Annotated in this window: 110 protein-coding genes, 2 pseudogenes and 2 riboswitches (2 of these 114 cut by a window edge); of the genes and pseudogenes, 51 read left to right on the top strand and 61 right to left on the bottom strand. The window is 68.9% G+C overall.

Annotation, left to right across the window (positions count from 1 at the left end):
* A protein-coding gene (locus ACM6LU_RS32695) for a hypothetical protein (RefSeq protein WP_414941670.1) crosses the window boundary here: on the bottom strand, nt 1-145 show its 5' end (the start). It extends 173 nt beyond the left edge of the window; the window shows 145 of its 318 coding nt (coding positions 1-145); its start codon is at nt 143-145; the stop codon falls past the left edge of the window.
* Between the two features lie 115 nt (nt 146-260).
* On the opposite strand from ACM6LU_RS32695, the gene serC reads away from it, so the two are divergent.
* Nucleotides 261-1,388, top strand: a complete 1,128-nt coding sequence (gene serC / locus ACM6LU_RS32690) for a phosphoserine transaminase (RefSeq protein ID WP_414941669.1) — start codon at nt 261-263, stop codon at nt 1,386-1,388.
* Nucleotide 1,389: 1 nt separating this feature from the next.
* Here the strand turns inward: serC and ACM6LU_RS32685 are convergent, their stop codons facing one another.
* The 5 genes from ACM6LU_RS32685 to ACM6LU_RS32665 form a co-directional block, all read right to left on the bottom strand.
* Nucleotides 1,390-2,589 carry a glycosyltransferase 87 family protein gene (locus tag ACM6LU_RS32685; RefSeq protein WP_414941668.1) on the bottom strand — a complete coding sequence of 400 codons (1,200 nt, stop codon included), beginning with the start codon at nt 2,587-2,589 and terminating at the stop codon, nt 1,390-1,392.
* 92 nt (nt 2,590-2,681) lie between these two features.
* Entirely contained in the window at nt 2,682-3,902 is a 1,221-nt protein-coding gene (locus tag ACM6LU_RS32680) for an ABC transporter permease (protein WP_414941667.1), read from the bottom strand.
* A complete protein-coding gene (locus ACM6LU_RS32675) occupies nt 3,899-4,585 on the bottom strand; it encodes an ABC transporter ATP-binding protein (protein ID WP_414941666.1) in 687 nt (228 codons plus the stop codon). The genes ACM6LU_RS32680 and ACM6LU_RS32675 overlap by 4 nt, the downstream gene beginning before the upstream one ends.
* A complete protein-coding gene (locus ACM6LU_RS32670) occupies nt 4,582-5,682 on the bottom strand; it encodes a peptidoglycan-binding protein (protein ID WP_414941665.1) in 1,101 nt (366 codons plus the stop codon). Before ACM6LU_RS32670 ends, ACM6LU_RS32675 begins: the two co-directional genes overlap by 4 nt.
* Complete coding sequence (locus ACM6LU_RS32665; RefSeq protein ID WP_414941664.1) at nt 5,679-6,233, bottom strand: hypothetical protein; 555 nt, start codon at nt 6,231-6,233, stop codon at nt 5,679-5,681. Before ACM6LU_RS32665 ends, ACM6LU_RS32670 begins: the two co-directional genes overlap by 4 nt.
* Before the next feature lie 271 nt (nt 6,234-6,504).
* Here ACM6LU_RS32665 and ACM6LU_RS32660 point away from each other — a divergent pair, with 271 nt between their 5' ends.
* The 3 genes from ACM6LU_RS32660 to sepH all read left to right on the top strand — a co-directional run bounded on the left by ACM6LU_RS32660 (nt 6,505) and on the right by sepH (nt 9,359).
* Nucleotides 6,505-7,164: a response regulator transcription factor gene (locus tag ACM6LU_RS32660; protein ID WP_414941663.1), complete on the top strand. Its 660-nt coding sequence runs from the start codon at nt 6,505-6,507 to the stop codon at nt 7,162-7,164.
* Nucleotides 7,161-8,324 (top strand): ATP-binding protein, encoded by a 1,164-nt coding sequence (locus ACM6LU_RS32655; RefSeq protein ID WP_414941662.1) that lies wholly within the window; start codon nt 7,161-7,163, stop codon nt 8,322-8,324. Before ACM6LU_RS32660 ends, ACM6LU_RS32655 begins: the two co-directional genes overlap by 4 nt.
* Nucleotides 8,325-8,513: 189 nt before the next feature.
* The gene (sepH, locus tag ACM6LU_RS32650; protein WP_414941661.1) at nt 8,514-9,359 is read left to right on the top strand and encodes a septation protein SepH; all 846 of its coding nucleotides are present in this window, start codon (nt 8,514-8,516) and stop codon (nt 9,357-9,359) included.
* A 135-nt stretch (nt 9,360-9,494) separates the two neighbouring features.
* Here the strand turns inward: sepH and ACM6LU_RS32645 are convergent, their stop codons facing one another.
* Together ACM6LU_RS32645 and ACM6LU_RS32640 are read right to left on the bottom strand one after the other, a co-directional pair.
* Nucleotides 9,495-10,115, bottom strand: a complete 621-nt coding sequence (locus tag ACM6LU_RS32645; protein WP_414941660.1) for a DUF2537 domain-containing protein — start codon at nt 10,113-10,115, stop codon at nt 9,495-9,497.
* 27 nt (nt 10,116-10,142) lie between these two features.
* Complete coding sequence (locus tag ACM6LU_RS32640; RefSeq protein ID WP_414941659.1) at nt 10,143-10,958, bottom strand: TrmH family RNA methyltransferase; 816 nt, start codon at nt 10,956-10,958, stop codon at nt 10,143-10,145.
* Between the two features lie 216 nt (nt 10,959-11,174).
* On the opposite strand from ACM6LU_RS32640, the gene ACM6LU_RS32635 reads away from it, so the two are divergent.
* The 8 genes from ACM6LU_RS32635 to ACM6LU_RS32600 all read left to right on the top strand — a co-directional run bounded on the left by ACM6LU_RS32635 (nt 11,175) and on the right by ACM6LU_RS32600 (nt 18,791).
* Nucleotides 11,175-12,674 (top strand): glutamate-cysteine ligase family protein, encoded by a 1,500-nt coding sequence (locus ACM6LU_RS32635; protein ID WP_414941658.1) that lies wholly within the window; start codon nt 11,175-11,177, stop codon nt 12,672-12,674.
* A 77-nt stretch (nt 12,675-12,751) separates the two neighbouring features.
* On the top strand, nt 12,752-13,354 hold the full coding sequence (locus ACM6LU_RS32630) for a TetR/AcrR family transcriptional regulator (protein ID WP_414941657.1): 603 nt from the start codon (nt 12,752-12,754) through the stop codon (nt 13,352-13,354).
* A gap of 71 nt (nt 13,355-13,425) precedes the next feature.
* Nucleotides 13,426-14,094, top strand: coding sequence for a heme oxygenase (biliverdin-producing) (locus ACM6LU_RS32625; RefSeq protein WP_414941656.1), 669 nt, complete (start codon nt 13,426-13,428; stop codon nt 14,092-14,094).
* Between the two features lie 239 nt (nt 14,095-14,333).
* Nucleotides 14,334-14,957 carry a superoxide dismutase gene (locus ACM6LU_RS32620; protein WP_020631814.1) on the top strand — a complete coding sequence of 208 codons (624 nt, stop codon included), beginning with the start codon at nt 14,334-14,336 and terminating at the stop codon, nt 14,955-14,957.
* Nucleotides 14,958-15,053: 96 nt separating this feature from the next.
* Nucleotides 15,054-15,812 (top strand): arylamine N-acetyltransferase family protein, encoded by a 759-nt coding sequence (locus ACM6LU_RS32615; RefSeq protein WP_414941655.1) that lies wholly within the window; start codon nt 15,054-15,056, stop codon nt 15,810-15,812.
* Between the two features lie 216 nt (nt 15,813-16,028).
* The gene (locus tag ACM6LU_RS32610) at nt 16,029-16,736 is read left to right on the top strand and encodes an SDR family NAD(P)-dependent oxidoreductase (protein WP_414941654.1); all 708 of its coding nucleotides are present in this window, start codon (nt 16,029-16,031) and stop codon (nt 16,734-16,736) included.
* Between the two features lie 146 nt (nt 16,737-16,882).
* Entirely contained in the window at nt 16,883-17,383 is a 501-nt protein-coding gene (locus tag ACM6LU_RS32605; RefSeq protein WP_414941653.1) for a hypothetical protein, read from the top strand.
* Nucleotides 17,384-17,774: 391 nt separating this feature from the next.
* Complete coding sequence (locus tag ACM6LU_RS32600) at nt 17,775-18,791, top strand: hypothetical protein (protein ID WP_414941652.1); 1,017 nt, start codon at nt 17,775-17,777, stop codon at nt 18,789-18,791.
* A 168-nt stretch (nt 18,792-18,959) separates the two neighbouring features.
* On the opposite strand, the gene ACM6LU_RS32595 is transcribed toward ACM6LU_RS32600, so the two are convergent.
* From ACM6LU_RS32595 to ACM6LU_RS32585, 3 genes are all read right to left on the bottom strand, one after another.
* The gene (locus tag ACM6LU_RS32595; protein ID WP_414941683.1) at nt 18,960-20,219 is read right to left on the bottom strand and encodes an MFS transporter; all 1,260 of its coding nucleotides are present in this window, start codon (nt 20,217-20,219) and stop codon (nt 18,960-18,962) included.
* A 104-nt stretch (nt 20,220-20,323) separates the two neighbouring features.
* Nucleotides 20,324-20,755: a MarR family winged helix-turn-helix transcriptional regulator gene (locus ACM6LU_RS32590; protein WP_414941651.1), complete on the bottom strand. Its 432-nt coding sequence runs from the start codon at nt 20,753-20,755 to the stop codon at nt 20,324-20,326.
* A gap of 67 nt (nt 20,756-20,822) precedes the next feature.
* Complete coding sequence (locus ACM6LU_RS32585; protein WP_414941650.1) at nt 20,823-22,280, bottom strand: NCS2 family permease; 1,458 nt, start codon at nt 22,278-22,280, stop codon at nt 20,823-20,825.
* Between the two features lie 80 nt (nt 22,281-22,360).
* Here ACM6LU_RS32585 and ACM6LU_RS32580 point away from each other — a divergent pair, with 80 nt between their 5' ends.
* Nucleotides 22,361-22,588 (top strand): DUF2530 domain-containing protein, encoded by a 228-nt coding sequence (locus tag ACM6LU_RS32580; protein ID WP_414941682.1) that lies wholly within the window; start codon nt 22,361-22,363, stop codon nt 22,586-22,588.
* Between the two features lie 67 nt (nt 22,589-22,655).
* On the opposite strand, the gene ACM6LU_RS32575 is transcribed toward ACM6LU_RS32580, so the two are convergent.
* Nucleotides 22,656-25,469, bottom strand: a complete 2,814-nt coding sequence (locus tag ACM6LU_RS32575) for a sacsin N-terminal ATP-binding-like domain-containing protein (protein ID WP_414941649.1) — start codon at nt 25,467-25,469, stop codon at nt 22,656-22,658.
* Nucleotides 25,459-26,418, bottom strand: coding sequence for a DUF3027 domain-containing protein (locus tag ACM6LU_RS32570; protein WP_414941648.1), 960 nt, complete (start codon nt 26,416-26,418; stop codon nt 25,459-25,461). The genes ACM6LU_RS32575 and ACM6LU_RS32570 overlap by 11 nt, the downstream gene beginning before the upstream one ends.
* A 49-nt stretch (nt 26,419-26,467) precedes the next feature.
* On the opposite strand from ACM6LU_RS32570, the gene ACM6LU_RS32565 reads away from it, so the two are divergent.
* From ACM6LU_RS32565 to ACM6LU_RS32555, 3 genes are read left to right on the top strand one after another with little or no spacing between them, the layout of a single operon-like run.
* Nucleotides 26,468-27,232, top strand: a complete 765-nt coding sequence (locus ACM6LU_RS32565) for a glutaminyl-peptide cyclotransferase (protein WP_414941647.1) — start codon at nt 26,468-26,470, stop codon at nt 27,230-27,232.
* Nucleotides 27,233-27,283: 51 nt separating this feature from the next.
* Complete coding sequence (locus tag ACM6LU_RS32560; protein ID WP_414941646.1) at nt 27,284-29,212, top strand: MFS transporter; 1,929 nt, start codon at nt 27,284-27,286, stop codon at nt 29,210-29,212.
* Nucleotides 29,213-29,222: 10 nt separating this feature from the next.
* Entirely contained in the window at nt 29,223-29,705 is a 483-nt protein-coding gene (locus ACM6LU_RS32555) for a DUF2771 family protein (protein WP_414941645.1), read from the top strand.
* A gap of 81 nt (nt 29,706-29,786) precedes the next feature.
* Here ACM6LU_RS32555 and ACM6LU_RS32550 read toward each other — a convergent pair whose 3' ends face one another.
* On the bottom strand, nt 29,787-30,173 hold the full coding sequence (locus ACM6LU_RS32550) for a cold-shock protein (protein ID WP_101610878.1): 387 nt from the start codon (nt 30,171-30,173) through the stop codon (nt 29,787-29,789).
* A gap of 132 nt (nt 30,174-30,305) precedes the next feature.
* On the opposite strand from ACM6LU_RS32550, the gene ACM6LU_RS32545 reads away from it, so the two are divergent.
* Nucleotides 30,306-30,551 carry a hypothetical protein gene (locus tag ACM6LU_RS32545; protein WP_414941644.1) on the top strand — a complete coding sequence of 82 codons (246 nt, stop codon included), beginning with the start codon at nt 30,306-30,308 and terminating at the stop codon, nt 30,549-30,551.
* Here the strand turns inward: ACM6LU_RS32545 and ACM6LU_RS32540 are convergent.
* Complete coding sequence (locus tag ACM6LU_RS32540; RefSeq protein ID WP_414941643.1) at nt 30,487-31,140, bottom strand: HAD family hydrolase; 654 nt, start codon at nt 31,138-31,140, stop codon at nt 30,487-30,489. The genes ACM6LU_RS32545 and ACM6LU_RS32540 overlap by 65 nt on opposite strands.
* A gap of 94 nt (nt 31,141-31,234) precedes the next feature.
* Here ACM6LU_RS32540 and ACM6LU_RS32535 point away from each other — a divergent pair, with 94 nt between their 5' ends.
* Nucleotides 31,235-31,846 (top strand): TetR/AcrR family transcriptional regulator, encoded by a 612-nt coding sequence (locus ACM6LU_RS32535; protein ID WP_414941642.1) that lies wholly within the window; start codon nt 31,235-31,237, stop codon nt 31,844-31,846.
* Nucleotides 31,843-32,814, top strand: coding sequence for a R2-like ligand-binding oxidase (locus ACM6LU_RS32530; protein WP_414941641.1), 972 nt, complete (start codon nt 31,843-31,845; stop codon nt 32,812-32,814). Before ACM6LU_RS32535 ends, ACM6LU_RS32530 begins: the two co-directional genes overlap by 4 nt.
* A gap of 87 nt (nt 32,815-32,901) precedes the next feature.
* On the opposite strand, the gene ACM6LU_RS32525 is transcribed toward ACM6LU_RS32530, so the two are convergent.
* Both ACM6LU_RS32525 and ACM6LU_RS32520 read right to left on the bottom strand, forming a co-directional pair.
* A complete protein-coding gene (locus tag ACM6LU_RS32525) occupies nt 32,902-34,050 on the bottom strand; it encodes a hypothetical protein (RefSeq protein ID WP_414941640.1) in 1,149 nt (382 codons plus the stop codon).
* 95 nt (nt 34,051-34,145) lie between these two features.
* Entirely contained in the window at nt 34,146-35,852 is a 1,707-nt protein-coding gene (locus ACM6LU_RS32520; RefSeq protein WP_414941639.1) for an AMP-binding protein, read from the bottom strand.
* Nucleotides 35,853-35,991: 139 nt separating this feature from the next.
* On the opposite strand from ACM6LU_RS32520, the gene ACM6LU_RS32515 reads away from it, so the two are divergent.
* A complete protein-coding gene (locus tag ACM6LU_RS32515; RefSeq protein ID WP_414941681.1) occupies nt 35,992-36,753 on the top strand; it encodes a PhzF family phenazine biosynthesis protein in 762 nt (253 codons plus the stop codon).
* Nucleotides 36,753-37,127, top strand: a complete 375-nt coding sequence (locus tag ACM6LU_RS32510; RefSeq protein WP_414941638.1) for a YccF domain-containing protein — start codon at nt 36,753-36,755, stop codon at nt 37,125-37,127. The genes ACM6LU_RS32515 and ACM6LU_RS32510 overlap by 1 nt, the downstream gene beginning before the upstream one ends.
* 138 nt (nt 37,128-37,265) lie before the next feature.
* Here ACM6LU_RS32510 and ACM6LU_RS32505 read toward each other — a convergent pair whose 3' ends face one another.
* From ACM6LU_RS32505 to ACM6LU_RS32475, 7 genes are all read right to left on the bottom strand, one after another.
* Entirely contained in the window at nt 37,266-38,081 is an 816-nt protein-coding gene (locus ACM6LU_RS32505; protein ID WP_414941637.1) for a metallophosphoesterase family protein, read from the bottom strand.
* A 38-nt stretch (nt 38,082-38,119) separates the two neighbouring features.
* On the bottom strand, nt 38,120-38,914 hold the full coding sequence (locus tag ACM6LU_RS32500; protein ID WP_414941636.1) for an HAD-IIA family hydrolase: 795 nt from the start codon (nt 38,912-38,914) through the stop codon (nt 38,120-38,122).
* 17 nt (nt 38,915-38,931) lie between these two features.
* Complete coding sequence (locus tag ACM6LU_RS32495) at nt 38,932-40,044, bottom strand: sulfate/molybdate ABC transporter ATP-binding protein (RefSeq protein ID WP_414941635.1); 1,113 nt, start codon at nt 40,042-40,044, stop codon at nt 38,932-38,934.
* Nucleotides 40,041-40,808, bottom strand: a complete 768-nt coding sequence (locus tag ACM6LU_RS32490) for an ABC transporter permease (RefSeq protein WP_414941634.1) — start codon at nt 40,806-40,808, stop codon at nt 40,041-40,043. The genes ACM6LU_RS32495 and ACM6LU_RS32490 overlap by 4 nt, the downstream gene beginning before the upstream one ends.
* Before the next feature lie 85 nt (nt 40,809-40,893).
* Nucleotides 40,894-41,670, bottom strand: coding sequence for a molybdate ABC transporter substrate-binding protein (modA, locus tag ACM6LU_RS32485; RefSeq protein ID WP_414941633.1), 777 nt, complete (start codon nt 41,668-41,670; stop codon nt 40,894-40,896).
* Entirely contained in the window at nt 41,667-42,071 is a 405-nt protein-coding gene (locus ACM6LU_RS32480) for a TOBE domain-containing protein (RefSeq protein WP_414941632.1), read from the bottom strand. The genes modA and ACM6LU_RS32480 overlap by 4 nt, the downstream gene beginning before the upstream one ends.
* A gap of 33 nt (nt 42,072-42,104) precedes the next feature.
* Nucleotides 42,105-42,332 carry a hypothetical protein gene (locus ACM6LU_RS32475; protein WP_414941631.1) on the bottom strand — a complete coding sequence of 76 codons (228 nt, stop codon included), beginning with the start codon at nt 42,330-42,332 and terminating at the stop codon, nt 42,105-42,107.
* A 168-nt stretch (nt 42,333-42,500) separates the two neighbouring features.
* On the opposite strand from ACM6LU_RS32475, the gene moaA reads away from it, so the two are divergent.
* From moaA to ACM6LU_RS32455, 4 genes are all read left to right on the top strand, one after another.
* A complete protein-coding gene (moaA, locus tag ACM6LU_RS32470) occupies nt 42,501-43,565 on the top strand; it encodes a GTP 3',8-cyclase MoaA (protein ID WP_414941630.1) in 1,065 nt (354 codons plus the stop codon).
* Between the two features lies 1 nt (nt 43,566).
* Nucleotides 43,567-43,821 carry a MoaD/ThiS family protein gene (locus ACM6LU_RS32465; protein ID WP_414941629.1) on the top strand — a complete coding sequence of 85 codons (255 nt, stop codon included), beginning with the start codon at nt 43,567-43,569 and terminating at the stop codon, nt 43,819-43,821.
* Between the two features lie 125 nt (nt 43,822-43,946).
* On the top strand, nt 43,947-44,834 hold the full coding sequence (locus tag ACM6LU_RS32460; protein ID WP_414941628.1) for a phosphatidylinositol-specific phospholipase C/glycerophosphodiester phosphodiesterase family protein: 888 nt from the start codon (nt 43,947-43,949) through the stop codon (nt 44,832-44,834).
* Nucleotides 44,835-45,290: 456 nt separating this feature from the next.
* Nucleotides 45,291-45,932 (top strand): transglycosylase family protein, encoded by a 642-nt coding sequence (locus ACM6LU_RS32455; RefSeq protein WP_414941627.1) that lies wholly within the window; start codon nt 45,291-45,293, stop codon nt 45,930-45,932.
* 150 nt (nt 45,933-46,082) lie between these two features.
* Here ACM6LU_RS32455 and ACM6LU_RS32450 read toward each other — a convergent pair.
* The 5 genes and pseudogenes from ACM6LU_RS32450 to ACM6LU_RS32430 form a co-directional block, all read right to left on the bottom strand.
* Nucleotides 46,083-46,999: pseudogene (locus tag ACM6LU_RS32450) on the bottom strand (molybdenum cofactor biosynthesis protein MoaE).
* Nucleotides 46,996-47,466 (bottom strand): cyclic pyranopterin monophosphate synthase MoaC, encoded by a 471-nt coding sequence (gene moaC / locus ACM6LU_RS32445; RefSeq protein WP_414941626.1) that lies wholly within the window; start codon nt 47,464-47,466, stop codon nt 46,996-46,998. The pseudogene ACM6LU_RS32450 and the gene moaC overlap by 4 nt, the downstream one beginning before the upstream one ends.
* Before the next feature lie 16 nt (nt 47,467-47,482).
* Nucleotides 47,483-49,021 (bottom strand): alpha/beta hydrolase, encoded by a 1,539-nt coding sequence (locus ACM6LU_RS32440; protein WP_414941625.1) that lies wholly within the window; start codon nt 49,019-49,021, stop codon nt 47,483-47,485.
* Nucleotides 49,022-49,162: 141 nt separating this feature from the next.
* The gene (locus ACM6LU_RS32435) at nt 49,163-50,554 is read right to left on the bottom strand and encodes an NAD-dependent malic enzyme (RefSeq protein WP_414941624.1); all 1,392 of its coding nucleotides are present in this window, start codon (nt 50,552-50,554) and stop codon (nt 49,163-49,165) included.
* A gap of 99 nt (nt 50,555-50,653) precedes the next feature.
* On the bottom strand, nt 50,654-50,836 hold the full coding sequence (locus tag ACM6LU_RS32430) for a hypothetical protein (protein ID WP_191256864.1): 183 nt from the start codon (nt 50,834-50,836) through the stop codon (nt 50,654-50,656).
* A 93-nt stretch (nt 50,837-50,929) separates the two neighbouring features.
* Between ACM6LU_RS32430 and ACM6LU_RS32425 the strand changes: the two genes are divergently transcribed.
* Entirely contained in the window at nt 50,930-53,173 is a 2,244-nt protein-coding gene (locus ACM6LU_RS32425; protein ID WP_414941623.1) for a helicase-associated domain-containing protein, read from the top strand.
* Between the two features lie 75 nt (nt 53,174-53,248).
* Here the strand turns inward: ACM6LU_RS32425 and ACM6LU_RS32420 are convergent, their stop codons facing one another.
* The 6 genes from ACM6LU_RS32420 to ACM6LU_RS32395 form a co-directional block, all read right to left on the bottom strand.
* Entirely contained in the window at nt 53,249-53,860 is a 612-nt protein-coding gene (locus ACM6LU_RS32420; RefSeq protein ID WP_414941622.1) for a DUF742 domain-containing protein, read from the bottom strand.
* Nucleotides 53,861-53,866: 6 nt separating this feature from the next.
* The gene (locus ACM6LU_RS32415) at nt 53,867-54,286 is read right to left on the bottom strand and encodes a roadblock/LC7 domain-containing protein (RefSeq protein ID WP_038507851.1); all 420 of its coding nucleotides are present in this window, start codon (nt 54,284-54,286) and stop codon (nt 53,867-53,869) included.
* A gap of 428 nt (nt 54,287-54,714) precedes the next feature.
* Entirely contained in the window at nt 54,715-55,323 is a 609-nt protein-coding gene (locus tag ACM6LU_RS32410) for a GTP-binding protein (protein ID WP_026467043.1), read from the bottom strand.
* The gene (locus ACM6LU_RS32405) at nt 55,304-56,083 is read right to left on the bottom strand and encodes a DUF742 domain-containing protein (RefSeq protein WP_414941621.1); all 780 of its coding nucleotides are present in this window, start codon (nt 56,081-56,083) and stop codon (nt 55,304-55,306) included. Before ACM6LU_RS32405 ends, ACM6LU_RS32410 begins: the two co-directional genes overlap by 20 nt.
* 25 nt (nt 56,084-56,108) lie before the next feature.
* Nucleotides 56,109-56,567: a roadblock/LC7 domain-containing protein gene (locus ACM6LU_RS32400; RefSeq protein WP_414941680.1), complete on the bottom strand. Its 459-nt coding sequence runs from the start codon at nt 56,565-56,567 to the stop codon at nt 56,109-56,111.
* A gap of 20 nt (nt 56,568-56,587) precedes the next feature.
* A complete protein-coding gene (locus ACM6LU_RS32395; RefSeq protein ID WP_414941679.1) occupies nt 56,588-59,704 on the bottom strand; it encodes a nitrate- and nitrite sensing domain-containing protein in 3,117 nt (1,038 codons plus the stop codon).
* Between the two features lie 771 nt (nt 59,705-60,475).
* On the opposite strand from ACM6LU_RS32395, the gene ACM6LU_RS32390 reads away from it, so the two are divergent.
* The 5 genes from ACM6LU_RS32390 to ACM6LU_RS32370 all read left to right on the top strand — a co-directional run bounded on the left by ACM6LU_RS32390 (nt 60,476) and on the right by ACM6LU_RS32370 (nt 65,360).
* The gene (locus ACM6LU_RS32390) at nt 60,476-61,435 is read left to right on the top strand and encodes an ABC transporter substrate-binding protein (protein WP_414941678.1); all 960 of its coding nucleotides are present in this window, start codon (nt 60,476-60,478) and stop codon (nt 61,433-61,435) included.
* 248 nt (nt 61,436-61,683) lie between these two features.
* A complete protein-coding gene (locus ACM6LU_RS32385) occupies nt 61,684-62,688 on the top strand; it encodes an ABC transporter substrate-binding protein (protein ID WP_414941620.1) in 1,005 nt (334 codons plus the stop codon).
* A gap of 8 nt (nt 62,689-62,696) precedes the next feature.
* Complete coding sequence (locus ACM6LU_RS32380) at nt 62,697-63,467, top strand: ABC transporter permease (RefSeq protein WP_414941619.1); 771 nt, start codon at nt 62,697-62,699, stop codon at nt 63,465-63,467.
* Nucleotides 63,464-64,297, top strand: coding sequence for an ABC transporter permease (locus tag ACM6LU_RS32375; RefSeq protein ID WP_414941618.1), 834 nt, complete (start codon nt 63,464-63,466; stop codon nt 64,295-64,297). The genes ACM6LU_RS32380 and ACM6LU_RS32375 overlap by 4 nt, the downstream gene beginning before the upstream one ends.
* 193 nt (nt 64,298-64,490) lie before the next feature.
* Nucleotides 64,491-65,360 (top strand): ABC transporter ATP-binding protein, encoded by an 870-nt coding sequence (locus ACM6LU_RS32370; RefSeq protein ID WP_414941617.1) that lies wholly within the window; start codon nt 64,491-64,493, stop codon nt 65,358-65,360.
* 160 nt (nt 65,361-65,520) lie between these two features.
* On the opposite strand, the gene mdlC is transcribed toward ACM6LU_RS32370, so the two are convergent.
* The 3 genes from mdlC to ACM6LU_RS32355 form a co-directional block, all read right to left on the bottom strand.
* Entirely contained in the window at nt 65,521-67,104 is a 1,584-nt protein-coding gene (gene mdlC, locus ACM6LU_RS32365) for a benzoylformate decarboxylase (protein ID WP_414941616.1), read from the bottom strand.
* Between the two features lie 204 nt (nt 67,105-67,308).
* Complete coding sequence (locus ACM6LU_RS32360; RefSeq protein ID WP_414941615.1) at nt 67,309-67,986, bottom strand: copper homeostasis protein CutC; 678 nt, start codon at nt 67,984-67,986, stop codon at nt 67,309-67,311.
* Between the two features lie 16 nt (nt 67,987-68,002).
* On the bottom strand, nt 68,003-70,705 hold the full coding sequence (locus tag ACM6LU_RS32355) for a nitrate- and nitrite sensing domain-containing protein (protein ID WP_414941614.1): 2,703 nt from the start codon (nt 70,703-70,705) through the stop codon (nt 68,003-68,005).
* A gap of 201 nt (nt 70,706-70,906) precedes the next feature.
* Between ACM6LU_RS32355 and ACM6LU_RS32350 the strand changes: the two genes are divergently transcribed.
* Complete coding sequence (locus ACM6LU_RS32350) at nt 70,907-71,857, top strand: ABC transporter substrate-binding protein (RefSeq protein ID WP_414941613.1); 951 nt, start codon at nt 70,907-70,909, stop codon at nt 71,855-71,857.
* A gap of 26 nt (nt 71,858-71,883) precedes the next feature.
* Here the strand turns inward: ACM6LU_RS32350 and ACM6LU_RS32345 are convergent, their stop codons facing one another.
* Entirely contained in the window at nt 71,884-72,519 is a 636-nt protein-coding gene (locus ACM6LU_RS32345; protein WP_414941612.1) for a hypothetical protein, read from the bottom strand.
* An 85-nt stretch (nt 72,520-72,604) separates the two neighbouring features.
* Between ACM6LU_RS32345 and ACM6LU_RS32340 the strand changes: the two genes are divergently transcribed.
* From ACM6LU_RS32340 to ACM6LU_RS32330, 3 genes are all read left to right on the top strand, one after another.
* Complete coding sequence (locus ACM6LU_RS32340) at nt 72,605-74,251, top strand: DNA repair helicase XPB (RefSeq protein ID WP_414941611.1); 1,647 nt, start codon at nt 72,605-72,607, stop codon at nt 74,249-74,251.
* Between the two features lie 458 nt (nt 74,252-74,709).
* Nucleotides 74,710-75,465 carry a DUF4253 domain-containing protein gene (locus ACM6LU_RS32335; RefSeq protein WP_414941610.1) on the top strand — a complete coding sequence of 252 codons (756 nt, stop codon included), beginning with the start codon at nt 74,710-74,712 and terminating at the stop codon, nt 75,463-75,465.
* Nucleotides 75,466-75,517: 52 nt separating this feature from the next.
* Entirely contained in the window at nt 75,518-76,333 is an 816-nt protein-coding gene (locus ACM6LU_RS32330) for a DUF72 domain-containing protein (RefSeq protein WP_414941609.1), read from the top strand.
* Nucleotides 76,334-76,452: 119 nt separating this feature from the next.
* Here the strand turns inward: ACM6LU_RS32330 and ACM6LU_RS32325 are convergent, their stop codons facing one another.
* Complete coding sequence (locus tag ACM6LU_RS32325; protein ID WP_414941608.1) at nt 76,453-79,275, bottom strand: AfsR/SARP family transcriptional regulator; 2,823 nt, start codon at nt 79,273-79,275, stop codon at nt 76,453-76,455.
* 57 nt (nt 79,276-79,332) lie between these two features.
* Here ACM6LU_RS32325 and ACM6LU_RS32320 point away from each other — a divergent pair, with 57 nt between their 5' ends.
* Nucleotides 79,333-80,271 (top strand): o-succinylbenzoate synthase, encoded by a 939-nt coding sequence (locus ACM6LU_RS32320; RefSeq protein WP_414941607.1) that lies wholly within the window; start codon nt 79,333-79,335, stop codon nt 80,269-80,271.
* A gap of 65 nt (nt 80,272-80,336) precedes the next feature.
* On the opposite strand, the gene ACM6LU_RS32315 is transcribed toward ACM6LU_RS32320, so the two are convergent.
* The 4 genes and pseudogenes from ACM6LU_RS32315 to ACM6LU_RS32300 form a co-directional block, all read right to left on the bottom strand.
* Nucleotides 80,337-81,245 (bottom strand): M23 family metallopeptidase, encoded by a 909-nt coding sequence (locus ACM6LU_RS32315; protein ID WP_414941606.1) that lies wholly within the window; start codon nt 81,243-81,245, stop codon nt 80,337-80,339.
* A 151-nt stretch (nt 81,246-81,396) separates the two neighbouring features.
* Nucleotides 81,397-81,609 (bottom strand): annotated as a pseudogene (locus tag ACM6LU_RS32310) (hypothetical protein); the annotation flags it as partial.
* Between the two features lie 78 nt (nt 81,610-81,687).
* Nucleotides 81,688-82,080: a hypothetical protein gene (locus ACM6LU_RS32305; RefSeq protein ID WP_414941605.1), complete on the bottom strand. Its 393-nt coding sequence runs from the start codon at nt 82,078-82,080 to the stop codon at nt 81,688-81,690.
* A complete protein-coding gene (locus tag ACM6LU_RS32300; protein ID WP_414941604.1) occupies nt 82,011-82,385 on the bottom strand; it encodes a hypothetical protein in 375 nt (124 codons plus the stop codon). Before ACM6LU_RS32300 ends, ACM6LU_RS32305 begins: the two co-directional genes overlap by 70 nt.
* A 143-nt stretch (nt 82,386-82,528) precedes the next feature.
* Here ACM6LU_RS32300 and ACM6LU_RS32295 point away from each other — a divergent pair, with 143 nt between their 5' ends.
* Nucleotides 82,529-82,753 (top strand): PspC domain-containing protein, encoded by a 225-nt coding sequence (locus ACM6LU_RS32295; RefSeq protein WP_414941603.1) that lies wholly within the window; start codon nt 82,529-82,531, stop codon nt 82,751-82,753.
* Between the two features lie 203 nt (nt 82,754-82,956).
* Here the strand turns inward: ACM6LU_RS32295 and groL are convergent, their stop codons facing one another.
* The 5 genes from groL to ACM6LU_RS32270 all read right to left on the bottom strand — a co-directional run bounded on the left by groL (nt 82,957) and on the right by ACM6LU_RS32270 (nt 87,956).
* Complete coding sequence (gene groL / locus ACM6LU_RS32290) at nt 82,957-84,585, bottom strand: chaperonin GroEL (protein ID WP_414941602.1); 1,629 nt, start codon at nt 84,583-84,585, stop codon at nt 82,957-82,959.
* Between the two features lie 259 nt (nt 84,586-84,844).
* Nucleotides 84,845-86,275 (bottom strand): serine/threonine-protein kinase, encoded by a 1,431-nt coding sequence (locus ACM6LU_RS32285; RefSeq protein ID WP_414941601.1) that lies wholly within the window; start codon nt 86,273-86,275, stop codon nt 84,845-84,847.
* A gap of 57 nt (nt 86,276-86,332) precedes the next feature.
* On the bottom strand, nt 86,333-86,536 hold the full coding sequence (locus tag ACM6LU_RS32280; protein WP_076160121.1) for a cold-shock protein: 204 nt from the start codon (nt 86,534-86,536) through the stop codon (nt 86,333-86,335).
* A 114-nt stretch (nt 86,537-86,650) separates the two neighbouring features.
* Nucleotides 86,651-87,274, bottom strand: coding sequence for an AIM24 family protein (locus ACM6LU_RS32275; protein WP_414941600.1), 624 nt, complete (start codon nt 87,272-87,274; stop codon nt 86,651-86,653).
* Nucleotides 87,275-87,278: 4 nt separating this feature from the next.
* Nucleotides 87,279-87,956, bottom strand: coding sequence for a TIGR00266 family protein (locus ACM6LU_RS32270; RefSeq protein ID WP_414941599.1), 678 nt, complete (start codon nt 87,954-87,956; stop codon nt 87,279-87,281).
* Nucleotides 87,957-88,030: 74 nt separating this feature from the next.
* Here ACM6LU_RS32270 and glp point away from each other — a divergent pair, with 74 nt between their 5' ends.
* Nucleotides 88,031-89,224 (top strand): gephyrin-like molybdotransferase Glp, encoded by a 1,194-nt coding sequence (glp, locus tag ACM6LU_RS32265; RefSeq protein ID WP_414941598.1) that lies wholly within the window; start codon nt 88,031-88,033, stop codon nt 89,222-89,224.
* A gap of 523 nt (nt 89,225-89,747) precedes the next feature.
* Here glp and ACM6LU_RS32260 read toward each other — a convergent pair.
* Together ACM6LU_RS32260 and ACM6LU_RS32255 are read right to left on the bottom strand one after the other, a co-directional pair.
* Nucleotides 89,748-91,001 (bottom strand): MFS transporter, encoded by a 1,254-nt coding sequence (locus ACM6LU_RS32260; protein WP_414941597.1) that lies wholly within the window; start codon nt 90,999-91,001, stop codon nt 89,748-89,750.
* On the bottom strand, nt 90,998-91,561 hold the full coding sequence (locus tag ACM6LU_RS32255) for an ArsR/SmtB family transcription factor (protein WP_414941596.1): 564 nt from the start codon (nt 91,559-91,561) through the stop codon (nt 90,998-91,000). Before ACM6LU_RS32255 ends, ACM6LU_RS32260 begins: the two co-directional genes overlap by 4 nt.
* A gap of 80 nt (nt 91,562-91,641) precedes the next feature.
* Here ACM6LU_RS32255 and ACM6LU_RS32250 point away from each other — a divergent pair, with 80 nt between their 5' ends.
* From ACM6LU_RS32250 to ACM6LU_RS32235, 4 genes are all read left to right on the top strand, one after another.
* A complete protein-coding gene (locus tag ACM6LU_RS32250; RefSeq protein WP_414941595.1) occupies nt 91,642-91,932 on the top strand; it encodes a GlsB/YeaQ/YmgE family stress response membrane protein in 291 nt (96 codons plus the stop codon).
* Nucleotides 91,933-92,409: 477 nt separating this feature from the next.
* Nucleotides 92,410-93,138: a phosphatidylserine decarboxylase gene (locus ACM6LU_RS32245; RefSeq protein WP_414941594.1), complete on the top strand. Its 729-nt coding sequence runs from the start codon at nt 92,410-92,412 to the stop codon at nt 93,136-93,138.
* Nucleotides 93,139-93,141: 3 nt separating this feature from the next.
* Nucleotides 93,142-94,113 (top strand): CDP-diacylglycerol--serine O-phosphatidyltransferase, encoded by a 972-nt coding sequence (gene pssA, locus ACM6LU_RS32240; RefSeq protein ID WP_414941593.1) that lies wholly within the window; start codon nt 93,142-93,144, stop codon nt 94,111-94,113.
* 243 nt (nt 94,114-94,356) lie between these two features.
* Nucleotides 94,357-96,636 carry an AAA family ATPase gene (locus tag ACM6LU_RS32235; RefSeq protein WP_414941592.1) on the top strand — a complete coding sequence of 760 codons (2,280 nt, stop codon included), beginning with the start codon at nt 94,357-94,359 and terminating at the stop codon, nt 96,634-96,636.
* Between the two features lie 53 nt (nt 96,637-96,689).
* Here the strand turns inward: ACM6LU_RS32235 and ACM6LU_RS32230 are convergent, their stop codons facing one another.
* Together ACM6LU_RS32230 and ACM6LU_RS32225 are read right to left on the bottom strand one after the other, a co-directional pair.
* The gene (locus ACM6LU_RS32230) at nt 96,690-97,349 is read right to left on the bottom strand and encodes a LytR C-terminal domain-containing protein (protein WP_414941591.1); all 660 of its coding nucleotides are present in this window, start codon (nt 97,347-97,349) and stop codon (nt 96,690-96,692) included.
* Complete coding sequence (locus ACM6LU_RS32225) at nt 97,346-97,657, bottom strand: DUF3263 domain-containing protein (protein WP_414941590.1); 312 nt, start codon at nt 97,655-97,657, stop codon at nt 97,346-97,348. Before ACM6LU_RS32225 ends, ACM6LU_RS32230 begins: the two co-directional genes overlap by 4 nt.
* Nucleotides 97,658-97,815: 158 nt before the next feature.
* Between ACM6LU_RS32225 and ACM6LU_RS32220 the strand changes: the two genes are divergently transcribed.
* Nucleotides 97,816-98,388 (top strand): peptide deformylase, encoded by a 573-nt coding sequence (locus tag ACM6LU_RS32220; RefSeq protein ID WP_414941589.1) that lies wholly within the window; start codon nt 97,816-97,818, stop codon nt 98,386-98,388.
* Nucleotides 98,389-98,710: 322 nt separating this feature from the next.
* Here the strand turns inward: ACM6LU_RS32220 and ACM6LU_RS32215 are convergent, their stop codons facing one another.
* The gene (locus ACM6LU_RS32215; protein ID WP_414941588.1) at nt 98,711-100,885 is read right to left on the bottom strand and encodes a glycoside hydrolase family 15 protein; all 2,175 of its coding nucleotides are present in this window, start codon (nt 100,883-100,885) and stop codon (nt 98,711-98,713) included.
* Between the two features lie 242 nt (nt 100,886-101,127).
* A riboswitch (TPP riboswitch) is annotated at nt 101,128-101,258 on the top strand.
* On the opposite strand from ACM6LU_RS32215, the gene thiC reads away from it, so the two are divergent.
* Nucleotides 101,252-102,898 carry a phosphomethylpyrimidine synthase ThiC gene (gene thiC, locus ACM6LU_RS32210; RefSeq protein WP_414941587.1) on the top strand — a complete coding sequence of 549 codons (1,647 nt, stop codon included), beginning with the start codon at nt 101,252-101,254 and terminating at the stop codon, nt 102,896-102,898. It overlaps the preceding riboswitch by 7 nt.
* The gene (gene thiD, locus ACM6LU_RS32205; RefSeq protein WP_414941586.1) at nt 102,895-103,716 is read left to right on the top strand and encodes a bifunctional hydroxymethylpyrimidine kinase/phosphomethylpyrimidine kinase; all 822 of its coding nucleotides are present in this window, start codon (nt 102,895-102,897) and stop codon (nt 103,714-103,716) included. The genes thiC and thiD (ACM6LU_RS32205) overlap by 4 nt, the downstream gene beginning before the upstream one ends.
* A gap of 63 nt (nt 103,717-103,779) precedes the next feature.
* On the opposite strand, the gene ACM6LU_RS32200 is transcribed toward thiD (ACM6LU_RS32205), so the two are convergent.
* Nucleotides 103,780-105,309 (bottom strand): alkaline phosphatase family protein, encoded by a 1,530-nt coding sequence (locus tag ACM6LU_RS32200; protein ID WP_414941585.1) that lies wholly within the window; start codon nt 105,307-105,309, stop codon nt 103,780-103,782.
* A gap of 145 nt (nt 105,310-105,454) precedes the next feature.
* On the opposite strand from ACM6LU_RS32200, the gene ACM6LU_RS32195 reads away from it, so the two are divergent.
* The 4 genes from ACM6LU_RS32195 (at nt 105,455) to ACM6LU_RS32180 (ending at nt 107,770) form a co-directional block, all read left to right on the top strand.
* The gene (locus ACM6LU_RS32195) at nt 105,455-105,847 is read left to right on the top strand and encodes a zinc-binding dehydrogenase (protein WP_414941584.1); all 393 of its coding nucleotides are present in this window, start codon (nt 105,455-105,457) and stop codon (nt 105,845-105,847) included.
* Nucleotides 105,808-105,966 carry a zinc-binding dehydrogenase gene (locus ACM6LU_RS32190; protein WP_414941583.1) on the top strand — a complete coding sequence of 53 codons (159 nt, stop codon included), beginning with the start codon at nt 105,808-105,810 and terminating at the stop codon, nt 105,964-105,966. The genes ACM6LU_RS32195 and ACM6LU_RS32190 overlap by 40 nt, the downstream gene beginning before the upstream one ends.
* Before the next feature lie 146 nt (nt 105,967-106,112).
* On the top strand, nt 106,113-106,943 hold the full coding sequence (gene thiD / locus ACM6LU_RS32185) for a bifunctional hydroxymethylpyrimidine kinase/phosphomethylpyrimidine kinase (RefSeq protein WP_414941582.1): 831 nt from the start codon (nt 106,113-106,115) through the stop codon (nt 106,941-106,943).
* Nucleotides 106,944-106,969: 26 nt separating this feature from the next.
* On the top strand, nt 106,970-107,770 hold the full coding sequence (locus ACM6LU_RS32180) for an ion transporter (protein WP_414941581.1): 801 nt from the start codon (nt 106,970-106,972) through the stop codon (nt 107,768-107,770).
* On the opposite strand, the gene ACM6LU_RS32175 is transcribed toward ACM6LU_RS32180, so the two are convergent.
* From ACM6LU_RS32175 to thiO, 4 genes are all read right to left on the bottom strand, one after another.
* On the bottom strand, nt 107,767-108,201 hold the full coding sequence (locus ACM6LU_RS32175; RefSeq protein ID WP_414941580.1) for a MarR family winged helix-turn-helix transcriptional regulator: 435 nt from the start codon (nt 108,199-108,201) through the stop codon (nt 107,767-107,769). The two genes, ACM6LU_RS32180 and ACM6LU_RS32175, sit on opposite strands and share 4 nt — an antisense overlap.
* Before the next feature lie 109 nt (nt 108,202-108,310).
* On the bottom strand, nt 108,311-109,069 hold the full coding sequence (locus ACM6LU_RS32170; protein WP_414941677.1) for a thiazole synthase: 759 nt from the start codon (nt 109,067-109,069) through the stop codon (nt 108,311-108,313).
* 10 nt (nt 109,070-109,079) lie between these two features.
* On the bottom strand, nt 109,080-109,280 hold the full coding sequence (gene thiS / locus ACM6LU_RS32165; RefSeq protein WP_414941579.1) for a sulfur carrier protein ThiS: 201 nt from the start codon (nt 109,278-109,280) through the stop codon (nt 109,080-109,082).
* On the bottom strand, nt 109,280-110,350 hold the full coding sequence (thiO, locus tag ACM6LU_RS32160) for a glycine oxidase ThiO (protein WP_414941578.1): 1,071 nt from the start codon (nt 110,348-110,350) through the stop codon (nt 109,280-109,282). The genes thiS and thiO overlap by 1 nt, the downstream gene beginning before the upstream one ends.
* A riboswitch (TPP riboswitch) is annotated at nt 110,344-110,451 on the bottom strand. It overlaps the preceding gene by 7 nt.
* A 30-nt stretch (nt 110,452-110,481) precedes the next feature.
* Here thiO and thiE point away from each other — a divergent pair.
* A complete protein-coding gene (thiE, locus tag ACM6LU_RS32155; protein WP_414941577.1) occupies nt 110,482-111,147 on the top strand; it encodes a thiamine phosphate synthase in 666 nt (221 codons plus the stop codon).
* 76 nt (nt 111,148-111,223) lie between these two features.
* Here thiE and ACM6LU_RS32150 read toward each other — a convergent pair whose 3' ends face one another.
* A complete protein-coding gene (locus ACM6LU_RS32150) occupies nt 111,224-111,934 on the bottom strand; it encodes a hypothetical protein (RefSeq protein ID WP_414941576.1) in 711 nt (236 codons plus the stop codon).
* Nucleotides 111,935-112,084: 150 nt separating this feature from the next.
* Here ACM6LU_RS32150 and ACM6LU_RS32145 point away from each other — a divergent pair, with 150 nt between their 5' ends.
* On the top strand, nt 112,085-113,023 hold the full coding sequence (locus ACM6LU_RS32145; RefSeq protein WP_414941575.1) for a threonine ammonia-lyase: 939 nt from the start codon (nt 112,085-112,087) through the stop codon (nt 113,021-113,023).
* A gap of 119 nt (nt 113,024-113,142) precedes the next feature.
* Here ACM6LU_RS32145 and ACM6LU_RS32140 read toward each other — a convergent pair whose 3' ends face one another.
* Nucleotides 113,143-113,353, bottom strand: the 3' end of a protein-coding gene (locus ACM6LU_RS32140; protein WP_414941574.1) for an MFS transporter. Its footprint extends 1,325 nt past the window's final position; the window shows 211 of its 1,536 coding nt (coding positions 1,326-1,536); the start codon falls outside the window, past its right edge; it ends in the stop codon at nt 113,143-113,145.

Here is a 113,353-nt window from a genome sequence, read left to right as displayed (position 1 = left end):
AGAAGCCGAGCTTGGTCGAGAAGGTGACGTAGCCGGCGGCCGCGTCGTAGTACGGGTTCTGCCCCTTGACCGCGGTGACCCCGTTCGGGAGGGCCTGCCACAACGCCTCAGGGGGCAGAGGGAATCGTTCGTGCACTGTCGCCATGAGGCGAGAAGCTACCCGGCGGTCGGCAGCGGCGGGAGGGAGATCGTCGATCCCATATGCCGGACACGCGGCACCAACTGTCAGCAGGCCCATCCCGACCTGAGAGACTGGGCACATGACCGACGCACCTGAGTTGACCCTCCCCGCGGACCTCAAGCCCGCCGATGGCCGCTTCGGCTGCGGACCGTCCAAGGTCCGTGACGAGCAGCTCGCCAACCTGGCGAAATCCGGTGCCACCTACCTCGGCACCTCACACCGTCAGAAGCCGGTGAAGTCCCTCGTCGGCCGCGTGCGTGCGGGTCTGTCCGAATTGTTCTCCCTGCCCGAAGGCTACGAAGTGGTCCTCGGCAACGGCGGGACGACCGCATTCTGGGACGCCGCCGCGTTCGGGCTCGTGCGGGAACGCTCGCAGCACTTCACCTACGGCGAGTTCTCCTCGAAGTTCGCCACGGTGACCAAGGGCGCCCCGTTCCTCGCCGACCCGATCGTCGTCAAGGCCGACCCCGGCAGCGCGCCTGAGATCGCCTACGAGGCCGGTGCCGACCTGGTCGGCTGGGCGCACAACGAGACCTCGACGGGTGTCGCTGTGCCGGTCCGCCGCCCCGAAGGCAGCGAAGGCGCGCTCGTCGCCATCGACGCCACCTCCGGCGCCGGCGGCCTGCCGGTCAAGGCCGAGGACTTCGATGTCTACTACTTCGCGCCCCAGAAGTCCTTCGCCTCCGACGGTGGCCTCTGGATCGCGCTGGCCTCGCCCGCGGCGGTCGAGCGCATCGGCGAGATCGGCGCGAGCGACCGCTGGATCCCCGAGTTCCTGTCGCTGACCACCGCGCTCGACAACTCCCGCAAGGACCAGACGTACAACACCCCGGCGGTGTCGACGCTGTTCCTGCTGGCCGACCAGATCGAGTGGATGAACGCGGGCGGCGGTCTCGAGTGGACCACCGCGCGCACCCGCGACTCGTCGACGCGGCTGTACGAATGGGCCGAGAAGACCAGCTACACGACGCCGTTCGTCAGCGACCCGTCGCTGCGCTCGCAGGTCGTCGGCACCATCGACTTCGCCGACGAGGTGGACGCCGCCGCGGTGGCGAAGGTGCTGCGCGCCAACGGGATCGTCGACACCGAGCCGTACCGGAAGCTGGGGCGCAACCAGCTGCGCGTCGGCCTGTTCCCGGCCATCGACCCGGACGACATCACGAAGCTGACGCAGAGCATCGAGTACGTCGTCGAGCGCCTGGGCTGAGCTAGCCGTCTGTGAAGGCCTCCTTGCCTACCTTGAGGGTAGGCGAGGAGGCCTTCACGGACTTGTGGAAGATCGCGGCCAGCACCAGCAGCGAGAGGCCGTACAGCACAAAGGATTCCGTCGCCAGACACCAGCCGAAGCTCCCGGCGGGGCGCGGCGCCGGCCACATCGGCGCGACGACGAACAGCGCCATCGTCACGGCGGCGAGCGCGTACGAAACGACCGATCGCATCCAGACGAGCAACACGAGAATCGGCACGCACCAGATCCAGTGGTGCGTCCAGGACACCGGCGAGACCAGCAGCCCGCCGATCGCGCACGCCGTCAGCGCGAAGACCGGTTCGGCGAAGCGCGCGATCACGAACGCGGTCAGCGCGACCACCATGACCACGGCCAGCACCCAGAGGACGTCCTCCGCCGAGCCGAGCCCGAATCGCGCGAGCATTCCCCGCAACGACTGGTTGCCGACGTAGCCGCGATCGCCGATGCGGCTGGTGTCGAAAAGGATGTTCGTCCAGAACCTCGCCGACGCGCCCGGCGAGACCAGGAACATCAGCGCCCCCGCGCCGAGGAACCCGGCCACGACTCGCGCGGACGAGCGGAAGTCCTTGCGGAACAAGAAGAATAGGATGAACACGGCCGGCGTCAGCTTGATCGCCGCGGCGACGCCGATCAGCAGTCCCTTGGTGCGGGCGCGTCCCGGCAAAAGGGCGTCGAGGACGACCATCAGCATCAGCAGGGTGTTGATCTGGCCGAAACCGAGCGTCGACCGGACCGGTTCCATGATCCCGCCCGCCGCCTGCGCCCCGATCGCCGCCAGTACGGCGATGGCGCGACCCCGCACAGCGGATCGGTCGGTGAGCGAGCCGTTGAGCGTCGCGACGAAGAGGTACACGACGATCCCGCCCGCGACGATCGACGCGAGTCCGACCAGTCTCGTCGCCAGCGCGGCGGACAGCAGGGCGCCGGGCAGGAAGACCGCCGCCGCGAACGGTGTGTAGGTGAAGGGCAGCCAACCCCCGTGCGTCTGCACCCACGTGCCGTACGGGTCGCCCGAGTCGAGGAGCAGCCGTGCGCCGCCGAGGTAGACCTCGAGGTCCTGGCCGTCGAAAACCTTGAGCGTGAACAGCACGGCGACCACGACGATTTCGAGCGCGATCAGCGCCCCCGCGAGTTTCCGCCCCGACAATCCCACCAGCACCCGGCGAGGTTACCCACCGCTACTCCGCGAGTAGTCCTCTGGTTGCGGTAGTTCGTGCCACCGACTACCGCAACCAGAGGACGAAACGCGAGCTAGGCGAGGGCCTGGGTGGGCGGGAGCCGGGCCGCGCGCATGGCCGGATAGGCACCGGCGACGGCGCCGACCAAGGCCGAGACCCCGACCCCGCCGAGCAGGGCGCCGACGGGGAGCACCGCCGGCCAGCCTTGGCTCAGCGCGTACGCGGACGTCACGAGGACGCCGACCAGCACCCCGGCGATCCCACCGAGTCCGGACAACAGCACCGACTCGGCCAAGAACTGGCCTCTCACCTGCCGTTTCGTCGCCCCGAGCGCGCGGCGGAGGCCGATCTCCCGGCGCCGCTCCAGCACTGAGATCACCATCGTGTTGGCCACCCCGACGCCGCCGACCAGCAACGCCACACCGCCGAGCCCGAGGAACAGGGCGCTGTACGTGTTCTCCGTCAGCTTCTGCGCCTCCAGCGCCTCCGACGGGCGACGCACCTCGACCTCGTTGGGCGCCTCCGGGTTCATCGTCTGCGCGAGTACCGAGCGGACGTTCTCGACCTGCGAGTCCTTCGCCCGGACGTACACCGTGCTCGGATGTCCCTCGAAGCCGAGGAGCCGTTTCGCGGCGTCCCAGCCGACCAGCGCCGACCGCTCGATCTCCGGCGCGAGCGGCATCGGGCCGAGGATCCCGCCGACGGTGAACCAGTGCCCGTTGATGAACACCTGCGTCGGCTTGGCCTGGTCGATGTGGTCGATCCCGAGCCGCGCGGCCGCGACCGAACCGAGTACCACGACCGGATAGTCGCGAGTGGCGTCCCGGAGGAACTGCCCGGCCAGGATCGAGCCGCCGACGACGTCGAGCAGATCCGGCGTCGCCGCGTAGACACCGAGGCCGGACGTCTCGTCCTTGGCGATCTTGTCCGTGCGCCGCACGGTCCCGCCGGTGGCCCCGACCGCGGACGCCGCCGTCACCGGGGCGATCCGTTTCGCCATCGGCACCGCGCTGTCCGGCAAGGTCGCGTCGCCGCCGAACATCGTCTTGCCCGGCCCCGCCGACAGCAGGTTGGTGCCGAGCGCGGCCAGCTGGTCTTGCAGCGCCTTCGCGCCCGACGCCGGGATCGCGAGCACCGCCACCATCGCGGCGATCCCGATGCCGATGCCGAGCGCGGACAGCACCGCGCGCATCGGCCGCGTCCGCATGCCGTGCGCGCCGAGGGTCAGTACGTCGCGCGGGCCGAGCCGGGCCGGATTCGGCGTCGGCGCCTTGTCGAGGACGGGGGCGCTCACACCAGCACCCCCGTCCCGGTGTCGAGCCGGATCCGCCCGTCCCGCAACTCGATCCGCCGCGGGACGCCCGCCGCGATCTCCCGGTCGTGCGTGATGATCACGACCGTCGTCCCCTGCGAACTCAACGTGGCGAGCAGGTTGAGGATCGCCGCGCCGTTGCCCGTGTCGAGGTTCCCGGTCGGCTCGTCGGCCAGCAGGATCGACGGCGAGTTGACGACCGCCCGCGCGATCGCCACCCGCTGCCGCTCCCCGCCGGAAAGCTCGTTGGGGAAATGGCTCGCCCGATGCGCGAGGCCGACCCTGTCGAGCGCCGCCAGCGCCCGCTCGTGCCGTTTCCGCCGCGGCACCCCCGCGTACAGCAGGCCCGTCGCGACATTGTCGACCGCGCTTACCCCCTCGCTGAGGAAGAACTGCTGGAACACGAAGCCGATCCACCGCGACCGCAACGCGGAAAGCTTGCGGTCCGGCAGTTTCGCGACGTCGTGCCCGCGCAGTTCGATGACCCCGTTGGTCGGCCGGTCGAGCGTGCCCATCAGCTGCAGCAGCGTCGACTTCCCCGAACCGGACGGCCCGAGGATGGCGACCATCTCCCTGTCCTCGATGGACAGTGTCACTTCGTGCAGGGCACGCACGCCGCCGGGATAGGTGCGCGAGGCGTTGCGCACGGCCAGCACCGGAGTCATGACGTCGTCACCACCCGCATCCCGGCGGTGAGGCCGGTTCCGGTGACTTCGACGCGGCCGCCAGAGAACAGGCCGGTCTTCACCGCGATGAGGCGCCGCTTGCCGCCTTCGTCGACCTCGACGGCGTAGCCACCCTCGGCGAGCGCGAGCAGCGCCCCGACCGGGACGGCCAACACTCCACTATGGACTTCCTTGGTGAACCGCACGGAGACCGGCGTCGAATCGAGCGATCCCGCCGCGGCCGGATCGTCCAGTTTGATCTTCACCTTGATCTTCGGCTTGCCGTCGTCCTGCCCGGCGGCGTCCTTGCCGGTCTCCGCGACCTTGCCGACGTCGGTGATCACACCGGTGGCGGTCTCGCCGCCGGTGATATCGATCCCGACCTTTTCGCCCTGCTTCGCGATGGCCTGCTTGGCGGCGTCGAGTTTGACCTCGACGAGACGCTCGGTGCCGGTGTACTTCAGCAGTTCACCGCCACCGGTGCCACCGAGCTGCGCGGCGACCTGCGAAACCCGGATCTCCCCCGGCGCGAGGACGACGTCACCCTGGCCGAAGGTGCCGGTCTGCTCGAGCCCCAGCGACTTCTGCCATTTCTTCAGCGCGGCGGCGGTGGCCGAGGTGAACTTCTTGTCGAGTGTGCCGAAACCGCCGAAGCCGAGCGCCTTCAGGTTCTCTTCCAGCTGCTTGACGTCCGGGCCGTCGGTCGCCCCGTCCGCGAGGTCACGGAAGAACGGCAGTGTGCCGTAGAACAACGGCACCGGTTTGGCGTCGACGCCGTACACCGCCTTGCCGCGGCCGAGCACCGCACCCGCGTCCGGCAGGGACGTGACGGTGCCCTGTTTCCGTCCGGCGAGGGAGTTTTCCGTGCCGTAGCCCAGTGTTCCGTTCGCCTCTTCCTCCTCCCGCAGGTCGGTCTTCTCGACCTTCGCGGTCTCTACCAGGGGCGGCGCCTGTCCGACCTGCTGGGCTTCCGACGTGACCCTGGTCAGCACGACCACCGACATCGTCCCGGCCACGACGACGAGGACCGCCGCGATGACGAACCAGCGCGCCCGGCGCGAACGCCGTGCGCCGCCGGGTCCTTCGTGTTCGCTCATTTCGCCGGGGCCGCCCTCATGGTCATGCCGAGACCACAGGTCTTCGCCGCTTCTTCGAACTTCTTGGGGTCACCACTCGCGTCACCCAGCGCGATCGCGGCGCCGCCCTTGCCCGTGGGCTCGGGGTCCGGGAAGTCGATGCCGTGGTCGCGCATGCACTTCGCTTCCGTGCGCATCTTGTCGAGTTCTTCCGGCGTCGGCGGCTTGATCTCGCCACCGTTCGGCAGCAGCTTGCGGCACGCCTCGTCCGCGGTCTTCATCTTGTTCTCGTCGGGCCTGTTCTCGCCGGCCTCGATGGAGATGGTCCCCTGCTCGTCACCGTCCGTCTTGGGATCCGGCATGTCGATCCCGTGCTCGCGCATGCACTTCGCGAAGTTGCGCATCTTGTCCTCATCGGACACGTTGTCGGCCTGCTTCCCGTCGCCGGCGCCCGCGACGGGTGGGGAGGAGATCGAGGCGACCTTGTCGCCACCGTCCCCGCCACCACCGCAACCGGCCACCAGCGCCAGGACCGCTCCGGCGACCAGTACCGCCATCGGTCGTTTCCGCATCGCTGCTCCTTCGGTCGTCTTGACGAGCTGATTTCTACGGAGCGGGCGATTCCGGGGCGGTAAGCGAAGTCGCTTATGCCGCGCTTACCCAGCCAGCGCCGGATGATCACCTCGGCCGCCGATGCCGAGCCGGTGATGTCGCGAAAGCCACTTTCGGGACACCTGATGTCCTGAAAGTGGTTTTCGCGACACCCGGACCCGCACCCACGCCACCCGGTCGGCTGAGCCACGCTTATCCCGCGCTTACCCCCACCCCCGGCAGACTGACCTGGTGAGAGTGCTGGTGGTGGAAGACGAGCGGCTCCTGGCGGACACGATCGCCGAGGGCCTGCGACGGTTCTCCATGGCCGTCGACGTCTGCTACGACGGCGAACAGGCCCTGGACCGGGTGGGGGTGCACGGCTACGACGTCGTCGTACTCGACCGGGATCTCCCGGTCGTGCACGGCGACGAGGTCTGCGCCGCGGTGCTCAGGACGGGCGGCGAAGCGCGGGTCCTCATGCTGACGGCCGCCGCCGACGTCACCGACCGGGTCGCCGGGCTGGGGCTGGGCGCCGACGACTACCTGACGAAGCCGTTCGCGTTCGCCGAACTCGTCGCGCGGGTGCAGGCGCTGTCGCGGCGCGCGCGGCCGGCGCTGCCGCCGGTGCTGGAACGCGGCGGCGTCGTCCTCGACCTGCCCCGGCACCAGGCGTCCCGCGACGGCCGATTCCTTCCCTTGTCCCCCAAGGAATTCGCGGTACTGGAGGTGCTCATGCGCGCCGAAGGGACCGTGGTCGGCGCGGAGGAACTGCTGGAGAAGGCGTGGGACGAGCACGCCGACCCGTTCACGAACGCCGTCCGGGTGGCGATGATGACGTTGCGGCGCAAACTCGGTGAGCCGCCGCTGATCGAGACCGTACCCGGCGCCGGTTACCGGTTCGGGTCGTGAAACCGCTCCGGCTGTCGGTCCGCACCAAGCTGACGGCGCTCTACGGCGGGGCGTTCCTGGTCGTCGGGCTCGCCCTGCTGATCGTCAACTACCTGCTGGTGAGCTCGTCGCTGCCGGACACGGCGGCGTTCGCCGACACCGCCGCGGGAATCTCGATCCAGCGTGCCCCGGCGTACCCCATGGACACGACGACCATCGTGCCCGCCGAGCGCGTCCAAGCCAGCCAGCTGGTCGCGACCTCGATCACCGAGTACCGCTCGGACGTCCTTTCGACACTGCTGTGGCAGTCGCTGGTGGCGCTGGCGATCGCCGGCGCGCTCGCGGTGCTGCTCGGCTGGCTGATGGCGAGCCGCGTGCTGCGGCCACTGCACGCGATCACCTCGACCGCACGGAAACTCGAGGTCGAGAACCTCGACCGGCGGATCGACCTCGACGGCCCCGACGACGAACTCAAGGAACTCGCGGACACCTTCGACGGCATGCTCGACCGGCTCGCCGTGTCCTTCGACAGCCAGAAACGCTTCGTCGCCAACGCTTCCCACGAACTACGGACCCCGCTGGCGGTACAGCGCACGCTGGTCGAGGTGGCGATGGCCGACCCCGACGTCAGCCCGGAGGTCCGGAAGCTCGGCCAGCACCTGATCTACACCAACGAACGCAGCGAACGGATGATCGAAGGCCTGCTCGTACTGGCGCGCAGTGATCGCGGCCTCGCCGCGCGCGGCCCGGTCCGGCTGGACGAGGTCGTGGCGACGGTGATCCGGTCGGCGGCGGCCATGGCCGAGGCAGCGGGCGTCACGGTGGAGTCGCGGCTGCGGCCGCGGACGGTGTCCGGCGATCCCGTGCTGCTGGAGCGGCTGGTCACGAACCTCGTGCACAACGCCGTCACCTACAACCGCGAGGGCGGCTGGATCCACGTCGACGTCGGCGGCGATCCGGCGCTGGTGGTGCGCAACACCGGTCCGCAGGTGCCGCTGGACGCCGTACCCGCGCTGTTCGAGCCGTTCCGGCGGCTTTCCGGCGACCGGACCGGCGACTCACGCAACGCCGGGCTCGGGCTGTCGATCGTCCGGTCCATCGCGAAGGCACACGGCGGTGCGGCGGGTGCGGAACCCGGCGGCCGCGGCGGCGGACTGGTCATCCGGGTGCGGCTGCCGTAGATTCCCCCGATCGTGACGGTGCGTGTCCGGCGTGTCACTCTGCGAGCCGCGGATGGCGTCGGCAGAATGCACTTGCCGCCATGAGCAAAATAGTGAGCAGGACACATGACATCGGCGCGCCTCGCACGTCAAGGCGACGCGCCGTACTAGCGTTGACACCCACAAAGGTGAAGAACAGGGGAGGCGAGAATGCGAGCGCTACGAGTGGTCGGGCTACACGAGGACGGTAAGTCCATCGTGTGCGAAGACCCGGCGAGCCGCACGCGCTTCCTGCTCCCCGCGGATGAGAGGCTGCGAGCGGCGGCGAGGGGTGACATCACCCGCCTCGGCCAGATCGAGATCGAGTTGGAGAGCCAAATGCGGCCACGCGAGATCCAGGCGCGAATCCGGGCCGGCGAGTCCGTGGAGCAGGTCGCGAGCGGTGCCGGCGTGACCGTGCAGCGCGTCGAGCGGTTCGCGTACCCGGTCCTGCTCGAGCGCTCGCGTACGGCCGAACTCGCCCAGCGTGCCCACCCGATCCGCGAAGACGGCCCCGACGTGCAGACGCTCGGCGAGGTCATGGCTCACTCCTTCGGCCTCCGCGGCCACGACTACAGCCAAGCGACCTGGGACTCCTGGCGCGGTGACGACGGCAAGTGGGTCGTCGTGCTGTGCTGGAAGGCCGGTCGTTCGGACAACCGGGCGCACTGGTCGTTCGCGCCCGGCGCGCACGGCGGCACCGTGCAGGCACTCGACGAGAACGCCGAAGTCCTGCTCAACCCCAACGCCTACCGGGCCCCGCGCACGGTACGGGCGCTGGATCCTGGCAGGGACGCGGTCATCCAGCCCACCTTGGATTCGGTACCCGAAGAGCCGGTCGCGAAGGTGATCGACGCGCCGATCGCGGAACCCGAAGACGAGGTCGAGCCACCACTTCCGGCTGACGAGCCGGCGGAGGTGCCCGAACCCGCACCTAGGGCGAAGGGGAAGAAGAACCACCCCATCGTCCCATCCTGGGAGGACGTCTTACTGGGCGTCCGATCGCAACGAGGTTGAATTCGCACGTAATGGCCCCTTCCGGTGGAGGGGCCATTACGTGCGCCCGGGGGACCTGCGCGATCAGCGGAAGAACCTGGTCGGCTCGCCGCGGCTGAGCCGCTCGGAGGTCTCCGGCAGCACCGTCTTCGATGTCTAGAAGACGACGATCAGTACGCCGATCCACGCGATCACGATCCCCGCGGCGGCGCCGAAGGCCGCCCACCGCACGATCGGCACCCGCCGCGCGAGCCACAGCGACGGCGTGATCCCGCCGGTCACGACGGCGGACGCGATCAGCGCGAGCCAGCCGTTGGTCTCGCGGGCGAGGGTGTTCGCCAGCGCCAGCATCGCCACGACGACCACGGCCGCGATGAACGCGGAGACGGTCAGGCCGGTCAGCCACGGTGTCGGTTCCCCGGCGGGATCCGGTGTACCGAACAGCCTTCGCGCGAGTTCGCTGCGGGGCGCGGGGGCGGGCGGGTCGATGAGGACGCCGTCGCCGGAGACGGGGTCGACGAAACGGACCGACGTGCCCATCGTGGCGGCGACCCGCTGGGCGAGCTGGCGGCCTCGCTGGGTGATCACGGACGCGGCTTCCGTGCCGGATTCGCCGGTGCGGGCGGCGGTGCCGACGGCGGACGCGACGCGAGCCCATTCGTGCAAGGCTTCAGCGAGGTCTGAACCCATCGCGAGTGAGTGCGGGTCCACCTCGTGCGTGCTCTCGCCACCGGGGCCCGCCAGTACCGCGCGTCCCTCACGGATCCGCAATTCCATCGGTTCTCCTCGTGCTCGCTCGGGTGCTCACGATAGCGGTGGACGCGTCTCGTAGAACGCGATCGCGCCCGCCGTGGCGACATTCAGCGAATCGACGCCGTCGGGCATCGGGATCCGCACCGCGACGTCGGCGGCGGCGATGGCCTCCTCGGTCAGCCCGGGGCCTTCCGCGCCCAGCATCAACGCGATCCGCTCCGGCGTCTGGTCCCGCAACTGGCGCAGCGAAACGGAATCCGCACGAGGAGTGAGGGCCGCGACACGGAAACCGCGTTCCCGTAGCAGCTCCAGGTCACCGGGCCAGGACCCGAAGGTGGCGAACGGGACACGCAGGACATGCCCCATCGAAACGCGGACGCTGCGCCGGTACAGCGGGTCGGAACAGCCGCCACCCAGCAGGACCCCGTCGACGCCGAGCGCGGCCGCGTTGCGGAACAGCGAGCCGAGATTCTCGTGGTCACCGACGCCTTCGAGCACCGCTAGCACGCGCGCGCCGTCGATGACGTCCTCGACCGTCGGCGGCGGAACGGGCCGGTCCGCGACGGCCAGCACCCCGCGATTCAAGTGGAATCCGACGACTTCGGCCATTGTCTCGGCCGACGTCACATAACCGGGGACGTCGGCGCCGTCGAGTTCAGCGCGCAATTCCCGGAACCGCCGCTCCACCCCGAGTAGAGCGCGTACTGGGTATCGGGAGTTGAGAAGCCGCTCGACCACGACGGTGCCTTCGGCGATCACCAGCCCACGCCCACCAGGTCTGTCCGGGCGCCGATCGGCTGTGGACAGGTCGCGGAAATCGTCGAGCCGCGGGTCGCCGGAGTCGTCGACGGTGATCAGTTCAGCCACCTGGAGAGTGTGTCATCCGCCCGCTGCGAGCCGGTTGCCTCCGAACGTCCACCGGCGAGTGGTACGAACGGGCTTATTTTGCTGTAAGTTAACCCCTAGTGACAGAGAGCACCAGTTTGGCCGCTAGCCGGGCGATGGCGAGGCGTGAAAACGTTGGGCCGCCTGGCAGTCCCGCCTGGAACCCCGCGGATCGTGGCCAAGAGGAGCTCGACGAACATGGGTAAGGATCTTTCGGCGGACCCGTTCAAACCGCAGGATCGCGGACGGTACCGCCGGAAGGTCCAGCGCTGCCTGGACACTCTCGCCCGGATGCTCACCGACGGGAGTTTTTCCTTCCCGCGCAAGAACATCGGGCTCGAGGTCGAACTCAACCTCGTCGACCAGGAAATGCGCCCGTCGATGACGAACACGCTGGTACTCGAAGCGCTGAACGACCCCTCCTTCACCACCGAACTCGGCCAGCACAACCTGGAACTCAACGTGCCGCCGCGGCCGCTGGCCGGCGAATCCGCGCTGCAGCTGGAGGACGATCTCCGCGCGTATCTGAGCGCGGCGTCGCGCAAGGCCGAGGAATTCGGCGCCTCGCTGGCGATGATCGGCATTCTTCCCACCTTGCGGCACGAGCACTTCGACCAGAAGTGGCTCACCAACAACGCCCGGTATTCGCTGCTCAACGACCGGATCTTCGCCGCGCGCGGCGAGCCGACGCTGCTCTCGATGGAGGGCGCGCCGCTGCCGGGCAGGCAGCCGGAGCGGTTGCGCAGTTACTCCGAATCGATCCTGCCCGAGGCCGCCTGCACTTCGGTCCAGCTGCATCTGCAGGTCGCGCCGGAGGAGTTCGCGGCGCACTGGAACGCGGCGCAGGCGCTGGCCGGAGTACAGATCGCCGTCGGCGCCAATTCGCCGTTCCTGCTCGGCAAGACGCTCTGGCACGAGACGCGGATCCCGCTGTTCCTGCAGGCAACGGACACCCGGCCGGAGGAGCTGAAGAACCAGGGCGTGCGGCCGAGGGTGTGGTTCGGCGAGCGGTGGATCACCTCGATCTTCGATCTTTTCGAGGAGAACGTCCGGTATTTCCCCGGCCTGCTGCCCGAGACCGACCGGGAGGACCCGGTCGAAGCGCTCGACTCCGGACAGGCCCCGAAACTCACCGAACTGCGGATGCACAACGGCACCGTCTGGCGCTGGAACCGGCCGGTCTACGACGTCGTCGACGGCCTGCCGCATCTGCGGGTGGAGAACCGCGTGCTGCCCGCGGGCCCGACCGTCGTCGACATGGTCGCGAACGCCGCCTTCTTCTACGGCGCACAGCGGGCACTTGCCGAAGCCGACCGTCCAGTGTGGACACAGATGTCGTTCCAGGCGGCCGAGGAGAACATGTACGCGGGAGCGCGACGGGGATTCGACGCGCAGCTGTACTGGCCGGGCATCGGCTGGATCCCGCCGGACGAGCTGGTGCTGCGGGTCCTGCTGCCGCTGGCGCACGAGGGACTACGCCGATCGGATGTTTCGGACAAGGCGCGAGAGCGCTATCTGGGCATCATCGAGCAGCGGTGTCTCACCAGGCGGACCGGCGCCGCGTGGCAGCGGGAGTACGTCCTGCGCGCGGAGGAGCGAGGCACCGAGCGGGAACCCGCACTGAACCGGATGCTGGCCCGGTACCTGGAGCTGTCGGCCACCGAGACGCCGGTGCACACCTGGTCGCTCGAAGCCTGATCGGCGCCCGGCCGCGGAAATCCGAAAGCGCGCTCTGAGGCACACGGCCTAAGCTGGTCACCCAGGGAGGTGGCCCGTTGCCCAAGATCATCGGCCGGTCGCTGGAGGAGCACCGGCGCGAGGTCCGCAGCAGGGTGTTCGACGTCTTGCGCGGGCAGCTGTACGAGCGCGGGTTCGACGCGGTCACGCTCGCCGGAGTCGCCGCCGGAGCAGGCCTCGGCCGGACGGCGATGTACAACCACTTCCCCGACAAGGAAAGCCTGCTGGTCGCCTTCGTCGAGGACGAGGCGACGCGGTACGTCGAACAGCTGAAGGCGGCCGTCGCGACCGCCGACACCCCGGTCGCGAAGCTTTCGACGTTCGTCCGGCTGCAGCTGCGGGTGCTGGCCGAGTACCACCTGCCACCCGGGACGGCGCTCGCGTCGGCGCTGGCGCCCGCCGCGTACCGGCGGATCAGCGCGCACGCCGACCCCATCACCGGCCAGCTGCGCGAGATCCTCGCCGAGGGAGTGCCGGAAGAGGATCCCGAAGTGCTGATCCCGATGATCACCGCCGCGCTGGGCAGCCGCCAGGTCGTCGACGTCCCACCCGAGCGGCTGGACGACGCGATCGAGGGGGCCGTCCGCTTCGTGCTCAGGGCGGTCGGGATGGCGGATGACCGGGAAAACCTCGAAAATTAGGAGCCTAACCCGGTGTTGTGCCTTACGCTCTTTCTGACAGCTTGTCAGATCGATGCTTGGAGGCTCTTTCCATGCCGGTGACCACCGACGTCGACTCCGGGCCGTTCTCCGCGACCCTGCGTGCCTCCACCATGGCCGCCCACAACCGGGCCAACCACTCCGTGTACATGAACGCGCTGCTCGGCGGCGAGCTCACGCTCGAGGGGTACACCCGGCTGGCCATCCAGTACTACTTCATCTACCAGGCCATCGAGCGCGCCGCCGACAAGCTGGCGCGGGACCCGGTGGCGGGCGAATTCGTCTTCGAGGAGCTGCGGCGGCTGCCGAGCCTCGAACGCGACCTCGAACACCTCGTCGGCCCGGACTGGCGCGAGACCGTGCGCCCGCTGCCCTCGACGGAGCGTTACGCGCGGCGCGTGGCCGAGGCGTCGGACTGGTCCGGCGGGTTCGTCGCCCACCACTACACCCGCTACCTCGGCGACATCGCCGGCGGCCAGGTCATCCGGCGGCTGCTGGAGCGCAAGTACGAGCTGACCGAGGCGGGTTCGCTGTTCTACCACTTCGATCGGCTAAACAGCGCGCCCAAGTTCCGGGACAACTACCGGGAGCAGCTGAACTCGGCGCCGTGGACCGAGGACGAGCGCGCACGGTTGATCGAGGAGGCGATCGTGGCCTTCGAATGCAACATCGCGGTGTTCGACGAGCTGGCGGGCGAGCTGGACTCGTACCGGGCGGCCTGACGCTGGGTCTCGTGAGCGGTGAAGACAACGGTCACTTTCGATGACCGCCGTCACATCGCCTTGACCTCCACCTAACTGGAGCTAGCAGGCTGGGTTTCAAGCGGCCGCACCAACGGGTACGGCCACTACGAACAGGTCGTTCCACCTGGGGAGAACGCGGCCGCCCCCGGTCGCCGTAAACGGGTGAAGACGACTAAGTTCGTCCTTGGAAACTTAAGTCGAAGACAGAAGGAGGGCCGATGGCCCGCTACGTGCTCCCCGATCTCGACTACGACTACAGCGCACTGGCGCCGCACATCTCCGGCGAGATCAACGAGCTGCACCACAGCAAGCACCACGCGACCTACGTCAAGGGCGCGAACGACACGCTCGACAAGATCGCCGAAGCCCGTGACGCCGGTAACTTCGGTGACATCGTCGGCCTGCAGACCACGCTGGCGTTCCACCTCGCCGGGCACGCCAACCACGTCGTGTGGTGGAAGATCCTGTCCCCGGAAGGCGGCGACAAGCCGACCGGCGAGCTGGCTTCCGCGATCGACGAGGCGTTCGGCTCCTTCGACAAGTTCAAGGCGCAGTTCACCGCGGTCGCCACCACGATCCAGGGCAACGGCTGGGCCGCGCTCTCCTGGGACCCGATCGGCAAGACGCTGATCACCCAGCAGCTGCGCGACCACCACAACAACCTGGTCCTGCCGACCACGCCGATCCTGCTGGTCGACGTCTGGGAGCACGCGTTCTACCTGGACTACAAGAACGTGAAGCCCAAGTACGTCGAGGCCCTGTGGAACATCTTCAACTGGGCCGAGATCTCCAAGCGGTTCGACAACGCCGTCGCCGGTGGCAACGGCCTGCTGCTCGGCTGACTCTCCACCACGAAACGGGGCTCTCCCTTCCGGGAGGGCCCCGCTTTTCGTAGGCGGGCTTGACCTCCAGCGAAGTCGAGGTGTCAGGCTGGACGCATGGACGTCGCCGCGTACCTCGATCGCCTCGGACTCGACCGCCCCGCCGGTGCGGACGTCGCCGCGCTGCGGGTACTGCAGGAGCGCCACCTGGCGGTGGTGCCGTTCGAGAATTTGAGCATCCACCTCGGTGAGCCGATCGTCCTGGACACCGAAGCGCTGTTCGACAAGATCGTGCGACGACGTCGTGGCGGCTTCTGTTACGAGCTGAACGGGCTCTTCGCCGCCTTGCTGCGGGAGCTGGGCTTCGACGCCACCTTGAAGTCCGCGAAGGTGTTCCGGCCAGACGGAAGCCTCGGGCCGCCGTTCGACCACGCGACCGTCCGCGTCGAACTGGACGAGCCTTGGCTGGCCGACGTCGGCTTCGGCCGGTTCAGCCGGTTCCCGCTGCGACTGTCCGCCACTGAGGCACAGGCCGACCCAGGCGGTGAGTTCCTGTTCCTCGACGCGCCTCAAGGCGACATCGACGTCCTTGAGGATGGCAAGCCCCAGTACCGGATCGAGCAACGGTCCCGGGCACTGGACGAGTTCGTCCCGACGGCGTTCTGGCAGGCGACGTCGCCGGACTCGCACTTCACTCAGGGGCCGACCTGTTCGCTGCCGACCAAGCACGGCCGGGTGACGCTGGCAGGCGACAGACTGATCGTCACCACCCACGGTGTCCGCGAGGAGACCAGGCTTTCGAGTGATCAGGAGATCCTGGACGGTTATCGGAAGGAGTTCGGGATCGAGCTCGCCCGGCCGCCGGAACGGCCTTGACCAGAACGGCGAGGTCATCGACCATGAACCCCCGGTATAAACGAAGCCCCACCTCCGGGGGTGACCCGAGTGCGGGGCTTCGTCCGTTCCCGAACTGACTGCCGCTCCCACCACGAAGCGGACATGCATGAGGTTAGCCTAACCTCACCAATACCGGCAAGAGGTTCGTTCGCGAGACGCCGATCTCACCCTTCCGGGTGACGGCACACTGTTCTCATGAGTCTTCTGAGCGGCAAGGCCGTGGTGATCACCGGCTCCGGGCGGGGTCTGGGCAGGGCTTTCGCCCACTACGCGGCCTCGCAGGGCGCCTCGGTCGTGGTGAACGACGTGGACGCCGGTCTCGCGGATGAAGTCGCGCGGGAGATCCGCGTGGTGGGCGGGCGCGCGGTGTCCAACGGCGACTCGGTCGCCGATGCCGACTGGGTGCGGATCTCCCTGCACCGGACAGCCGTCGCGGGCGATGTGGGCACACCAAGGAAAGTCACTGTCGCCGGGCGCCCGGCGGATCTGGTCGCCAAGGGCTCACCGGCCCTTGTGGAGATTCGGCTGTCCGACGCCGACGTGCGCGTGCTCAGGATCGAGACCAGCTGGACGCGCGCGCCCCGGCAGGACGACCAGAGCGAAACCCGGCTGCTCGGGCTGGCCGAAGCCGTCCTCGCGGGAGCTTTCGCGCCTGGACCGAAACTGCCGGCCACCGGCGAACGAGACGTCATCGAACGGAAGACCGTCGAACCTGGTGCGGGCATCCTCGACGCGCCCCTGCCGGAGATCTCGTGGAAGCTGTGCACCCAGCTCAGCCGTGCGCTGGGTGTCCCCGCGGAAGCCACGGAGCCGCGCAGTGACGGAAAGTGCTTTGCGGGAACTGGCGGGGAAAGTGGTGCCGCCGCTTCTGGGGTCTTGAGGGGTCTGCTGTCTCGCAAGTAGTCGACTAATGGCGTGCTTCGCGAATCGGGTGCCGCCCGAGGCGGTGTCAACCAATGGGGTCATGAATCACCCAGCTTTGCTCATTCGCAAAAAGAGACCCTCGACCGATGATCTTCTTGTCGGTCCCCTTCCGGAACAATGACCGGATGACCAGCCACGTGTTCGTCGACGAGAGCAAGGAAGGCGGCTACTTGGTGACGGCCGCCGCACTGCTCTCAGGCGACCTCACGTCCGCCCGGCGTGCCATGCGAAGCCTGGTGCTTCCCAGGCAACGCCGTCTGCATTTCACCCACGAGAACGACGGACGACGAAAACTCATTCTGGACACCATCGCCGAACTCGGGCCGCAAGTGAAGATCTATGACGCGTCGGCACATCATCGGCGGCGGCAACGCGAAGTCTGCCTCGCTGTGCTTGTCGAGGATCTCGCCGCCGCGGGAACACGAATGCTCGTCCTCGAAACCGACGAGTCCATCGTGGACCTCGACCGGAAGACCCTCTACCGATCCGTTCGCCGGCTGGTTGCCGAGACGTTCTCGAATACCGGCACTTACGGGCGTTCGAAGAACCGCTGCTCGCCATCCCAGACGCGCTGGCCTGGTGTTGGCAACGTGGTGGCCATTGGAAACGCCGCGCCGTCGAAATAGTAAATGAGGTCCAAGCACTTTGAGCCAGTGTCGCGTGATCCTGCAGGTCTTACCCGTGATTGGACGGCGATCTCCGGAGATCGCCGTCCAATCACGCGAGATCGCCGTCCAATCACGCGTAACCGCCGTCTGAGCACGCGAGATCGCCGTCCGAGGAACGAAACCCAACGTCAAGCAAGCAGGATCACGCGACACTAGGAGAGTTGGAGGTCCGGATACGCGAAACCCGGCCCACCCACCGTCCGGAAGGCTGCCGGGTCCACTTCGCCGATTTTGGAACCAGCGCTGATCGAAGTCTACCGCAACCCCTCTCGAAGGCCCCCCTCTCCGATCCCCTCATCGGGTTGGCGTTTCGCCGGACAGCCGCGCCGCGAAAGGCTAGCTTCACCCCGTGACCACCGGGAACGACTACCGCGCCATCGCGCGTAAGACCGACCGTCCGATGTGGATCTGGGCGGGCTGCGCGCTGACGAGTGTCCTGCTGCTGTTCGGCGTGGGCATCGTCGTCGCGATCACCCTGCTGAACAGGGACGAACCCGACACGGAAGCCGAGCTGCCGAAAGTCTGGCCGTCCAGATCCGGCGAAGCGCTCCGCCCGGTCCCGATGCCGAAGGGCGAGATGGTGACCGCGCTGACGGGCGGCACCGGCGCGCAGGTGCTGTGCCAGGCGATCCCGGAGCAGCGCTGGGAAGAGATCCTCGGCGGCCGCACGCTGCGGGAGGCGGGCGGTGCCTGCCACGCGGTCACCGCGGAACTCGACGTCAGCGCGCGGATGATCCCCGCGCTGCCCGAGGACACGAGCCGGGGCGTGCCCGCGAGGACCACCGTCGCCGGCAAACTCGCGGTCATCGCGTCCGACAAGGACGGCACCAGTTTGAGCGTCGAGCTGGTCGAGGTCGCGCCGCACAACGGCGCCTCGCCGGTGCTGAACGTCGCCATCCGCGGCAGGGTCCTCAAAGTCCCCGAGACCGAGAGCAAGGCGAAGGCGCTCGCCGAGGCGCTGATCGCCGGTGCGACGCCGCCCGGGCCGAAGTTGCCGAAAATCGGCGAAGACGGCGAGATCCCGCTCGAAAAACCCGCGCCCGGCCCGATCAAGGATCAGCCGCTCCCGGTGATCTCCTGGCTGCTGTGCGGCGAACTCGGCCGCGCGCTCGGGGTCCCGGTGGACACCGCGAAGCCCACCTTCTTCGCCGCCTGCGAGCTGAACGGCGTGACCGCGGACTACGGCGAGTTGTCCGCGACCGTCCGGCCGTCCACGAGCATCGCGGGGCTCCCGGCGCAAGTGACCGACAAGACCGTCATCGTGCAACTCACCGGTGATCCGGGCGGGGAAACGCTGAAGTTCAAGGGCACCGGCGATCTCACCGGGCTCGCCGAGAAGATGGTGCCGCCGCTGCTCGGCCGTTAGGCCCGGTAGTTCGACAGGAGGTCGCCGAGAAGGGTCTCGTACGCCTGCCACTCGACACTGTCGTCGCTGAAGAGACGAACACGCACCACAGCCGAGATCACCGGGGAACAACGGTGTCTGCTCCTGCACGGAAACCATCGAGCGCCGACGGTTCGACGCCGAGCTTGTTCACACCCGCTCCCTCTTCAGCACACGCAACCCGTTGCCGAACCGCCGCACCGGCAAATTCACCCCACCGCGCCGGATCAGCACGACGGCGCAGACCACCGCGGCGAGCGCCGAGATCGCGCCGCCGATGTAGAACGGCGAGCGGCCGCCGAAGGCGTCGGCGATCCAGCCGGTCATCGGGCCACCGATGGGGTTGCCGCCGATCAGCACGAGGACGTAGAGGCCCATCACGCGTCCGCGCATCTCCGGGCTGACCGCGGTCTGCACCAGCGCGTTCGCCGTGTTGAGGAAGGTGATCGTGGCGTAGCCGAGCGGGATCAGCGCGAGGCCGAAGGTCAGGTACGTCGGCATGAACGCGGTGACGACCTCGAACGCGCCGAGCAGGAACGCCGAGATCAGCAGCAGCCGCACGCGAGGACCACCGCGGGTGTTGCGGCGGGCCGACATCAGCGCGCCGGTGAAGGTGCCGACGGCGACCAGCGTCGACAAGAGCCCGTAGCCGTCGGCGTTGGTGTGGAAGACGTTCGCGGCGACGATCGGCAGCGAGGTGAAGTAGGTGATGCCGAACGTGCTCACGAAGAACACCAGCACCATCACGGTCATCAGGTCGCTGCGCCGCCGGACGTACCGCAGGCCCTCGACCAGTTGCCCCTTCTCACGCGGGATGGCCGGGCCGCGGAAGAGCTTGTCCGGGTCCATCATCACCAGCGCGGCGATGACGGCGCCCGTGCTCACCGCGTTCGCCATGAACAGCCAGCCGGTGCCGACCCAGGTGATCGCGAACCCCGCGATGGCCGGGCCGACGATACGGGCCATGTTGAAGATCGAGGAGTTGAGCGCGACGGCGTTGGTGACCTTGTCCCTGCCGACCATCTCGGCGACGAACGACTGCCGCGCGGGCACTTCCAGTGACGCCGTACAGCCCAGCGTGAAGCAGAGGAGGTACACGTGCCAGAGTTCCGCGATACCGCTCAGATCGAGCGCGCCGAGGACGACCGCCTGCGCCAGCACGACGATCTGGATACCGATCAGGAGCCGCCGCTTGTCGACCCGGTCGGCCAGTACCCCGGCCCACAGCGAGAGGAACAACGTCGGCGTGAACTGCAGCGCGACCGCGATGCCGAGGGCGACCGGGTCGTTGCCGCTGAGGGTGAACACCAGCCAGTCCTGCGCGATGCGCTGCATCCAGGTACCGATGTTCGAGATGACCTGGCCGGTGAAGAAGAGCCGGTAGTTCCGCACCTTCAGCGAGGAGAAAATCGTCCCGCGCGGCTTCTCGGCCGTGGGCGGTGGTGGAGCGGGTTCCCGGGTAGCAGTGGTCTTCGAAGGACACTGTGTTTCGCTACCCGTGGTCGTCACCGCTGTTAGTTCCCCGCCATCCTGTCGATGATCTCGGCGGCGCGAGAGAGCACTTCGCGTTCCTCCGCGCTCAACTCCGCCAATTGCTTGTCCAGCCAGATCTCCCGCGCGGTGATCTGCTCGATCACGTACGACCGGCCACGGTCCGACAACTCGACGATGGCCTGACGGCCGTCCGTCGGATGTGGCCTGCGCTCGACGTAACCCATCTCCTCGAGCGCGGCGATCACCCTCGTCATCGAGGGCGGCTGGACGCCTTCCTTCGCGGCGAGCTGGCCAGGGGTCAGCGCACCGCATTTGTGCAGCGTGGACAGCGCGGACACCTGGGTCAGCGAGATACCGTCACCGGCACGCTGGGCTCGCAGCCGTCGATTGAGCCGCACCACCGCGAGACGCAGGCGGCTCGCCAAAGAGCGCTCGTGCGTGTCTCCGGACATATAGTTAGCATACCTCACGATCGGATCATCGCCCCGTGAGATCGCCCACGGATGACATAACCACTGGTCAGGCGAATGCGGCCTGGATCGGCCCGACCGCGAAGTAGGCCACGAACATCACCGCGATGCCCCACATCAACGGGTGGACACCCTTCGCCTTGCCGGTGACCGCGCGGATGACGACGTAGCTGACGAAGCCCGCGCCGATACCGTTCGCGATCGAGTAGGTGAACGGCATGACCACGATGGTCAGGAACGCGGGCAGGGCGACGGTGAAGTCGGCGAAGTCGATCTCCTTGACCTGGCTCATCATCAACGCGCCGACGACGACCAACGCCGGAGCCGCGGCCTCGACCGGCACGATCTGGTACAGCGGCGTCAGGAACATGGCCGCGATGAAGAGCACGCCGGTGACCACGTTCGCCAGGCCGGTCCTGGCGCCCTCGGCGATTCCGGACGCGGACTCGACGAAGACGGTGTTCGAACTCGACGACGCGAAGCCACCCGCCACCGCGGCGGTGCCGTCGACGAACAGCGCCTTGCCGACATTCGGCAGTTTGCCGTCCGGTGGGAGGAGGTCCGCCTCCTTGGCCAGCCCGGTCATCGAGCCCATGGTGTCGAAGAAGTCCGCCAGCACCAGGGTGAACACCAGCAGCACGACGGTGATGATCGGCAGCCGCGTCCAGGCGCCGAAGGAGATGTCGCCGACCAGTGAGAGGTCCGGCAGGCCGAGGACCTGGTCCGGCAGCGCCGGGTAACCGAGGTTCCAGCCCTGCGGGTTGACGCCCTTGGACGGGCCGACCTTCGTGATCGCCTCGACCACGATCGCCAGCACGGTCGAGGCGAGGACGCCGATCAGGATCGCGCCCTTGACCCGCTTCGCCACCAGGATGCCGGTGAGCAGCAGGCCGACGACGAACACCACGGTCGGCCACGAAGCGATCGAACCGTCGATGCCGAGCCCGACCGGCACGGTGGTCTTCGCGTCGTCCGGGACGCGCCGGACGAATCCGGCGTCGACCAGGCCGATCAGGCAGATGAACAGGCCGATGCCGACGGCGATCGCCGATTTGAGCGGTGGCGGGACGGCGTTGAACACCGCCGTGCGGATCCCGGCGAAGACCAGCAGGACGATGACCAGTCCTTCGATCACCACCAGGCCCATCGCCTCCGGCCAGGTCATCTGCGAGGCGAAGGTGACCGCGATCAGGCTGTTGATGCCGAGGCCGGTGGCGATGGCGAACGGGTAGTTCGCGACCAGCCCCATGATGATGGTCAGTACGCCCGCGACCAGCGCCGTCACCGCGGCGACCTGAGGAACGGGGAGGATGTTGCCCAGGACGTCCTTGTGCGCGCCGGCGTCGGAAGCGGAGAAGCTGCCGATGATCAGCGGGTTGAGGACGACGATGTAGGCCATCGTGAAGAAGGTGACGATCCCGCCGCGGACCTCACGTCCCGGTGTCGAGCCGCGCTCACTGATCTTGAAGTACCGGTCCAGTGTGGACCGGGTGCGCTGCTCCGCCATCGCGTACCACCCTTCGCCCGTTGCCGGGTACCCTTCCCCACGTGGGCGAATCGATCGATTCCGGGGAAGTAAACGGTTCAGTGCGGCCAACGCCGGAGCTGCCGAAACAGCTGACCGACCTGACGCCGGTCGTGATCGTAGGTACCTCGCTCTGGGCGGTCGCGACCGTGGTCCTGTTGTTTGTGACCGACGGCATCTGGGTGCAGACGGCCCTCTCCGGCCTCGTGCTCGGCTTCGTCGGCCTCGCGATCATCGCCTGGCAACGCGCCGCCGCCCGGCGCGGCTCCAAAAGCGCCCAGCGCCTGTAACCCGCGATTAGTCCTCTAGTTGCGGTACTTGCACGGGGCAACTACCGCAACTAGAGGACTAATCGCGTTAGTTGAGGAGGGCCGACGGTGAGGGGTCGTCGAGCAGGGCCGTGAGGACGTGCCGATCGGCCCACCGGTCCGTGGCCCAGGCGAAGGCCCGCGCGAGGCCTTCGGGGGTATCGGCGGCGTGCAGCCTGCCGTCGGACCACCAGGCGACGACGCGCTCCGCGTCCTCGAAGGCCACCGCCAGCGCCTCGTGCAGCAGCACCCCGCCCTCGGGCAGCTCGACACCCAGCTGATCGGCGGCCAGCCGGAGCGCGGAAAGCTCCGTCCACGGCACGAACTCGCCGTCTTCGGTGACCTTGGCGTCGAGACCGCTCGCCACCGGCAGGTCCAGCAGTTCCGCCAGCGCCCCGGCGCCACTCGCCGAGACGACCATCCGCTCCGGCGCCAGCACAGCGGCGAACCACGGCACATCGAGCACGACGGCGTTCCCCGCGTCGGCGGCCGAACCGTCCGCGACCCGGACACGATCCGGCGCCCCGACGTCCACTGTGGATTCCGCGAGAACGGCGTGCGCCCGGGAAGCGAGCCCGGGGCTCACCGTGCGCTCCGGATCCCCAAGCCGCTCAAGCAGATCTTCGACGTCCTCGGCGGTCTCGGTTCCCAGCTCCGTCCGAACGCCCGCGGCGAGCAGGATCTCCTTGCTCAGTCCCGAATCCGGGACGACGTCGTAGAGACCGGCCAGCGCGGCGGCGTCCGGCATGCGCCAGTCGAGCGGCGCGTGCCCGTCCAGCAGCGCGTACCGCGCGAGCCACCAGCCGGCGTGCCCGCCGGGTTCGGTGAGGGCCCGCCAGGTTTCCGGGCGGGACGCCAGCAGCCGCAAGGCCTCGGGCCAGGCGTCGTCGGCGACCAGGTCGAGATCGCGCACGGCGAGCAGGCGGGACGGCGGCCGTTCGGACGAATCCCACCAGTCGTGCTCGTCGGGCAGGCCGTGCTCCGGCTCCAGCGGGTCTTCGTCGGTGACCAGCGCGAAAGAATTCAGCACGCCGACCGCGACAAGGGTGCCGACCGGCCAGTCCTCGGCGAAGTTTTCGTCCAGCACGGACAACGCGCCGTCTTCTTCGAACACCTCGGGATCGAGGATGTCACCCAGCGGCGAAGTGGGCAGGACGAGTTCGTCCGCGCGCCGCCAGCCGTCTTCGCCCGGAAGGGCCAAGGCACCCGCCCATTCGGGGGCGTCGTCGCCGACTTCGGCGATCAGTCGAAGCACCGCGCCCGCTAACGCCATACCGTCCAAACCGGACTGGACGTCTTCAACACTGCGCTCGACGGCCGCGCTCAGCGCGTCGGCTTCGAGCAGGTCACTCGCTTCAGAGTGCTTGGCGCCCAGGCGTTCCAACAACGGATGCGCGGCGACCGGGTGCACGAGCCGCAGGCCGATGATGTCCACATCGGACAGCAGTTCGAGCAGTTCCGCCGAGCCGCCGACGAGTAGCGCGTCGCGCACTCCGGGCAGGGTACGGCCGTCCGACATCGGGACCGGCAGGGCGCCGAGGTCGTCCTTGGTGAGGTCGTGCGCTTCGAGCGCCGGGAGCAGCACGTCGTAGAGCGAGTGCCACCACGACGGCTCGCGCTGGACCCCGGTCAGCAGTTCGATCGCCTCAGCGGGCGAAAGGGCCTGAGCACCGACAGCACGAAGGTCCACACCGGACAGTGAGACCAGTCCTGGCACCAAATCGGCCAGCAGGGGCGCCAACCCCGGCACGTCCACCGAAAGGACCCGCGCCTGACGCCCCGGCAAGTCGTCACCCGCTTGCGCGGGAAGCCATGGCGAATCGGCGAGGTTTTCGAGAATGGCCTCGCGCAGTGTTCCGTCCACAGTGGAACGTGGGAACCCGCCACCGGGGACGAGCGCCAGGCGTTCCTTCGAGGGCAGGGAGCGGACGAGATCGACGTACTCCCGCGCGGCGTTCTTCAGTGCCGCGGTCAGCTCCGGCCCCGGCAGCGCGCGACGACGCGACGGCTCGATCGGCAGCGTCGCGATCAGTCGCGCGGGCAGGGAAAGTTCGTCATCGGTCGGCGTCGGGGCGTGCAGGACGTCCTCGCCGAGCGGACGCGGCGAGCCGGATCCATCGAGCGGAACGGCCCAGACGACCTCACCGCGATGGACCTGCCAGTGCTCGGCGGAACCGTCCGGTGACGAGAGTTCGACGACGCCGTCGCCGAGATCGGTGCGGCGCCAGGCACCACCTTCGACCTCGATGCTCTCCAGCCAGGACAGGGTGAGCAGAAGGTCACCGACGTCGTTCTTCAGGTCCGCCAGCAACGCGGGAAGGTCGACGCCCTCGCGCACCGGGAGCCGGACCTCGGTGATGAACCCTTCAGGCAGGGGAGGTTCGCCGCCTCCAACCGGCCACGGGAGCCGGAGCACGGGGACATCACCGGTTCGGGCGGCTTCGGCACGCGTGCGGTCCGCGGAGAACGCGACCCCGCCGGTCGCCGAAACGATCCGCGGTTCGGCGGAAACCGTGAGCACGGCGGCGAACCCGACACCGAAGCGGCCGACAGTCTCTTCACCCTTGCCGGAAGCGCGAAGGGAGGCAAGGGATTCGACGCCGCGCGCGTCCAGTGGCGCGCCCGTGTTTGCGAACCTCAGCTCACCGTCCACAACGGACACCCGGAGCCTGCCAGGCTCACCCGCGGCCAGCGCGGCGTCGGCGGCGTTCTGCGCCAGCTCGACGAACAGCCGGTCACGGTAGCCGCCGACGCGCAGATCGTTCTCGGTGTTGGTGTCCTCGGTGAACCGCGTCGGCGAATCCGCCCACGCACGCAGGACGGCGGCACGTAACCGCTCGGTGCCGAACGGGTCAGTGCTCACTGGCGCTTTCGGTTTCGGGCTGAGCTTCGGGAGTTTCGGTCTCGGCGACCTCGGGTTCGACCTCCGGCTGGACCTCGGCGGTCTCGGGCACCTCGACCACCGGCGCCTCGGACTCGTCGACGACCGTGGCCTCGGCGAACTCGGCCTCGGTCTCGGTCGATTCGGCGGGCTCGGCTTCGACGGGTGCCTCGGGAGCGGACTCGAAGTCGATCAGCGAGTCGTCGTAGACCAGTTCCGCCACCGGTACCGACGAGGTCACCTCGACCTCGATCTCGGAGTGCGCGCCACAGCCGTACGCGACGTCGACGACGTGCCCGTCCGCCGGGGAGATGTCGTTGGTGCACGCGCCGAAGGCCGCGCTGAGCGACCCCGCGAGCGACACGAAGAACCCGCAACCGCCGCAGACGTCCGGCGCGCTGCGCGCCATGTCCGACCGCGGGCCGAATTCGCCGTCGTGCCAGCGGGCGGCGGCGTCGAGCCTGCCGTACCGGGACAGCACGTGGACCCGGCCGAGCCCGGTCTCCTTGGCGACCTCTTCGACCGCGGGATCGTCGGACGCCAGGTACGCCGGAGCGAGCCGCGGGTCGTCCTTCTCCACCGGGAAGATGTCGCCGACACCGAGGTCGCCGGCCTGGACGCGGCGCTCCCACGGCACCCACGCCGGGGCGACCCGCGCGTCCGGACCGGGGATGAGCACGACCTCGCTGATCGTGACCGGCTCTTCCTCGCCGGCGAGCGCGACCGTCACCGACCAGCGCCAGCCGCGATAACCCGTCACGGTCGCCTCGAACAGGTGGCTCGCGGAAACCGCGTCCTCCCGGTCGACGCCGACGTGCGCGCCGACCTGTTCGGCACCGGCGTCCTCCAGCACCGCCGCGCGGGCGAGTTCGACCGCCTCGGCGAGTTTGCGCTGGATAGAGCCGTCGTCCAGGGTCAACAGCAGGGTCATGCCCCCATTCTGCCGCACGCGATATCGCGGTCCGTGTCAGGCTGTCCGCGTGCGCACGCCGATGACCACCTCGCTCCTGCTGGCCGCCGTCCTCGGTGGCTGTGCCGCCGCGCCGGTGAGCGATGCCACCCCGCCCGCGCCGGAGAAACTCGAGGTGCGGGTGCTTTCGTCCCTGCCACACGACGCGGCCGCCTTCACCCAGGGCCTCGAGTTCTCCGGCGAGACGCTGTACGAAGGGACCGGCCTGGTCGGGAAATCGTCGATGCGGGCCGGGCCCGCGGGCGCGGCGCCGTCGGTCCGCCGGGAACTACCGGGTCTGTTCGGCGAAGGCATCACCGTGCTCGGGCCGACGGCCTGGCAGATCACCTGGCAGGACGGCGTCGCGATCGAACGCGACGCCAAGACGCTGGCCGAGCGCAGGCGCGTGAACTACACGGGTGAAGGCTGGGGCCTGTGTCACCTCGACGGGCGACTGGTGATGAGTGACGGCTCGTCGAAGCTGACCTTCCGTGATCCCGCGTCCTTCGCGCCGACGGGCAGCGTCGACGTCGGGCGTGGCCAGCTGAACGAACTGGAGTGCGTCGGGGACTCGGTGTACGCGAACGTCTGGCAGACGGACGAGATCCTGCGGATCGACGCCGCGACCGGGCGGGTCACCGGCGAGATCGACGCGTCCGGACTCCTCAGCCCCGAGGAACGGAGCTCCGCCGACGTGCTCAACGGCATCGCGGCGGTACCCGGCACCGGCGATTTCCTGCTCACCGGCAAGCTCTGGCCCAAGATGTTCCGGGTGAAGTTCGTCCCTGCCGCCTAGAAAGCAGTGGTGAGCGCGCGCGGCGGGTCTCGCGTAAGGCAGGATTGAAGGGTGGGAATCTTCGGCTCGAACTCCAAACCCGACGGCACGCGTTCCGGTCGGGCGGGCAAGGAGCGCGGCCGCAAGAGCAAGCGGAAGTGGACGCCGGAACCCGGCGCGACCCAGGCACGCAGCTGGTCCGCGCCGCCGCCGACCCGCGTCGACCAGCAGCCGGTGCCACCGGGCCCGCCCCGCGCGGCCCGGCCCCACCCGCAGTACCAGCCTCATCCGGCCGGGCCGACCGCCGACGAGGCGCGCACCGGCGCGATCCCGATGGGGCACCACCAGCCACCACCGCCGCCACCGCCTCGGACACCGCCGCGCGGCGCGCGGCCGTACCCCGATCCTTCGCAGCGGCAGACCGAACCCGTCCGGCGTCGTCCCGGCGGGTTCTACGACGACCACCCGCCGGGCAGCGGCGAGTACGAGCACTACGACACCGGCGGCTACGCGGGCGAACCGCGCGGCGCCGGGGAACTTCCGCAGGAGCACCCGACGACCGCTGTCCCGCCGCGGGCGGGCGGGATGCCGAAGCTGCCGAAGAAGATCACGGTCACCCGGGTCGCGGCGATGCGCAGCCGTCAGCTCACCGGGCAGGCCGTCGGCGCGTTCCAGCGCGCGACGAAGGCGGACGGCGCCGACAAGTCGGGCCTGACTTCGCTGACGTACGCGGTGATGCTGAACTACGCCAGCGACGCCGCGATGGCGATCGCGCTGGCCAACACGCTGTTCTTCGCCGCGACCAGCGGGGAGAGCAAGGGGAAGGTCGCGCTCTACCTGCTCATCACGATCGCCCCGTTCGCGCTGGTGGCGCCGGTGATCGGCCCGGCACTGGACAAGATCCAGCGCGGCCGCAGGCTCGCGATGTGCGTGTCTTCGGCAGGCCAGGCACTGATGGCCATCGTGATGGCGCTGCATTTCGACGACTGGCTCCTGTACCCGGCGGCGCTGGGCATGATGGTGCTGTCGAAGTCGTTCACCGTGCTCAAAGCGGCGATGACGCCCCGGGTGCTGCCACCCGAGATCACCCTGTCGAAAACGAACGCCCGGCTCACCGTGTTCGGCCTGGTCGCCGCCGGTGTGTTCGGCGCGCTGGCGAGCGGGGTCAACGCGATCTGGGGCTCACAGGGCGCGCTGTGGTTCACCATGGTGATCTGCGTCGCGGCCGCCGTGCAGTCGATGCGGATCCCGTCGTGGGTCGAGAAGACCGAGGGCGAGGTCCCGGCTTCGCTGTCCGCGCATCCCGAGCGGCGGATCAAGAAGCAGCGGCAGCCGATGGGTCGGCAGATCGTCATCTCGCTGTGGGGCAACGGCACCGTCCGCGTGCTGACCGGGTTCCTGATGATGTTCTCCGCGTTCGCGGTGAAGGCGCAGGCCGAAGGCAGCGGGCAGAGCCCGTTCGACCAGTTGCTGCTGCTCGGCATCATCGGCGCCGCGGCGGGCGCCGGTGGTTTCCTGGGGAACGCGCTCGGCTCCCGGCTGCACTTCGGCAAACCGGATCAAGTGATCCTGGCCTGTGTCGGAGCCTGTCTCGGCATCTCGGTCATCGCCACCGTGGCGGCCGGGCTGGCGACGGCGGCGATCGTCGCGCTCGTCGGCGCGACCGCGAGCGCGCTGGCGAAGATCAGCCTCGACGCCGTCATCCAGGAGGACCTGCCGGAAGAGTCGCGCGCTTCGGCGTTCGGGCGGTCCGAAACCGTACTGCAGATGGCCTGGTGCTTCGGCGGTGCCGTCGGCCTGCTGCTGCCGCCGACGTACTGGATCGGGTTCCTCGTGCTGTCGATCCTGCTGGCCGTCGGCTTCACGCAGACGTTCATGGTCCGGCGCGGGACCTCGCTGATCCCCGGTCTCGGCGGCGACCGCCCGCTGCGCCCGGAGCCGACCAGCGAATCGCCCCTCCCGTCGGAGGCCGGTGACTCCCGGTGGCGGCCGGGCTCGTAATCTTCACCGTATGCGGCGACTTCGTATTTCGGCCCTGCTCGCGGCGGGGGTTCTCGTGGTGGCCGGTTGCTCGGCCCCCGGCCCCGAAGAGGTGACCTTCTTCGCCGACGGGAAGACGGTGAACGTCACCCCGTTGGCGTCCTGCGACATCACGAGCGCCCAGTGCACCACCAAACCCGACGCCGCGGGCAAGCTGCGTGTCCGGCCGGGGAAGCCGGTGCAGATCTCGGTGCCGAGCGGGATCGCGGAAACGCCGTGGAAGGTCACGGTGCAGTACGTGAACGCCCACGGCGAGCCGCAGGAACTGAAGCAGGACATCATCACGTCGCTGGACCGGTTCGCCTACACCGTGACGACACCCCGGCCCGACGACCAGATCCTCGTCGTCGAGGTGGCGCAGGCTTCGGTGATCAGCCAGACGGGGCGTCCGGAGGACGCGGAAGCGGTCACCACGGCGATCTGGTCGCTCCAGGTGGAACCGCCCACCCTCTGAGCGCAGCGCGTGCTATGAACGGCCCGTTACTTGCAAATTTTGCAAGTAACGGGCCGTTCATAGCATCCGGAGGGGTGCAGATCAGGGATCGAGGTCCCGGGCGACGGCGCGCATGATCTCGGCGATCTGCTTCGTGTTCTTGCGGTCCGGGTAGCGGTTACGCCGCAGGTCCGGCTGCGCTTTGAGCTCGAGCAACTTGATCATGTCCTCGATGAGCCCGTGCAGCTCCTCGGCGGGACGGCGGCGCGCCTCGGCGACCGAGGGCGGCGGGTCCAGCAGCCGGACCGAGAGCGCTTGGGGGCCGCGGCGGCCGTCGGCGACACCGAACTCGAGGCGCTGGCCAGCCTTGAGCCCTTCGACGCCCTGCGGCAGCGCGGCTTTACGGATGTAGACGTCGGCGCCCCCATCCTGGGTGACGAAACCGAAACCCTTCTCCGCGTCGTACCACTTGACCTTGCCGGTCGGCACTTCCCTCACCAGTCCTTTGCTGTCCCGCTCACAACGAACGCGCCCGGGGGCGTACCCAGGGCGCGCGTCCCGTAAGCGTATCTCGACACCTGCCCTGTGGAGAAGCGGATACCGGCGGATACCCTTTGTTTCATGGAGACCGCAGCAAAGGAGGCCGCCGTGGCCGTCCCCGAAAAGCCCGGCAAGCCCATCCTCATGCGCGTGGGCATCGGCCTGTTCGCGATCGGCATGATCGCCGTCACAGCCGTGTTCGTCCTGTTCGCCGCCGGGTTGGAGAACCTGCCGGTGTGGCTGTCCGCCGCGGCGGGCGTGGTCACCCCGCTGGGTCTGGCTCTCGGCCTGATCGCCCTGGTTCGCGAGGCTCGCCGAAAGAGCTGAACCAGCCGGGGAACTCGGTCAGGGAATCGAACACCACGTCGGCCCCTTCCGCGAGCAGTTCGGCCTTGGTGCACGGGCCCGTCGTGACCCCGACGGGTACCGCGCCCGCCGCCAGCGCGCCGCGGACGTCGCCGAGGTGGTCCCCGACGTAGACCTGGGCGCCGTGCTCGGTGAGCGCGGCGGCCTTCTGTGTCGACCACAGCTCACCGACCAGGACGTCGACCTCGAGACCGAGGGCGTCCAGGTGCAGTTTCGCGTTGGGTCCGTACTTCCCGGTGACGACGACGGTGCGTCCGCCCGCTTCGCGGACCGCGTGCAGTGCTTGGGCCGCCCCTGGCAGCGCGACCGTCACCGGCACGACGGTCTCCGGGTACATCGCGCGGAACCGCGTCACCAGTTCCGGGATGCGCTCTTCCGGTGCCCCGAACCCCCGCAGGCTGTCGTCGAGGGGCGGGCCGAGGTTGGCCGCGAAGAACTCTCCGTCCAGCGGCAGACCGGATTCCACACCGAGCGCGTTCATCACCGCGACCATGCCCGGCCGCGGATCGATCAGTGTCATGTCGAGGTCGAACCCCACGGTGATGCCCACACCGCCACGGTAGCCGCCACCACCGACGGATTTACGCCGGACAGGTACTCGTCAACTCCTTTGACATGAGCGTGCTCTGTGTCAAGCTGGAAGTGTGGGCGAGATCACGAGCTTCTCCGATCGAACCAAGGCCTCTCTGCGGGAGGCGCTCCTCGAAGCCGCCACCGAACTGCTCACCGAGCGCGGCTTCACGGCGCTGCGGATGGCGGACGTCGCCGCGCACGCCGGGGTGAGCAGGCAGACCGTCTACAACGAGTTCGGCAACAAGGCCGCGCTCGCCGAGGCCGTCGTGCTCCGGACGACCTCGGAGTTCCTGGAGGGCATCCGGCTGCGCGTCGAGCACGCGCGAAACCTCCGCGACGGCATCCGCGAGGCCGTCGTCTACACCATCGAGCACGCCCGCGAGAACCGCCTGGTCGCCACCGCGCTGGGCACCGGGGCCGGTGAAGACCTCTTGCCGTTGCTCACCACCAAGGGCGAACCGATCCTGACCGCCGCCACCGAGGTCGCGGCCGGGCAGTACCGCGAGTTCGAGCCGTCGCTCTCGACGGGGTCCGCCGCGCTGCTGGCGGAGACCGTCGTGCGGCTTTCTCTGTCCCATCTCGTCATGCCGACGCATTCGGCCGACGAGGCGGCGGCTTCCGTCGTCGCCGTGCTGGCACCGGCCATCCGGGCACTGACCCACGATTCGAAGGAGACCTTGTGACCGACACGCTCTCTGAGCTGCGGACCGGTTTTTCCTCTCTGCGCAAGGGCGGGCTGAACTGGGACTCGTTCCCGCTACGGCTGTTCGCCAAGGGCAACAAGAAGTTCTGGAATCCCGCCGACATCGACTTCTCCCGTGAACGCGAGGGCTGGGACACCCTCAACCCGGAGCAGCAGCGGTCGGCGACGTACCTCGTGGCGCAGTTCATCGCGGGGGAAGAGGCGGTCACGGAGGACATCCAGCCGTTCATGCGGGCGATGTCCGCGACCGGCCGGTTCGGCGACGAGATGTACCTGACGCAGTTCTGTTTCGAAGAGGCCAAGCACACCGAGGTGTTCCGACGCTGGATGGACGCCGTCGGCCTGACCGAGGACCTGCATCCGTACGTCGCCGAGAATCCCCACTACCGCAAGCTTTTCTACGAAGAGCTGCCGCGGTCACTGCGGGCGCTGGAGGACGATCCCAGTCCGCTCAACCAGATCCGCGCGAGCGTCACCTACAACCACGTCATCGAAGGCAGTCTCGCGCTGACCGGGTACTACTCGTGGCAGCTGATCTGCACGCAGCACGACATCCTGCCGGGCATGCAGGAACTCGTGCGCCGCATCGGCGACGACGAACGCCGCCACATGGCCTGGGGCACCTTCACCTGCCGCCGTCACGTCGCCGCGGACGACTCGCTCTGGGACGCGGTGCAGCAGCGCATGGGCGAGCTGCTTCCCCACGCGCTCAACATGATCCAGTGGGTACAGGACCAGTTCGAGGAGGTCCCGTTCGACAACGACCCGGAGGAGATCATCCAGTACGCGGCCGATCGGGCGCAGCGCCGTCTCGGCGCGATCGAGTCCGCGCGCGGAATGCCGGTGGAGCAGATCGACCTCGACTACTCGCCGGAGAACCTCGAAGAGACCTTCGGTGAAGAAGACGCGAAGGCGATCGCCGCGGCCGCTACCAACTCCGCCGCTTAACGGGAGCTGAAGGGGACTTTGCCCGCGTCTCATGCGGTGAAGGGCGCTTTCCCCGCATCGCATGCGGGGAAAGCGTCCTTCACGGACTTACCTGGCTGGCCAGTAGACGGCGTGCCAGTTGCCGTCCGCGGCGACCGCGCCCCCCGCGATCGTCCCGTCGAGACCGATCAGCTGCGCCCGGCTGAAACCACCGCCCGGCAGCGTTCCGAGGTCGGTCCGCACCCCGTTCGCGTCCCAGAGCGAGGCGTTTCCCGCGCGGCCGACGATCCGGCCCCGCGGGTCGATGTCCTCGGCCTGACCGTCGGTGCCGGACAGCAGCGTCATCGTCCCGTCACTCGCCCAGCGCACCGGGGCGGGAAGGGAGCCGCTCGGGGAATCGACGTAACCCATTCCCACCGAGACCCCGGAACCGTTGAGCCCCAGTGCCTCCGTGGCGTACGGGTTCATCCAGCCGAGTTCGATCATGCGGCCGTCCGCGGTCCACTTCACCGCCGCGTGCCGGTCGTTGATCGTGGTCCTGCCGACGATCTCGCCGGAGGCGTTCAGCTCGCCGAACGAGCTGTACTCGTCCACGGGACCGAGCACGGTGACCTCGCCGGCGGCGTTCCAGCGCAAGATCCGGTTGCTGCCGTCGGCCTCGTGGAGTTGTCCGGCGATGAACCGCCCGTCACGGGTGATCGCGGTCGCGTAGTAGTTGCCCGCCACCGGCGGGGCGGCGAGCACCGTGACGTTCCCCGACGGGTCCCAGCGCAGCCCGCGCTGCCCGCCGTCGGCGTCCTGACCCGATCCGACGATGACGCCGAGCGTGCTGATCCCCGTCGCCTCCCAGGTCCGGCCGCCCGGCGGCGCGGGCAGTTCGGTGACCGCGCCGTCCGGGGACCAGCGCACGGCCCGCGTGCTCAGGTCCCGTCCGGTCGCGTTGCCGACGGCCACCCCGCTCCCGTTGATCGTTTTCGGCGAGCCGAAACCGCCGCCCAGTGACGGCAGCACGGAGATCCGGCCTGCCCGGTCCCATTTCACCGCGGTGCAGAAATGCGTGTGCGGCTCGGTACTGCAGGACTCCCCGACGAGCTGCCCCCGGTCGCCGACCGCGTTCACCTGGGTCATCTCGTCACCGGGCAGGAGACCGAGATCGATCGGGCCCGCCGCCGCGCTCGCGACCGCGGGAAGGGAGAGCGGAAGAGCCGCGGCCACCGCGAGCGTGGCCAGTAAACGTTTACTTCGTTGACTGAACATGTTTCCCCTGGGCGGCCCCCACCGTCCCGCGCTCTGCGGGACTTCCTGCCGCACGGGGAACACGTTTCAGCTCTGTGACAGGTTGCCCCGAAGTGTCAATCCGTTCGGGCGTGTTCGGTGGAGACCGCCGTTTCCGACCCGAGAATGCTGATCGACTGCTCCCGCATCTCGACCTTGCGCACCTTGCCGGTCACCGTCATCGGGAAGTCCTCGACGACGTGGACATAGCGCGGGATCTTGTAGCGCGCCAGCTTCCCCTCGCAGAACTCCCGCAGCGCCTCGATCGTCAGCGGTGACGCGCCCTCGTGCAGGCGGACCCACGCCATCAGTTCCTCGCCGTACTTCACGTCGGGGACGCCGATGACCTGCGCGTCGAGGATGTCCGGATGGGTGTGGAGGAACTCCTCGATCTCGCGCGGGTACAGGTTCTCCCCGCCGCGGATGACCATGTCCTTGATGCGGCCGGTGATGGTGACGTACCCGTCGGCGTCCATGATCGCGAGGTCGCCGGTGTGCATCCACCGCGCCGCGTCGATCGCCTCGGCCGTCTTGTCGGTCTGTTCCCAGTAGCCGAGCATCACCGAGTAGCCGCGCGTGCAGAGTTCGCCCGGCTCGCCGCGCGGCACGGTCAGCCCGGTCTCCGGATCGACGACCTTGACCTCCAGATGCGGCCCGACCCGCCCGACCGTCGAAACCCGCCGCTCCACCGAATCGTCCGCACGGGTCTGCGTGGACACCGGCGACGTCTCGGTCATGCCGTAGCAGATCGACACCTCCGCCATGCCCATCCGGTCGATGACCTGTTTCATCACCTCGACCGGACAGGGCGAGCCCGCCATGATCCCGGTGCGCAGCGAGGAGAGGTCGTAGGACTCGAAGTCCGGGTCGGCCAGCTCGGTGATGAACATCGTCGGAACCCCGTACAGGGACGTGCATTTCTCGGCCGCGACGGCTTCCAGCGTGGCCTTCGGCTCGAAGGCGGGCGCCGGGATGACCACGCACGCGCCGTGGCTGGTGGCGGCGAGATTGCCCATCACCATGCCGAAGCAGTGGTAGAAGGGCACGGGGACGCAGATCTTGTCGGCTTCGGTGTAGTCGCAGAGTTCGCCGACGAAGTAGCCGTTGTTCAGGATGTTGTGGTGGCTCAGCGTGGCGCCCTTGGGGAAACCCGTCGTGCCGGAGGTGTACTGGATGTTGATCGGATCGTCCGCGGACAGCTCACTCTGCCGTTCGGTCAGCGGCGCGCGGTCGGCTTTTCCCCCGATCTCCAGCAGCGACTGCCACGCCGGGCTGTCGAGCAGCACCACGTGTGCCAGCGCCGGGCATTTCGGCCCCGCCTCGGTGATCATGCCGGCGTAGTCCGAGGTCTTGAACGAGTTCGCGGCCACGATGAGCTTGATCCCGGCCTGCTTCAGCACGTACTCGAGTTCGTGCGAGCGGTACGCCGGGTTGATATTGACCAGGATCGCGCCGATCTTCGCGGTGGCGTACTGGACGCAGGTCCACTCCCACCGGTTCGGTGACCAGATGCCGACGCGGTCGCCCTTGGCGATCCCGAGGTCCAGCAGGCCCAGTGCGAGCGCGTTCACCTCGGCGGCGAGTTCGTTGTAGGTCCAGCGTTTCCCGGCCGCCCGGTCGACGAGCGCGTCCCGGTCGCCGAAGGCGGCCACGGTGCGGTCGAAGTTGTCACCGATGGTGTCCCCCAGCAGCGGGGCGTCCGAGATTCCCGACGCGTAACTGCGCTGATGGGTTCTTTGCGGGAAAGCGTGCCTCGAAACCGGCAAGGCGGGGGCGTCAGGCATGGAGACTCCTGCGTTCGGCGGCATCGACACGTCGAGTCTAGAAAACCTCGGTGACCTGGGCCACCTGCGAGTGGAGACCCGCGACACCTCGGGGGAAACCCGGAGGCCGGGCTCCCGGATGCCCGATATCGTCGAAGACATGCGCCTCTACATCGTCGACGCCTTCACCTCCGAGGCCTTCGCCGGCAACTCAGCCGGAGTCGTGCTGCTGGACTCGCCGGGCGACGCGGGCTGGATGCAGTCCGTCGCGGCCGAGTTGAAGCACGCCGAGACGGCCTTCGTCGAGGTGGGAGGCGAAGGACCGAAGTCGCTTCGCTGGTTCACGCCGGAGACCGAGGTCGACCTGTGCGGGCACGCGACACTGGCGACCACGCACGTCCTGGGCGGCGAGCAGACCTTCACGACGAGAAGCGGCGAGTTGCGCTGCCGCGCCGAAGACGGCTGGGTGTCGATGGACTTCCCGTCGGATCCGCCCCGGGAATCGGACGACGACCTGTCCTCGATCCTGCCGGGTGTCTCCTTCGAGTACGTCGGACGCAGTCACCAGAACGTGTTCGCGGTGGTGGACGACGCTTCGGTGGTCCGATCGCTCGGGCCGGACCTGGCCGCGCTGCGCGCGCACTGGACCGGACGGCTGATGGTCACCGCCACGGGCGACGTCGACGGGATCGACTTCGTCACCCGGTTCTTCGCGCCGGGCGTCGGCGTCGACGAGGACCCCGTGACCGGCTCCGCGCACTGCGTCCTGGCGCCGTACTGGGCCGCACGCCTCGGCCGGGACAAGCTGGTCGGCGAGCAGGCCTCGGCGCGCGGTGGCATCGTGCGGATGAATCTCGAAGGCGACCGTGTCCTGCTTTCGGGGCAAGCGGTCACCGTGGCCAGTGGGGAGTTGCACGTCTGATGCGCCTGATCCTGAACGTCATCTGGCTCGTGCTGTGCGGCCTGTGGATGGCACTCGGCTACGTCGTCGCCGGCGTCATCTGCTGCGTCCTGATCGTCACCATCCCGTTCGGCCTGGCGTCGTTCCGGATCGCGGCCTACGCGCTGTGGCCGTTCGGCCGCACGGTGGTCGACCAGCACGACGCCGGAGCGGCGTCCACGATCGGCAACGTCATCTGGTTCGTCTTCGCCGGGCTGTGGCTCGCGATCGGGCACGTGCTGACCGGGGTCGCGCTGTGCATCACGATCATCGGGATCCCGCTGGGCGTGGCGAACTTCAAGATGATCCCGGTCTCGCTGATGCCGCTGGGCAAGGAGATCGTGGAGCTGCCGTAAGGCGCCCCCGTGAGCTTTCCGCCTGGGTGAAGGGGACTGTCCCCGCATGGCACGAGGGGAAAGCGTCCTTCACGCGGCGAGGTTGCGCGATCCGCTCCCCGCGCCAGGTCGGCGAGGTAGCGACAGCCCCCGCCATGCTCAGTCCTCGGGCTCCCAAGGCAGCGAAATGATCAGGCAAGGACCTCCGACGAACAACCCGCCATCGATCCCCAGCGCCTTCCCGCCCGCGTAGAGATAGGGCCCCTCGATCTGCGCCGGGTGGATGCCGAGCTGGTCGGCGATGACGCTGTGCCCGTGCACGATCCGCTCGCCACCGAGCCGGTCCATCAGCTGCTGCGCGACGTCGGCGCCATCCGGGCCGCGGAAGGCGTAGCGCGTGGTCATCCGCCGCCACACGTCCCACCAGGCCTGGATGTCGCTGCCTTCGAGGATCTCGCGGCCGCGCGCGTTGATCGCGTCGATGTCGGCACCCCAGTCGAGGTACTCGAGCGTGTCCGAGTGCATCAGCAGGTGGTCGGCGGCCAGCGTCAGCATCGGGCGCGAAGACAGCCATTCGATGTGCTGCGGCGTGAGCCGGTCCTGGTCGGCGAGCAGGCCGCCGTTGATCTCCCAGCTGCGCGCGAAGCTGCGCGGCCCGAAGTCGGACGGCACCTCCGTGTCGCCGAAGTGGTACATCCCGAGCAGCAGGATCTCGTGGTTGCCCAGCAGCGTCCCGCAGTGCCCGCCCGCCTTGGCGGCCTGCCGTTCCAGCCGCATCACCAGGTCGATGACGCCGACGCCGTCGGGCCCCCGGTCGACGAAGTCGCCGAGGAACCAGAGGGTGGCTTCACCACCGGCCCAGTCGTCGTCGGCGTCGAGCAGCCCCTTCTCCCGGAGCGCCCCTGCCAGCTCGTCCCGGTGTCCGTGCACGTCACCGACCACGTAGGTCGGTGACGGAGGCTGATCGTCGTGCATCTCTGTGACGATAATCCCTCCGCCCGCCGTTGCCTCGTTCAGCCTTCGCCGAACGGGTCGCCGGTCCGCCCGACCAGATCGGCGATCGAGTCGATGATCATGGTCGGCCGGTAGGGGTAGTGCTCGGCGCTTTGCCTGCTGGAGATGCCGGTCAGCACCAGGATCGTCTGCAGTCCGGCCTCGATTCCCGAGTGGACGTCGGTGTCCATCCGGTCGCCGATCATCAGCGTCGACTCCGAATGCGCGCCGAGCCGCCGCAGCGCCGAGCGCATCATCAGCGGGTTGGGCTTGCCGACGTAGTACGGCGAGCGGCCGGTCGCCTTTTCGATCAGCGCGGCGACCGAGCCGGTGGCGGGCATGGAGCCCTCCACGCTGGGGCCGGTGGCGTCGGGGTTGGTGGCGATGAACTTCGCGCCGCCCTCGATGAGCCGGATCGCGCGGGTTATCGCGCTGAAGCTGTACGTGCGCGTTTCGCCGAGGACGACGTAGTCCGGGTCGCGTTCGGTCAGCACATAGCCGACCTCGTGCAGCGCCGTGGTGAGCCCGGCCTCGCCGATCACGAAGGCCGAGCCGTTCGGCCGCTGCGACGCGAGGAATTTGGCGGTCGCCAGCGCGGAGGTCCAGATGGCCTCCTCGGGGATGTCGAGACCGGTCCGCTCGAGCCTCGCGCGCAGGTCACGCGGGGTATAGATCGAGTTGTTGGTCAGCACCAGGAAGCCGATGTCGTTGGCGCGCAGTTCCTTGAGGAACTCGTCCGCGCCGGGCACGAGGTGCTCCTCCTTGACCAGCACGCCATCCATGTCGCTGAGGTACGTCCAACGGCGCTCGTTCATGCCTTCAATCTAGACAGTCAGGCGAAGCCTGTCCGTTGAGGGCGGTGGCGGGGCGGGGTCCGGGCCTGGTGATCCGCGACGGCGTGAACAGCCACGGACGCCGCCTTGACCGAAAGGGTGACCGGTGTCCCTGGTTCGAGCGCCAGTTCGGCGACCGCGGCGGGGGTCAGATCGGCGGCGAGACCGGCCGCCCAGTCGTCACCGCGGGTCCGGACGCGGATCACCGGTCCGTGTGGTTCGAGCGCGTCGACGACTCCCTCGACGGTGTTGCGCGGGCTGCCCAGGTGTTCGCCGTCCCGCGGGTACACGGCGACGGCGCTGGGCGCGAAGACGGCCACAGCCGCTTCGCCCTCGACGACGTCCTCCGCCGGGATCCCCGCCAACTGCCCGCCTGACGTGCGCAAACCGCTCTCGACGGCGACGCCGGGCACCAGGTTCAGCCCGGCGATCCGCGCGGTGAACGCCGTGCGCGGCGCCGCGAGGACCTTCCGGGTCTCCCCGCGTTCGACGATCCGGCCGCCGTCGAGGACGGCGACGTGATCGGCCAGCGCCAGCGCGTCGAGGGGGTCGTGGGTGACCAGCACGGTCGGCGGCCCGGAACGCAGCACCCGCCGAAGCAGGCCGCGGATGGCGGGTGCCGCGTCGACGTCGAGAGCGGCGAAGGGCTCGTCAAGCAGCAGAAGGCCCGGCTCGGCCGCCAGCGCCCGCGCGATCGCGACTCGCTGCGCCTGGCCGCCGGAGAGCTGCGCGGGCCGCCGTCCGGCCAGTTCGAGCGCGTCCACTTCGGTCAGCCACTCCCGCGCACGTCTCTTCGCCTCGGCGCGTCCGGCGCCGGTCGATCGCGGCGCGAAGGCGACGTTGTCCAAAGCGGACAGATGCGGGAAGAGCAGGGCGTCCTGGGCGAGCAGGCCGATGCCACGCGCGTGCGGCGGCAGGCCCGCCAGGCCGCGGCCGTCCAAGGTGATCCGCGCCCGGTCCGGGCGGAGCAGCCCGGCGAGGCAACCGAGCACACTGGACTTTCCTGACCCGTTCGGGCCGAGAAGCGCGAGCACGCCACCGTCGGGTACGTCGAACTCGACGGCCAGTGCGAACTCGCCGCGCCGCAGGGCGATCTCGGCCGAGAGGGTCACGACCGGACTCCTTCGAGCGCGCGCGGCCGGGCGAGCGCGATCACCGCGACGGCGACCAGGATGAGCAGCAACGCGAGCGCCACAGCGCTGTCGACGTCGACCTCGGCCTGGGTGTAGACCTCCAGCGGCAGGGTCCGGGTCACGCCTTCCAGGCTGCCCGCGAAGGTGATCGTGGCGCCGAATTCACCCAAGGCTCGCGCGAAGCTCAGCACGATCCCCGAACCGAGCGCGGGCATCAGCAACGGCAGCGTGACCCGGCGGAACACCGTCCACGGCTTCGCGCCGAGCGTCGAGGCGACCCGTTCGTAGCGGTCACCGGCGCCGCGCAGGGCGCCTTCGAGGCTGACCACGAGGAACGGCATCGCGACGAACGTCTGCGCGATGACCACCGCCGCCGTGGTGAACGGCACCTGCTCACCGGTCAAAGCGGTCACCAGGATGCCGAGGAAACCCTTGCGGCCCAGCAGGTACAGCAGCGCGAGGCCGCCGACCACCGGGGGCAGGACCAGCGGCAGCAGTACCACCGCGCGCAGCACGCGGACGCCGCGCGCCCTCGACCGGGCGAGCACGACGGCGAGCGGGACACCGAGCAGCACGCAGGCCACAGTGGACAGTCCGGCCGTGACCAGTGACAGCTTGAGCGCGTTCAGCGACGACGGCGAAGCGATGAGACTCGGGAACCGGCTCAGGTCCGAGCGCACCAGCAAGCCGACCACCGGCAGCACCACCAGCGCCAGCGCGCAGACGGCCGGCGGCCACAGCACCCACGGCACCCCGGCCCCCGCGATTCGTCCTCTAGTTGCGGTCCTTGCGCGTGCATCTACCGCAACTAGAGGACTACTTGCGGGGTCAGGGCGCGCCAAAACCGACCTTCGCCAGCTCTTGCTTGCCTTCCGCACTGAGGACGAAGTCCCTGAACAACCCGGCGAGGTGAGCCTGGGGAGCGTCCTTGACCACCGCGATCGGGTAGTCGTTGATCGCGCTCGCCGACTCGGGGAAGTCCACCTTGTCCACTTTCCCGGCAGCCGACGTCGCGTCGGTGACGTAGACGAGACCGGCGTCGGCGTCGCCTGACCGCACCTTCGCGAGCACCGACTTGACGTCCTGCTCCTCGCTCGCCGGCTTGAGCGTGACCCCGGACGACTGCTGGACCTTCTTCGCCGCCGACCCGCACGGCACCTGCGGCGCGCAGACGACCACGGTCAGGCCGTCCTTGGCCAGATCCGCCAGGCCCTTGATGCCCTGGGGGTTGCCCTTGCCGACGGCGATGGCGAGCCGGTTGGTGGCGAACACCGATGGCTGCCCGTCGATCACCTCGCCCTTGGTGGCTTCGTCCATATTGGCGTGATCGGCGGAAGCGAACACGTCGGCCTTCGCGCCCTGGGTCAGCTTCTGGACCAGCGCCGAGGAACCCTCGAAGCTGAACTTCACGGTCACCCCGGAGTTCTGCGCCTCGAACCGCTTCCCCAGGGTCCCGAAGGACTCGGTCAGCGACGCCGCGGCGAACACCGTCAGAGTCCTCGCTTCGATCTGTGCGGTGACGGGCTGCTCCGAACCGCAGGCCGTCGCGGCCAGTGTCAGCGCGAGCAGGGCGGGCACATGCAGGGCAGAGGCGAGTCTCCTCATCGGCTTCCTTCCGGAGTCTCGATCACGACGGTGGTCGCCTTGACGACGGCGACCGCGAGCACTCCCGGCCGCAGCCCGAGTTCGCGGACGGCTTCGGAACTCATCAGGGAGACCACGCGGTGCGGGCCGCATTGCAGTTCGACCTGTGCCATCACCTTGTCCGTGATGACCTCGGTGACCAGGCCGACGAACCGGTTGCGCGCGGAGCGGCCGACGCTCGAAGGATCCTCGGGCTGTTCGGCCTGCGCCTTGGCGAACGCGGCGAGTTCGGCGCCGTCGACGACCTTGCGGCCCGCCGAGTCGTCGAACGCGGTCAACTGGCAGGCGCGCACCCAGCGGCGGACGGTGTCATCGCTGACTCCGAGCAGGCGAGCGGCTTCCGACAACCGAAATTGCGGCATGACAGGAGGATACTTGGCGCAGATGCGGAAAAGCTACGGATGCGAGGAAGTGCCGGGCAGTTCGTCGCGGAGGCCATCGAGCAACGCGCTCTGGAAACACTCCAGCACTTTCCGCTCCTCGGAAGAGAACTCCTCAAAGAGCGCCTTCATGGTCGAATACGCGGATTCGAAGAGCGGCTCGAGCCTGTCCATGACGCCGGTCACAGCCCCTGTCGACAAGCCGGTCGGTTCGGCGATCCTCGCGTGCCGGAGGACGGTCACGTGCTGCCTTCCCGCCGAGATGGGCGAAGCGGGCCAATTTCTCCGCCGAGAGCGGGTATTTCGCCATCCGGAAAACCCTTCGGGAAGAAAACCAGGCCATACGGCGATTCGGTACGAAAGGCATTCCAGACAGTCGGTTTTCTCCGCTTCAGGGTTAGTCTGGTGGTAATGACAGCAGTCGATCTCGGGTTTCCCCGTGTCCCCGGCACACGTGGCCGCCCCACCGTGCCCAGGCCCGACAACCCCGCGCTGATCGACACCTTCGGCAGGGTGGCGACGGACCTGAGGGTTTCGCTCACCGACAAGTGCAATCTGCGCTGTACCTATTGCATGCCCGCCGAGGGGCTCGAATGGATGCCGAGCGCGGACGTGCTGACCGACGACGAACTCGTGCTCCTGCTGCGGATCGCCGTCGAACGGCTCGGCGTCACCGACATCCGGCTCACCGGCGGCGAACCGCTCCTGCGCCCTGGCCTGGAGCACGTCGTCGAACGGATCGCGGCACTCGAACCGCGGCCGAGGCTTTCCATGACCACCAACGGGATCGGGCTCGCGAAGCGCGCGAAGGCGCTCGCCTCCGCCGGGCTGGACCGCGTCAACGTCTCACTGGACACCGTCGACCGCGCGCTGTTCGAGGCGATCACGCGTCGCGACAGGCTGCCCCACGTGCTCGCCGGTATGGCCGCGGCGCGGGAGGCCGGGCTGGACCCGGTGAAGGTCAACGCGGTGCTGATGCGCGGGCTGAACGAGGACCAGGCCGTGCCGCTGCTGCGGTTCTGCCTCGCCGAGGGCTACCACCTGCGCTTCATCGAGCAGATGCCGCTGGACGCGCAGCACGGCTGGAACCGGCGCGACATGATCACCGCCGAGGAGATCCTCGGCATGCTCGGCGAGGCGTTCTCACTGTCCCCGTTCCCCACCGCGCGCGGCGGGGCGCCCGCCGAACGCTGGCTGGTCGACGGCGGACCGGGCGACGTCGGCGTGATCGGCTCGGTGACGAGGCCGTTCTGCGGCGCCTGTGAGCGCACGAGGCTGACCGCCGATGGCGCGGTGCGGTCCTGCCTGTTCAGTAATGACGAGACGGACCTACGCGCGCTCGTGCGCGCGGGCGCGCGCGAAGAAGAGGTAGCGGATATGTGGCGGGCGACCATGTGGGGCAAGCTCGCCGGGCACGAGATCAACGAGGCCGGTTTCGCGCAGCCGATCCGGCCGATGAGCGCGATCGGCGGCTGACATGGTGACCATCGTGGTGCGGTACTTCGCCTCGGCGCGCGCGGCCGTGGGCTTCGACGAAGAGAAGGTGACGCTGCCGGACGGCGCCCGCGTCGCCGACGCCGTCGCTCACCTGCGGGAGCTCCACCCGGAGAAGCTGGCGAAGCTGCTCGACGCGGTCTCGTACCTGCTGGACGGCATCGCGGTGCGCGATCTCACCAAGCCGCTGACCGATGCCTCCGAACTGGACGTCCTGCCCCCATTCGCGGGCGGCTGACCAGCGCGAACGCGGGAAAGCGATAGCAAAGGTCCCTTGCTCCCCCGCGAGCCGTTCCGGGGTCCTTGATCCACGGTCCGCCTGGAATTCACCGGCCGGACGCCGAAGCCGCCAAGGATGCCCAAGTGATCACTCCCCGCCGCGTCCTCGCCGCGCTGCTCGCCGCGGTCGCCGCCACGAGCCTGGCGACCGCACCGGCGTCCGCCCACGAACGCGGCGTCCGGCCGCTGCCGCAGGCGCACAGCCACAACGACTACGAGCACACGCGTCCACTGCACGACGCGCTCGATCGGGGCTTCACCAGCGTCGAGGCCGACATCTATCTGGTGGACGGGCAACTGCTGGTCGCGCACGACCTCGCGGACACCCGCCCGGACCGCACCCTGGAGTCGCTCTACCTGGAGCCGCTGCGCAAGCGCGTCCTGGCCAACCACGGGAGCGTTTACCGTCGGCGCACCCCCTTCGAGGCACGCTTTCCCGCCGAGAAGGCATCAACGGAGTTCCAGCTGCTGATCGACGTCAAGGGCGACGCGAACAGCACCTACGCGGCGCTGGAGAAGCGGCTGCACGACCCGCGGTACTCCTTCCTCTTCTCTCTGTACGCGTTCGGGCACGTGCGGAAGAGGGCGGTCACCGCGGTGATCTCCGGCGGGCGGCCCAAGGACGTGATGCTCGGGCAGCGGTTCCGGCTCGCCTTCTACGACGGCCGGATCAGGGACGAGAACGACCTCGGTATCGGTTCGGACCCCAGCGTGACCCCGCTGGTCTCGAATTCCTGGACCGGGCTGTTCACCTGGACCGGCGACGGCGCTTTCCCCGCCGCAGAGCGGGCGAAACTACACGAAATGGTCAAAAGGGCCCACGCGGCGGGCCAGCGCGTACGCTTCTGGGCCACCCCGGATACCGCTGGACCAGGGCGTGACGCGTTATGGAAAGAGCTGGTCACCGCCGGGGTCGACCACCTGAATACAGACGACCTGAGTGGGCTGGCGAACTTCTTGAGGTCTCGCTAAAGTGCGCGGCCCCTTACCGCGCGAAGGCGCACGGATGGACCAGTCACGCCTTAATCCACGTGATGCAAGCCTCACGATCCGTGAATTATCTCGGCCAGGAAACGGTCCGATAACGGCCCGCTGACCTGCAAAAACAGCCGAATCGTTATGGGTTGCGTGCTGTTACTGTGATGTAGGTCACAGCTCGAATAATTTCCGATCAGGCCGTTCGTTACGTACCGTCGCTTTTCGGTTGGCCCCGACCGACCACGCAACACCGGGAACCCGTAGCGCCGAGCCCTGTCCAACGGATTCCCGGACCCAACCCCGAGCGAAAGCATTTCCGGACAGGGGCGAGGGGACCGAGCCGACGCGTCGTGCGTCTGCGAAGTCAGCCGGCCTGAAACGGCCGGACGGACCCACCCGGGTCTTTCCCTCAGCACAGGCTCGTAGGCGCAGGGAGCGAGATCTATTCACATGTCGTACCGAGGCAAGCACCGCAAGATGTCCGCCGCCACCCGCCACATCGCCCGTGTCGCCATTGCCGGCGTCGCGGTCGGCGCCCCCCTCGCCATCGCCGCGACCCCCGCGTCGGCGACCAACTGGGACGCCATCGCCCAGTGCGAGAGCAGCGGCAACTGGGGCACCAACACCGGTAACGGCTACTACGGTGGTCTGCAGTTCTCGCAGAGCACCTGGCGCGCCTACGGTGGCACCGGCAGCGCCGCCAACGCGTCGCGTGAGCAGCAGATCGCCGTCGCCGAGCGGGTCCTCCAGGGCCAGGGCATCGGCGCGTGGCCGCACTGTGGCAAGAAGGGCGGCTCCGCCAGCCCCGCCAAGGCCAAGTCGACCGCCCCGAAGGCCACCAAGAAGGTGACCCCGAAGAAGTCGACCGCTCCGGTCACCAAGCAGCAGGCCCCGGCTCCGGCCCCGGCCGCCGCCAACGTCGCGGGCTCGCACCCGCAGGGCGACTACACCGTCGTCGCCGGCGACACGCTGTCCAAGATCGCTTCCAAGTTCGACGTTCAGGGCGGCTACCAGAAGCTGCAGCAGCTGAACAAGGAATACGTGCCGAACGCCGACTTCATCGTCGTCGGCCAGAAGCTCGCCACCAAGTGAGCTCTTGAGCACCATCAAGTCGTGATGCCCGCGGGCTTCCCCGCGTGGCCAGGTCGCGACTGACAGAGCCCCACCGCGCCTATTCCCCCGGCGGTGGGGCTTTGTCGTATCCAGGGACGCTCGCTCAGGGCTGCCGTGAGTCAGGCGGCACTACGGCGAGTTGACCCACTCGTCGCTGCCGTCGGTGAAGTGCTGGTGCTTCCACACCGGCAGCCGCGCCTTGACCTCGTCGACCAGCTCCGAGCAGGCCGCGAAGGCCTGGCCCCGGTGCTCGGCCGCCACGGCGCACGCCAGCGCGACGTCCCCGATGGCCAGCGCGCCCAGCCGGTGACTCACAGCGACAGCCCGTACGCCGGTCCACTTCGCCGACAGATCCGCGACGACCTCCGCGAGCACCTCCGAAGCGCTGGGGTGTCCCTCGTAGGCGAGCCGGTCCACCGAGCGCCCGCCGTCGTGGTCCCGCACGACCCCGCCGAAGCTGACGACGGCGCCCGCGGCCGCGTCGTCCACCAGCCGGGCGTGTTCCTCGACCGAAAGCGGCTCGTCGACCACCGCGATCCGTGCGACCCGAACGTTCACTGCTGTGCCTCCCGTGGGTGGTCGCCGCCCGCCAGCTGGTCGACGGCGTGGTCGAGGATCCCGTCGAGGACGCCCAGGCCGTCCTTCACGCCGCCACGCGACCCTGGCAGGTTCACCACCAGGGTCCGCCCGGCGACACCGGCGACCCCGCGCGAGAGGACCGCCGTGGGCACAGCGGGCAAGCCAGCGGCCCGGATGGCGTCGGCGACGCCGGGGAGTTCGTAGTCGAGGATCGCGCGGGTGACGTCCGGGGTGCGGTCGGTCGGCGAGATACCGGTGCCGCCGGTCGTCACGATCACCTGGACCCCGGCCGCGACGGCGTCGCGCAGGGCCTCACCGACCGGATCGCCGTCCTCGACGACCACGGGGTCCGGCACGTCCCAGCCACGCCCGGCGAGCCAGGCCGTGATGACCGGACCGGTCTTGTCCTCGTAGACGCCCTTCGCGGCGCGGTTCGACGCCACGATCACCCTCGCCAGCCGGCTCACGGCCGCTCCCAGGTCCCGGCCTTGCCGCCGTCCTTGCGGATCAGTCGGACGTCGTCGAGGGTCGCGGCGGGGTCGACGGCCTTGATCATGTCGTGCAGGGTCAGCCCGGCGACGGCGACGGCGGTCAGCGCCTCCATCTCGACGCCGGTCCGGTCGTTCGTCCTCGCGGTCGCGGTGATGTGCACGGCGGTCTCGTCGAGGACGAACTCGACCTTCACCCCGGACAGCGCGATCTGGTGGCACAGCGGGATCAGCTCGGGCACCTTCTTCGCGCCCATGATGCCCGCGATCCGGGCGGTCGCGAGGGCGTCGCCCTTGGGGAGCCCGTCCGTCGCCAGCAGGCCGAGCACCTCGGCCGTGGTGTGCACGGTGCCGCCGGCCAGCGCGGTGCGCGCGGTGGGCGTCTTGCCGGAGACGTCGACCATACGGGCGGCGCCCGTATGGTCGACGTGGCTGAGTTCACTCACGCCAGCAGGCTAGCCCTCAGAACACGCGCTGCTTCGAGCGAACCTCTTCGAGCGCCTTCTCCCGATCCTGCCGCTGGCGCGGCGTCATCGAATCGAACAGCCCGCCCTTGTCCGCGGCGCAGGCCGTGTCGTGCGCGGGACGCTTGCCTTCCACGAAGAACCGGTTGACGGCGTTGTTGCCGCAAGCGTTCTCCGAGCTCAGCCAGACCCCGTGCCCGCCGTCGTCGACCGACACCATCCGCGCCCGGTCACCCAGCGCGCGCCGCATCTCCTTGGCGCCACTGAGCGGAGTGGCCGGGTCACGCAGGTTCTGCACCAGCAGGATGTTCGACGGGCCGCGGTCGCCGATCCGCACCGGCGGCTCGATCGGCTCGGACGGCCAGAACGCGCACGCCCAGATGTTCGCCCCGGCCGCGCCGAACATCGGGTACCTGACCCGGTCCTTCTCGACATTGCGCTGGTAGGTCCCGACGTTCTCGGGCCAGTTCGCATCGTTGCAGACCACGTGCAGCTGGCCGGACAGCACATTGCCGATGTCGATCTGCGCGGCCTGAGCGGACTGCTTCAGCACGCCTTCGCTGTCGAGCGCCTGCCACTGCTGTGCCAGCGTGGGGAAGGCGGTGGTCGAGTACAGCGCACCGAACGTGCCCATCCGGAACGCCGCACCGTCCACGCCGGGAACCGTGCCGCTGTCGAGCTTGGCGGCGAGTTCGTAGAACTTCGCCGTCACCTGCCGCGGAGTACGGCCGAGCCCGTAACTGGCGTCACGCGCCGCCGCCCACTTCGCGAAGTCTGGGAAGCGGTCCTGGAACCCCTCCGCGAGCCGACGCGAGGTTGCCGGGTCGAGCCCGCCCGGACCGGTCACGCTGTCGAGCACGACACGATCGGTCTGCTGCGGGAACAGCGTCGAATACACGGCGCCGAGGTAGCTGCCGTACGAGACGCCGTAGTAGGAAAGCTTCTTCTCGCCGAGAGCTTCCCGGATGCGGTCCATGTCGCGTGCGGTGTTGGCCGTGGTGATGTACGGCAGGTTCGCCGCGGTCTTCGACTCACCGCACTGCTTCGCGACACCGGCCACGTACGTCGCCCGCTCCGCCACCGCCGCCGCGTCACGCGCGTACAGCGGGACGTTGCTGACCAGCTGCTCGGGCTTGAGATCGCAGGTGACCGGTGTGCTGCGGCCGATCCCCCGCGGGTCGAATCCGATGATGTCGTACGCGTCGAGCACGCTCGACGGCACGCCCGAGGCGCGCAGGCTGTCCGGCATGGTCAGCCCAGGGCCACCGGGCCCGCCCGGGTTCGTCAGCATGATCCCGCGCCGCTTCGCCGGCTTGGTGCTGGCGAGCTTCGACACGGCGATGTCGATGGCAGGCCCGCCTGGGTTCCGGTAGTCGAGCGGGACCTTCAAGGTGGTGCACTGCAGCGTGGGCACGTCCGGACATGGTTCCCAGCGCGGCGAGCCCGTCGCGGCGGACGCCGTGGCAGGCACGAGTACCGCCACGGTCGCCGCCGCGGCCGTGAGTGTCCCGATTCTGCTCAGGACAGAGCGATTCATCCCCAACCCCCGTCAAGATCGAATTCCTGGTCGGAATCGAGCCTAGGAGCGGGCCGGGTACGGAGTCGTCACCCTGAAGTCGGCCACGGGGTCGGCCTCAGTGATGACGTCGGCCCCGAACGGAGCAAGGGACCTTTGCTGTCACTTCTGGACGGCTTTGGCCGCCCGCTTGACGGCCTCGGCGACGGCGGGCGCGACGGCGCTGTCGAAGACGCTGGGCACGATGAACGACGCGTTGAGCTTGCCGTTGTCCACGACGTCCGCGATGGCGTCGGCCGCCGCGAGCAGCATGGAGTCGTCGATCTGGTGCGCGTGCGCGTCGAGCAGGCCGCGGAACACGCCGGGGAAGGCGAGCACGTTGTTGATCTGGTTCGGGAAGTCGCTGCGGCCGGTGGCGACGACGGCGGCGTGCTGCTGCGCCTCCAGCGGGTCGATCTCCGGGTCCGGGTTGGCCAGCGCGAACACGACGGCGTCCGACTTCATGGTCGCGACCTGCTCGGCGCCGAACAGGTTCGGCGCCGAGACCCCGATGAACACGTCGGCGCCGACGAGCGCCTCGTGCAGCGTGCCCGCCTGCTGCTCCTTGTTCGTGTGCTCGGCGATCCAGGTGAGATTGTCGTCGAGGTTGCCGCGCGCGGAGTGCACGATGCCGTCGATGTCGGCGGCCACGATGTCGCCGGGGCCCTTGCCCAGCAGCAGCCGGATGATCGCCGATCCGGCCGCGCCGACACCGCTGACCACGATCTTGCAGTCTTCGATGTTCTTCCCGACCACGCGCAGGGCGTTGCGCAGCGCGGCGACCACGACGATCGCGGTGCCGTGCTGGTCGTCGTGGAACACCGGGATGTCGAGCTGCTCGCGCAGGCGCGCCTCGATCTCGAAGCAGCGCGGCGCGGCGATGTCCTCGAGGTTGATGCCCGCGTAAACCGGGGCGATCGCCTTGACGATCTTGATGATCTCTTCGGTGTCTTGGGTGTCCAGGCACACCGGCCACGCGTCGACGTCGGCGAACTTCTTGAACAGCGCCGCCTTGCCCTCCATCACCGGGAGCGCGGCGGCCGGGCCGATGTTGCCGAGCCCCAGCACGGCCGAGCCGTCGGTGACGACGGCGACGGTGTTCCGCTTGATGGTCAGGCGGCGCGCGTCCTCGGGGTTCGCGGCGATCGCCTGGCAGACACGCGCGACACCCGGCGTGTACGCGCGGGAGAGGTCGTCACGGTTACGGAGCGCGACCTTGGGGGTGACCTCGATCTTGCCGCCGAGGTGGATCAGGAAGGTCCGGTCGGAGACCTTGCGGACCCGCACGCCCGGGAGCGAGTCCAGGGTCTGCGTGATGTCCTGCGCGTGGTTCTCCGACAGGGCGTTGGCGCTGATGTCGACGACGATCGACTCGGGGTGCGACTCGACGACGTCGAACGCGGTCAGCACACCGCCGACCCGCCCGACGGCCGTGGTCAGGTCACCCGCCGCGCTGGACGACGCGGGGGCCTCCACCCGGACGGTGATCGAATATCCGGGACCGGGAACCGGCATGGCACTACCCCCGCTGAGAACGCTCTGATAGGTCGAGCGAAAACCTACTCCCGTGACGACCGCCACGAAGCCCCGCCGGGGTGACCGACCAGTAACTTCTTACCGGTTGATCTCGGTCTCGGGGTGCACGTAAGGCACCGCGTCGAGCGGGAAGGTCACGTCACCGAACGGGGACAGCGCACCCTGCCGATCGGATGCGAGCTCGGTGACGGGGTGCTCCCCGTCTTCACCGGGCCACGTGGGATCGATGCCCGCGCGCTTCTTGTTCTCGCCCTTCGCCACAACGTCCTCCCGAGCATGGTCAAGCGATCTCTGGAGGACAGTCTGCCCGAACGCGACTGCCGGGCTGCCACCCGCCCGGTATCCTGATCGTCTATGCCCGCGCCCTCCCTGGCGGACTGGCTGCGCCAGGAGTCCGACGAAGCACTCGCCGCGCTGCTGCGCACCCGTCGCGACCTGTCCACGCCGCCCCCGTCCGACACGATCGTGCTCGCCACCCGGGCAGGCACGCCGGGCTCCGTCGCGCGCGCCTGCGAAGACCTCGACACCTTCACCCTCGCCGTGCTCGACGCCTTGCTGCTGGCCGGTGCGGACACCGATCCGGCCGCCGCGGCCGAGGTCGCGCGACTCACGGGGGCCGAGATCGGCGAAGCGCTGGCGCTGCTGCGCACGCGGGCGCTGGTCTGGGGTGAGGACGACGCGCTACGCGTCCCGCCGTCGGCCCGCGACGCGCTCGGCCCCTTCCCCGCGGGGCTGGGGACGTCGTCGCCCACGCTCGCCGGAACGGACATCGAGGCCGCGCTCGCCGAGATCGGCGAAGACGAGCGCGCCCTGCTGACGACGCTGGCCGCCGGGCCGCCGATCGGCCGCACTCGCGACGCGTCGGCCGACATCCCGCTGGAGCGGGCGCAGAACCCGGTCCAACGACTCCTCGCGCGCGGCCTGCTGCTGCGCCGGGACGACCAGACTGTCGAGTTGCCCCGCGAACTCGGGATCGCGCTGCGCGGAGGGTCGGTGTTCGATCCGGTGTCCCTGCGCCGGCCGCAACTCCCCGTGCATCCGCATCAGCGGTCCACAGTGGACTCGACGGCGGCGGGCGAGGCGATGGAGTTCTTGCGCCAGACCGAGAACATGCTTCGCGCGTGGTCGGAGACGCCACCGCCGGTGCTGAAGTCCGGCGGGCTCGGGGTCCGCGAGCTGAAGAAGCTCGCCAAGGATCTCGACACCGACGAGTCGCGGGTGACCCTCCTGGCGGAGATCGCGGTCGGCGCCGGGCTGGTGGCCGACAGCGAAGCGACCACGCCGGAATGGGTGCCGACGACGCTGACCGATTCCTGGCTCGCGTCGCCGACCGCGCAGCGCTGGATGACGGTCGCGCAGGCCTGGCTCGAACTGCCAAGGCTGCCCGGCCTCGCCGGCGGGCGGGACGCGAAGGACAAACCGATCGCACCGCTGTCGGAAGACCTGCGGAGGCCGCTGGCGCCGACGTCGCGGCGGCGGATCCTCCTCGCCCTGGCCGCGCTGCCCGAGGGCGCCGGGGTCAAGAGCACCGACGAACTGGTCGCCGCGCTGGCCTGGCGCGCACCGCGGCGGGGCGGGCGGCTGCGGGACGAAACCGTCCGCTGGACGATGGCCGAGGGAGCCGCGCTCGGCCTGACCGGGCTCGGCGGACTCACCACGGCGACGCGGGCACTGCTGGCCGAGGACCGGCCAGGCGCGGTCGAGGCGATGCTCGACGCGCTGCCGCGGCCGGTGGACCACGTCCTGGTCCAGGCCGACCTGACCGTGGTCGCGCCGGGACCGCTGGAAGCCGAACTCGCGGGCGAGATGACCGCCGTCGCCGACATCGAATCGGCGGGGCACGCCACCGTGTACCGGATCACCGAGACATCCGTGCGGCGCGCGCTCGACACCGGACGGACCGCGGGTGAACTGCACGCGTTGTTCGCGGCCCGGTCGGCGACGCCGGTGCCGCAGGGACTCACCTACCTGATCGACGACGTCGCCCGGCGGCACGGGCGGCTGCGCGGCGGGGCCGCCGAGTCGTTCCTGCGCTGCGACGACGCGTCGCTGCTCGCGGAGGTCATGGGCAGCCCTGTCGCCACGGAGTACGGCCTGCGCATGATCGCGCCGACAGTGCTCATCAGTTCGTACCCGCTCGCCGAGGTCCTTGACGCTCTTCGCACCGCAGGGTTCGCTCCGGCCGCCGAAGGACCCGACGGACGCGTCATGGACATCAGGCCGTCTGGACGTCGTCTGCCCGCGAAGACGCGTGCCGCGCGCCGGGCAGCCGGGGAACAGGCCGGACTGACCGACGATCAGGTCGGCAAGATCGTCGCGCACGTCCGGGCCGGTGACGCCGCGTCCGCGCGTCGGCGCGGCGAGACGGTGCGCGCACCGCAGGGCGGCGGCGCCGGGGACACGTCCGCGACGCTGGCGTTGCTGTCCCAGGCGACCATGGAGCGCCGCGAGGTGTGGATCGGCTTCGTCGACTCACGCGGAATGGCGAGCCAGCGCGTGGTGCGGCCGACGCGGGTCGGCGGCGGGGTCCTCGAAGGGACCGACAACGAGCGCTTCCCGCTGCACCGGATCACCTCGGCCGCCCTCGTCGAAGACTGACCCCCGCGTTTAGTCCTCTAGTTGCGGTAGTTGCACGTGCAAGGACCGCAACCAGAGGACGAAACGCGGGAGGGGTCAGAGGTCGCGAAGGCCTTGAAGGACGCGCTCCATGAAAGCGCGCGAAGAAGAGTCGCCGAGGATCAGCTCCGTCTGGTGGATCAGGACCAGGCCCGCGTCGGCCATGTCGCCGACGAGCACCTTCACGACACCCAGCGGCAGTCGCAGATGCGCGGCGATCTCCGCGATCGACCGGGTGTCCAGGCAGAGGTCGCAGATCTGCCGGTGCTCCATGGTCCGCACGCCGCGATACCGGCGGCCTTGGTCGCTGGTCGACACCAGCGCCTCCAGCGCCAGGTCGTGCGCGGTGCGGGTGCGCCCGCCGGTGCGCGTGTAGGGCCGGACCCGTGAGCCCGAGGACGGCAGGTAGACCGAAGCGGGGGCGCTGCCCGAAGGACCCGAGCCGGCGGCACCGTTTCCCGCGGACGCGGGACGCGGCGTCGGCTGGCGAAGCGGCGACGGCATGGGCGAAGGGACCGGTTCCGGCGGCGCGGCCGGGCGCCGCGGCATGACCGTGCTGATCGAGCTCAGCTCGAACCGGCTCGGGGAGTCGAAGCCTTCGCGCTCGGTGCCTTGGTAGAGGGAGTCCCAGCCGGAGGGTTCCGGTTCGGTGAATCCGGTGATCTTCATCGGCGACTACCCACGGACGCCGCCCTGCAGCTGCGCCCGCAGCTCGGGGGTGATCTGCTGCCCGACCCGCTCGACGAGCAGGGTCATCTCGTAAGCCACGGTGCCGATGTCGCAGGTCGGCGCGGCCAGTACGGCGAGCGACGAACCGTCGGCGACCGACATGAGGAAGAGGTAGCCGCGTTCCATCTCGACGACGGTCTGGTTGACCCCGCCCGCGTCGAAGCAGCGCGCCGCGCCGGCGGTGAGGCTGATCAGTCCGGAAGCGACCGCGGACAACTGTTCGGCGCGTTCCTGCGGCAGGCCTTCTGACGGCGCGAGGAGAAGTCCGTCCGCCGAGACCAGCACGGCGTGCGCGGCACCGGGAACCCGGCGCGCGAAATCCGTGATGAGCCAGCCGAACGAACTCTGCTGTCCGGATGCCGTCACAAGTCCCTCCTCGCTGCGTCAAGACCACCTGGGCGGCGTGGTCCGGACGTCTCTCCCCGACCAGCACCGACCTGGGCACCGGCGAGCCGAAAGACGCCTCCACCCAGCGTATTCGTCACGCCGATCGTGTCGAGCCCGCCACCCGGCCGAGGGTGTTAACCGAACGTAAACGTCCAGCCGCTCACCGCGTCGACACATCGCGAACCACGCATTCGTGGGACACCCCGTGGTGGCCGGGTGCGACCGGGCGTGAATCGACGTCCTCGCAGGTCACCACCATTTCGATCACCCGATTGGGTGCGGCCCGCACCGGAACGCGTGAAGGGATCGCCCCGCGTCCACAACGGCTGGTGGTACCACTCCCCGAAGCGGGTGAAGCCTGCCGAGTTCACTCCAACGGCCGCATCCGCTCCGGGCTTTCGTCCTGTCTATCCCGCGCGCAACGCCGAATCGTGTGCGATGGCGTGCTGCACGACCGAGATCAACACCTGCTTGGCGGACTCACGTTCCCGAGCGTCACAGGCCATGATCGGCACGGACGGTGAGATCGTCAGCGCGTGCCGGACGTCCTCGATCTGGTGGTGCAGCAGCCGGTCGAAGCAGTTGATCGCCACGACGTACGGCAGCTTCCGGTTCTCGAAGAAGTCGATCGACGGGAACGCGTCGGCGAGCCGCCGCGTGTCGACCAGCACGACGGCACCGATGGCGCCGACCGCGAGGTCGTCCCACATGAACCAGAACCGGTGCTGGCCCGGCGTACCGAACACGTACAGCACCAGATCCGAGTCCAGCGAAATCCGGCCGAAGTCCATGGCAACGGTCGTCGTCGACTTGTTCGGGGTGGCCGAATTGTCGTCGACGCCGGTACTGGCCTCGGTCATCATGGCCTCGGTGGTCAGCGGATCGATTTCCGAAACCGCCCCGACCAGCGTGGTCTTCCCCGAACCGAATCCGCCAGCGACCACGATCTTGGCCGACGACGTCGGCCCGGCCACCTGCGGCGCATTCGCGTCGGAGTCAAATTCTCCGAAGCCCACTGAGCACCCTCTCCATGAACTCGATACTGGGCCGGTCACCCACGTTCTGGCTGGCGGTGTGCACCAGGACCAGGCCGAGGCCGGCCACGTCTCCGATCAGCACCCGGACCACGCCGAGCGGCAGGCGCAACAGCGCCGCGACTTCGGCGACGGACCGGGTGTCCAGGCAAAGGTCGCAGATCGACCGGTGTTCGGGGACGCGCACCCGGTCGAGCACACGTCCCTGTTCACTGGTCGAGATCAACGCCTCGATGGCAAGGTCGTACGTCGGCTTGGTCCGTCCCCGCGTGCGGAAGTACGGCCGGACCAGGCCGGAGGATTCGACGTCGGCGGTGTACTGCTCGTCGACGAACTCGTTCTGCGCCTGTTGCGGCAGTGCCGCGGCGAGCGGGTCGGCGGCCGCCGACCGGCGCTCCTCCTCCTTGTCGAAGGAGAACTTGGCGAACTCGCCCGAGTCGTACAGCGGGCCGCTGCCACCACCGAACAGTTCCGCTCCGGGGCCGCCGAGCAGGCGTTCCCGGTAATCCGTGACGCTGAAATCGGCGGGTCCCTGTCCCGCGTTCGAATCGGTCAGCCAGCGGGAGGCCTCGTCCGGTGACACGGGGTCGTTGTCCGCCCCCTGTGCCCGGCGCGATCGCCATTCGCGGTCGACCCGGTCCCGGAAGGACGTCCAGTCCTCCCGGCCGTCGTCACGTTCCGACCACCCGCCGGAGAAGTCGTCACCGAGCCGGCCATCGCCCCTCAAGCGCCCGTCGTCCACGGCATTCTCCTCGGTTCCCGGTCGCTCAGCGGCGGACCGACGCGCCCTGCAGTTGCGCGCGCATCTCCGGTGTCAGCTGTTGCCCTACGCGTTCCACCAGCAGGGTCATCTCGTAGACGACCAGGCCGATGTCACTCTCCGGCGACCCGAGGACCGCCAGACAGGAACCGTCGGACACCGACATCAGGAAGAGGAAGCCGTTGGCCATCTCGACCACCGTCTGCGCGACCGTGCCGCCTTCGAACACCTTGGCCGCACCGCGCGCGAGGCTGGTGAGCCCCGACGAGACCGCGGCGAGCTGGTCGGCCCTGTCCTTGGGAAGCCCCTTGGAGGAGGCCAGCAGCAAACCGTCCGCCGACACCACCACGGCATGCGCCGCGCCCGGGACCCGGTGCACGAAATCCGTGATCAGCCAGGCAAAGCTGCTCGTGTGCCCTTTACCCTGCGCCTGGCCGCCAGGCTGCGCCGGACCACCCGGCTGCATCGCACCCGCCCGTGTCACTTTCACTCCTTACTGCTGTCATCGGCGGAGGAACCTCCGCCGGTCATCGGAACGCCGTTGTCATCCAGCGCGTCTATCGGGCGATCCTTCAACGCGTGCCGTCCCGACTTGTAGCCCTGCTGGAAGCTTGCCATCCGACTCCTGGCCGCCGTCGCCGAGCGGGCGATAGCGCCCGTCCCCGGCATTCCGGAGGTCTTGTCGGCGAACGAGTCTTCCTTCTTCGGTTCGTTCCCGCCGATCGAGCCGGGCACGAGGTACTGGTTCGGCACCCGTTTGGGCAGGCCGGCCGGGGTGATCTCGTCGTTCCGATCTTCGTACAGGACCTGTGCCGCCTGCCAGCCGTCGTCGGACGCGCTGCGCCAGCCATTGTCCTGGAGCACCGTCTCCGGCGGAACAGTCTGCGGAGTCCGAGTGGGCAACGCCTCTTCGGCGGACTCGGCGACGGCTTCGCCCGGCTCGTCGAAGCTGTCGCGGTGCTCCCGCTCCGACACGTCCGGCTCGGGGGGCTCGACCGGCTCCGTGTAGGTGGTCGGAGTGTCACCACCGACCTCGTCGCCTTCGCTGAACCAGCGCGAGAGCACCGACTGGTAGATCGGGAGCCGCCTGGTCGGGACGTCGTCCTCGAGCGCGGACTTGCCCGAATCGGCGGACTCCTCGGCCTGCCGCGGCGACTCGACCGGGTTCACCGGGACGTACCTCGGCTCCCGCTTCGGCAGCACGAGCGACGCGAACTGGGTCTCCGTGCCGCTGGAGGCGCCGTCGCCGTTCGGCGGCGAAAGGTCGTCGGCCGTCGGCCACGCCGGGGACTCCTCGGCGGGGGCCGCGGGGCTGAGGAACGGTCCGGCCGCGTTCTTGCCCGCGACCAGGTCGTCGAGGCTGATCGGCTGGTCGAGCGGGACAAGCCCGCCTTGGTTCGCGATCGGCTGCGGTGCCGCCGGTGGCTTCGACGGCGGCGGCGGGGTCATCTCCAGACCGCGGTCGGAAGCCGGGATGCTCGGCAGCGAAGTCGACATCTCGGACATCGACGGCATCGACGTTTCCGAGCGGTTCGACGGCGGCGGGGTGTTCCGCACGCCGGGCCGCATCGGTATGAGCAGTTCGGCGGGTACGACGACCCGCGCGATCACGCCGCCCTCGATGTCCTCGTTCTCCCGGAGCCTGACCTCGATGCCGTGGCGGCGGGCCAGGCGCGCGACCACGTACAGGCCCATCCGCCGGGTCACCGAGACGTCCAGGTCCGGCGGTTCGGCGAGCCGCGTGTTGACCTCGGCGAGCCGCTCCTCGGTCATCCCGACACCGTGGTCGGTGACCTGGATGGCGAGGGCCTTCTTGCGGGTGATCACCGCGCGGACGGTCACCTTCGTCTCCGGCTCGGAGAAGTAGGTGGCGTTGTCCAGCAGTTCCGCGAGCACGTGCACGAGGTCGTGGATCGTCAGGCCCTGGACGGCGACCTCGGGGACGATCCCGATCTCGATCCGGGCGTACTGCTCGATCTCCGAGACCGCGGCGCCGATGACGTCGGCGGCGGGCACCGGCTTGGGCACCGACTTCGCGAGACCGGCGCCCGAAAGCACCAGGAGGCTTTCACCGTTGCGGCGCAGCCGCGTGGCGAGGTGGTCGAGTTCGAACAGGCTGGCCAAGTGGTCCGGGTCCTGCTCGTCGGCCTCGAGCCGGTCGATCACGCCGAGCTGGCGTTCCACCAGCCGCTGCGACCGGCGGGACAGGTTCACGAAGATGCCGTTGACGTTCTCACGCAGGAGGGCCTGCTCGGCGGCCATCTTGACGGCCTGTTCGTGGACGACGTCGAACGACCGCGCCACTTCACCGATCTCGTCACGCGAGGTGATCGGCACCGGCTCGACCGACCGCTTCGCGGCGTTGACCGGGTCCGGGTCGTCCAGGATCGCTTGCACGGTTTCCGGCAGTCGTGTGTAGGCGACGTCGAGCGCCGTCTTCCGCAGCACCCGCAGCGGGCGCAGCATGAGGCGGGCGATGACGAGCATCAGGAACAGTGCCGCGAGCAGGGCCAGCAGCACGATCGCGGCACCGATCCATGCCGAGTTGATCGCGTCGGTCGCCAGGCCGTCGGCCTGTGCACGCAGCTGGCCGAGCAGGTTGGTCTCGACCGCGCGCAGCTTGTCCAGCGCGACCCGGCTGGCGTTGCCCAGCGCGACGTTGTCGATCGACGGCGTCTCGTTCTGCTGATGCAGCGAGAACGCCATCGTGGTGATCCGGCGGCGGTCGTCGACCTCGGGGCCGGAGAAGGTGTCCGAGTAGAGCTGCCGCTGCTCGGGACTGGCGTTCGCGAGGAAGGCCGCCGTCGAGGCGTCACCGCTCGCGACCGCCGAGCGGGCCTGGTCGAACAGGTCGCCGGGGAAGGAGGAGCGGAAGGAGGCGATCAGCAGCGCCGCGTCACCGCGGGCGATGAACTCCTTGCTCTCACTGATGGCCTGCACGGTGACACCGAGCCGGAGCACGTCGCGGTTGGCGACCGCGGTCGTCACCTCGCGACCGAGCTGGACCAGCGAGTCGAGGATGCCGGAGTAGGCGATGAGGACCGGGGTGTCGCCAAGCAGCGAGGTGTTCATCGCGCCGCGCAGCGGCCGCAGGGCGTCGAGCCGCTGCAGACCACGCGAGTAGCGGTCCCTCGTGTCCTGGTCGTCCGGGTTGATCTGGTTCGCCGAGGCCCGCAGGTCGTCGACCGCGCGGTCGACCTTGGCGATCTGCGCGTCGAGACCGGTCTGGCGCGAGCCGTCCTGGGAGGCGATCCGGGCGACGGCGAGCGCGCGCTCGCTCTGCAGTTCGTGGACGACGAGGGTGATCTTGTCGGCGAACGCGACCTGGTCGGCCGTGTCCTGGAACCGGGCGGCCTCGGAGCTGTCGTCGAGCACGCGCAGCCCACCGAGCGCGAGCGCGGTCAGCGTCGGGATGATCAGGACGGCCGCGAGCTTGGATCGCAGGCGCCAGTGACGCAGGCCCAGGAACGACCCGGCCACCTTCCCCCCAGGACCGTCTCCGGTTTCCCGCGCAGGGGTCCCTCCCACCCCCGCGGTGTCTTCGTTCGGCACCGCCGCACCACCATCATCTTCATCCGGGCCGGGAAAGCCCATTTTGGACATGCCGTTCTCGAACTGGCCGTACTGCTGTCTGGGTCGGTTGTCGGAGACCACTACCCGCTCACTCCTGCCGCCCGGCAGGGGCACACACGACGCGAGTGCTCACTCTGACGAATGAGGAAATCGTCTTTGACGCAGTCTCTCAGGTGCACTTGGCCGAATTCCCGCCTGGCGTCATTGGTCTATTCGGCCTAACCCGCCAGTGCGCGGACACGCACCAGTGAAGCACGGTCGTGTTCGACACTCGTTCGGTCAACGCGTACTTGTTCGACACAGAGTGCCTTGCACCTCGGGAAAGGTCCAGAGCGTTCGGCCATCCAAGGCACTCTCTTTCACTACATCAGTGGTCCACACCTCACTACCGGTGCATGAGGGTAGCGAACGGATGGCCCAGATGTAACCCTTCGGACAAGACGCGGGAAGTCCCACCGGACGGCCCTTGACCTGTTGTCGCTCAGTTGGCAACAAACTCTCGCCGTTCCTCTCAATGAACACGCCCAGTTGTGTTCACTTCTGACAAACAACCTGTTCGGGTGATCGTTACCCTTGAGGATCATAGGATGACCACCCATTGTGAGCGCGTTGTCGGTTCTCTACAGTGAGCCCGTGACTCTGACAAAGAGTCACTTCCGAATCCCACATCAGGCCACGTCATCACGTGACCTTCCCCTTGATCAGGAGCACCACTTGCTTGGCTCTGCAAGCTCGAAGAAGGCCTTGAGCGTCAGCCGGGGTCGGCCGTCACGTGGAAAGACCGGAACTCTCGCCTTCGCGATGGCGGCCGTCGTCGCGGTATCGGTCAGCGGCTGCGGCCTGCTCGGCGGGGACGACTCGTCGTCCTCCTCCGGCGGCTCCGGGAACCTCGAGAAGTCGAAGATCAAGGTCGCGACGATGTCGACCATCGACACCGCGTCGCTGCGATTGGCGCAGGACGGCGGCTACTTCAAGGCGGAAGGCCTGGACGTCGAGCTCATCGAAGCCGCCACCGGCCAGATCTCGCTGACCAAGCTGATCGGCGGCGAGGTCGACATCGCCTACGCCAGCTACACCCCGTTCTTCATCGCGATGAGCAAGGGCACCGCCGACATCAAGCTGGTCTCCGACGCCTCGTCGGCCGGGCCGAAGAGCACGTCGATCATCGCCATGCCGAACTCCTCGGTGCGCGGCATCAACGACCTGGCCGGGAAGAAGATCGGCATCTTCGCGCCGAACACGGTGTCCGACACCCTCACCAAGTCGGTGATGAAGGACCACGGCGTCGACTTCACCAAGGTCCAGTGGGTGCCGGTGCAGCCGCCGAACATGGCCGCCGCCCTCAAGAACGGCGACATCGACGCGGGCTTCCTCACCGAACCGTTCATCACACAGGCCGCGAAGCAGGCGGGCACGGTCCCGATCGTCGACACCGCCACTGGCGCGACGCAGGACTTCCCCACCGCCGGCTACGGCGCTCTCGGCAAGTTCACCGCTGAGAACCCGAAGACCGTGGCCGCCTTCCAGCGTGCCATGCAGAAGGCCACCCGTGACGCGGCCGACCGCTCCAAGATCGAGCCGCTGCTGGTCAAGTACGCGAAGATCGACCAGGACACCGCCGCGCTGACCACGCTGCTGACGTTCCAGTCCACACTGGACCCTCGCCGCATCCAGCGGGTCCCGGACCTGCTCCTGCAGATGGGCGCGATCCAGACCAAGATCGACGTCAGCCCGATGATCGCGCCTCAGGCCACCAGCTGATGACACGCGGTTACACCGAATTGCCACTCCACCAGTAATTCGATTACTAAAAGTAGTGTTGTCCAAGCGGGTGATCACGCGATCAGGCGAATGGCCTAAAACGATCACCCGCTCACGACACCCATTGTGAGCAGGTAGGCAAATCTCTAAGGTGACCGCGTGCCTGGCGAAAAAAAGCCACGACACGGATGAAAAAACCCAAACGGTGATTCATTGTTTCCGAGGAGCTGGCTTTGTTTCGAAACGCCATGAGCAGGAGCGGTGTCCGTAGAGGACGGGGTGCCATCGGTGTCGCCCTGAGCGCGCTCATGCTGGCCACATTGGGCGCCTGTGGCGCCCTCGGCGGCGACGACACGTCCAAGGCGTCGGGCGGTGACGGCGCGCTGGAGAAGCCGAAGATCAAGGTGGCCCTGCTGCCGGTCGTCGACCTCGCGCCGCTGCGGCTGGCGCAGGAAGGCGGCTACTTCAAGGCCGAAGGTCTCGAGGTCGAAGCGGTCGACGCCCCCAGCGGCCAGCAGTCGATGACCAAGATGATCGGCGGCGAGGTCGACATCGCCTTCTCCACCTACATGCCGTTCTTCGTCGCGAAGAGCAAGAACGCGGCCGACATCCGGCTCGTCGCCGACTCCGTTTCGGCCAGCCCCAAGAGCAACGCGGTCGTCACGGTGCCGACCTCCTCGGTCAAGACGATCAACGACCTCGCGGGCAAGAAGATCGCGATCACCGACAAGAACACCGCCTCCCACCTGCTCACCGTGTCGGTGATGAAGGACCACGGCGTCGACACCAGCAAGGTCCAGTGGGTGCCGATGCAGCTCCCGAACATCGCCGCCGCCCTGTCCTCGGGCCAGGTCGACGCGGGTTACCTGCCCGAGCCGTTCCTGACCCAGGCGTCCAAGGTGGTCGGCGCGACCCCGATCGTCGACATCGCGACCGGCGCCACCCAGGACTTCCCCCTGGCAGGCTTCGGCGCGCTCGGGTCCTTCGTGGACAAGAACCCGAAGACGCTGGCAGCGTTCCAGCGCGCACTGGCCAAGGCCGTGCGTGATTCGGCCGACCGTTCCAAGATCGAGCCGATGATCGTCAAGTACGCCAGGGTCGACGCCGAAACCGCTTCGTTGCTCACGCTGCCGACGTTCGGGTCCACCCTGGACGCCCGTCGCCTGCAGCGCGTGCCGGACCTGCTGCTGCAGACCGGTGTGCTGACGGCCAAGCTCGACGCCGCTCCGATGCTCGCCCCTCAAGCTGGATAAAGGTAAAGGTGTCACGACTTCTCCGTGCCCTGGCCGGTCTGGCCGGTTTCTTCCTCGTCTGGGAAGTGATCGTCCAGGCCGGCCTGGTCCGAAAAGAGTTCATCCCCCCGCCGTCCGTCGTGCTCGTGACGATCTTCGAAAGTTTCGGCGAGACACAGTTCGTCCGCGACCTGATCGCCACCTTCCTCGCGTGGGCGATCGCACTGCTCATCGCGGTCGCCATCGCCGTGCCCGCCGGTCTGCTGCTGGGCAGCATCCCCGGCCTGCGCACCGCGACCGCGGTGGTCATCGAGTTCCTGCGGCCGATCCCCGCCGTCGCGCTGATCCCGCTGGTGCTCCTGCTGATCGGTGGCGGCCCCGAAGCGAAGATCACGCTCGCCGTGTACGCGTCGTTGTGGCCCATCATGTTCAACACGATCTACGCGCTCGGCGAGATCGACCCCGTTCTGATGGAGACCGCGAAAGCCTGCGGCACGGGCAAGTTCCGGACGCTGACGTCGGTGGCGCTGCCGCATACCGCGCCGTTCGTGTTCACCGGGGTCAGGCTGTCCGCCAACATCGCCTTGATCGCGGTGGTCAGCACCGAATTCCTGGCCGGCGCCAAACTCGGCATCGGCAACTTCATCATGCAGGCCAGCACCGGTTCGACCAGGTTCGACCTCGTGCTCGCGGGCACCGTGGTGGTCGGCATGCTCGGCTTCCTCATCAACGGCGGGCTGGAGATGATCGGCAGGCGGGCCTTCCGCTGGAGCACGGTCGACCGGGAGGCGGTCTCGTGACGACCCTCACACTGTCCAGCCGTGTCGGCAGGCGCGTGGGCCGGGGCCTCGGCATCCTGGTCCGCAACTGGCTGCTGTTCTTCGCCCTGCTCGGGATCTGGGAACTGGGGACCCGGCTCGCGGAGAGCCCGTTCTTCCCGCCGCCGACCGAAATCCTGACCGCGTCCGTGAAGCTGTGGTTCAGCGGTCCGGTGTCACAGCTGTTCCTGACCGACACCGTGTTCGACAACGTCCTGCCGAGCCTCGGCCGGACGCTCGGGGGCTGGCTGCTGGCCGGTGTCGTCGGCGTCGCGCTCGGTGTCGCGCTGGGCCGGTCCAAGACCGGGATGGACTACGTCGGGCCGCTTTTCGCCTTCTTCCGCTCGGTACCGCCGCCCGCGCTGATCCCGGTGTTCATCGTCCTCTTCGGACTCGGGCCGGGGATGCAGACCGGATCGATCATCTTCGGCGCGATCTGGCCGGTGCTGCTCAACACCGTGGACGGCGTCCGCTCGGTGGACCAGGTGAAGGTCGACACCGCGAAGTCGTTCCGGACGCCTCGGTCGCACTGGGTGCGCTCGATCGTGCTGCCCGCGGCCAGTCCGAAGATCTTCGCGGGCCTGCGGCTGAGCCTGTCCATTTCGCTGCTGCTGATGGTGATCTCGGAACTGGTCGGCTCCTACAACGGCATCGGCCGGTCCCTGATGGACGCCCAGCAGGCGTTCGACTTCCCGCTCATGTGGTCGTGGCTGGTCCTGCTCGGACTGCTCGGCTTCGGGTTCAACGCGGCCTTCCTCGCGGTGGAGCAGAGAGTGCTTCGCTGGCAGCCCACCCGTAACGGCCGTCTCTAGTTCTCGGCTGGTCGGCGGAGCAGGGAGAGGCAGCGGAAAATGACCACAGGCACGAAGCCGCCCCGGCCGCGGGCCCCGCTATCGCGGTGGCAGGGCGCCATACCCGCACAACGCGACAAGCGGCACGAACGAGCGCCCTGCCGACGTCGATCGCGGTCGCGGCTTCACCTCAAGGACACGAAGGGTCAGCAAGATGTCAACCATGCTCGAGGTCTCCGGGCTGAACCACCATTACGGCACGGGAGAAAAGGCGCATGTCGCGGTCAACGACCTGTCGTTCACCGTGGAAGCGGGCCAGCTCGCGAGCATCGTGGGCCCGTCGGGCTGCGGCAAGTCGACGCTGCTTCGCTGCATCGCCGGGCTCATCAAGCCGACGTCCGGGCGGGTCAGCCTGCACGGCGACGACGTCTTCGGGGTGCCGGAGGACCTGGCCGTGGTGTTCCAGGACTACAGCCGCTCGCTGTTCCCCTGGCTCTCGGTCGCGAAGAACGTCGAATTCCCCCTGCGGTGGCGTAACTCGAGCCGCTCCGAACGCCGGACGCGGGCGCAGGAGGCGCTGGAGTCGGTCGGCCTGTCCGGCGTCGGCGCGAAGTTCCCCTGGCAGCTCTCGGGCGGCATGCAGCAGCGGGTGTCGATCGCACGGGCGCTGGCCAGTCAGCCCGCGCTGCTGCTGATGGACGAGCCCTTCGCGTCGGTCGACGCGCAGACGCGCTTCGAACTCGAGGACCTGACCCGCCGCGTGCAGCGCGAGAACGGGAGCACGGTTCTCGTGGTCACGCACGACATCGACGAGAGTGTCTACCTGTCGGACCGGGTGCTGGTGCTGTCGAAGTCGCCGGCCAAGATCGTCGCGGACCTGCCGGTGGGGCTGCCCGCGGAGCGGGACCAGATCACCACGCGCGAGTCCGCCGAGTTCGTGACGCTGCGCGGCGAGGTGGCGAGGCTGCTGCACGGTGGAGCCCCTGAGGCCATCACCGCGGCCAACGACGCGGCCGAGTGGGAACTGGCGCAGAAGGACGCCTCCGTCGACGCTGACGCCGAGGCCCGCGCGAAGAGCTCCTGAAGTGCCGTGAACGGTCCGTTCATAACAGCTCCAGAGGGCCGTGAAGGACTCCTTGAGGGACCCTGGGTCCCTCAAGGAGTCCTTCACGGCCCGGAACAGCATCTCTGGTCCCCGCCCCCACCGACCAGGCATGAGAGCGGATCGCCTGCGTGAAGCCCGCTCAGTAGAGCTTGCGCGGGTTCGGGTCGATGCGGACATGCACCAGGTGCGGGCGCTCGTCCGGCAGCGCGGCCTCCAGCGTCGCCTTGAGGTCTTCGGCCTTCTCGACGACCGACGTGTTCAGGCCCATGCTCTTCGCCAGCGCGGGGAAATCGATGCCGCCGAGGTCGACGCCCGGCAACTTCTCCCCGCCGGCCGCCTCGCCGAGGATGCGCACGGCGGCGTACTGCGAGTTGTCGAAGATCACGAACGTCACCGGCAGGTTGTTCTGCGCCGCCGTCCACAGTGCCTGGACGCAGTACATGCTCGACCCGTCGCCGAGGATGGCGACGACCTTGCGGTCCGGGCGGGCGAGCGCGGCGCCGACGGCGGCGGGGAGGCCGTAGCCAAGAGTGCCGCTGGCGACGGTGAGGAAGCCCGTGTCGGTCGACTTGATCGGCAGGTGATCGTGCAGATCGTTGCGGTGGCTCGGCGTCTCCTCGACGACGATCGCGTTGTCCGGCAGGACTTCCGAGATCGTGGCGTAGGCGAAGTCCGGCGTGATCGGTGTGACCGCGGCGGGCTTTTCCAGCCGGGTACGGGATTTCGGCGCTTCCCGCGGCGCGGCGTTGTCCAGCAGCGCGCGGATCGCGAGCTTCGGCGTCGCCCGGATCCCGGTGCCCTCGGCGGCCCTGGCGAGGATCTGCTCGTCGTCGCTGATCAGGAACAGCGGCGGCAGCGCGGTCTCCGGCTCGCCCCGGTACACGTGGTAGGTGAACGCCGGGGCGCCGATGACGACCACGAGGTCGTGCTCGACCAGCGCGCTCGCGAGCGCTTCGCGTTCCGGCTGCAGGAAACCGAAGAACTGCGGGTGGTCCTCGGGGAAGGAGCAGCGCGCGCCCATCGGCGGCGCCCAGACCCCGGCGCCCACCTTCTCGGCCAGTGCGACGACGTCCGGCACGGCGCCTTCACCGTCGATGCCGGGGCCGACCACGATCGCCGGGTTCTGTGCGGCGTCCAAGGCGGACACCAGTTCGTCCAAAGCGGACGGATCGGGCGCGAAGCCGCGGATCAGCGGCCGGGAGATGATCGGCTTCGTGGTCTCGACGTCCCAGTCGTCCACCGGCACCGAGACGAACACCGGACCCATCGGCGCCTGCGTCGCGATGTGATACGCCCGCGCCAGCGCCGCCGGAACGTCCTCCGCCCTGGCCGGTTCGCAGCTCCACTTCACGTACGGCTTGGGGAAGTTCGCCGCCTCGACGGCACCGAGGAAGGGCTCGTCCGGCAGCAGCGACCTGGTCTGCTGTCCGGCGAGGACGATCAGCGGGGCGTTGTTGCGGTAGGCGGTGAAGACGTGTCCGAGCGCGTGGCCGACCCCGCCCGCGGAGTGCAGGTTCACCAGCACCGGGCGCCGCGACGCGCGCGCGTATCCGTCGGCCATCGCGACGACCGACGCCTCGTGGAGCGCGAGCACGTAGGTGAAGTCGTCGGGCCATTCCGTGAGGAAGGCGATCTCGGTCGTCCCGGGGTTGCCGAAGACCGTGGTCAGGCCCAGTTCGCGCAGGAGTTCCCTGGTCGCGTCACGTACGGTGCGGGTAGCCATGGCCCACACGCTAGCTGGTCATGTCCCGATAGTTGAAGATGCAACCTCAAGTCACCGTGTGTGGTCTGGACCTGACCGCTCGCGCACGGCACCTAGGTTGTGTCTCGGAGCGTGCGGCCCGCCTCCGCGAATCCGAGGCCTCCGGCCGAAAAACACACGCGCGTGTCCTCGCCCAACCTGCCAACCCAGTTCGAGAAAAACGCCCTAGTCCTTGACCAGCGCCGCCCATTCGCGGACGGTGGCGGCGTCCACATCGGACTCCCAGCCGCCGGGCCGGACCGCGCTGCCGACGTGGAACGCGCGCACCCCGCCCGCCCGCAGCAGATGGACCTGTTGCGCCCGCAGGCCGCCGCCGACCAGCAGCCGTGGCCCGTCCGAGCGGCGGGCGAGCCGCTGGAGCACCGAGAGGCCGTGTGCCACGCCGTGCGGATGCCCGGCCGCGAGCACCGTGTCGCAGCCGAGCGCGGCCAGCCGGTCGTAGGCGCGCAACGGGTCCCGCGCGCGGTCGATGGCCCGGTGGAAGGTCCACGGCAGCCCGTCGAGCTCCTTGACCAGCGTTTCGCAGGCGTCGACGTCGATCTCGCTTTCCAGGTCCAGGAAGCCGAACACGAACTCCCGCGCGCCCGCGTCGATCAGCCGCCCGGTGTCCGCGCGCAGCCCGTCGAGGTCACCGGCGGCGAAGGACATGTTGTCGCGCAACATGACCCGCACCGGGAGGTCGGTGGCGGCGAGCACTTCGCGCAGCGTCTCGACCGACGGCGAAAGGCCGTCGCTGGCCATGTCGCTGACCAGTTCGAGGCGATCGGCCCCGCCCTCCTGTGCGCGCTCCGCGTCCGCCGCGGTCAGCGCGATCACTTCCAGCAGGCCGGATTTCGAACTCATGGACCTTCCAATTCGCTTAAGCCGAGGGGTTGTCGTCACCCCTGGCGTGGCGACCGCGCCGGAACCCGCCTTGCAGGCTGGTCATCCGTTCGCGGACCGCTTCGGGGGAAAGTGAGAGTATCGGCCTCTCCCCTCGCGGCTTCTCCGGCCTGTCGTCCTGCGACCGCGCCTCGGGAACGACGGCGGGCAGCACCGGCCAGGTTTCCTCCGCGCCGTCCTCCTGCTCCAGCTCGGCGGACGTCGGCCAAGCGGGCTCGGGCTCGGGTTCCGGTGCCCTTTCTTTCGGCACCAGAGCCTTCGCCTCCACCGGCTTCAGCGACGGCTCGGTCGGCTCGTCCGGATCCTGCACGGGTACTTCGCTCGCCGCGCCCTCTTCCGGTGCCTTCACCGGCTCGAACGAGGGCTTTGAAGGCGGACCGGGCTCAGCGGGCGAAGGTCCTTCGCGCGGGCCACCGTGGTCGAACCACTGCGAAAGCACGCTCTGGTACTTGGGCATCCGCTCGGTCGGCGAGTCCAGTTCGAGATGGTTGCCGTCGTCGTCATCCGCCGACGGCCACTCCGGCTGGGTCTCGCGCTCGACGACCGGCGCGCGCCGCAGCGGACCGGGGTCCAGCACGGGCGCGAACCGCGATTCCTCGGCACTCTCTTCCGGTTCGGGCAGCGGCGGGACTTCCAGTGGTGGTTCGGGTTCCGGCTCGGGGGCGGCGGCGGGCGCGGGTTCCGGCATCGGCGCGGGCTGCGGCGCGTCGACGATGAGGGCGGACGGCACGACGACCACCGCGGTGATCCCGCCACCGTCGGCGGACCGCAGCCGGACGTCGATGCGGTGCCGGACGGCCAGCGTCGCGACCACGAACAGGCCCATCCGCCGCGAAACCTCGACGTCGACGTCCGGCGGATTCGCCAGCCGGGTGTTGGTCCGGTCGATCTCCGCCTGCGGCATCCCGGCGCCGTGGTCGGTGATCTCGATCTGCCACTCGCCGCGTTCGGTCGCGTGCCCCTCGACCTGGACCATCGTGCTCTGGTCCGAATAGCGGGTCGCGTTCTCCAGCAACTCGGAGACCACGTGCACGAGGTCGTTGACGGCCTCGCCGCGGACCGCGATCCGCGGCGCCGCACCGAGTTCGATGCGCTGGTAGTGCTCGACCTCCGAGAGCGCGGCACCGATGATCTCGTCGGCGACGACGGCGCCGCCGTCCTCGCGGACGACGTCGGTTCCGGACAGCACCAGCAGGTTCTCGCTGTTGCGCCGCATCCGCGTCGCGAGGTGGTCGAGCTCGAAGAGCCCGGCGAGCGTGTCGGGATCCTGTTCGTCGGCCTCCATGCGGTCCAGCACGGAGAGCTGCCGCTCGACGAGATCCTGGCTCCGCTGCGACAGGTTCACGAACATCGCGTTGATGTTCTCCCGCAGCATGGCCTGTTCCCCGGCGAGCCGGACGGCCTCGCCGTGCACCGCGTCGAACGCCCGCGCCACCTGGCCGAGTTCCTCGCGGCTGAACACCGGGACCGGCGCGACGGCCAGCCGCCGTCGCAGGTTCTCCGGCTGCGGCTCGGGATCGCTGAGCAGGCCTTCGACGGCCGCGGGGAGCTGGTGTTCGGCGACCTGGAGCGCGCTGCGGCGCAGGATTCGCAGTGGCCGCAACAGCGAACGCGCGATGATCACGGAGAGCACACCGGCGACGAGCAGTACGGCGAGCACGATGCCGCCGTCCCAGATGGCGGACGTTCTCGCTTGTGCCGCAAGGCTGTCCGTGCGCTCCTGCAACTGGACGAGCACCGCCTGCTGCACCTGGTGGGCCAGGTTGACCGTGTAGGTGGCGGCGGTGTCCCACTGGTTCGGGTCCAGCCCCCCGAGCCCCTGGTCGTTCTCCGCGCGGATGAGCGCCGATTCCACCATGCCGTTGCCGATGTCGACGATCAGGCCGATCACCGTGTCGTCGTACATCCGCTGCTGTTCGGGCGTCGCGAAGGTGCGGTAGTCGTTGCGGGCGGCGGCGAGTTCGGCCTCCGCGCCGAGCAGGGCACGGGTCCGGTCCCGGTTGAGGCCGCCCTGGGCGAGCGCGGCCGCCATGATCGCGCGTTTGACCGACATCTGGTCCTTGATCCGCGCGAGCGCGTTGCCCGCGAGGCGGAGCTTCCCCAGATCCGGGTCGGAGACGTCGGCGGCGGTGGAATCGCTGATGTCGAGCAGGCCGGAGATCAGCTCGCTGTAGGAGCGCAGCACCGCGTCGGCGGGAAAAGCCGAGTGTTCCGCGGAAAACCGCAGTCCGGTCAGCACGCGCAGGCGGTCGCTGGTCAGCTGCAGACTGGTCGCGGCCTTGTCCCCGAGCCTGCTCTTGCTCTCGCCGAGTGTGCGATCGAACGTGCCGACGGAATCGTCGACGCGCTTGCGCTGCTCGGCCAGTTCGGAGACGTCGCCCTTGCGGTCGCCCGCGACGAACCGGACGGTGAGGTCGCGTTCGCGCTGAAGCTGGTGCACCGCCTCGGCGACGGTGCTGTCGACCCGGCCGCGGGTGGCGAATTCGGCCAGCTGCCGGGCATCCCGCAGATCCGAGTTGACCCGGAGCCCGACGAGGGCGACCACCGCGAGCGCGGGGATCAGCAGTACCACGAAGAGTTTCGTACGCAGGTGCCAGTTACGCAGCCGCCAGCGTCCTCCCACCCGAGGATGCCGTTCCGCCGCGTCGCCCACACGGGGACGCTTGTCGCGACGGGCCACCTGGTTTCCTTTTCCCACCACGGGACCCTTTCCCATGGCTGACATCGGGGACGAGAGCCCGAACCTACTGTAGAGTAACAAGGTTCGAGAACGATCGAAAGCCGCGCTGGTGCGGCGTCTCCCGCACGCGATCGTATGGGGCCTGGACCATACGATCCAGAAGGAGGAGCACATTCTCTCGGTAGGTGGGCGGAGGCGATGATGCGTGTTCGGGCGATTCCGCTGGTAGCGGCTCTGCTGACGATGGCCGGTTGCGGAGTGTTTTCCGGTGGTGACCCGAGCACGGACGCCCCGCCCGAACGAACCGAGCTGCGAATCGGCGTCGGAAACCCCATCGACACGGCGCCCTTGAGGGTCGCCGTGGCCGACGGGACGTTCACCGCCGCCGGTCTTTCCGTGACCCTCACCGATGTTCCCGCCGACCAGGCGATCACCAAGCTTTCCGCGGGCGAGATCGACATCGCGTTCGCCAGTGACGTCTCGATCTTCCGCGCCGCCGCGGCCGGGACGGCGCTGCAGTTGCAGGGCGAGGCGTACACCGCCGGCCGCAACACCATGGCGCTCGTCACACTCCCCGGCTCCGACTACACCGAGCCGACGCTCAAGAAGTCACCGAAGATCGCGGTGAACATGCTCGACGACGTCGGCGTGCTCGCGGCCCGTTCGGTACTCGGGACCGCGGGCGTCGAGGTGACCAAGATCCAGTTCAAGCAGCACGCGTTCGACCGGATGCCGCAGGCGTTGCAGGCCGGCGAGGTCGACGCCGCGTGGATGGTCGAGCCGTACATCACCAGGGCCGAAAAGGAACTCGGGGCGAGCATCCTCGCCGACGGCGCTCGCGGCGCGACGCTGGACTTCCCGATGTCGTCCTATGTTTCGACCGGCGCCTTCGGCCAGGGCAACACCCGCACGCTCGCGGTCTTCCGGAAAGTACTCGGCGAGGCGCAGGTTCGGGCGGCCGACCCGGTCATCGTCCGCGACGCGCTGCCGACGTTCTCCGACATCGACCGGACCACGGCGTCGCTGGTCTCACTCGGGGCGTATCCGGTCTCCCTCAACGGCATCCGGCTGCAGCGTGTCGCCGACCTGATGCACAACTCCGGCATGCTGGGCGCCCGGCTCGACGTCCAGTCGATGGTGCCGCGTCCTTAATGGCGACATGACGGATCGGCAGACCCCTAAATGTTCTCCCCGGTCGGCCTGAGACACACCGTGCGCTCGGGTGGCCCGGTGTAGTGCAGGGAGGTGTCGTCCGACGAGCAGACGCTCTCCGACGATCCCTTCATCACGACCGCTCGCGCCTCGGCGGAGATGTCGGTGCAGCGGACCTTCGCGATCCGCGTCTCGTGCACGACATCACGCAGGCAGTCACCGGTCTCGACGTTCAGCGCGAGACAGAGCGTCTTCTCGGCCTTGCGGCTGGAGGAACCGCCGTACAGCTCGAACTGGACGTAGTCGGCACTACGGCATTCGGAAACCCCGGTACGGACCTCGTCGACCCGGAAGGTCGCGCGGCTCGAAGTGCAGGTGGCCGTCGTGTAGCTCTGGGCGCCGCCCGACTCGTCGGTCAGGTACAGGCACTTGCCCGCCTCCACCGACGACAGCCCGCCCGACTGCGAGAGCCCCCAGGCGACCAGGCTCCCCAGGCCCAGCGCGACCACGACGCCCAGCACGATCGAGACCTTGGCCAGCACGCTGATCGGCGGTGGCTTCGGGAACGGCGTCGGCATGCCCAAGTCCGGCATCGCGGGCAGCGGCGCGGGCACGTCGAACGGGTCGTATCCGGGCGGCCCGCCGGTCGGTGTAGTCGTCAAGATCCCCTCCTCCTCACCTGCCGCACATCCTTCCACCAGCGGTGCCGCGGCGGGGCCGATCTGGCCGGAACGTATAAAGGAGGATGTGACCGATGGCCCGCTGATCGTCCAATCCGACAAGACCGTCCTGCTCGAGGTCGACAACAGCCAGGCCGACGACGCGCGGATCGCCATCGCGCCGTTCGCCGAACTGGAACGCGCGCCCGAGCACGTCCACACCTACCGAATCACGCCGCTGGCGTTGTGGAACGCCCGCGCGGCCGGCCACGACGCGGAACAGGTCGTCGACGCGCTGACGACGTACTCGCGGTTCCCCGTGCCCCAGCCGCTGCTCATCGACATCGTGGACACGATGGGCCGGTTCGGGCGGCTGCAGATCGCCAACCACCCGGCGCACGGCCTGGTCATGTCCACCATCGACCGCGCGGTGCTGGAGGAGATCCTCCGGCACAAGAAGATCAGCCCGATGCTGGGCGCGCGGATCGACGAAGACACCGTGATCGTGCACCCGTCCGAACGCGGACGGCTCAAGCAGGTGCTGCTGAAGGTCGGCTGGCCCGCGGAAGACCTCGCCGGCTACGTCGACGGCGAGGCGCACCCGATCGAACTGGCCGAGGACGACTGGGAGCTGCGCGACTACCAGCGCAAGGCCGCGGAGGCGTTCTGGGCGGGCGGGTCCGGCGTCGTCGTCCTGCCTTGCGGCGCGGGCAAGACGCTGGTCGGCGCCGCGGCCATGGCGCACGCGAAGGCGACGACACTGATCCTGGTGACGAACACCGTCGCCGGGCGGCAGTGGAAGCGGGAACTGATCGCGCGGACCTCGCTCACCGAGGAGGAGATCGGCGAGTACTCCGGTGAGAAGAAGGAGATCCGGCCGGTCACCATCGCGACCTACCAGGTGGTCACGCGCAAGACCAAGGGCGAGTACCGGCACCTGGACCTGTTCGACTCACGGGACTGGGGCCTGGTGGTCTACGACGAGGTCCACCTGCTGCCCGCGCCGGTGTTCCGGATGACCGCCGACCTGCAGTCACGACGGCGGCTGGGGCTGACCGCGACCCTGGTGCGCGAGGACGGCCGCGAAGGCGACGTGTTCTCCCTGATCGGCCCGAAGCGCTACGACGTCCCGTGGCGGGACATCGAGGCGCAGGGCTGGATCGCGCCGGCGGAATGCACCGAGGTCCGCGTGACTCTGACGGACGCCGAGAGGCTCGCGTACGCGACGGCCGAAGCCGAGGAGCGGTACAAGCTGGCGGCGACCGCGGACACCAAGACCAAAGTGATCAAATCGCTGGTGGACCGGCATCCGGGCGAGCCGACGCTGGTCATCGGCGCCTACCTCGACCAGCTGGAGATGATCGGCGACGAACTGGACGCGCCGGTGATCCAGGGCGCGACACGGAACAAGGAACGCGAGGAACTCTTCGACGCGTTCCGGCGCGGCGAGATCAGGACGCTGGTCGTTTCGAAGGTCGCCAACTTCTCGATCGACCTGCCGGAGGCGTCGGTCGCGATCCAGATCTCCGGGACGTTCGGCTCGCGACAGGAGGAGGCGCAGCGGCTCGGACGGCTGCTGCGGCCGAAGGGCGACGGACGGCAGGCGCACTTCTACTCGGTCGTCTCGAGGGACACCGTCGACACGGAGTACGCGGCGCACCGGCAGCGTTTCCTGGCGGAACAGGGGTACGCGTACCGGATCGTGGACGCGGACGACCTGCTGCGCCCGATGTAGTCCCCGCGTCGTGGCTTGCGGGGAAGTAGCTGAAGGCCCCCATACAGGTACTTGAGCGGGTAGTGCGGTCGTGCGCGAAGCCGCGCTTCCTTCGCTGAGCCAAGGAGGGCCTTCACGCGCACACTTTGCGGTCGGTCGGAGGTCCGTGAAGGACTCCTTGAGGGACCCAGGGTCCCTCAAGGAGTCCTTCACGGACCGACCTCGCCAACCGCCCCGCGACCACCGCCACCAAGAGCCAGCCTCACGATCACATCCACGCTTCCGTCCACTGTGGACTTCGCTGTTTCTGGTGTGACTTCAGGGACACGTGGGACGAGGGGCGAATTCAGAGCGCCGAGAAAATTTCGGCCCCTCGACCTGGGCGAGCCTGAGATCCCGCGGACGGGTATCGAAAACTGTCAGTGCTTCGAACTAGTGTTCGGGTAGAGTTGACCGAACACCAGTTCGAGGGGAAGCCGATGACGATCGCACCGTTCCGCCCGGGTACGCCGCCCGTCCAGACCCTGCCGCCCGGCCGGTGGCACGGCCGGATCTGGGTTTCGGATCTGCCTTTGGCCAGGCCGGAGCGCTACACCGGCTGTGTCGCCGAATTCGACCGGTCCGGGTTGTGGCCGGTGCTGATCCCGCACGATCAGCGGTTCGCGGCCAATGGCGAGGACTGGATCGACGACCGCGGCAGGCTCGCCCCGGCCGACCACCGGATCGCCTCGGTGGACCCGGCCGAGGTGCTGGCCCGGTGGTGGGACACGTCGTGCTGCGACGGCGCCTGCCTGCGTCCGTTCGGCGCGAAGTTCCCCGGGCTCGCCCGCCGCCCGTCGCGCCGGGCGGATCCGCTGGCCGAGGCGGGCAACACCGGGTCGATCCTGGCCGCGCGCGGACCGCATCGGCTCGCGCTGGTGCAGACCGAGCGGCCCGCCGACATCCCGGCGATCCTGGGCTGGACGGGCATGATCAAGGCGACCGATCAGGTCCACGAGCTGTCCGCGGTCCTGCGCAGCTGGGAAGACCGCTTCGGCGCGACGCTCACCGTCCTGGGCTTCGACTCGATGGAGCTGTCGGTGGCCGCGCCGCCGCGCACCCAGGGCCGCGCACTCACGGTCGCCGCCGAGCACCGCTCGTTCTGCCTGCCCGCGTTCGCCGGTCAGCCGGGCAATCTGCGTGAGTTCGCCTCCAGCCTGGTCCAGACCCGCCGCTGGCGGTTCTCGTGGGCCTGAGCGGGCGTTTGCGCCGGGAAGAGAGGGGGAATCAGCACGGCGACAGAAGGCGGTGATCGACGTCGCCGAGATCAGGATCGGCACTTCGGGCTGGCGCTACCCACCCTGGCGCGGGGACTTCTACCCCCGTGGCCTGGTGCAGCGGCGCGAGCTGGAATACCTGTCCGGCCGGATGAACTCCGTGGAGATCAACGGCTCGTTCTACTCCCTGCAGCGACCCGAGCGGTATCGCACGTGGGCCGAGCAGACACCGGACGACTTCGTCTTCGCCGTCAAAGGCGGCCGCTTCATCACGCATATGAAGCAACTGCGCGACGTCGAGACGCCGCTGGCGAACTTCTTCGCTTCCGGGGTACTGGCGCTCGGCCGGAAGCTGGGGCCGATCCTCTGGCAGCTGCCGCCGCGGCTGTCGTTCGACGCCGAGCGTGTCGAAAATTTCTTCGAGCTGTTGCCGCGCACCAGTCACGCCGCCGCCAAGCTCGCGAGTAAGCACGACGACAAGCTCAAGGCCGAACCGCACACCGATCCGAAGCCACGCCGGAAGCTCCGGCACGCGGTCGAAGTACGGCATCCGAGCTTCGCCGAGCCCGAGAGCCTTGAGCTGTTCCGTAAGCACGGCATCGCGCTCGTGGTCGCCGACACCGCCGGTGAGTTCCCGTTCTTGGACGAGATGACGAGCGACGAGTTCGCCTACGTGCGCCTGCACGGCGAGGAGGAGCTTTACGTCAGCGGGTACAGCGACAAGGCCCTGAAGAAATGGGCGCGCAAGATCGGGGGCTGGGGTCGCGACACGTACGTCTACTTCGACAACGACGTCGAGGTCGAGGCGCCGAAGAACGCGATCGCGCTGGCGGAACTCCTCGCGTGACGTGCCCACGCTGCACAGTCAGCGCACAGTGAGCGGTGTCCTGTTAGGTGTCTGCAGAGGTCACGGGCGAACTCGCGTGCTGCGCCTGGGGGTCGGCACGCCGGTCGCCCGTGCCTCGTTCAGCTTTGGCCGGAGACGAGCGAGGCGAGCTTCGTCCGGACGTCGTCGGCGTCCGGATGCGAAAGTTCGGTGAGCACCCGCACCGAACGCAGCCAGCACTCCCGGGCCGACGAGGGATCACCGAGCCGCAGATGGATCGCACCGAGCTGGGCCAGCACGTCGGCCGCCTCGTAGAGTTCGCCGTGGGTGAAGAACATTTCGACGGCCCGCCGCATACAGGCGACTCCCTCGTCGTTGCGGCCGAGGCCGACGAGCGCGATGCCCTTGGTGTGAAAGGTGAACCGGGCCTCGTCGGGCAACGCGTGTGCCCGTAGGGCCAGCGCTTGGTCGGCGAGGTCGAGCGCCTGACCGTACCGTCCGTCGCCGGTGCAGATGTCGCCGAGCGCCTGCAGCGCGTCGGCCTCCATGCCCGCACCGACGTTGTGCTCCCGGATGAACCGCAGTGCCTGGGTCCCGTACTCCCACGCGTTCTGGGCGCCTTCGACGTTCCGGCTCGCCAGCGTGAGGTTGTACAGACCACGCGCCTCGCCCTCGCGGTCGCCGACCAGCCGCTGCAGTTCGACCACCTGCTTCAGGTAGGCGACGCTGTCCTCGTACTGGCGCGCCACGCCGCAAGCGACGCCGAGCCCGCTCAGCATCGCGGCCTCACCGGGCCGGTCCCCCGCTTCGCGCGCGGCCCGCAAGGCGACGTCGAACACCGAACGCCAGTCCTCCAGCCGCGCTCGCACGATGAAAAAGGACTGCAGCAGCCACGCGAGCTGCCAGCACTCCCGATGCCGCCGCTCCCGGTACGCGGCGTTCACCGCGGCGATGAGGTTCCCGCATTCCTCGTCGAACCAGTCCAGCGCCTGGTCGTAATGACCGAACTTCAGCCCCGCGCCCGCGAACCGTTCGGGCTCGATGAGCCGGTAGTGCCGTTCCGGGCGCAGCAGCCGGGACGCGTTCAGCGCCGACGACAGTGAGGCGTGGAGCAGCCTGTCCAGCACTCCCGTCCGCGCTTCGGGCCCGTCCACCTTCGCCGAGAGTTCGGCCGCGTACGCGCGGATCAGGTCGTGGAACTGGTACCGGCCTGGCCTTGACCGCGCGATCAGGTGCGCGGAAGCCAGTTTCGCCAGGTCCGCGTGCGCTTCCGCGATGTCGACCCCGGCCACCGCCGCCGCCGCGGGCACGCTGAAGTCGCCGCCGGTGGGCAGGCCGAGCAGCCGCAGCATCCGCGCGGCCCGCTCGTCGAGCGCGCGATACGAGTACGAGAAGACGGCGCGGATGTTCGTCTCGTCGCCGTCGGCGAGGTCGAACGAACCCAGCCTGTCCTGTTCGGCCTCCAGCAGCCCGACGAACTCCCGCAGCGAAAGGTCCGGGAACCGCGCCGCCCGCACCGCGAGGATCCGGATCGCCAACGGCAGCCCGCCGCAGTAGCGGACGAACCGTTCGGTGGCCTCGGGATCCTCGATGACCCGGTCCAGCCCGATCGTCGAAGCGACGAGGGCGGTCGCGTCCTCGTCGGGCAGTTCCTCCAGCGCGACGCGCCGCGCGCCGTGGGTCGCCACGAGCGCCGGCAATTGCCAGCGGCTGGTCACCAGCACCAGGCAGCCGGGGCCGGGCAGCAGCGGCCGGATCTGCTCGGTACTCGCGGCGTTGTCGAGCAGGATCAGCATCCGGCGGCCGGCGCTGTAGGTGCGCCAGGTGGCCGCGCGACCGTCGACGCCGGCGGGGATCCGGTCGGCGGGCACGCCGACCGACGCGAGCATGGTTTCGAGCGCGGTGGCGGGTTCGACCGGGTCGCCGGGGCCGTAGCCGCGCAGATTGAGATACACCTGACCGCCGGGGAACCGCTCCCCGACCTCGTGCGCGAAATGGACGGCGAGCGTCGTCTTGCCGATCCCGCCCATGCCCTCGATCGACGCGATGGACGTCGATCTCTCGGTGTCCAGCGCTTCCGGGACCAGTTCGTGCAGTGCCTTGAGGTCGCGCTGACGGCCCGAGAACACCCGGAGATCCGCCGGTAGCTGACGCGGGATCAGCGGTTCGGCGCCGAGCCGGTATCGCGTCAGCTCGGAGTCCAAAGTGGTCTCGACGGCCTCTTCGCCGGTCAAGATCGCCTGGTGCGCGCGCTGCAGCGACGTGCCGGGGTCGAGGCCGAGTTCTTCGGCCAGCACCGCGCCGATCCGGCGATAGACGTTCAGCGCTTCGGCCTGCCTGCCGGAGCGGTAAAGCGCGATCATCAGCTGCTCGTGCAGCCGCTCCCGCAGCGGGTTCTCGCGGCACAGCCTGGTCAGCGCGGGAACGACGGTGGCGTGATCGCCGAGGGCGATGAGCGCGTCTGCCCACTGCTCACGGACGCGAAGCCGCTCTTCGCCCAGCTGGTCGGCTTCGTCCCGAAGCAGGGCTTCGGAGTGGACGTTCTGCAGCGCCGGGCCCCGCCATTCGGACAACGCGGCGGCGAACCGATCCGCGGCCCGGCGCAGGTCGCCGTCCCCCGCGGCCTCCGCGCCCGCCGCGGCTAGTGAGCGGAAGCGGGCGAGGTCGAGCAGGGTCTCGTCGAGTTCGAGCAGGTAGCCGCCGCGTTCGGTGCGGATGGTGACCTCCTCGCCGAGTGCGCGGCGGACCCGCAGGATGTAGGTCTGCAGTGCGCCCTTGGAGCGCCGCCGGTCGTCGGGCCACAGCCAGCGGCCCAGTTCCTCGACCGGCACCACCGTGTTCGCGCGCAGCAACAGGCCGGCCAGCACGATGAGCGGCCTGCTGCCGCCCAAGGGCACCGGCAGCCCGTCGGCCGAGACCTCGGTGGGCCCCAGCACGCGAAAGTCGAGTGCCACGTCGCTCATTCTGTCCGGAACCGCGGGAAACGGCACATGATTCCAGCGGTGGCATGATCGGCGTCGATGGACGTCTACGCGATCCCCCTGCGCACCCGGTTCCGCGGCATCACGGTCCGTGAAGGACTGCTGATCCGCGGTGAGACAGGCTGGGGCGAATTCTGCCCGTTCTCCGACTACTCCGACGCCGAAAGCGCGCCGTGGCTCGTCTCCGCGCTCGAGGCCAGCGAACGCGGATGGCCGTCGCCGGTGCGGGGCAGCGTCGAGGTGAACGCGACCGTCCCGGTGGTGTCGCCGGAACAGGCGTACGAACTCGTGTCCGCTTCGGGCTGTCGCACGGCGAAGGTCAAGGTCGCCGACCCGCGGGTGAGCCTCGCCGAGGACTGCGCCCGGGTGGAGGCGGTGCGGGCCGCGCTGGGTCCGTCGGGCGCGGTTCGCGTCGACGCGAACATGGCCTGGGACGTGGACACCGCGGTCAAGGCCATCGGTGCACTGGACCGCGCGGCGGGCGGGCTCGAGTATGTCGAGCAGCCGTGCCCGTCGATCGGGGAACTGGCCGATGTCCGGCGCCGGGTCTCGGTGCGGATCGCCGCGGACGAATCGATCCGCCGGGCCGAAGACCCGCTCAAGGTGGCCGTGGCGGGAGCGGCCGACGTGGCCGTGCTGAAGGTCGCGCCGCTGGGCGGGGTCCGGCGCGCGCTGGAGGTCGCCGAAGCCTGTGGCCTGCCGTGCGTGGTGTCGTCCGCCGTCGAGACGAGCGTCGGGCTCGCCGCCGGGCTGGCGCTCGCGGGCGCTCTGCCCACTTTGGACTTCGCGTGCGGACTGGGCACGATGTCGTTGCTGACCGGGGACGTCTGTGGCGAGTCACTGTCCCCTGTGGACGGTCGCCTGCCGGTACCCCTCCGCGCTCCGGAACCGGATCTGTTCTCCGCGCACGCCGCCGCTCCGGACATCCGTGCCGCTTGGGAGGACCGTCTCACCCGCGTCCGCACCCACCTCGGATGAGATGAACGGGACTTTCATCGCGAATTTCGCGATGAAAGCCCCGTTCATCTCATGCCGCGCGGGGGTCAGCCGCAGTGTTCCAGCGGGGATTCGTAGCTGGAGGACCCCGCCGAGCCGCCCCACTTGACGCACTTCGCGCCGGCGGCCGCGCTCACCGGACCCGCGTAGTACTCGAAGCTGCCGGAGTCGGTCTTCCTCGCCGCGCCTTCCACTTCGAGGAACGCCGAGACCGCGCTGGCCGCGCCGACCGACGTGGCCTTGATGGTGGTGACGCAGTTGTTCTTGTTCGTGCCGTTGTACAGCAGGTACGTGGTCCCGGCGCTGCCGAGCGCCTGCGAGTCGATCACCTTGTAGCCGTCGCCGCACACCTCGACGGCGTCGTACGGGTTGGGGTTCCCGGTGCCGCCACAGGTGTTCTTGGAGGTCACGTTGGCGTTGGGGTAGCCGAACTTCACGCCGTTGAAGTACGCGGGCTTGATGTTGCTCGGCCACGAGGAGTCGTTGGTGCGGACTTCGTAGTGCAGGTGCGGGGTGATGTTGTTGCCCGGCTTGGAGGTGTTGCCGACCTCGCCGATCTTCTGCCCCTGCGCGACCTGCACGCCGGCCGCGACCGAACGCACCTTCAGGTGCGCGTAGTAGGTCGACCATCCCCCACCGTGGTCGATCTTCACCAGGTTGCCGAAGCCGTTCGCCGAACCCTGATGCGCCGAGGTGACCACCTTGCCGGCGGCCGCCGCGACGACGGTGTCGCCAAGGTCCGCACCCGCGGAGCCGCCGCGGTTGAAGTCGATTTCGTAGGCCTTGTGCGCGCTGCTGTTGTCGTTGTCGCCGTTCCACACCTGGTTGCAGGGGAACGGGAGCTGGAAGTTGGGACGCGGACCGACGGCGGCTTCGGCCGACGTCGCGGTGATCGCCAGCCCGGCCATGCCCAGCAACGCGGTGGCGGCCGCGGTGACCACTCGTCTGATTCTCATCGGATGTCCTTTCTCGGCGTTTCGCGAGAAGCGTCCCGAAAGGGCGTACAAGTGCGATACAAACGAGCACGGGCCCTCCCGGCCGAGGGGTCCAGGAGGCCCGTGACTCAGCCGATCCGCTCGATGAGCGTCCGGCGGATCAAGAACTTCCCTGCGCCTCGGCAAGGGCGTCCGGGTCCGCCTGCTGACCGGCGATGAAGTTCAGGTTGTTCCGGAGGGCGGTGTCCAGTCCCTGGCAGCTTTCCGCGGCCTGTCCGGCCGGAGTGCTGACCGCGAACATCGCCGCGGCGATGGCGGCCACCCCGAGAACCGACGCGATGCCGATCGTCGCCCGCTTGCGGTGGTTCCCGGCGCTGTTCATCATCCGTGTTTCCTCCGGTCTGTTTCCTCCTCACCCACATCTGGAGATACGGCCGGGTAACGAAAGTGGTTCAAACCGAGTTCAGCCGAGCCAGGGTTTCGCGATTCGCGCGTAGGTCCCGTCGTTCAGCACGAGACGCAGCCACAAGTCGACCCACTCCTTGAACACGACGTCACGTGGCAGGAGGTACGCCTTCTCCGAGAAAGTGAACGGCGCGTCGGGGTGCACCGCGCACAAGCGCGGGTTCTGCTTTGCCTGCCAACGGGTTTCGGTCGCGTCGGTGATCATCAGGTCGGCGCGGCCCGCCATGATCTCGGCGAAGATCGTGTTGTTGTCCGGATGCCGCACGATCGTCGCCCGCTTGAGGTTGGCGTCGGCGAACTGTTCGTTGGTACCGCCCGGATTCACGATCGCACGGACACCCGGCTGGTCGATCTGCTCCAGGGTCTGGAACCGTTTTTCGTTCTCGCACAAGGTGATCGGCGTTTTACCGTCACGAAGGTAGGAGCGGTGTAGAAACCCTTTCTCGCTCGGTTCAAGGTCACCGACACGCCGCCCATCGCCAGGTCGCACTTCCGCCCGACGTCATCGGCGATCGACTTCCAAGCGGTCTGGACCGAATGGAGGCCGACGCCGAGCCGCTGGGCAAGGTCACCCGCGAGGTCGATGTCGAGCCTGCTCCGCGCGCCATGGCCTTCGGGCGCGGCACCGGCCGTGCCGATTCCCAGCACGGTCAGCACCGCGACCCCGAGGACGAGGGCTTTCGCCTTGATCGTCATCAAGGCACTTTCACTGAGAAGTCGTACCTGCGAAGACGCGTCGTGAGCATCCGGTTTTCCGGACCCTCAGGGGTCGGATTCCAGGGTCGGCTCCGGGCCGTTCCCCGATGTGCCAGGGGTCGTTCCGGAGCGAAGATCGAGCCATGACGAACAGCGTGTACACCCCCCAAGCCACCAAGAAGCTCTACCGCAGCCGGGCCGACAAGATGCTCGCGGGCGTCGCCGGCGGCTGGGCCGCCTACCTCGGCGTCGACGCCGCGATCCTGCGCATCGCCCTCGTGGCCGGTGTCTTCTTCACCGCCGGGTTCGCGATCCCGGTCTACGTCGCCGCGTGGCTCCTGACTCCGGAGCAGCCGGGCGAGTCCTGAACCGACGGGGACGCCGCGAGCAGGGGACGCGGCGTCCGCCGGGCCGACGGGGGTCGGGGGCAGGGGGTAGGTGAAGGGCCCGGACATGGGGATGTCCGGGCCTTTCGCCGTCCGCGCGAGTAGCCGACTGGTCGCGGCATGAGAAAAGCCCGGACGCGCGAGGCGCGTCCGGGCTTTCCGGTGGTACTGCTACCGGCTCGAACTCAGAAGTCCATGCCGCCCATGCCACCGGACGGGTCGGCGGGAGCGGCCGAGGCCTTCTCCGGCTTGTCCGCCACGACGGCTTCGGTCGTCAGGAACAGCGCCGCGATGGAAGCGGCGTTCTGCAGCGCGGAGCGGGTGACCTTCGTGGGGTCCGGCACGCCGGCGGCGAGCAGGTCCTCGTAGACACCGGTGGCGGCGTTCAGGCCGTGACCCGTCGGGAGGCCCTTGACCTTCTCCGCCACGACGCCGCCTTCGAGGCCGGCGTTGATCGCGATCTGCTTGAGCGGCGCCTCGACGGCGACCTTGACGATGTTGGCACCAGTGGCCTCGTCGCCCTCGAGCTTCAGACCCGCGAAGGCAGCCTCGGCGGCCTGGATGAGAGCGACGCCACCACCGGCGACGATGCCCTCTTCGACGGCGGCCTTGGCGTTGCGCACTGCGTCCTCGATGCGGTGCTTGCGCTCCTTCAGCTCGACCTCGGTGGCGGCACCGGCCTTGATGACGGCCACGCCGCCGGCCAGCTTCGCCAGACGCTCCTGGAGCTTCTCGCGGTCGTAGTCCGAGTCCGAGTTGTCGATCTCGGCGCGGATCTGGTTGACGCGACCCTGGATCTGGTCGGCGTCTCCCGAACCCTCGACGATGGTGGTCTCGTCCTTGGTGATGACGGCCTTGCGAGCCTTGCCCAGCAGGGAAAGGTCCGCGTTCTCCAGCTTGAGGCCGACGTCCTCGGAGATGACCTGGCCACCGGTCAGGATCGCGATGTCCTGCAGGATCGCCTTGCGGCGGTCACCGAAGCCCGGGGCCTTGACGGCGACGGACTTGAAGGTGCCGCGCATCTTGTTGACGATCAGGGTGGCCAGAGCCTCGCCCTCGACGTCTTCGGCGATGATCAGCAGCGGCTTACCGGACTGGATGACCTTCTCCAGCAGCGGCAGGACGTCCTTGACGGTGGAGATCTTGGAACCGAAGAGGAGGACGTAGGGGTCCTCGAGCTCGGCTTCCTGACGCTCCGGGTCGGTCACGAAGTAACCGGAGATGTAGCCCTTGTCGAAGCGCATGCCCTCGGTGAGCTCGAGCTCGAGACCGAAGGTGTTGCTCTCCTCGACGGTGACGACGCCTTCCTTGCCGACCTTGTCCAGCGCCTCGGCGATGAGCTCGCCGATGGTGCGGTCAGCGGCCGAGATCGAGGCGGTAGCAGCGATCTGCTCCTTGGTCTCGACCTGGACGGCCATCTTGTGCAGCTGCTCGGTGATGGCCTCGACGGCCGCCTCGATGCCGCGCTTCAGGCTGATGGGGTCGGCCCCGGCGGCGACGTTGCGCAGACCCTCGCGAACGAGAGCCTGGGCGAGCACGGTGGCGGTGGTGGTGCCGTCACCCGCGACGTCGTCGGTCTTCTTGGCAACTTCCTTGACGAGCTCGGCCCCGATCTTCTCCCACGGGTCTTCGAGCTCGATCTCCTTGGCAATGGAGACACCGTCGTTGGTGATCGTCGGCGCGCCCCACTTCTTTTCGAGCACGACGTTGCGGCCCCGCGGGCCGAGGGTCACCTTGACGGCATCGGCGAGGATGTTCAAGCCACGCTCAAGACCGCGGCGGGCGTCCTCGTCGAACGCGATCAGTTTGGCCATTGCGGTGTGGTCCTCCGGTATTGGGCGCCACCGCCGCGCTGGTGATTTCTCAGCAGCGGCGACAGCAGGACTCTTCCTCGGCCAGGCGCGGTGCCCGCGACGGACGACCCACCCCGGTTAGGGGTGCGGCCTCACCGTCCCGACCTTCAGGCGAGCGGTCGGTGACCGCTTGCCTGGCACTCGACGGCGTCGAGTGCTAATACCGTGTTTAGCACTCTCCAGGGTCGAGTGCAAGAACCGCAGGTCAGAGCGGTGCGTGTCAGTTGCTCGGTTTGATGGGAATCGAGGTCGGCGGAGCCTTCAGCGACGACTCCGGGGACTGCGACTGCGAGCCGCCGGGACCGACAGGGATGTTCGGCGCGGTGGTCTGCGGACCGTTGCCACTGCTCGAGTCACTGAAGATGACGATGGCGGCGACGATCGCGCCCGCGACCACGAGGGCGCCGACGATGATCCAGATCCACTTGGCGCCGCCGCTCTTCTTGGGCTGGTAACCGCCCTGTTGCTGCGGCGGAGGGCCGTAACCGGGGGGCGGGCCCTGCTGGAAGCCACCCTGCTGCTGGAAACCGCCCTGCTGCTGCGGAGGGCCATAGCCCGGGGGCGGTCCTTGCTGGTAGCCGCCCTGCTGCTGGTAGCCACCCTGCTGCGGCGGTGGCCCGTATCCGGGCGGCGGGCCCTGCGGGGGCGGACCCTGCGGTCCCGGTCCCTGCTGGCCGTAGCCGGGCTGCTGTCCTCCGTACGGGTGCACGGGGCCCCCCTCTCCCTGTGGCGGCGTGTTCTGCCGCGGCGCCTGCTGCTGGACCGACGCCGCGGCCCCGGGCGGACCCGGTGGCTCGTTCGACATGGCGAGCGGACCCAACGCGCGCCTGGCGGCCGCGATCATCTCAACACAGTTCGGGTAGCGATCGGCGGGATTCTTCGCCGTTCCCCTACGGACGACCTCGTCGATCCCGGCCGGCACGCCGACGATCCGCGAGATGGCCGGGGGCTCTCCGTTCAGGTGCCCCTTGATGACCGTCTGCACGTCGCCCTTGAAGGGCGGGCTGCCGGTCAGGCAGGCGTAGAGGACACAGGTGAGGGCGTACTGGTCGGTGCGGCCGTCGAGCGGCTCACCGCGCAGGTGCTCGGGCGCCGCGTAGGTGGGCGAGCCGAGGAAGTCGCCGCCGCGGGTCCGGTGCCCGGTGGCGCCGCGGCGGGTCAGGCCGAAGTCGGCGACGTAGACGTGCTCGCGCGAAGTCTCCTTGCTGGTGACCAGGACGTTGGCCGGTTTGACGTCGAGGTGCACGAGACCCCGGTTGTGCAGGGTGTCGAGCGCGTCGGCGACCTGGTCGAGCATGGTCAGCGCGCGGGCGGGCGCGATCGGGCCGCCGGAGATCAGCCCGGCGAGGTCCCCGCCGTCGACCATCCGCATGGCGATGTAGAGCATGCCTTCGAGCTCGCCGAAGTCGTACAAGGGCACGACGTTGGCATGGTCGATCGCGGACGTGTTCCGCGCCTCGTCGACGAAGCGTTCGCGGAACTCGGCGTCGGCCCCGAGGTGATCACCGATGACCTTCAGTGCCACCTTGCGTCCGAGCCGCACGTCCGTGGCCTTGTAGGTCACGCTCATGCCGCCCTTGCCGAGCACACCGTCGATGCGGTAGTTGCCCAGCCGGCGACCGGTCAGGTCCCCCGACTCATCGCCTGTCACGCAGCGAAGCGTAACGCGCCAGTTCCGGCGGCCGCCGGGGGTCGGCAGAACTCCGGGCTAGACCTTGCGTACGTCCGCCGCTTGACTCCGCCCGTCTCGTCCGGATTGGACTTCGAACTCCACCCGATCACCCTCGTCGAGCGTCCGGAATCCATCGGCCTGAATGGCCGAGTAGTGGACGAAGACGTCGGGCCCTTCGGTGGATTCGATGAATCCGTAGCCCTTTTCCGAGTTGAACCATTTGACGGTGCCGACTGCCACGGCGCCCTCCCTCAGCACGGGACCCGCCTGCCTTCTCTGGCCAGGGCGGCGGTTTCGAGTGCGGTTCACGCTACCCGAATCACCGGCGTCGGCAATGCTCGATTCGCCCTAAGGTCATCCGCGGAAAAGCCGCCTATTGCGCGCTTGCACAAGGACGCGTCCTGGTCCTGCGAAGTCCAGCGCGAGCCCCTCGCCGGTGCGGACCGACTGCGGGCCGGACGGGTCGACGGCGCGGAGACGGCACTGCACGGTGTCCGGATAGGCCAGCAGGAAGTCCGGCCGCACGGTGACGAGTTCCCCGGCGGTGAGCTCGAAGGCGTCGACCGGGCCCTGCGCGGCCAGCACGAGCGGACCGCTTCCGCTGTAGTGCTCCAGGAAACCGGAGTCGGCCCCGAAGAGCTTCTGCAGTGGCGCCCAGCCGGGGTCCTGCCGGATGGTCGCGGGCCGGGCGAGGATCGCGTCCCGGCTCACGCACCAGCCCGCCCCGCCGGTGAATTCCAGCGGGTAGACGTCGCCCGCGGTCAGCGGCGCGAAGTCGATCCAGCCGCCACCGTCCGGCGCGTTGAACACCGACGGGGCGGCCTTGCTCGCCCGGGAACCACCGCGCGTGGGAACGGTTTCGGTGATGCCGAAACTGCTGGCGAGCACGGTGTCCCCGGTGGCCTGGACGGCCTCGCCGGGGGACAGCAGCACGCGTGCGACCCCGAAGTTCGGGGTGTGCCTCGTCTGGACGCGCATGCGCTCAGCGGGACGGGACCTGGGCGATCACCCAGGCGGACAGCGCCGACGGATTACGGGTCTGGGTAAGCAACTGACCCGGCCCCGCGAAGTCGAAGACGAGGCCTTCGCCGCTTTTCATCGACTGGATGACACCGGTGGCGACCTTGCGGATCTGGTACTGCAGGGTGTCGGCGAACGCGACGACGTGCCCGGTGTCGATGGTGATCACCTCGCCCTGCTGGAGGGTGACCGTCTCCAGCGCGCCGTAGCAGGCCACGACCAGCGGGCCCTGTCCCGTCGCGTGCGTCAGGAAGCCGCCCTCGCCGCCGGCGAGGTTCTTGAGCCCGCCCCATTTGGTCTCGGTCTGCACGCCGTGGGAAGACGCGAGCCACGAACCGCGGGTGACGCACCAGCCGGTGCGGCCGTCGAGGTTGATGATCTGCATGTCGCCGGGCAGGTTCGCGGCGACGTCGACCCAGCCGCCGTTCTGCGGGGCGGTGTAGGTGGAGATGAAAAAGGACTCGCCGGAGAGGAAGGCGCGGCCGAGCCCCTTCATGATGCCGCCCTGGGCCTGGGACTGGACCTGCACGCCGTAGCTCGTCGCCATCATCGCGCCGGACTCGACCTGCGCCGGTTCACCCGGTGCGAGCATGAGCCTCGCCACCGCGAACGATGGCTGGTGACGGATCTGAACCTGCATGTCTTCTTCTCCCCGGTGGTCGTTGTGACGCGCAGAGTCTTGCATGCGCCCCCCGACCGGGGAGGATGGTCGGCGTGATCTCCGTCGACGCCCACCGTGAGACCGTCACCGGCCTGCTCGGAAACGCCCCCGTCATCCGCCTTCCGCTCGCCGCCGCCGCCGGGCTCGTCCTGGCCGAGGACGTGCTCGCGGGGGTTTCGCTGCCGCCGTTCGACAACTCCGCGATGGACGGTTACGCCGTCCGCGCCGCCGATGTCGCCGAAGCGCCTGTGACGCTGCCTGTCGCCGACGACATCCCCGCCGGCCGCGTCGAGATCGGGAAACTGGAGCCGGGTACCGCGCACCGGATCATGACCGGTGCCCCGCTGCCGCCCGGCGCGGACGCCGTCGTGATGGTCGAGCACACGGACGGTGGCGTGACCGACGTCCGGATTCTCAGGACGGCCGCCCTGGGCGCGCACATCCGGCGCCTGGGCGAAGACGTCGTCGAGGGCACGGTGGCGCTTTCCGCCGGAACCGTGCTCGGCCCGGCACAACTGGGTCTCGCGGCGGCTGTCGGACTCGCCGAGGTTCCCGTGCGGAGGCCACTGAAGGTGCTCGTCGTGTCCACCGGCACCGAACTCGTCGACGCGCCGGAACCCTTGCGGCACGGGCAGATCTACGAGTCGAACAGCATCATGCTGGCGTCCGCGATCCGTGCGCTCGGCTGCGAGGCCGAGGTCGTGCGCAGTGTCGTCGACGACGTGGACGAGTTCCGCGCGGTGATCGAGCCAAGGCTGGCGGACGTGGATCTGCTGGTGACCTCGGGCGGGGTCAGCGCGGGGGCGTACGAAGTGGTGAAGGACGCGCTGACCGGGCAGGGCGTGGAATTCCGGAAGATCGCGATGCAGCCGGGCGGTCCGCAGGGCTGCGGCCGGTGGAACGGCGTGCCGGTGGTGACGTTGCCGGGCAACCCGGTGAGCGTGCTCGTGTCCTTCGAAGCGTTCCTGCGGCCGGCGTTGCTCGCGGCGATGGGACATTCCGGGGTCGACCGGCAGCGGATGCGGGCCCGGCTGACCGAGGCGATGACGTCCCCGGCCGGACGACGCCAGTTCCGACGGGGCTTCTACACGCATTCCGAGGGCGAGGTCACCGGGATCGTCGGGCCGCGCGGCGGGCCGGGATCGCATCTGCTGGCGTCGTTCACGCAGGCGAACTGCCTGATCGTGCTGCCGGAGGACGTCGACTCGGCCGCACAGGGCGACGAGGTGGACGTCCTGCTGCTGTGACGCTGCGTTGCCAGACCACGTGAAGGGCCCTTCACGTGGTCTGGCAACGCTTGGGCCGGTCCGCGAAGGCCTCCTTGCCTACCCTCAAGGTCAGGGTCCCGGCAAAGTCGCGCAACTGCCGTATGGTGTCGCGAAAGCCACTTTCGGGACCTCTGACGTCGCGAAAGTGGCTTTCGCGACACCGGGGGCGGCCGCGCTTGCCGTCCGAACCACCCTTCGGTCGTGAGTGGCAATTCGGGTCAGGGCGGACCGGCAGTTGCTTATCCACGCGTGATCAGCCCGACGGCGCAGGGCCTCGAACCATGATCGACGGAGGATTGAGGACACTCAACGTCCCCGATCCTCCGTCGATCAAGGTCAACTTCATCGAGTGGGGAGGATGACACCGCTTCAGCCAGTAGGCAAAACAGGTCGGGTAAAACCTGAATCGCCACTCACGACCCGCTTGACCAGCTCCGCGACTTTGCCGGGACCCTGACCCTCAAGGTAAGGAAGGAGGCCTCCACCACGCACCGGAGCGCGTTTAGCCCGCTGAACGCGACGCGGCCGGGAAGTCGCGGCACCGGCCGATCGGCGTGAACAGCAGGGCGGCGACGGCGACGACTTCGAGCCCGGCCATCAGCCACAACGTCTGCCGCACGCCGGCGGTCTCACCGAGGATCCCGCCGAGCAGGCCGCCGAGCGCGATCGCGCCGAAGCTGAGCACGGACATGCTCGCGGTGACCCTGCCGAACATCGCCGCCGGGATGTAGCGCTGCTTGAACGTGGCGTTGAGGACGTTCGAGCCGACCACCCCGGCGCTGAGCGAGAACCCCGCGGCGACGAAGAAAGCGAGCCCCCAGCCGCCCTGCGCGAGCGGCCCCAGCAGCATCATCAGCGCCCCGAAGGCCTCACAGAGCACGAAGGCTCGCGCGGTGCCGATGCGTGCGGCGAGTTTGCCCGACAACGCGGCACCGAAAACGCCGCCAACGCCGGCGAGCGCGAGCACCAGTCCGACGGCACCCGGCCCCACCCCCAGATCGCGGGCGAGGAACACGACCTCGATCGACTGGTAACCCATGAGCGCGACGTTCGAGACCGCGCCGAAGACCGCGAACACGCGCAGGAACCGGTCGCGGAGGACGAAATCGAGGCCCTCGCGGATCTCGTCCCGCAGTCGCGTCCGCGTCGTGACCACGCGTCGTGGTTCGCGGTAGCGGATGGATCGCAGGCACAGCAAGGAGATCCCGAAACTGGCGGCGTCGGCGAGCACCCCGGCGACGGCGCCGAATCCCTGGGCCAGCAGACCGGCGAGCCCGGGTCCGCCGATCTGCGCGGCGGACTCGCTGCCCTGCAGTTTCTCGTTGGCCTCCTGGAGCTCCTCCTTGGAGACCAGTAAAGGCAGATAGGCGCGGTAGGCGACGTTGAAGAACACCTTCGCGACACCGCCCGCCAGAGCGACGACGATCAAGTGGGTCATCGTGAGCAGCCCGAACCAAGCGGCGACCGGGACGCTGAGGAACACCAGCATCGAGAAGGTGTTGCACACCAGCATGATCGGCCGTTTCGGCCAGCGGTCGACCCACGCGCCGGCGGGCAGGCCGATGAGCAGCCACGGCACCCAGGCGGCCGCGGTCAGCAGCCCGACCGCGAACGTGCTCGCCTCCAGGGTGACCACCGCGACGAGCGGCAGCGCGACGACGGCGATGGAACTGCCGAGCACACTGGTCGTTTCGCCGGTCCACAACAGCCGGAAATCACGTGAGCGCAGCAATCCGCCGCGTTCGCGGACGCTCACGGCCGGGCCGGGGCGGCTCGGGTGGCGAAGAACACCGGCCTGCGTTCCTGGCCGTCGTCCGGCTGTTCGCGGTCGCTGTACTCCCGGACCAGCGCCTGGATCCGGCCCTCGATCTCGGCCATTTCCGTGACCGACAGCTTCATCCAGCTGTCGGTCACGAAGGCGGCCCGGTGCCACTGCTCGGGATAGGTCTCCCGTTCAGCGAACCATTGCCGCGCCATGGAGACCTGACGTTCGAGGGCGAGGGATTCGGCGGCGGCCGCGACCGGGTCGTCCGGGAAGTCCGACGGGGACCAGGAAACCGCGTACCCGACGCGCCGCCACCAGCGCTCACGCCGGTCACGCGCGAGTTCGGGCGCCTCCTCGACGAGGTCGCTGGCGGCCAGCACCTTCAGGTGGTGACTGACGTTCCCGACGGCCTGCCCGGTCCGCTCGGCGAGTACGGACGCGGTACACGGGCCGTCGAGGCGGAGGACGTCGAGCAGGCGGCGCCGCAGCGGATGCGACATCGCGGCGAGCACCTTCGAGTCGTGGACTTCATGCACTTCGCGATCGGCCATAACGCACAACAGTAGTTGCACAAGAGTTCTTGCACAAGCCTTCTTGTGCGCTACTCCATTCGCGTCGGTAACCTCGTGGCATGGGTTTCTTCTCGTGGATCGTGTTCGGCGCCATCGCCGGATGGCTGGCCAACGTCGCGGTGGGCGGCCCGGACCGCCGGGGCGGCTGCCTGTTCAGCATCCTGATCGGTGTGCTCGGCGCGGCGCTGGGCGGTTTCATCTACCGCCTCGCGACGGGCACCGCGCGGAACTTCGAGTTCGACTTCCCCAGCTTCGGCGTCGCCATCCTCGGCTCGATCGTGCTACTCGCCCTGCTGCGACTGGTGCGCGGCTCCGGGCGACGCGATTCTCAGCCGCCCCATCGCCGGTGACCACTGGAGTAACCGTTGGTAACGGTTGACTCGCGACGGGTGATCACGGGCGTCCGGCGAACTAAGGTGGAACTTTCGCTCAGTTCCAGCGGCCGCGGCCGGGTGCATATGCCGTCGGGGGGCATATGCACCCGGCCGCTCGCGCCTCGGCGATCACCGAGACGGCGCGGACGGGGTCGACGAGCGAAGGCATCGGCGCCGCCGAAATGTCCCTCTTCCAGGCTCGGAACAACTCGGCGAGACGCTCGCCTGCGGGGTCCGGACTGGCGGGCATGCACGGGTCCTCACGGTCGGCGATCGGCATCAACTACCTAGAGTTATCGGATATTTCCACCTACCGTTACCGCGATGTGGCCCCTCCCACCCGGACCGGGGAAACCCTTCCGGGGGAGGCCACGGCCCGGCCCCGGACAGGGCGGTAGCGTGGTGGCTCCTCATGCCCCAACCCCCCGACACGAACTGCGGTGAACCCGACCAATGAGCGGCAACCGGCCGGAAGCCACTGGTAACCCACTCGCGCACGCCGTGAAGCTGGCGCGCGAGACCGTTCCGCCGATGCACCCGGCCGGCAGGCCGTTCGTGTTCGGCGGTCTCGCCGCGACGCTGGTGCTGCGGAGGTTCTCCAAGCGCCTCGGCGTCGTCGGCGCGCTCGCGACGGCCGCCACGGCCGCGTTCTTCCGTGAGCCCAAGCGCGTCCCGCCCGCCCAGTCCGGCCTCGCGGTCGCGTCGGCGGACGGTCTGGTCTCGCTGATCGAAGAGGCCGTGCCGCCACCCGAACTCGGGCTGCCCGCCGTGCCCCGGATGCGGGTGAGCGTGTTCCTGTCGGTGTTCGACGTGCACGTCCAGCGGATCCCGGCGTCGGGTGTGATCGAGCGGGTCGCCTACCGGCCCGGGAAGTTCCTGTCCGCGGACCTGGACAAGGCGAGCGAGGACAACGAGCGCAACTCCGTGCTCATGCGCACCGGAGACGGCCACGAGCTCGTCGTGGTGCAGATCGCCGGGCTGGTGGCCCGGCGCATCCTCTGTGAGATCCGCGAGGGTGACAAAGTCGGCGTCGGCTCGACGTACGGCATCATCCGCTTCGGCTCGCGAGTCGACCTGTACCTGCCGCCGGGCAGCAAGGTCCTCGTCTCGAAGGGCCAGCGCACGATCGGCGGCGAGACCCCGATCGCCGAGCTGCCCACGGCGCCGCACCCGGAAGGCTGATCCATGGTCCGTGTGACCACTCCCGGCGTCCGGCTGCTGCCGAACGCCATCACGGTGCTCGCCCTGTGCGCCGGTCTGTCGTCGGTACAGTTCGCGCTGATCGGCAACTATCCGATGGCGATCGCGTCGATCGGGATCGCCGCGGTGCTCGACAGCCTGGACGGCCGGATCGCACGGCTGCTGGACGCGACGTCGAAGATGGGGCAGGAGCTCGACTCGCTGTCCGACGGCATCTCGTTCGGTGTCGCGCCCGCACTGGTGCTGTACGTCTGGCACGCCGAGGGCGCGCGGATCGGCTGGGTCGCGTCGCTGATCTTCGCGGTCTGCATGATCTTGCGGCTGGCGCGGTTCAACACGCTGATCGAGGACGCCGAACAGCCGCCGTACGCGGGTGAGTTCTTCGTCGGCGTGCCCGCGCCCGCCGGTGGTCTGCTGGCGATGCTGCCGCTGATCCTGGAACTGCAGTTCGGGCAGGGCTGGTGGTCGCACCAGTACGTGGTGTGGGTGTGGACGATCGCCGTGGCCGCGCTGCTGATCAGCCGGATCCCGACGCTTTCGCTGAAGACGGTGAGGGCGCCGGCGAAGGCGATCGCGCCGCTGCTGGTCGGGGTGGGCCTGCTGGCCGCCGCGATCATCCAGTTCCCACTGGTGGCGCTGGCGATCGCGCTGGTGCTGTACCTGGCGCACATCCCGTACTCGATGTACCGGCAACGCTGGCTCGCCAAGCACCCGGAAGCGTGGATGGCCCCGCCGCGGGAACGACGCGCGATCCGGCGTTCTTCGAGCCGCCACCGTCTGGGCCTGCGTCCGCCGCTGCGGCGCGTGGTGGCCGGTGCCGCTCAACGCGTCCGGCTGCAGCGGGGCGAACAACACGTCGCGCGCGCTCCGCGCACCATCACCAGTGAGAAGGATCGGGACAACGGCCGCGGACCCCGTCGCCGCTCGTGGCGCCGGATCGGGTTGCGGAAGCGCTGAGCGCGCCGATCAGCAGGTCCAGCTGGAATTCGAAGTCCCGTGGGCAGTCGCCCTCCCGCATCGAGGGCGGCACTCGGTGCGGGGAAAGGCAGTTCCTCGGCGGTCACCAGCCGCTGAAACCGGGCGCAGACCGCTGCGTCGCGTAGACGACGCGGCGGGAGTTCCGGCCTGGCAAGCGGCCGCCACTCGAGCGGATCGCCCACTTCAACGGCTGGGCGGCCTGAGGCTGGATAGGGTGACAGGGTGAGCGCACCCCAGATCACGCTGACCGTCCGGCACACCCCGTCCGCCCTGGATTCCCGCCGCGGCGTCGTCCGGCTGCACCCCGAAGTCCTCGACGCGCTCGGCCTGATGGCCTGGGACGCGGTCCGCCTCACCGGCGCGCGGGTCAGCTCGGCGCTGGCCGCGCCTTCGGAAGCGGAGGGGATCCCGGGCGTGATCCTCGTCGACGACGTCACGATGTCGAACCTCGGCGTGACCGAGGGTTCGGAGGTGGTCGTCGCGCCGGCGGAGGTGTCGGCCGCGAAGACGGTCACCGTGTCGGGCTCGCGGATGGCCAGCGTGTCGCTCTCCCCGCACACCCTGCGGCTCGCCCTGATCGGCAAGGTGCTGACCGTCGGCGACGCGGTTTCCCTGCTTCCCCAGGATCTCGCGCCCGCACCCGGCTCCGACGTCTCCGCGGTCCGCGGCCAGCTCTCCCGCGCCATCGGCCTGACGTGGACGAACGAACTGCTCACCGTCACCGCCACCGAGCCGTCGGGCCCGGTCGCCGTCGGACCGTCCACTGTGGTCAGCTGGCGCGACGGCGCCCGCACCGGTGAGGCCACGCCCGCCACCGCTCCGGCCCGCGCCGGGACGACCTTGGTGCGCAGCACCCCCTCGACCCCGCACGAGGACTTCATCGACGCCGAGATCGTCGAAGACGAAAAAAGCGACGAAGTGGCCGACGAATCCGTACCTCCCCTGTCCGACCTCGCCGGATCCGGATCGGCCGCGCGCAAGCTCGCCGAATGGTTCGACCTGGCCTTCCACCGCCCGGAGCTGCTGGCCAAACTCGGGACGTCGGCGCACCTCGGGGTCCTGCTGTCCGGGCCGGAAGGCGTCGGGAAGGCGACGCTGGTCCGCGCCGTGGCACAGGCCGAGAAGGTGCGGGTGGTGTCGCTCGCGGCGCCGAACATCGCCGTCCTCGACCCGAACGTGGCCGCCGCGCGGCTGCGTGAGGCGATCGAGCGGGCCACGAGCGACGAAGATCCCGCCGTCCTGCTGATCACCGACATCGACGCGCTGCTGCCAGCTTCCCAGCCGCCGCCGCTCGCGACGGTCGTCCTCGATGACCTGCGCAAGGCTTTGCGGAGCAAAGGTTTCGCCGTCATCGCCACCACCGGCCGGGCCGAGTCGACCGATCCGAGGCTGCGCGCGGCCGACCTGCTCGACCGCGAGCTCGGCCTGCCACTGCCGGACGCCAAGACCCGCACGGAACTGCTGCGTGTCCTGTTGCGCGACGCCCCGCTGGAGACCGGGGTCGACGTCGGCCCGATCGCCGAACGCACCCCCGGCTTCGTGGCCGCCGACCTCATCGCGCTCCGCCGCGACGCCGCCCTCCGCGCCGCGCTGCGGCAACGTGAGGCGGACGAGCCGCGGATCTCCCAGCAGGACCTGCTCGACGCGCTGACCACCGTCCGCCCGATCTCGATGTCCACTTCGGACAATCTGGCCACCGGCGGGCTCACCCTCGACGACGTCGGCAACATGGTCGACGTCAAGCAGTCGCTGACCGAGGCGGTGCTGTGGCCGCTGCGCTATCCGGATTCGTTCGCCCGCCTCGGCGTCGACCCGCCGCGTGGCGTGCTCCTGTACGGGCCGCCCGGCGGCGGCAAGACGTTCCTGGTCCGCGCGCTCGCGGGCACCGGCGCGCTGAACGTGTTCGCGGTCAAGGGCGCCGAACTGATGGACAAGTGGGTCGGCGAGTCCGAGCGGGCGGTGCGGGAACTCTTCCGGCGCGCCGCCGAGGCCGCGCCGTCGCTGATCTTCCTCGACGAGATCGACGCGCTCGCCCCGCGCCGCGGCCAGTCCTCGGACGCCGGCGTGTCGGACCGGGTCGTCGCGGCCCTGCTGACCGAATTGGACGGTGTCGAGCCGATGCGCGAGGTCGTCGTCCTCGGTGCGACGAACCGGCCGGAGCTGGTCGACCCGGCACTGCTGCGGCCGGGGCGGCTGGAGCGCCGCGTCTACGTCCCGCCGCCGGACGCGCACGCCCGAGAGGCGATCCTGGCCGCCAGCGCCAAGAACACGCCGCTCGCGTCCGATGTGGACTTGGCGGCGTACGCGACCACTTTGGACGGTTACTCGGCGGCGGACTGCGCGGCGCTGATCCGGGAGGCCGCGCTGACCGCGATGCGGGAGTCGCTGGAGGCCAAGGAGGTCACCGCCGCTCACTTGGCGAAGGCGGCCAAGGCGGTGCGGCCGTCACTCGACCCGGCACAGCTCGCGGCACTGGAGGCGTACGCGCGGAACCAGGCGTGAATACGTGAAAGGCCCTCTTCCTCGCAGTGGGAAGAGGGCCTTTCACGTATCGGCTAGGAGCCGTCCTTGTCGTTGGTGTTGTAGTCCTTGGTGAGGATGACGATCACACCCGGGGCCGCGTTTTGAATACCCTCGAACCTCGGCAGGGCTTGGATCCCGAACTCCAGCGCCAGCGCCTTCGCGGCGGCTTCCTCGTCGGTGCCCGGCCGGAAGTAGGCCGCGCTCTTCTCGAGCCTGCCCTGATGGGGGCCGATCTCGGTGACGTTCCAGCCGGAGGCGCGGAAGTCGTTCGCCCCCTTCTCGGCGAGGCCCTGGATCGTGCTGTTGTTGTAGACGCGGACGGTCACCCACTTGTGCGACGCCTGCTGATCGCCACCGGGCTGGCCCGGACCGGGCTGCCCCGGACCGGGCTGGCCGGTCTGCCCGGGCTGACCCGGCTGGCTCCCGGGTGGCGCGGAGCTCGCGGGCGCGCTCGACGGCGGGGCCGACGAGGCAGGCGGCGAACCGACCGGAGGCGAACCCGGCGCGGGAGACGACGGCGGGGTCGCGCCGTCCGAGGTCGTGGGCGTGGTGCCGGGCGGCGTGGCCGTGTCCGAATCACCGCCGCCGGTGGTCAGGGTGATTCCGCCGATCACGGCGGCGATCACAGCGACACCGACCAAGGCCAGTCCGGCGGCCTTCATCGGCCGGGACAGGCCCGAAAAGAGACTCATGAGAGATCGATCCCCAGTCGCCGGGCCGCGCGATTGCGCTGCCGGGCCGCTCGCGTCTTTCGCAGGCGCTTCACCAGCATCGGATCGGCCTGCATGGCTTCGGTCTTCTCGAGCAGCCGGTTCAGCAGCTGGTAATACCGCGTCGACGACATCGAGAAACGTTCACGGATGGCCTGTTCTTTCGCACCGGCGTACTTCCACCATTGCCGTTCGAAAGCGAGCATGTCGAGCTCGCGCTCGCCGAGGCCGTTCACGGTCTCCAACGGGGACGGCTGGTCGGGCTCAGCCATCGACTCCGCGGCGTCCATCCGACTCCTCGCAATCAGGTCAGTGCTCGGCGGGCGTGAAACCACAGGCTTGTCATTCCGCGGCGCCATTAGACCACGGATCCGGCGCCCGGCCTCGATATCGGCTTCGGCGCGTCATGGGTAAGGGTGTATCAGAAGGGTCCGACTAAACTGCGCGCGTGACCGTCCATCCCATCGTGATCGCCGGCGAGCCAGTGCTGCACAACCCGACTCGGGAGATCACCGAGTTCGACGACAAGCTGCGCACGCTCATCGACGACATGTTCGAGACCATGTACGCCGCCGAAGGGGTCGGCCTCGCGGCCAACCAGATCGGCCACGACCTGCGGGTCTTCGTCTACGACTGTCCCGACGACGAGGGCACGCGCCACAAGGGCGTCGTGGTGAACCCGAAGCTCGAGACGTCGGAAATCCCGGAGACGATGCCGGACCCGGACGACGACTGGGAAGGCTGCCTGTCGGCACCCGGTGAGTCGTACCCGACCGGACGCGCCTCGTGGGCGAAGGTCACCGGCTTCGACGTCGAAGGTAACCCGATCGAGGTGGAGGGCCGCGGCTACCTCGCGCGCTGCCTGCAACACGAGACCGATCACCTGGACGGCTTCCTCTACCTCGACCGGCTGGTCGGACGCCACGCTCGGGCGGCGAAGAAGATGCTGAAAGCGAACAAGTGGGGCGTTCCGGGCAACTCCTGGCTGCCCGAAGCCCAACCCGAACCCGCCGACGACTGACCTCCACGTGTGAGCCCTTTCGGTTCGGCAGCGGCCGAGGCTGTCACTGCCCGCAGGTCCGTGAAGGACTCCTTGAGGGACCCAGGGTCCCTCAAAGGCCCCCTCACCCAGCCCGGAACAGCAACTCTGACCCCAGCCACCCACCAGCCACACCGGCGGCGCGCGAAGGTCCCCTTCCGCGGCTCAGCCGAGGGAACTCGACCTTCGCACCTTCCCCAAGTACATGAAGGCCCCCTTCCTTGCGCTAGGCGTAGGCAGGGGGCCTTCATGTACTTCAACCCGGCAACGGCGCCGATACGGAGCTACGTGAGCGCGACAGGGCTCAGCACCCCAGGAAGTGGCACCGCACCACCCGCGGCTGCTCGATCACCTTCCCCGCCTGCACCGACCAAGCGAGCCGGAGGTACTGCGCGTGCGTCCAGGCCAGCGGCGTCGCGGACGCCGTCGGAGTACCCGCGGGGAAGCCCGTTTGACCCGAAGGCGCGTTCTCGTCCCAGACCTGCTCCGGCATCGTTTCCCCAGAGCTGCTGACGCGGCCAAGGTCGCGAAGCCGCTTCGCAGCCGTACCCCGGTCACCCGCGGCGAGGTCGTACTCGCCGCGTTCCCCCGCGAGCAGTGGCCAGAGTCGCCCGAAAGTGGTCCGGCTCTCGGCCGGGAACGTGTAGTCCCACGGTGAGCCGTCGGCCTTCTCGCCGTAGCCGTCCTTCGTGTAGCGGTGCCAGAACTGACCCATCGGAGTGGTGAACGCGATGTCGGCGTCGGTGACCTCGACGCTGTTCCGGATCACCGGATCGTCGGCCCGGTAGATGCCGAGTCGCACCAGTTCGAGGAATCCGGCGTCGGTCACGGCACGCTGGTCCATGGTCACGCTGGAATTGCCCAGGTTGTACTTCGTGCCGTTGTTCGCGTCGCCGTCCTTGGTCAGCCGGACGAAGTACGGGTCCTTCGACAGCGGACCGTTCGTGGTCACCGTCCACCGGGCGAGTTTCGCCTTGAACGCGTCGGCGGTGTGGAGGTAGCGCTTCGCGTCGGCGGCGGCGCCGTTCGCCTTGGCGAGATCCGCCGCGCAGACCAGTCCGGCGATCACCGCGGCGATCGTCGAAGGCGAATAGCCGTCCTGCTCCTCCCAGCGCTCCTGCTGGCTGTACGGCGACGCGTGACCGTTGTCCGCCTTGTAGGACAACAGGAATTCCGCGGCCTTGCGCACACCTTGCCAGGTTTTGGCGTCGGTGCGGCCGAGTTGCTGCGCGAGCACGATCGGCAGCGCGGTCTCGTCGAGCTGGATGGACTTCCAGTACGGTGTGCCGTCGACGTGGCTGTTCTGCGGCAGATGCCCGTCCGGCAGCTGCTGCGTGCCGAACATGTAGTCGACCGACCGGTTGGCGGCGTCGCGGTCGCCGGCGGCGAGCAGGCCGGTCGCGATCTGGTAGAGGTCGCGCGGCCAGACCAGGTGGTAGGTGCCCGACGGCGACCATTCCGGGTCGTTGTTGCCGAAGCGCCACGGCATGCTCGGCGACGCGATGAGCGCCCCCTGATGGATCTTGTCCTCACTCGCCGCGAGCATGAGCACGGACGCCTTGTAGAGGTCCCGTTCCTGCTTGGTCTTGAGGGACGACGGCACGTCCTTCACCTGACGGAGGTACTGCTTCCAACCGCGGTCGTACGCACGGGCGGCATCGGCGAATCCTCGTCGTTGCGACGCTTTCGCGTTGGCGAGCGCTTCGGAGTCCTTCGCGCCCATGCCGAGCGAAAGCGTGAAGTCCCGCGAGCGGACACCGTCGGCGGTCGTCTGCCCGGTGAGCAGCACGTTGCCCTTGGCCGCGCTCGCGTAATCCTTGAGTGTGAAAGACTTCGTCAGCTGAGTGATGCCGTCGGAGGAACCCGCGTAGCCCACGGAAGTGCGCGAAAACGCCGGTTCGGCGGTCAGCGCGGCCGCGGTCTTCGCGTCGGCCGCGACCGCGTTCACCCCGACGGAGCGTGCGGAGTCGTCGGATCCCTCGTTGGTGAGATCGGGGTCCGCGACCGCGTACACTTGGTACGGGCGGCCGGTCATCGAGACGAAGTCGACGTCGATCAGCACACTCGCGCGCGCCGGGTCGGTGACGTAGGTCTTGCGGACTTTCCAGCGGCGCTGGTCGTCGGTGATGGTCTGCTCGTAGGTGAGACCGTCGGCGCCGGTGCGGCGCACCTGCTGCGACCTGGCCGAGGAATCGACGGTGGCGAAGCTCTTCCCGTCGGTGACGACCAGATCGAGCGCGCGAACACCCGGCGTCGACAGGTCCGGGTAGTAGACCTCGGAGAGGCGACCACCCTGCAAGGTGAACCAGACGTTGCTCGCCCGGTCGCGAGCGGTGCCGAAGCCGGTCTTGTCCGCCGGGAGCCAGCTCGGATGGGCGCCGGGGGCTCCGGGCGCCTCGCCTCCCTGTGCCGTCGCCACCGCCGGGACCAGGCCGGCGATCAGCACGCCTGCCAGTGCCGGGAGCATGAGTTTCCGCATAACCACCCCAGACTTCTGTAACGGTGCAGAACCTCAGGATTCTGTCGTGAATCCCGTGCGAGCACATGCTCCAAACCGGTGAACCGCTAACGCTGTCGACTTGTCGATCACGCAAGTAGAGAACTGGTTGCGGTAGTTGCACGCGCATGGACCGCAACCAGTCCTCTACTTGCGGCTTCGGAGTGACCGATCCCCCGGAGGGTTGATTGCGGGAGCCTCCGCGTGGCATGGTCGGGGGACAACCAAACAACCGCGGGAGCTCGCGCCATGGCGGGCTGAGAGGGCGGCTGGTGTCTTTCTAGGGGACCCGGTGCCGCCGACCGCATGAACCTGACCGGGTAATGCCGGCGTAGGGAGTGAACGTCGTTGACGACGCTTGAGAACGGTACCCAGAACATCACGCCGACCGTGACCACCGGGCCCATCACCGGTTCCCGCAAGGTCTACAACCAGACGGAATCCGGTCTCCGGGTCCCCGCCAGGCGGATAGATCTTTCCAACGGCGAACATTTCGATGTTTACGACACCTCTGGCCCGTACACGGACACGGACGCGCAGATCGATGTCCACAGTGGACTTCACCGGTTGCGCGCGGGCTGGGCCGATGGCCGGGAGCACAACACCCAGCTGGGCTGGGCCAAACAGGGCGTCATCACCCGCGAGATGGAGTACATCGCGGCACGTGAGCGTTGCTCCCCGGAATTCGTGCGGGACGAGGTCGCGCGCGGCCGCGCGGTGATCCCGGCCAACCGTAAGCACCCGGAGAGCGAGCCGATGATCATCGGCAAGAACTTCCTGGTGAAGATCAACGCCAACATGGGCAATTCGGCCGTCTGGTCCTCGGTGGAGGAAGAGGTCGACAAGATGGTGTGGGCCACCCGCTGGGGCGCCGACACCATCATGGACCTCTCCACCGGGAAGCGGATCCACGAGACCCGCGAGTGGATCGTCCGCAACTCGCCGGTCCCGGTCGGCACCGTGCCGATCTACCAGGCACTGGAGAAGGTCGACGGTGAACCGGAAAAGCTGTCGTGGGAGGTCTACCGCGACACCATCATCGAGCAGTGTGAGCAGGGCGTCGACTACGTCACCGTGCACGCAGGCGTGCTGCTGCGCTACATCCCGCTGACCGCGCGCCGGGTCACCGGCATCGTCTCGCGTGGTGGCTCGATCATGGCCGCCTGGTGCCTCGCGCACCACAAGGAATCGTTCCTGTACACCAATTTCGCCGAACTCTGCGAAATACTGCGCGAGTACGACGTCACCTTCTCCCTCGGTGACGGCCTGCGTCCCGGCTCGATCGCCGACGCGAACGACCGCGCGCAGTTCGCCGAACTGGAGACGCTGGGCGAGCTCACGCACATCGCCCGCGAGCACGACGTCCAGGTGATGATCGAAGGCCCCGGCCACGTGCCGATGCACAAGATCAAGGAAAACGTCGAACTCGAAGAGAAGCTGACCGGCGAGGCGCCGTTCTACACCCTCGGCCCGCTCACGACCGACATCGCACCGGCGTACGACCACATCACCTCGGCCATCGGCGCGGCACAGATCGGCTGGTACGGCACGGCGATGCTCTGCTACGTCACGCCGAAGGAACACCTCGGCCTGCCAAACCGCGACGACGTCAAGACCGGCGTCATCACCTACAAGATCGCCGCGCACGCCGCCGACCTCGCCAAGGGGCATCAGTACGCGCAGGAGTGGGACGACGAGCTTTCCAAGGCCCGCTTCGAATTCCGCTGGAACGACCAGTTCAACCTGTCACTGGACCCGGACACCGCGCGTTCGTACCACGACGAGACGCTGCCCGCGGAACCGGCGAAGACAGCGCACTTCTGCTCGATGTGCGGGCCGAAGTTCTGCTCGATGCGCATCACCCAGGACGTCCGCAAGTACGCCGAGGAGCACGGACTGTCCACTGTGGAAGCTATCGAAGCAGGCATGTCGGAGAAGTCGAACGAGTTCGCCGAGCAGGGCAACAAGGTCTACCTGCCGGTGGTCAACCAGTGACGGAAACCCCCAGGACCGCCCTCACCATCGCCGGATCCGACTCCGGTGGTGGTGCGGGCATCCAGGCCGATCTGCGAACCTTCTTCGCCAACGGGGTGCACGGGATGGTCGCGATCACCGCGGTCACCGTGCAGAACTCGCTGGGCGTGCAGGGCTTCAGCGAGATCCCCGTCGACGTCGTCACCGGCCAGATCAAGGCCGTCGCGACCGACATGGGCGTCGACGCCGCGAAGACGGGAATGCTCGCGACGGCCGAGATCATCGACGCCGTCGCCAAAACGCTCGACGAGGTCCACATCGGACGGAACACTTCGACGCCGTTCGTCGTGGACCCCGTCGCCGCTTCGATGACCGGGCACGCGCTGCTGCGCGAGGAGGCGCTGGAGGCGATCCGCACCGAGCTCTTCCCGCGCGCCACGCTGATCACCCCGAACCTCGACGAGGTGCGGCTGCTGACCGGCGTTCCCGTGACCGGTCCGGCGACCCAGCGGGAAGCGGCGGAAGCGTTGCTGGAGTTCGGTTCCGAGTGGGTGCTGGTGAAGGGCGGGCACCTCGACGCGGCCCAGGACTGTGTGGACCTGTTGTCCGACGGCGAAACGTGGGTCGAGTTGAGCGGGCCGCGGTTCGACACGCGGAACACGCACGGCGGCGGGGACACGATGGCTTCCGCGATCACGTCTTCGCTGGCGAAGGGAGCCGACGTGCCTACCGCGGTGAGTGCGGGGAAACGCTTTATCGAGCGTTGTGTGGCGGAGTCGTATCCACTGGGGGCGGGCGTTGGCCCGGTTTCACCCTTCTGGCGGCTCAGCGAGGCCTGAGGCGTGAGATGAACGGGACTTTCATCTCGAAATTTGCGATGAAAGTCCCGTTCATCTCAGCCGCTACCGAGTCGTGACGCGAGGAGCGTCCACGGCCCAGTACCAGTTGTTGCCCGCCGCGTAGAGCCGCCAGGTCAGCTTCACCGAACGAGCACCCGCGGGAACCTTGACCGAAGCCGACGTCGGTACCGAAAGTACGTCGCCGCCCTTGTTCGCCGTACCGGACTCCGGCCCGTAGGCCAGCACGCCCTGCTCGGGACCGCCGTCGAACGACGCCGTCAGAGCGCCCCGCTGCGTCCCGTCCTGCCGGTAGTGCGAGACGAACGAGACGTCCACAGTGGACCTACCGCTGACCTCGAGCCCCGGCGATACCAGTGAGGAATCGAAGGTTCCGCGCGAGGAAGGCGAGCCCTTGTCGTCCCACTCGTCCGGGTCGGCGACCGCGAAGACACCGCGTGCCCGAGCGTTCGCCTCGCGCTGCTGGCCGGGAGCCGTCCGGGTCCAGAAGTCGTCGTTGGTGAAGGCCCAGCCCTGCCATTCCGCGACTCCGGCCGGCATTCCGGACGCGTTCCGCACGGTCCAACCGCCCGGCGCGTCGTGCGTCCAGCCGAGTACTCCCGACGGGACACCGGTTTCGTCCTGCCTGGGCTTCAAGACAGCCGTGTCGAAGACGTCCGAAGGCGCGGCACCGAGCGGGTAGCCGTCGTAGGCCGCCGGAGCCGCGACACCGAGGTGCCGCAACACCGTGGGCGCGATGTCGATGATCTTCGGTGCCACAGCGGGGATTCCGGCCGGGACCGCGCCGCCCGCGGCGATCACGAACGTCATCCGTTCTTCGGGGGTGTCGCCGCCATGACCGCCCGAAGGGGTGTGGCCGTGGTCGGCGGAGATCATGATCAGCCAGTCCTCGCTTCCACGGTTCGACCGCGCGTCGACGGCGGCGAGCAACCGGCCGATCAACGCGTCGTCGGTGCGCAAAGTGGCTTCGTACCGCGAGGAATCCGCGCCGTGGTCGTGGCCCGCGATGTCCGTCTGTCCGAAGTAGACGAACGACGCGTCGGCCTTGTCCTGTCTGAGGTGCTTTTCCGCGTCGACGGCGACCTGCTCGTCCGTCTTCTCGTAGCCGGCGCTGTCGCCGTTCTGGACGAACTTGCGGTCCTGGCCGGTGCGCAGGATCTTGTCGCTGATCGGCGTCCAGTCGACGGCCGCGTAGGTGTCGAGAGCCGGGTTCGCGGCTTCGGCACGGGCGAGCCAGCTCGGGTGCGAGGCGAGGTCGTTGCCGGCGAAGGAGTTGTCCTTCACCTTGTGCTTGTCCGGCCAGACGCCGGTGAGGATCGTGGACCAGCCCGGACCGCTGACCGTCGGCGCCATCCCACTGCCGTACAGGGAACTCCGCGAGGCGTACCCGCGCTTCACGAGCGCGTGGACATTGGGGGTGTCGGCGGCCATCAGCTTGTCGAACCGGGCGCCGTCCAGGCCGATGACCAGCACCTTCGGCGCCTTGGCCTCGGCCGCCGCGAAGCTGTCGGTCAGGCCCGAGCTGAGCCCGGCGACGGCCACCATGGCCGAGAGGAGGGAAAGCGTTCTGCGCACAAAAGCCTCCGGATAACTTATCCGTACCAATTGTTCGTCAAGTTAGTGTGGCGAATCGACTTCCCGGTGAAGTCCGGGTGCCCGCCGGACGGACTTCAGCCGACGGGCTCCATCACCCGCGAGTCGTAGGCCTCGCGGGCTCCAGGTGGACATCGCCGACGTCCAGCCCGGACAGCGGGTGCTGGTCGACGCCGCCGCGGGCGGGGTGGGCCACCTCGCCGTTCAGGTGGCGAAGGCGCGCGGCGCGTACGTCCTCGGCACGGCGAGCGCCGGAAAGCACGACTTCCTCCGCGACCTCGGTGTAAACGAGCCGATCGACTACCACGACGAAATCGCGACGGCGTCCGAGGTGGATGTCGTGTTCGGGCTGGTCGGCGAGCAGAGCGACCTGCGCTGGCTGGACGAGGCGAAGCCGGGCGGCCTGCTCATCGCGGTTCCCGTCGGCGTGAGCGAGGCCGTCACCGCGAGGCCGAAAAGCTGGGAGTGCGGACGTCGGGAATGCCCGCCGAACCCGATCAGTTCGGCCTGCTGGCGCTGACCGAACTGATCGAGAAGGGCGATGTGCGCGTCCACGTCGACCAGACCTTCCCGCTGGAGGACGTCACCAAGGCCCACGATGTCGGCCGTGTCACCGGAAAGCTCGTCCTGACGGTCTAACCGCGCGACAGATGGCTCGGGCCGCGTGCCGGTATCGACTCCGGGGTGTCGCGAAAGCCACTATCGGGACACCACATGTCCCGAAAGTGGCTTTCGCGACGTCCGCCGCCGGGGCAGGACGGTGGACCAGTCGGGAAAATGGACCCATGAGCGAAAATCCGAGCCCGCCGTCCGCGCTGACCATCGCAGGCTCCGACTCCGGCGGCGCCGCCGGTCTGCAGGCGGACCTGCGCACGTTCCTCACCTGCGGGGTGCACGGCCTGGTCGCGGTGACCGCGGTGACCGTCCAGAACACCCTCGGCGTGCACGACCGCACCGACATCCCGGCGCGGATCGTCGCCGGGCAGATCGAGGCCGTCGCGGCCGACATGGGCGTCAACGCGGCCAAGACCGGCATGCTCGCCTCGGCCGAGATCATCCACGCCGTGGCCGCGGCCTGCGACAAGGCGGAAATCGGGCGCGACCGGAAGGTGCCGTTCGTGGTCGACCCGGTCGCCGCGTCGATGCACGGACATCCGCTGTTCGACGAGGACGGCCTGGTGGCGCTGCGGGACGAACTCCTGCCCCGCGCGACCGTCCTCACACCGAACCTCGACGAGGTCCGGCTGCTGACCGGGATGACCGTGACCACCCGCGAGCAAATGCACCAGGCGGCGGTCGTCCTGCACCGGCTCGGCCCGAAGTACGTGCTCGTGAAGAGCGGTCACCTCGTCTCCGACCCGGAATGCGTCGACGTGCTCTTCGACGGTTCCACGTTCGTCGAACTGCCCGGCGAGCGGTTCGCGACCCCGCACACGCACGGCGCCGGGGACACGATGGCGTCGGCGCTGACGGCCGGTCTCGCGAAGGGCATGTCCGTCGTGGAGGCCGCGCGCTACGGCAAGTGGTTCGTCTCACACGCGGTCGAAAACGCCTACCCCATGGGCGCGAAGGTCGGCCCGGTTTCGGCGTTTTGGCGGCTTGCGCCGGAGCACTGAGAACACGTCCCGTTACGATCTGTGCCGTGATCGGACGCGAGCGGGTCGCCAAGGTCGTCGAGGCCCGCGGCTTTCAGCACTTCATCATCGCGGTGATCGTCTTCAACGCCGTCACGCTCGGTTTGGAGACCTCGACGAGGATGCTCGCGGAGTACGGGCCGCTGCTGCACACCGTCGACCACATCGCGCTCGGGATCTTCGTGCTCGAACTGGGCGCGAAGTTCTACGCCTATCGCGCGAAGTTCTTCCGCGACCCGTGGAACATCTTCGACCTGCTCGTCGTGGGCATCGCGGTGATCCCCACGACCGGGCCGTTCGCGGTGCTGCGGGCGTTGCGGGTCCTGCGGGTGCTGCGGCTGATCTCGGTCGTGCCGTCGATGCGGAAGGTCGTCACCGGGCTGCTCGCGGCGATCCCCGGGATGGCGTCGATCGCCGCACTGCTCGCGCTGATCGTCTTCGTCGCGGGCGTGATGGCGACGAAGCTGTTCGGCGCGATCTCGCCGGACAACTTCGGCGACCTCGGCACTTCGCTGTTCACCCTGTTCCAGGTGATGACCGGCGAGGCGTGGCCGGACATCGCCAAGGAGATCATGAAGGAAGCACCCATGGCCTGGGTGTTCTTCGTGGTCTACATCCTCGTGTCCAGCTTCGCCGTGCTGAACCTGTTCATCGCCGTCGTGGTCAGCGGAATGGAAGACGAGCTTCGCCAGGACATCCGCGAAGAAGAGGCGAAGCAGGCCGAAACCCAGGCTCTGGCGAACAAGGAGATTCTGGATGAGCTTCGGGCTCTTCGCGCCGAAGTCACAGCGCTACGCCAGAGCTCCTAGCGGTCGTCGTCCGCGATAAGCGCTTCAAGCGCCGGAAGAGCCGCCGCGAGCGCCGCCTGATGTTCGGGAGTCAGCCGGTCGAGGCGCATCCCCAGCTCGTGCACGCGCGTCGACCGGACGCCGGAAACCAGCCTCTCGCCCTCTTCGGTCGCCTCCGCGAGCCAGGCCCGCCTGTCGATCGGGTCCGACTCACGGCTGACGTAGCCGGCCTCGACCAGCGAAGCGACGATCCTCGACATGGTCGCCGCGGCGACGCCTTCCTTCGCCGCGAGATCACCCAGACGAAGCTGACCGTAGTTCACGAGCGTCGCGAGCGCGGAAATCGCGCCGTGGCCTGGTCCGGGCACCCCCGCCTGGCGCAGTGACCGGGACAACCGGCCCACCGCCAGGAACAATCTGCCCGAAACATCCTGGACCGCTGACGTGGTCACCACTGGCTCCTCTGGGTACACGGCGGCGGGTGCGCCGCCGGAGAGTGCCGTCAACCATACGGGCTTCCGGTGCGTACTCGCTGTCAAGTCCGTGAACCGTACAAAAGGGTTATCGGGGCGGGCTGGAGGCGTGCGCCCAGAACCGCCGCGGGATCCGCCCCGCCCCCGCGGCAAGCCGTCCGGCGATGACGGCCGCGCGCATCGCCGACGCCATCCGTTCCGGGTCCGCGGCCCTGGTCACGGCGGTGGAGAGCAGCACGGCGTCGCAGCCGAGCTCCATCGCCAGCGTCGCGTCCGAGGCGGTGCCGATACCGGCGTCGAGGATCACCGGGATACCCGCGCGCGACACGATCAGCTCGATATTGTGCGGGTTCCGGATGCCGAGACCGGTGCCGATGGGCGCGCCGAGCGGCATCACGGCCGCGCAGCCCGCTTCCTCCAGTCGCAGCGCCAGGACGGGGTCGTCGTTGGTGTAGGCCAGCACGGTGAAACCGTCCGCGGTGAGCTGCTCGGTGGCCTCGAGGGTCTCGAAGGGGTCCGGCAGCAGCGTGCGGTCGTCGGCGTGGACTTCGAGCTTGACGAGGTCGGTTTCGAGCGCTTCGCGGGCGAGCCGGGCGGTGAGGACGGCTTCCGCGGCCGTCCGGCAGCCGGCGGTGTTGGGGAGCAGGCGGATGCCGAGCCGCCGAAGCAGTTCGAGGACACCGGAGCCGCCTTCGGCGTCGGCCTTGCGCATCGCGACGGTGGTCAGTTCCGTGCCGGACGCCACCAGCGCGCGTTCCACCACGGCGAGGTTCGCCGCGCCGCCGGTGCCGATGATCAGCCGCGACGTGAGCTTGTGCTCGCCGATGACGAGGTGGTCGCCGTCCATACCGGACATTTCAGCCTCCTTGAACAGCGGTGAGGATGTCGACGCTGGCGCCGTTGCGCACCACTGCTTCCGGCCATTCGCCGCGCCGGACGACCACGCCGTCCACCGCGACCGCGACCCCCTTCGTCGCCGTGCCCAGCGCCTCGAGCACGCCCTCGACGGTGGTCCCGTCGGGGAACTCGCGCCACTGGCCGTTGACCTGGATCTCCATCACACCCGCTCCTCGCTTCCCCGCGACGGCGTGGCCGCCGCGGCCTCGTCCGGCAACGGCCCGCCGTCCAGCCACGCGACCGCGGCGTCCGCGGTGAGCGGGGCCATCAGGAGGCCGTTGCGATGGTGGCCCGTCGCGGCGAAGACGCCTTCGCCGAGCTCACCGATGAAGGGCATCGTGTCGACACTCGCCGCGCGAAGCCCGGCGGCGGTCTCGACGAGTTCGTACTCGGCGATGCTCGGGAGGACGCGCTCGGCGCCTTCGAGCAGCTCGCGGACCCCGCGCGCGGTGACGGTCTCGTCGAAACCGGCCTCGTACTGGGTCGCGCCGAGCACTACCTCGCCGTCTTCACGCGGGACGAGGTAGATCGGGCGGCCCTCGACGATCGCGCGGACGGTCCGGCGCGGCGGCGGCAGGCAACCCCGGCGCGGCCTCAGCCGGAGGATTTCGCCCTTGAGCGGGCGGACGGCGTCGGCGAGCGCGGGGTGCAGGCGCCCGGTCCAGGCGCCGGCGGCGAGGACGACAACGCCGAAGTCGTCGAGGCCGGTGACGGTCTCGTGGCGGAATTCGACTCCGTGCCTGCCACAGGCGTGTTTGAGCGCGTGAAGCAGCCTTCTGTTGTCCACGGCCAGATCGCCGGGCACGAGCAGTCCACTTCGGACGGATGCGGCGAGACCGGGTTCGGCGCGCCGGGCCTCGCGGCCGGTCAACCGCTCGACCTCGCGGCCGAGTTCGGCGAGGTACGCGGCGAGCATTTCGAGGTTGCCCGCGTCGGCGCTGTCCAGCGCGACGACGAGCGTGCCGTGCGTCGACAAGCCTGGGTCAACGCCCTCTTCGGCCAGGTCACGGGCGAAATCCGGCCAGCGCCGCAGCGAAGCTTCGCCGAGGGTGAGGACAGTCTCCTCGCCGGGCCAGGCCTCGGTGACCGGTGCGAGCATGCCGCCCGCGAGCCACGACGCTCCGCGCCCAGGCTTGGGGTCGTACACGGTGACGTGATGGCCGCGCGCGGCCGCGCGCCAAGCGACCGAGAGGCCGATGACCCCGCCGCCGACTACCGAAAGTTCCTTCATGAACGCACGCTCCCTGCGCCGGCATGACCCGGATCAGGTTCCACGGTCGGAGCGGTTTCGGCTCCCTCTCAGCCCGTCCTCGGGCTCCCGTGCGGACCACCCCACCGTAGCGCGCGAGTACCGTCGCCGCCATGCCCACCCTGTCTGGTTCGGAGATCCGCGCCCGGTTCGCGGATGCCCGCCTGTACCTCTGCACCGATGCCCGGTCCGGCCGCGGCGACCTCGCCGAATTCGCCGACGCGGCACTGGCGGGCGGGGTCGACATCATCCAGCTGAGGGACAAGTCCGGCGGCGCCCCGATCGAGGCGAAACACGAGATCGCGGCGCTGGAAGTACTCGCGGAAGCATGCGAGAAGCACGGCAAGCTGCTGGCGGTGAACGACCGCGCGGACGTCGCGCTCGCCGTCGGCGCGCAGGTGCTGCACCTGGGCCAGGACGACATCCCGGTGCCGCTGGCGCGTCGCGTTCTCGGTGACGACGTGGTGATCGGCCGGTCGACCCATTCGGCCGAGCAGGCCAAGGCCGCCGCCGAGGAGCCCGGCGTGGACTACTTCTGCACCGGCCCGTGCTGGCCGACGCCGACGAAGCCGGGCCGGTCCGCTCCCGGGCTCGACCTGGTGCGCTCCACCGCGGCTTTCGGGACGTCGCGGCCGTGGTTCGCGATCGGCGGGATCGACACCGAACGGCTGCCCGAGGTGCTGGACGCGGGGGCGTCGCGGATCGTCGTCGTCCGGGCGATCACCGAGGCCGAAGACCCCGAGGCCGCCGCTCGCACCCTCCGCTCCGCCCTCGCCTGACCCCCGCGTTTCGTCCTCTAGTTGCGGTAGTTGGTGGTGCGAACTACCGCAACTAGAGGACGAGTTGCGGAGGGGGTCACGGCGCGGGGGTGCCGGAGGCGGGAGCCGAACGGGTCGCCGGGGGCGCCTGAGAAGTCGACGGAGTCGTCGAAGGCGTCGTCGGAGGAGCCTCGGTGGTGGTGGGAGCCGTCGGCGTCGTCGACGGAGTCGACGTGCTCGAAGGCGTCTTCTCGGGCTGTTCGTCCTGGGTCTCCGAAGGGGACGTCGCCGGCGGAGTGTCGTGCTTGTCCTGCCGCTCCTGGGCCTGCCCGCCGCCGATGAACTTCCCTATGGTCGTCCCGGTCCCGCCGCCGAAGGTCTTCCCGGTCGCGCCCTCGAAGCCGGTGATCGCGACGAGCGCCACCACGAACGCCACCAGGCTGACCCCGGCGATCACCGCCCAGCGCGGCTTGAACTTCCGCTCGGAGGCCTCTTCATCCCCCGTCGGGGTGAGCCGGACGGTCTCCTGTTCCGACGGGTCGAGCACCCGGCGCCGTCCCGGCACCGTCAGCACGACGCGCGCCTTCAGCGCCGCGTCCTTCGTGCGTTGCAGCGAACGGAGGTACAGCTCGCCGCCGAGCGTCGTGATGACACTCGCCAGTCCCGCACCCGCCACCGTTCCGGCCACGCCGAGCGTGGAACCCAGCAGCGCCGCGGTGATCGCGGCCATCGCGGCCGCCGTCACCTGGACGATCCTCCCCTGCTTTTCCGTCTTTTCGGTGTCCTTCTCGGAAGTCTCCTTGGTCATGATCCCGTTCTGCAGCTAGTCGATTCTCAACCGGTCCTAACGAATAAGGCGCGCGGGATGCTCCCTTCGTTGTCCACACGTGAGGAGCGCCACGCCGTCTGTCCAAAAAGGACTGTCCATGGTTCACAATTCCTTGACATGATCAGGCGTATGGAACTGGTCTCAATCGAGGAAATCCGCGACGCGGCGAGCCGGATCAAAGGTGCCGCCGTACGCACGCCGCTACTGGAACAGTCGTGGGCACCGTTGTGGCTCAAGCCGGAAAGCCTGCAGCCGATCGGCGCTTTCAAGGTTCGCGGCGCGTATAACGCGATCGCCGCGCTGAACGAAGCTCAGCGCGCTCGCGGCGTCGTCGCGTTCTCCAGCGGTAACCACGCGCAAGCGGTCGCTTACGCGGCGAAACGGTTCGGAATTCCCGCGGTGATCATCGTTCCGGACGTCGCACCACGCGCCAAGGTCGAAGCGACCAAGGCACTCGGCGCCGAAGTCATCGAGGTCCCGATCGACCGTCAGGAGTCCTCCGCGTTCGCCGTCGCGGACGAACGGAACCTCTCCATGATCCCGCCGTTCGACCACCGCGACGTCATCGCCGGACAGGGCACGATCGGCCTGGAGATCGCCGAAGACCTGCCGGACGCCGGCGTCGTGCTCGTCCCGCTCAGCGGCGGCGGGCTGGCCTCTGGCGTCGGCACGGTGATCAAGGCGCTGCTCCCCGGCGCGAAGGTCATCGGCGTCGAGCCCGAACTCGCGGCCGACACCGCCGAGGGGCTGCGCGCGGGCAGGCGGATCGAATGGCCGATGGACCTGCGGGCGCGGACCATCGCCGACGGCCTGCGAGCCCAGCCGTCGGACCTGACCTTCGCCCACCTCCAGTCGGTGCTGGACGACGTCATCACGGTTTCCGAGGAGGAGATCCGGGAGACCGTCCGGACGCTGGCACACCGCGCCCGCCTGATCGCCGAACCGAGCGGCGCCACCGCGACCGCCGCGTACCTGTTCCACCGCGGCGAACTACCCGAGGGCAAGACCGTTTCCGTCGTCTCCGGCGGCAACATGGACCCGGCCACGCTGGCCGGGATCCTGGCTTAGTGCCGACACGTGTGTCCAAACGGAAGACACACGTGATGGGGTGGACAACACGCGTGATGGGGTGGACATCACGCGTGATGGGGTGGACATCACGCGTGACGTCCGTCCGGTCGCGGCACTCAGGTCGGGTGGCCGGTGGGACGGACGTGCGTCGGCGGCGCGTCGACCCCGCAGTGGAGACACTCACCCGGGTGGGGCGATTCGTCGGTGTCCGCGGGGTCGTCGGGGTCGTCGGGGTCGTCATTGGAAGGCGTGTCGAGCACACCGTTGTGGATGCCGAGCGCGATCAGCCCACCCCCGATCGCCAGCGCCGCGCACACCAGCAACGCC

It is taken from the genome of Amycolatopsis sp. cmx-11-51 (genome assembly GCF_047608665.1).
Classification (GTDB): domain Bacteria; phylum Actinomycetota; class Actinomycetes; order Mycobacteriales; family Pseudonocardiaceae; genus Amycolatopsis.
This window is presented reverse-complemented; position numbering and strand designations above follow the sequence as displayed.

Coding starts and splice junctions, on each gene's coding strand:
- ACM6LU_RS32645 (WP_414941660.1), bottom strand. CDS start 10,115: ATGGAATTGCGGATCCGTGAGGGACGCGCGGTACTGGCGGGCCCCGGT.
- serC (WP_414941669.1), top strand. CDS start 261: ATGACCGACGCACCTGAGTTGACCCTCCCCGCGGACCTCAAGCCCGCC.
- ACM6LU_RS32605 (WP_414941653.1), top strand. CDS start 16,883: ATGACCAGCCACGTGTTCGTCGACGAGAGCAAGGAAGGCGGCTACTTG.
- ACM6LU_RS32400 (WP_414941680.1), bottom strand. CDS start 56,567: ATGCAGCCGGGTGGTCCGGCGCAGCCTGGCGGCCAGGCGCAGGGTAAA.
- mdlC (WP_414941616.1), bottom strand. CDS start 67,104: ATGGCTACCCGCACCGTACGTGACGCGACCAGGGAACTCCTGCGCGAA.
- ACM6LU_RS32270 (WP_414941599.1), bottom strand. CDS start 87,956: ATGCAGGTTCAGATCCGTCACCAGCCATCGTTCGCGGTGGCGAGGCTC.
- ACM6LU_RS32335 (WP_414941610.1), top strand. CDS start 74,710: ATGACGATCGCACCGTTCCGCCCGGGTACGCCGCCCGTCCAGACCCTG.
- modA (WP_414941633.1), bottom strand. CDS start 41,670: ATGAGGAGACTCGCCTCTGCCCTGCATGTGCCCGCCCTGCTCGCGCTG.
- pssA (WP_414941593.1), top strand. CDS start 93,142: ATGGTCCGTGTGACCACTCCCGGCGTCCGGCTGCTGCCGAACGCCATC.
- ACM6LU_RS32525 (WP_414941640.1), bottom strand. CDS start 34,050: ATGTTCAGTCAACGAAGTAAACGTTTACTGGCCACGCTCGCGGTGGCC.
- ACM6LU_RS32465 (WP_414941629.1), top strand. CDS start 43,567: ATGGTGACCATCGTGGTGCGGTACTTCGCCTCGGCGCGCGCGGCCGTG.
- ACM6LU_RS32350 (WP_414941613.1), top strand. CDS start 70,907: ATGCGTGTTCGGGCGATTCCGCTGGTAGCGGCTCTGCTGACGATGGCC.
- ACM6LU_RS32620 (WP_020631814.1), top strand. CDS start 14,334: ATGGCCCGCTACGTGCTCCCCGATCTCGACTACGACTACAGCGCACTG.
- ACM6LU_RS32255 (WP_414941596.1), bottom strand. CDS start 91,561: ATGGCCGATCGCGAAGTGCATGAAGTCCACGACTCGAAGGTGCTCGCC.
- ACM6LU_RS32315 (WP_414941606.1), bottom strand. CDS start 81,245: ATGAGAATCAGACGAGTGGTCACCGCGGCCGCCACCGCGTTGCTGGGC.
- ACM6LU_RS32275 (WP_414941600.1), bottom strand. CDS start 87,274: ATGCGCGTCCAGACGAGGCACACCCCGAACTTCGGGGTCGCACGCGTG.
- ACM6LU_RS32480 (WP_414941632.1), bottom strand. CDS start 42,071: ATGCCGCAATTTCGGTTGTCGGAAGCCGCTCGCCTGCTCGGAGTCAGC.
- ACM6LU_RS32570 (WP_414941648.1), bottom strand. CDS start 26,418: ATGACCCTGCTGTTGACCCTGGACGACGGCTCTATCCAGCGCAAACTC.
- ACM6LU_RS32250 (WP_414941595.1), top strand. CDS start 91,642: ATGGGTTTCTTCTCGTGGATCGTGTTCGGCGCCATCGCCGGATGGCTG.
- ACM6LU_RS32230 (WP_414941591.1), bottom strand. CDS start 97,349: ATGAGTCTCTTTTCGGGCCTGTCCCGGCCGATGAAGGCCGCCGGACTG.
- thiS (WP_414941579.1), bottom strand. CDS start 109,280: ATGGAGATCCAGGTCAACGGCCAGTGGCGCGAGTTCCCCGACGGGACC.
- ACM6LU_RS32215 (WP_414941588.1), bottom strand. CDS start 100,885: ATGCGGAAACTCATGCTCCCGGCACTGGCAGGCGTGCTGATCGCCGGC.
- ACM6LU_RS32170 (WP_414941677.1), bottom strand. CDS start 109,069: ATGGACGGCGACCACCTCGTCATCGGCGAGCACAAGCTCACGTCGCGG.
- ACM6LU_RS32435 (WP_414941624.1), bottom strand. CDS start 50,554: ATGCCGGTTCCCGGTCCCGGATATTCGATCACCGTCCGGGTGGAGGCC.
- thiD (WP_414941582.1), top strand. CDS start 106,113: ATGAGCGAAAATCCGAGCCCGCCGTCCGCGCTGACCATCGCAGGCTCC.
- ACM6LU_RS32295 (WP_414941603.1), top strand. CDS start 82,529: ATGACGAACAGCGTGTACACCCCCCAAGCCACCAAGAAGCTCTACCGC.
- ACM6LU_RS32635 (WP_414941658.1), top strand. CDS start 11,175: ATGGGTAAGGATCTTTCGGCGGACCCGTTCAAACCGCAGGATCGCGGA.
- ACM6LU_RS32190 (WP_414941583.1), top strand. CDS start 105,808: ATGCCCGCCGAACCCGATCAGTTCGGCCTGCTGGCGCTGACCGAACTG.
- moaA (WP_414941630.1), top strand. CDS start 42,501: ATGACAGCAGTCGATCTCGGGTTTCCCCGTGTCCCCGGCACACGTGGC.
- ACM6LU_RS32385 (WP_414941620.1), top strand. CDS start 61,684: ATGAGCAGGAGCGGTGTCCGTAGAGGACGGGGTGCCATCGGTGTCGCC.
- ACM6LU_RS32395 (WP_414941679.1), bottom strand. CDS start 59,704: ATGTCCAAAATGGGCTTTCCCGGCCCGGATGAAGATGATGGTGGTGCG.
- ACM6LU_RS32225 (WP_414941590.1), bottom strand. CDS start 97,657: ATGGACGCCGCGGAGTCGATGGCTGAGCCCGACCAGCCGTCCCCGTTG.
- thiE (WP_414941577.1), top strand. CDS start 110,482: ATGCCCACCCTGTCTGGTTCGGAGATCCGCGCCCGGTTCGCGGATGCC.
- ACM6LU_RS32145 (WP_414941575.1), top strand. CDS start 112,085: ATGGAACTGGTCTCAATCGAGGAAATCCGCGACGCGGCGAGCCGGATC.
- ACM6LU_RS32585 (WP_414941650.1), bottom strand. CDS start 22,280: ATGGCGGAGCAGCGCACCCGGTCCACACTGGACCGGTACTTCAAGATC.
- ACM6LU_RS32440 (WP_414941625.1), bottom strand. CDS start 49,021: ATGAATCGCTCTGTCCTGAGCAGAATCGGGACACTCACGGCCGCGGCG.
- ACM6LU_RS32515 (WP_414941681.1), top strand. CDS start 35,992: ATGCGCCTCTACATCGTCGACGCCTTCACCTCCGAGGCCTTCGCCGGC.
- ACM6LU_RS32555 (WP_414941645.1), top strand. CDS start 29,223: ATGCGGCGACTTCGTATTTCGGCCCTGCTCGCGGCGGGGGTTCTCGTG.
- ACM6LU_RS32625 (WP_414941656.1), top strand. CDS start 13,426: ATGCCGGTGACCACCGACGTCGACTCCGGGCCGTTCTCCGCGACCCTG.
- ACM6LU_RS32670 (WP_414941665.1), bottom strand. CDS start 5,682: ATGAGCGAACACGAAGGACCCGGCGGCGCACGGCGTTCGCGCCGGGCG.
- sepH (WP_414941661.1), top strand. CDS start 8,514: ATGCGAGCGCTACGAGTGGTCGGGCTACACGAGGACGGTAAGTCCATC.
- ACM6LU_RS32520 (WP_414941639.1), bottom strand. CDS start 35,852: ATGCCTGACGCCCCCGCCTTGCCGGTTTCGAGGCACGCTTTCCCGCAA.
- ACM6LU_RS32665 (WP_414941664.1), bottom strand. CDS start 6,233: ATGCGGAAACGACCGATGGCGGTACTGGTCGCCGGAGCGGTCCTGGCG.
- ACM6LU_RS32300 (WP_414941604.1), bottom strand. CDS start 82,385: ATGACGATCAAGGCGAAAGCCCTCGTCCTCGGGGTCGCGGTGCTGACC.
- ACM6LU_RS32545 (WP_414941644.1), top strand. CDS start 30,306: ATGGAGACCGCAGCAAAGGAGGCCGCCGTGGCCGTCCCCGAAAAGCCC.
- ACM6LU_RS32325 (WP_414941608.1), bottom strand. CDS start 79,275: ATGAGCGACGTGGCACTCGACTTTCGCGTGCTGGGGCCCACCGAGGTC.
- ACM6LU_RS32455 (WP_414941627.1), top strand. CDS start 45,291: ATGTCGTACCGAGGCAAGCACCGCAAGATGTCCGCCGCCACCCGCCAC.
- ACM6LU_RS32505 (WP_414941637.1), bottom strand. CDS start 38,081: ATGCACGACGATCAGCCTCCGTCACCGACCTACGTGGTCGGTGACGTG.
- ACM6LU_RS32370 (WP_414941617.1), top strand. CDS start 64,491: ATGTCAACCATGCTCGAGGTCTCCGGGCTGAACCACCATTACGGCACG.
- ACM6LU_RS32675 (WP_414941666.1), bottom strand. CDS start 4,585: ATGACTCCGGTGCTGGCCGTGCGCAACGCCTCGCGCACCTATCCCGGC.
- ACM6LU_RS32390 (WP_414941678.1), top strand. CDS start 60,476: ATGGCGGCCGTCGTCGCGGTATCGGTCAGCGGCTGCGGCCTGCTCGGC.
- ACM6LU_RS32615 (WP_414941655.1), top strand. CDS start 15,054: ATGGACGTCGCCGCGTACCTCGATCGCCTCGGACTCGACCGCCCCGCC.
- groL (WP_414941602.1), bottom strand. CDS start 84,585: ATGGCCAAACTGATCGCGTTCGACGAGGACGCCCGCCGCGGTCTTGAG.
- ACM6LU_RS32500 (WP_414941636.1), bottom strand. CDS start 38,914: ATGAACGAGCGCCGTTGGACGTACCTCAGCGACATGGATGGCGTGCTG.
- ACM6LU_RS32610 (WP_414941654.1), top strand. CDS start 16,029: ATGAGTCTTCTGAGCGGCAAGGCCGTGGTGATCACCGGCTCCGGGCGG.
- thiO (WP_414941578.1), bottom strand. CDS start 110,350: ATGAAGGAACTTTCGGTAGTCGGCGGCGGGGTCATCGGCCTCTCGGTC.
- ACM6LU_RS32510 (WP_414941638.1), top strand. CDS start 36,753: ATGCGCCTGATCCTGAACGTCATCTGGCTCGTGCTGTGCGGCCTGTGG.
- ACM6LU_RS32150 (WP_414941576.1), bottom strand. CDS start 111,934: ATGACCAAGGAGACTTCCGAGAAGGACACCGAAAAGACGGAAAAGCAG.
- ACM6LU_RS32360 (WP_414941615.1), bottom strand. CDS start 67,986: ATGAGTTCGAAATCCGGCCTGCTGGAAGTGATCGCGCTGACCGCGGCG.
- ACM6LU_RS32320 (WP_414941607.1), top strand. CDS start 79,333: ATGGACGTCTACGCGATCCCCCTGCGCACCCGGTTCCGCGGCATCACG.
- ACM6LU_RS32420 (WP_414941622.1), bottom strand. CDS start 53,860: ATGAAGATCACCGGATTCACCGAACCGGAACCCTCCGGCTGGGACTCC.
- ACM6LU_RS32425 (WP_414941623.1), top strand. CDS start 50,930: ATGCCCGCGCCCTCCCTGGCGGACTGGCTGCGCCAGGAGTCCGACGAA.
- ACM6LU_RS32245 (WP_414941594.1), top strand. CDS start 92,410: ATGAGCGGCAACCGGCCGGAAGCCACTGGTAACCCACTCGCGCACGCC.
- ACM6LU_RS32590 (WP_414941651.1), bottom strand. CDS start 20,755: ATGTCCGGAGACACGCACGAGCGCTCTTTGGCGAGCCGCCTGCGTCTC.